Annotated in this window: 101 protein-coding genes and 1 tRNA gene (1 of these 102 cut by a window edge); 41 read left to right on the plus strand and 61 right to left on the minus strand. The window is 65.1% G+C overall.

Annotation, left to right across the window (positions count from 1 at the left end):
* Positions 1–3,443 carry the 3' portion of a beta-ketoacyl synthase gene (locus IPK75_15385; GenBank protein MBK8199732.1) on the plus strand. The gene continues 2,635 nt to the left of window position 1, outside the view, so only the last 3,443 of its 6,078 coding nucleotides appear in the window; the start codon falls outside the window, past its left edge; the stop codon is at positions 3,441–3,443.
* Here IPK75_15385 and IPK75_15390 read toward each other — a convergent pair.
* The gene (locus IPK75_15390) at positions 3,440–4,189 is read right to left on the minus strand and encodes a 4'-phosphopantetheinyl transferase superfamily protein (protein MBK8199733.1); all 750 of its coding nucleotides are present in this window, start codon (positions 4,187–4,189) and stop codon (positions 3,440–3,442) included. The genes IPK75_15385 and IPK75_15390 overlap by 4 nt on opposite strands.
* A gap of 321 nt (positions 4,190–4,510) precedes the next feature.
* Between IPK75_15390 and IPK75_15395 the strand changes: the two genes are divergently transcribed.
* From IPK75_15395 to IPK75_15405, 3 genes are all read left to right on the plus strand, one after another.
* Positions 4,511–5,689, plus strand: coding sequence for an OmpA family protein (locus IPK75_15395; protein MBK8199734.1), 1,179 nt, complete (start codon positions 4,511–4,513; stop codon positions 5,687–5,689).
* 52 nt (positions 5,690–5,741) lie between these two features.
* A complete protein-coding gene (locus IPK75_15400; protein ID MBK8199735.1) occupies positions 5,742–7,394 on the plus strand; it encodes a hypothetical protein in 1,653 nt (550 codons plus the stop codon).
* 77 nt (positions 7,395–7,471) lie between these two features.
* Positions 7,472–8,671 carry a CoA transferase gene (locus tag IPK75_15405; protein MBK8199736.1) on the plus strand — a complete coding sequence of 400 codons (1,200 nt, stop codon included), beginning with the start codon at positions 7,472–7,474 and terminating at the stop codon, positions 8,669–8,671.
* A 343-nt stretch (positions 8,672–9,014) separates the two neighbouring features.
* Here IPK75_15405 and IPK75_15410 read toward each other — a convergent pair whose 3' ends face one another.
* Positions 9,015–9,812: a crotonase/enoyl-CoA hydratase family protein gene (locus IPK75_15410; GenBank protein ID MBK8199737.1), complete on the minus strand. Its 798-nt coding sequence runs from the start codon at positions 9,810–9,812 to the stop codon at positions 9,015–9,017.
* A gap of 14 nt (positions 9,813–9,826) precedes the next feature.
* The gene (locus tag IPK75_15415) at positions 9,827–10,678 is read right to left on the minus strand and encodes a TIGR03084 family protein (protein MBK8199738.1); all 852 of its coding nucleotides are present in this window, start codon (positions 10,676–10,678) and stop codon (positions 9,827–9,829) included.
* A gap of 173 nt (positions 10,679–10,851) precedes the next feature.
* Between IPK75_15415 and gspN the strand changes: the two genes are divergently transcribed.
* On the plus strand, positions 10,852–11,619 hold the full coding sequence (gspN, locus tag IPK75_15420) for a type II secretion system protein N (protein MBK8199739.1): 768 nt from the start codon (positions 10,852–10,854) through the stop codon (positions 11,617–11,619).
* Here gspN and IPK75_15425 read toward each other — a convergent pair.
* Positions 11,616–11,972 (minus strand): helix-turn-helix transcriptional regulator, encoded by a 357-nt coding sequence (locus IPK75_15425; GenBank protein MBK8199740.1) that lies wholly within the window; start codon positions 11,970–11,972, stop codon positions 11,616–11,618. The two genes, gspN and IPK75_15425, sit on opposite strands and share 4 nt — an antisense overlap.
* Before the next feature lie 162 nt (positions 11,973–12,134).
* On the opposite strand from IPK75_15425, the gene IPK75_15430 reads away from it, so the two are divergent.
* Complete coding sequence (locus tag IPK75_15430; GenBank protein MBK8199741.1) at positions 12,135–13,775, plus strand: MFS transporter; 1,641 nt, start codon at positions 12,135–12,137, stop codon at positions 13,773–13,775.
* 15 nt (positions 13,776–13,790) lie between these two features.
* Here the strand turns inward: IPK75_15430 and IPK75_15435 are convergent.
* A tRNA-Thr gene (locus tag IPK75_15435) sits at positions 13,791–13,866 on the minus strand.
* Between the two features lie 129 nt (positions 13,867–13,995).
* On the opposite strand from IPK75_15435, the gene IPK75_15440 reads away from it, so the two are divergent.
* The 3 genes from IPK75_15440 to IPK75_15450 all read left to right on the plus strand — a co-directional run bounded on the left by IPK75_15440 (position 13,996) and on the right by IPK75_15450 (position 17,696).
* On the plus strand, positions 13,996–15,171 hold the full coding sequence (locus tag IPK75_15440) for a DUF418 domain-containing protein (GenBank protein MBK8199742.1): 1,176 nt from the start codon (positions 13,996–13,998) through the stop codon (positions 15,169–15,171).
* Between the two features lie 116 nt (positions 15,172–15,287).
* Positions 15,288–15,734, plus strand: a complete 447-nt coding sequence (locus IPK75_15445; GenBank protein MBK8199743.1) for a hypothetical protein — start codon at positions 15,288–15,290, stop codon at positions 15,732–15,734.
* A gap of 228 nt (positions 15,735–15,962) precedes the next feature.
* Positions 15,963–17,696 (plus strand): methionine--tRNA ligase, encoded by a 1,734-nt coding sequence (locus tag IPK75_15450; protein ID MBK8199744.1) that lies wholly within the window; start codon positions 15,963–15,965, stop codon positions 17,694–17,696.
* A gap of 3 nt (positions 17,697–17,699) precedes the next feature.
* Here the strand turns inward: IPK75_15450 and IPK75_15455 are convergent, their stop codons facing one another.
* From IPK75_15455 to IPK75_15515, 13 genes are all read right to left on the minus strand, one after another.
* Positions 17,700–18,359 (minus strand): DUF938 domain-containing protein, encoded by a 660-nt coding sequence (locus IPK75_15455; protein MBK8199745.1) that lies wholly within the window; start codon positions 18,357–18,359, stop codon positions 17,700–17,702.
* Positions 18,352–19,371: an aldo/keto reductase gene (locus IPK75_15460; protein MBK8199746.1), complete on the minus strand. Its 1,020-nt coding sequence runs from the start codon at positions 19,369–19,371 to the stop codon at positions 18,352–18,354. Before IPK75_15460 ends, IPK75_15455 begins: the two co-directional genes overlap by 8 nt.
* A 4-nt stretch (positions 19,372–19,375) precedes the next feature.
* A complete protein-coding gene (locus IPK75_15465) occupies positions 19,376–21,124 on the minus strand; it encodes an acyl--CoA ligase (GenBank protein ID MBK8199747.1) in 1,749 nt (582 codons plus the stop codon).
* A gap of 96 nt (positions 21,125–21,220) precedes the next feature.
* On the minus strand, positions 21,221–21,808 hold the full coding sequence (locus IPK75_15470; GenBank protein MBK8199748.1) for a hypothetical protein: 588 nt from the start codon (positions 21,806–21,808) through the stop codon (positions 21,221–21,223).
* 30 nt (positions 21,809–21,838) lie between these two features.
* Complete coding sequence (locus IPK75_15475) at positions 21,839–22,489, minus strand: hypothetical protein (protein ID MBK8199749.1); 651 nt, start codon at positions 22,487–22,489, stop codon at positions 21,839–21,841.
* A gap of 121 nt (positions 22,490–22,610) precedes the next feature.
* The gene (locus IPK75_15480; GenBank protein MBK8199750.1) at positions 22,611–24,533 is read right to left on the minus strand and encodes a 1-deoxy-D-xylulose-5-phosphate synthase; all 1,923 of its coding nucleotides are present in this window, start codon (positions 24,531–24,533) and stop codon (positions 22,611–22,613) included.
* 36 nt (positions 24,534–24,569) lie between these two features.
* Positions 24,570–25,466 (minus strand): polyprenyl synthetase family protein, encoded by an 897-nt coding sequence (locus IPK75_15485; protein MBK8199751.1) that lies wholly within the window; start codon positions 25,464–25,466, stop codon positions 24,570–24,572.
* A 15-nt stretch (positions 25,467–25,481) separates the two neighbouring features.
* The gene (locus IPK75_15490; GenBank protein ID MBK8199752.1) at positions 25,482–25,727 is read right to left on the minus strand and encodes an exodeoxyribonuclease VII small subunit; all 246 of its coding nucleotides are present in this window, start codon (positions 25,725–25,727) and stop codon (positions 25,482–25,484) included.
* Positions 25,728–25,814: 87 nt separating this feature from the next.
* The gene (locus tag IPK75_15495; GenBank protein MBK8199753.1) at positions 25,815–26,417 is read right to left on the minus strand and encodes a histidine phosphatase family protein; all 603 of its coding nucleotides are present in this window, start codon (positions 26,415–26,417) and stop codon (positions 25,815–25,817) included.
* A gap of 116 nt (positions 26,418–26,533) precedes the next feature.
* Positions 26,534–27,310, minus strand: coding sequence for a signal peptidase I (gene lepB / locus IPK75_15500; protein ID MBK8199754.1), 777 nt, complete (start codon positions 27,308–27,310; stop codon positions 26,534–26,536).
* Positions 27,311–27,463: 153 nt separating this feature from the next.
* Positions 27,464–28,549 (minus strand): MBL fold metallo-hydrolase, encoded by a 1,086-nt coding sequence (locus IPK75_15505; protein ID MBK8199755.1) that lies wholly within the window; start codon positions 28,547–28,549, stop codon positions 27,464–27,466.
* A gap of 53 nt (positions 28,550–28,602) precedes the next feature.
* Positions 28,603–29,565 carry an rRNA pseudouridine synthase gene (locus IPK75_15510; GenBank protein MBK8199756.1) on the minus strand — a complete coding sequence of 321 codons (963 nt, stop codon included), beginning with the start codon at positions 29,563–29,565 and terminating at the stop codon, positions 28,603–28,605.
* 4 nt (positions 29,566–29,569) lie between these two features.
* Positions 29,570–31,342: an acyl-CoA dehydrogenase gene (locus tag IPK75_15515; protein MBK8199757.1), complete on the minus strand. Its 1,773-nt coding sequence runs from the start codon at positions 31,340–31,342 to the stop codon at positions 29,570–29,572.
* A gap of 118 nt (positions 31,343–31,460) precedes the next feature.
* On the opposite strand from IPK75_15515, the gene IPK75_15520 reads away from it, so the two are divergent.
* Genes IPK75_15520 through IPK75_15530 form a run of 3 tightly spaced genes read left to right on the plus strand, consistent with a single transcriptional unit; the run spans position 31,461 to position 34,380 of the window.
* A complete protein-coding gene (locus IPK75_15520; protein MBK8199758.1) occupies positions 31,461–32,195 on the plus strand; it encodes a polyisoprenoid-binding protein in 735 nt (244 codons plus the stop codon).
* A complete protein-coding gene (locus tag IPK75_15525; protein ID MBK8199759.1) occupies positions 32,192–33,388 on the plus strand; it encodes a cytochrome b/b6 domain-containing protein in 1,197 nt (398 codons plus the stop codon). Before IPK75_15520 ends, IPK75_15525 begins: the two co-directional genes overlap by 4 nt.
* A gap of 44 nt (positions 33,389–33,432) precedes the next feature.
* Positions 33,433–34,380, plus strand: a complete 948-nt coding sequence (locus IPK75_15530) for a threonylcarbamoyl-AMP synthase (GenBank protein ID MBK8199760.1) — start codon at positions 33,433–33,435, stop codon at positions 34,378–34,380.
* A 5-nt stretch (positions 34,381–34,385) separates the two neighbouring features.
* On the opposite strand, the gene IPK75_15535 is transcribed toward IPK75_15530, so the two are convergent.
* From IPK75_15535 to IPK75_15555, 5 genes are all read right to left on the minus strand, one after another.
* Complete coding sequence (locus IPK75_15535) at positions 34,386–34,598, minus strand: DUF3126 family protein (protein MBK8199761.1); 213 nt, start codon at positions 34,596–34,598, stop codon at positions 34,386–34,388.
* Between the two features lie 85 nt (positions 34,599–34,683).
* Positions 34,684–35,496, minus strand: coding sequence for a serine O-acetyltransferase (cysE, locus tag IPK75_15540; GenBank protein ID MBK8199762.1), 813 nt, complete (start codon positions 35,494–35,496; stop codon positions 34,684–34,686).
* 83 nt (positions 35,497–35,579) lie between these two features.
* A complete protein-coding gene (locus IPK75_15545) occupies positions 35,580–38,705 on the minus strand; it encodes an efflux RND transporter permease subunit (protein MBK8199763.1) in 3,126 nt (1,041 codons plus the stop codon).
* A 14-nt stretch (positions 38,706–38,719) separates the two neighbouring features.
* A complete protein-coding gene (locus tag IPK75_15550; protein MBK8199764.1) occupies positions 38,720–39,904 on the minus strand; it encodes an efflux RND transporter periplasmic adaptor subunit in 1,185 nt (394 codons plus the stop codon).
* A 1-nt stretch (position 39,905) separates the two neighbouring features.
* Positions 39,906–40,601: a TetR/AcrR family transcriptional regulator gene (locus IPK75_15555; GenBank protein ID MBK8199765.1), complete on the minus strand. Its 696-nt coding sequence runs from the start codon at positions 40,599–40,601 to the stop codon at positions 39,906–39,908.
* Between the two features lie 142 nt (positions 40,602–40,743).
* Here IPK75_15555 and IPK75_15560 point away from each other — a divergent pair, with 142 nt between their 5' ends.
* A complete protein-coding gene (locus tag IPK75_15560) occupies positions 40,744–41,370 on the plus strand; it encodes a nitroreductase (protein MBK8199766.1) in 627 nt (208 codons plus the stop codon).
* Here the strand turns inward: IPK75_15560 and queF are convergent, their stop codons facing one another.
* Together queF and IPK75_15570 are read right to left on the minus strand one after the other, a co-directional pair.
* On the minus strand, positions 41,371–41,838 hold the full coding sequence (gene queF, locus IPK75_15565) for an NADPH-dependent 7-cyano-7-deazaguanine reductase QueF (GenBank protein ID MBK8199767.1): 468 nt from the start codon (positions 41,836–41,838) through the stop codon (positions 41,371–41,373).
* Positions 41,831–42,850, minus strand: coding sequence for a calcium/sodium antiporter (locus tag IPK75_15570; GenBank protein ID MBK8199768.1), 1,020 nt, complete (start codon positions 42,848–42,850; stop codon positions 41,831–41,833). Before IPK75_15570 ends, queF begins: the two co-directional genes overlap by 8 nt.
* A 173-nt stretch (positions 42,851–43,023) precedes the next feature.
* Between IPK75_15570 and IPK75_15575 the strand changes: the two genes are divergently transcribed.
* From IPK75_15575 to IPK75_15585, 3 genes are all read left to right on the plus strand, one after another.
* Entirely contained in the window at positions 43,024–44,841 is a 1,818-nt protein-coding gene (locus tag IPK75_15575; GenBank protein MBK8199769.1) for a BamA/TamA family outer membrane protein, read from the plus strand.
* Positions 44,842–44,870: 29 nt separating this feature from the next.
* Positions 44,871–48,947 carry a translocation/assembly module TamB domain-containing protein gene (locus IPK75_15580; protein MBK8199770.1) on the plus strand — a complete coding sequence of 1,359 codons (4,077 nt, stop codon included), beginning with the start codon at positions 44,871–44,873 and terminating at the stop codon, positions 48,945–48,947.
* Positions 48,948–49,092: 145 nt separating this feature from the next.
* Positions 49,093–49,473 carry a helix-turn-helix transcriptional regulator gene (locus IPK75_15585; GenBank protein ID MBK8199771.1) on the plus strand — a complete coding sequence of 127 codons (381 nt, stop codon included), beginning with the start codon at positions 49,093–49,095 and terminating at the stop codon, positions 49,471–49,473.
* A 4-nt stretch (positions 49,474–49,477) separates the two neighbouring features.
* Here the strand turns inward: IPK75_15585 and IPK75_15590 are convergent, their stop codons facing one another.
* The 3 genes from IPK75_15590 to IPK75_15600 are packed head-to-tail and all read right to left on the minus strand — an operon-like array spanning position 49,478 to position 52,320.
* Positions 49,478–50,854, minus strand: coding sequence for an L-serine ammonia-lyase (locus IPK75_15590; protein ID MBK8199772.1), 1,377 nt, complete (start codon positions 50,852–50,854; stop codon positions 49,478–49,480).
* A gap of 32 nt (positions 50,855–50,886) precedes the next feature.
* Positions 50,887–52,086, minus strand: coding sequence for an FAD-dependent monooxygenase (locus tag IPK75_15595; protein MBK8199773.1), 1,200 nt, complete (start codon positions 52,084–52,086; stop codon positions 50,887–50,889).
* A 30-nt stretch (positions 52,087–52,116) separates the two neighbouring features.
* A complete protein-coding gene (locus IPK75_15600) occupies positions 52,117–52,320 on the minus strand; it encodes a zinc-finger domain-containing protein (protein ID MBK8199774.1) in 204 nt (67 codons plus the stop codon).
* Between the two features lie 105 nt (positions 52,321–52,425).
* Between IPK75_15600 and IPK75_15605 the strand changes: the two genes are divergently transcribed.
* Complete coding sequence (locus IPK75_15605) at positions 52,426–53,397, plus strand: ABC transporter ATP-binding protein (GenBank protein MBK8199775.1); 972 nt, start codon at positions 52,426–52,428, stop codon at positions 53,395–53,397.
* On the opposite strand, the gene trxA is transcribed toward IPK75_15605, so the two are convergent.
* From trxA to tsaE, 6 genes are all read right to left on the minus strand, one after another.
* Entirely contained in the window at positions 53,381–53,701 is a 321-nt protein-coding gene (gene trxA / locus IPK75_15610) for a thioredoxin (protein MBK8199776.1), read from the minus strand. The genes IPK75_15605 and trxA overlap by 17 nt on opposite strands.
* 61 nt (positions 53,702–53,762) lie before the next feature.
* On the minus strand, positions 53,763–57,272 hold the full coding sequence (gene addA, locus IPK75_15615; GenBank protein MBK8199777.1) for a double-strand break repair helicase AddA: 3,510 nt from the start codon (positions 57,270–57,272) through the stop codon (positions 53,763–53,765).
* Complete coding sequence (gene addB, locus IPK75_15620) at positions 57,262–60,324, minus strand: double-strand break repair protein AddB (GenBank protein ID MBK8199778.1); 3,063 nt, start codon at positions 60,322–60,324, stop codon at positions 57,262–57,264. Before addB ends, addA begins: the two co-directional genes overlap by 11 nt.
* Positions 60,314–61,039 (minus strand): nucleotidyltransferase family protein, encoded by a 726-nt coding sequence (locus IPK75_15625; protein ID MBK8199779.1) that lies wholly within the window; start codon positions 61,037–61,039, stop codon positions 60,314–60,316. Before IPK75_15625 ends, addB begins: the two co-directional genes overlap by 11 nt.
* Positions 61,036–62,133, minus strand: coding sequence for a phosphotransferase (locus tag IPK75_15630; protein MBK8199780.1), 1,098 nt, complete (start codon positions 62,131–62,133; stop codon positions 61,036–61,038). The genes IPK75_15625 and IPK75_15630 overlap by 4 nt, the downstream gene beginning before the upstream one ends.
* Positions 62,117–62,569 (minus strand): tRNA (adenosine(37)-N6)-threonylcarbamoyltransferase complex ATPase subunit type 1 TsaE, encoded by a 453-nt coding sequence (tsaE, locus tag IPK75_15635; GenBank protein ID MBK8199781.1) that lies wholly within the window; start codon positions 62,567–62,569, stop codon positions 62,117–62,119. The genes IPK75_15630 and tsaE overlap by 17 nt, the downstream gene beginning before the upstream one ends.
* Positions 62,570–62,717: 148 nt before the next feature.
* Between tsaE and IPK75_15640 the strand changes: the two genes are divergently transcribed.
* The 3 genes from IPK75_15640 (at position 62,718) to IPK75_15650 (ending at position 65,219) form a co-directional block, all read left to right on the plus strand.
* Positions 62,718–63,962, plus strand: coding sequence for an FAD-dependent oxidoreductase (locus IPK75_15640; GenBank protein MBK8199782.1), 1,245 nt, complete (start codon positions 62,718–62,720; stop codon positions 63,960–63,962).
* Between the two features lie 18 nt (positions 63,963–63,980).
* Positions 63,981–64,301 (plus strand): 2Fe-2S iron-sulfur cluster binding domain-containing protein, encoded by a 321-nt coding sequence (locus IPK75_15645; GenBank protein ID MBK8199783.1) that lies wholly within the window; start codon positions 63,981–63,983, stop codon positions 64,299–64,301.
* Between the two features lie 129 nt (positions 64,302–64,430).
* Positions 64,431–65,219, plus strand: a complete 789-nt coding sequence (locus IPK75_15650; GenBank protein MBK8199784.1) for a thioesterase family protein — start codon at positions 64,431–64,433, stop codon at positions 65,217–65,219.
* Positions 65,220–65,571: 352 nt separating this feature from the next.
* Here the strand turns inward: IPK75_15650 and IPK75_15655 are convergent, their stop codons facing one another.
* The 6 genes from IPK75_15655 to IPK75_15680 all read right to left on the minus strand — a co-directional run bounded on the left by IPK75_15655 (position 65,572) and on the right by IPK75_15680 (position 72,857).
* Positions 65,572–65,979 carry a F0F1 ATP synthase subunit epsilon gene (locus IPK75_15655; protein ID MBK8199785.1) on the minus strand — a complete coding sequence of 136 codons (408 nt, stop codon included), beginning with the start codon at positions 65,977–65,979 and terminating at the stop codon, positions 65,572–65,574.
* 26 nt (positions 65,980–66,005) lie between these two features.
* Positions 66,006–67,433 (minus strand): F0F1 ATP synthase subunit beta, encoded by a 1,428-nt coding sequence (atpD, locus tag IPK75_15660; GenBank protein ID MBK8199786.1) that lies wholly within the window; start codon positions 67,431–67,433, stop codon positions 66,006–66,008.
* A gap of 43 nt (positions 67,434–67,476) precedes the next feature.
* Complete coding sequence (locus tag IPK75_15665) at positions 67,477–68,355, minus strand: F0F1 ATP synthase subunit gamma (GenBank protein ID MBK8199787.1); 879 nt, start codon at positions 68,353–68,355, stop codon at positions 67,477–67,479.
* A gap of 39 nt (positions 68,356–68,394) precedes the next feature.
* On the minus strand, positions 68,395–69,930 hold the full coding sequence (locus tag IPK75_15670; protein MBK8199788.1) for a F0F1 ATP synthase subunit alpha: 1,536 nt from the start codon (positions 69,928–69,930) through the stop codon (positions 68,395–68,397).
* Positions 69,931–69,938: 8 nt separating this feature from the next.
* On the minus strand, positions 69,939–70,484 hold the full coding sequence (gene atpH, locus IPK75_15675) for an ATP synthase F1 subunit delta (protein MBK8199789.1): 546 nt from the start codon (positions 70,482–70,484) through the stop codon (positions 69,939–69,941).
* 204 nt (positions 70,485–70,688) lie between these two features.
* The gene (locus tag IPK75_15680) at positions 70,689–72,857 is read right to left on the minus strand and encodes a primosomal protein N' (protein ID MBK8199790.1); all 2,169 of its coding nucleotides are present in this window, start codon (positions 72,855–72,857) and stop codon (positions 70,689–70,691) included.
* 77 nt (positions 72,858–72,934) lie between these two features.
* On the opposite strand from IPK75_15680, the gene IPK75_15685 reads away from it, so the two are divergent.
* Together IPK75_15685 and IPK75_15690 are read left to right on the plus strand one after the other, a co-directional pair.
* Positions 72,935–73,927 (plus strand): MoxR family ATPase, encoded by a 993-nt coding sequence (locus tag IPK75_15685; protein ID MBK8199791.1) that lies wholly within the window; start codon positions 72,935–72,937, stop codon positions 73,925–73,927.
* A gap of 17 nt (positions 73,928–73,944) precedes the next feature.
* Positions 73,945–75,288: a VWA domain-containing protein gene (locus IPK75_15690; protein ID MBK8199792.1), complete on the plus strand. Its 1,344-nt coding sequence runs from the start codon at positions 73,945–73,947 to the stop codon at positions 75,286–75,288.
* A 3-nt stretch (positions 75,289–75,291) separates the two neighbouring features.
* On the opposite strand, the gene IPK75_15695 is transcribed toward IPK75_15690, so the two are convergent.
* The 3 genes from IPK75_15695 to IPK75_15705 form a co-directional block, all read right to left on the minus strand.
* Complete coding sequence (locus tag IPK75_15695; GenBank protein ID MBK8199793.1) at positions 75,292–76,374, minus strand: site-specific DNA-methyltransferase; 1,083 nt, start codon at positions 76,372–76,374, stop codon at positions 75,292–75,294.
* Between the two features lie 116 nt (positions 76,375–76,490).
* A complete protein-coding gene (locus tag IPK75_15700; GenBank protein ID MBK8199794.1) occupies positions 76,491–77,624 on the minus strand; it encodes a PA0069 family radical SAM protein in 1,134 nt (377 codons plus the stop codon).
* A gap of 63 nt (positions 77,625–77,687) precedes the next feature.
* A complete protein-coding gene (locus tag IPK75_15705; GenBank protein MBK8199795.1) occupies positions 77,688–78,281 on the minus strand; it encodes a glycosyltransferase in 594 nt (197 codons plus the stop codon).
* 77 nt (positions 78,282–78,358) lie between these two features.
* Here IPK75_15705 and IPK75_15710 point away from each other — a divergent pair, with 77 nt between their 5' ends.
* Complete coding sequence (locus tag IPK75_15710; protein MBK8199796.1) at positions 78,359–78,892, plus strand: hypothetical protein; 534 nt, start codon at positions 78,359–78,361, stop codon at positions 78,890–78,892.
* Here IPK75_15710 and IPK75_15715 read toward each other — a convergent pair.
* The gene (locus IPK75_15715) at positions 78,889–79,572 is read right to left on the minus strand and encodes a TIGR04283 family arsenosugar biosynthesis glycosyltransferase (protein ID MBK8199797.1); all 684 of its coding nucleotides are present in this window, start codon (positions 79,570–79,572) and stop codon (positions 78,889–78,891) included. The genes IPK75_15710 and IPK75_15715 overlap by 4 nt on opposite strands.
* A gap of 83 nt (positions 79,573–79,655) precedes the next feature.
* Here IPK75_15715 and IPK75_15720 point away from each other — a divergent pair, with 83 nt between their 5' ends.
* The gene (locus IPK75_15720) at positions 79,656–80,129 is read left to right on the plus strand and encodes a hemerythrin domain-containing protein (GenBank protein ID MBK8199798.1); all 474 of its coding nucleotides are present in this window, start codon (positions 79,656–79,658) and stop codon (positions 80,127–80,129) included.
* A gap of 9 nt (positions 80,130–80,138) precedes the next feature.
* Here the strand turns inward: IPK75_15720 and IPK75_15725 are convergent, their stop codons facing one another.
* Positions 80,139–80,879 (minus strand): uracil-DNA glycosylase, encoded by a 741-nt coding sequence (locus IPK75_15725; protein ID MBK8199799.1) that lies wholly within the window; start codon positions 80,877–80,879, stop codon positions 80,139–80,141.
* Positions 80,880–81,023: 144 nt separating this feature from the next.
* On the opposite strand from IPK75_15725, the gene IPK75_15730 reads away from it, so the two are divergent.
* From IPK75_15730 to IPK75_15750, 5 genes are all read left to right on the plus strand, one after another.
* Positions 81,024–82,703 (plus strand): electron transfer flavoprotein-ubiquinone oxidoreductase, encoded by a 1,680-nt coding sequence (locus IPK75_15730; GenBank protein MBK8199800.1) that lies wholly within the window; start codon positions 81,024–81,026, stop codon positions 82,701–82,703.
* A 112-nt stretch (positions 82,704–82,815) separates the two neighbouring features.
* The gene (locus tag IPK75_15735; GenBank protein MBK8199801.1) at positions 82,816–84,717 is read left to right on the plus strand and encodes a hypothetical protein; all 1,902 of its coding nucleotides are present in this window, start codon (positions 82,816–82,818) and stop codon (positions 84,715–84,717) included.
* A gap of 129 nt (positions 84,718–84,846) precedes the next feature.
* A complete protein-coding gene (locus IPK75_15740; GenBank protein MBK8199802.1) occupies positions 84,847–87,438 on the plus strand; it encodes a penicillin-binding protein 1A in 2,592 nt (863 codons plus the stop codon).
* Positions 87,439–87,536: 98 nt separating this feature from the next.
* Positions 87,537–88,644 (plus strand): peptide chain release factor 2 gene (prfB, locus tag IPK75_15745; GenBank protein ID MBK8199803.1). Its coding sequence is split into 2 segments (ribosomal slippage): positions 87,537–87,605 and positions 87,607–88,644, totalling 1,107 coding nucleotides; the frame shifts between segments, so codons are not numbered across the junction.
* Entirely contained in the window at positions 88,641–89,261 is a 621-nt protein-coding gene (locus IPK75_15750; GenBank protein MBK8199804.1) for a DUF1294 domain-containing protein, read from the plus strand. The genes prfB and IPK75_15750 overlap by 4 nt, the downstream gene beginning before the upstream one ends.
* Here IPK75_15750 and mutY read toward each other — a convergent pair.
* Complete coding sequence (gene mutY, locus IPK75_15755) at positions 89,239–90,285, minus strand: A/G-specific adenine glycosylase (protein MBK8199805.1); 1,047 nt, start codon at positions 90,283–90,285, stop codon at positions 89,239–89,241. The two genes, IPK75_15750 and mutY, sit on opposite strands and share 23 nt — an antisense overlap.
* A 39-nt stretch (positions 90,286–90,324) precedes the next feature.
* On the opposite strand from mutY, the gene IPK75_15760 reads away from it, so the two are divergent.
* The 8 genes from IPK75_15760 (at position 90,325) to IPK75_15795 (ending at position 97,892) form a co-directional block, all read left to right on the plus strand.
* Positions 90,325–90,864 (plus strand): DUF721 domain-containing protein, encoded by a 540-nt coding sequence (locus IPK75_15760; GenBank protein MBK8199806.1) that lies wholly within the window; start codon positions 90,325–90,327, stop codon positions 90,862–90,864.
* A gap of 100 nt (positions 90,865–90,964) precedes the next feature.
* Complete coding sequence (locus IPK75_15765; protein ID MBK8199807.1) at positions 90,965–91,618, plus strand: DsbA family protein; 654 nt, start codon at positions 90,965–90,967, stop codon at positions 91,616–91,618.
* A 16-nt stretch (positions 91,619–91,634) separates the two neighbouring features.
* On the plus strand, positions 91,635–95,096 hold the full coding sequence (gene smc, locus IPK75_15770; protein MBK8199808.1) for a chromosome segregation protein SMC: 3,462 nt from the start codon (positions 91,635–91,637) through the stop codon (positions 95,094–95,096).
* Positions 95,097–95,241: 145 nt separating this feature from the next.
* A complete protein-coding gene (locus IPK75_15775) occupies positions 95,242–95,586 on the plus strand; it encodes an AtpZ/AtpI family protein (GenBank protein MBK8199809.1) in 345 nt (114 codons plus the stop codon).
* Complete coding sequence (locus IPK75_15780) at positions 95,586–96,362, plus strand: F0F1 ATP synthase subunit A (protein MBK8199810.1); 777 nt, start codon at positions 95,586–95,588, stop codon at positions 96,360–96,362. The genes IPK75_15775 and IPK75_15780 overlap by 1 nt, the downstream gene beginning before the upstream one ends.
* Positions 96,363–96,484: 122 nt before the next feature.
* A complete protein-coding gene (locus tag IPK75_15785) occupies positions 96,485–96,721 on the plus strand; it encodes a F0F1 ATP synthase subunit C (GenBank protein MBK8199811.1) in 237 nt (78 codons plus the stop codon).
* 38 nt (positions 96,722–96,759) lie between these two features.
* Positions 96,760–97,320: a hypothetical protein gene (locus IPK75_15790; GenBank protein ID MBK8199812.1), complete on the plus strand. Its 561-nt coding sequence runs from the start codon at positions 96,760–96,762 to the stop codon at positions 97,318–97,320.
* Positions 97,317–97,892 (plus strand): F0F1 ATP synthase subunit B, encoded by a 576-nt coding sequence (locus tag IPK75_15795; GenBank protein ID MBK8199813.1) that lies wholly within the window; start codon positions 97,317–97,319, stop codon positions 97,890–97,892. Before IPK75_15790 ends, IPK75_15795 begins: the two co-directional genes overlap by 4 nt.
* 78 nt (positions 97,893–97,970) lie before the next feature.
* Here the strand turns inward: IPK75_15795 and IPK75_15800 are convergent, their stop codons facing one another.
* Positions 97,971–98,921 (minus strand): toll/interleukin-1 receptor domain-containing protein, encoded by a 951-nt coding sequence (locus IPK75_15800; GenBank protein ID MBK8199814.1) that lies wholly within the window; start codon positions 98,919–98,921, stop codon positions 97,971–97,973.
* Positions 98,922–99,128: 207 nt separating this feature from the next.
* Between IPK75_15800 and ychF the strand changes: the two genes are divergently transcribed.
* A complete protein-coding gene (gene ychF, locus IPK75_15805) occupies positions 99,129–100,226 on the plus strand; it encodes a redox-regulated ATPase YchF (GenBank protein MBK8199815.1) in 1,098 nt (365 codons plus the stop codon).
* Positions 100,227–100,346: 120 nt separating this feature from the next.
* Here the strand turns inward: ychF and secF are convergent, their stop codons facing one another.
* The 11 genes from secF to tatA form a co-directional block, all read right to left on the minus strand.
* Complete coding sequence (gene secF / locus IPK75_15810) at positions 100,347–101,339, minus strand: protein translocase subunit SecF (GenBank protein ID MBK8199816.1); 993 nt, start codon at positions 101,337–101,339, stop codon at positions 100,347–100,349.
* Between the two features lie 18 nt (positions 101,340–101,357).
* Positions 101,358–102,965 (minus strand): protein translocase subunit SecD, encoded by a 1,608-nt coding sequence (gene secD, locus IPK75_15815; GenBank protein MBK8199817.1) that lies wholly within the window; start codon positions 102,963–102,965, stop codon positions 101,358–101,360.
* Between the two features lie 39 nt (positions 102,966–103,004).
* Entirely contained in the window at positions 103,005–103,376 is a 372-nt protein-coding gene (gene yajC, locus IPK75_15820; GenBank protein ID MBK8199818.1) for a preprotein translocase subunit YajC, read from the minus strand.
* Between the two features lie 89 nt (positions 103,377–103,465).
* Positions 103,466–104,119 (minus strand): methyltransferase domain-containing protein, encoded by a 654-nt coding sequence (locus IPK75_15825; protein MBK8199819.1) that lies wholly within the window; start codon positions 104,117–104,119, stop codon positions 103,466–103,468.
* Positions 104,107–104,868: a 5'/3'-nucleotidase SurE gene (gene surE / locus IPK75_15830; protein MBK8199820.1), complete on the minus strand. Its 762-nt coding sequence runs from the start codon at positions 104,866–104,868 to the stop codon at positions 104,107–104,109. Before surE ends, IPK75_15825 begins: the two co-directional genes overlap by 13 nt.
* A gap of 85 nt (positions 104,869–104,953) precedes the next feature.
* Positions 104,954–105,268 carry a DUF559 domain-containing protein gene (locus IPK75_15835; GenBank protein ID MBK8199821.1) on the minus strand — a complete coding sequence of 105 codons (315 nt, stop codon included), beginning with the start codon at positions 105,266–105,268 and terminating at the stop codon, positions 104,954–104,956.
* A gap of 181 nt (positions 105,269–105,449) precedes the next feature.
* The gene (gene serS, locus IPK75_15840; GenBank protein MBK8199822.1) at positions 105,450–106,751 is read right to left on the minus strand and encodes a serine--tRNA ligase; all 1,302 of its coding nucleotides are present in this window, start codon (positions 106,749–106,751) and stop codon (positions 105,450–105,452) included.
* A gap of 72 nt (positions 106,752–106,823) precedes the next feature.
* The gene (locus IPK75_15845) at positions 106,824–107,843 is read right to left on the minus strand and encodes an NYN domain-containing protein (protein MBK8199823.1); all 1,020 of its coding nucleotides are present in this window, start codon (positions 107,841–107,843) and stop codon (positions 106,824–106,826) included.
* Between the two features lie 101 nt (positions 107,844–107,944).
* On the minus strand, positions 107,945–108,772 hold the full coding sequence (gene tatC, locus IPK75_15850) for a twin-arginine translocase subunit TatC (protein ID MBK8199824.1): 828 nt from the start codon (positions 108,770–108,772) through the stop codon (positions 107,945–107,947).
* Positions 108,769–109,128, minus strand: a complete 360-nt coding sequence (tatB, locus tag IPK75_15855; protein ID MBK8199825.1) for a twin-arginine translocase subunit TatB — start codon at positions 109,126–109,128, stop codon at positions 108,769–108,771. Before tatB ends, tatC begins: the two co-directional genes overlap by 4 nt.
* 26 nt (positions 109,129–109,154) lie before the next feature.
* Entirely contained in the window at positions 109,155–109,361 is a 207-nt protein-coding gene (tatA, locus tag IPK75_15860; GenBank protein ID MBK8199826.1) for a twin-arginine translocase TatA/TatE family subunit, read from the minus strand.
* Positions 109,362–109,441: 80 nt separating this feature from the next.
* Here tatA and xth point away from each other — a divergent pair, with 80 nt between their 5' ends.
* Positions 109,442–110,218 carry an exodeoxyribonuclease III gene (xth, locus tag IPK75_15865; GenBank protein ID MBK8199827.1) on the plus strand — a complete coding sequence of 259 codons (777 nt, stop codon included), beginning with the start codon at positions 109,442–109,444 and terminating at the stop codon, positions 110,216–110,218.
* A gap of 17 nt (positions 110,219–110,235) precedes the next feature.
* Here the strand turns inward: xth and IPK75_15870 are convergent, their stop codons facing one another.
* The 3 genes from IPK75_15870 to IPK75_15880 are packed head-to-tail and all read right to left on the minus strand — an operon-like array spanning position 110,236 to position 112,168.
* Entirely contained in the window at positions 110,236–110,979 is a 744-nt protein-coding gene (locus IPK75_15870) for an RNA methyltransferase (protein ID MBK8199828.1), read from the minus strand.
* On the minus strand, positions 110,976–111,671 hold the full coding sequence (locus IPK75_15875) for a hypothetical protein (protein MBK8199829.1): 696 nt from the start codon (positions 111,669–111,671) through the stop codon (positions 110,976–110,978). The genes IPK75_15870 and IPK75_15875 overlap by 4 nt, the downstream gene beginning before the upstream one ends.
* Before the next feature lie 8 nt (positions 111,672–111,679).
* The gene (locus IPK75_15880) at positions 111,680–112,168 is read right to left on the minus strand and encodes a hypothetical protein (GenBank protein ID MBK8199830.1); all 489 of its coding nucleotides are present in this window, start codon (positions 112,166–112,168) and stop codon (positions 111,680–111,682) included.
* Positions 112,169–112,334: 166 nt separating this feature from the next.
* Between IPK75_15880 and IPK75_15885 the strand changes: the two genes are divergently transcribed.
* Together IPK75_15885 and IPK75_15890 are read left to right on the plus strand one after the other, a co-directional pair.
* On the plus strand, positions 112,335–113,552 hold the full coding sequence (locus IPK75_15885; GenBank protein ID MBK8199831.1) for an NADP-dependent isocitrate dehydrogenase: 1,218 nt from the start codon (positions 112,335–112,337) through the stop codon (positions 113,550–113,552).
* A gap of 112 nt (positions 113,553–113,664) precedes the next feature.
* The gene (locus IPK75_15890; protein ID MBK8199832.1) at positions 113,665–114,339 is read left to right on the plus strand and encodes a nicotinamide mononucleotide transporter; all 675 of its coding nucleotides are present in this window, start codon (positions 113,665–113,667) and stop codon (positions 114,337–114,339) included.
* Positions 114,340–114,467: the final 128 nt, after the last annotated feature.

Here is a 114,467-nt window from a genome sequence, read left to right on the forward strand (position 1 = left end):
AACTCTGCGCGGTATCGCTTGTAACCCAGGCGCACGCGATCCTGCTCCGCGATGTGCTGGAGCTTCAGCCAGAAGCCGCAATCGGCCTCTCGCTGGGCGAAAGCAATGCCCTCTTTGCGTTCGGCTTCTGGAAAGACATGGGCGGCTTGCTCGACGAGATCGAGGCAGCCGCGATGTATGAGCGCCACCTCGGCGGCGCTTTCGAGACGGCCGGCGAGGCCTGGGGCCCGAACGTGCCGTCGGATTGGACTAACTGGCGTGTCCGCGCGCCGGTCGACAAGGTGCGCGCCGCGCTCGCCAGCACTCCGAATGTCGAAATCACGATCATCTACACCGACGACGACCTGATGATCGGCGGCCCCGCCGACGCCTGCCGCGCGCTTTGCCAGCGGCTCGGCGCCGGCGCCGGCACGCTGATGCACCAGCATTTGGTTGTCCACGCCAACGCCATGAAGCCGTTCGAAGACAAGTGGCGAGCGCTGCACACCCGGCCCGTGTCCCGCGTCACCGGTGTGCGCCTCTATGCCAATGCCATCAACGCATCCTACGTGCCGACGAAGGCAAGGGTCGCCGAAATGCTGACGCGGCAGGCCGTCGCAACGGTGGATTTCCCCGCGACCATCCGGCAAGCGTGGGAAGACGGCGTACGAACGTTCGTGGAGCTCGGCCCCCGCGACACGCTCACGCAAAGCATTCGGCAAGTGCTGGCCGGAAAGCCGCATCTCGCTGTCGCGACCGACCGGGTCGAAGCTTCCGAGCTGGCGCAGGTCGCCGAGCTGGCAGCCACGCTTTACGCCCTCGGCTACCCCGTGCGCATCGAGCGCATCGCAAACAGGCTTGACCAAGCGCGCGCCAATCCCTGGCAGAATGCGCCCCCGCACAAGGTGTCCCGCCCCGCGCATCCACCGGCGCCGGTGTTGCCCCGCAAAGCGGTCGAAGCGGGCGGCTTGCCCCCTGCCCCGCGCTTGCCGCCTGCGGTCTATCCGCCGGTCGCGAAATGCGACCCGCCAGAACCCCACCAGCCCTTCCCACCCCCGCCCGGCGCGGCGGACGAAAAACTTCCTCCACCGTCCGCCGTATTGTCCGGCCTGACGCCGCTGCTTCCGCGGCGCCCGACAGGCAAGTCCTGGTCGCGACCGCAGGTCGAAGCCTCCGCTCGGGGCAAGATGTCGGCGTTCTTCGGCGAGCTTTTTGTGAAACAGGACGGCTATGAGCGGCAGGTCCGGCTACCCGCCCCGCCCCTGTTGCTGGTCGACCGGATCACGGGCATCGAAGCGCCCGCAGGTGTCGAAGGCGCCGGTGTCATCTGGACCGAAACAGACATCGCCGCAGACGGCTGGTACGCCCACGAAAGCCGCGTCCGGCCCGGTCCGCTGATCGAGTGCGGTCAAGCCGACCTGACGCTGATCGGCTGGATGGGCGCCGATTTCAAGAACCAGAGTGACCGCGTTTACCGCCTCCTAGGTTGCGAGATCACTTTCCATGCTGGCGGCCTGCCCCGAACCGGCGAGACGCTGCAATTCCAGATCGAGATTACCCAGCATGCGACGTTTGCCGGGACACGGATGTTCTTCTTCCAATATGACTGCACGGCGAACGGTCGGCCCGCCTTTTCGGTGAGGCAGGGCCAGGCCGGCTTCTTCACAGACGGCGAACTGGCGTCCGGCAAGGGCGTCGCCTGGGACGCGGCAACCTCCCCGCCCCCGACGAAGGATGCGGCCCCGGTCGACACCGGCCGCGCGAGCGCCCGGCGTGCCTTCAGCGCAGCCGAGGTCGCCGCATTTCGCCGCGGCGACGCTTTCGCTTGCTTCGGACCGGGCTTCGAACTCTGCGCCGCGCACTCCTTCCCGCCGCACCTGCCGGCTGGCAAGCTTGAATTCTTCGACTCCATTTCGGCCTTCGAACCTCAGGGCGGCCCCTGGCAGCGCGGCTACCTGCGCGCCGAGGCACACGTGCCGAAGGACGCCTGGTTCTATCAGGGCCACTTCCATAACGACCCTTGCATGCCCGGCACGCTGATGGCGGAAGCCGCCGTGCAGGCGCTTGAATTCTACGCCGCCGCCCTTGGCCTGACCCAGGAGCGTGACGGCTACGTGTTCGAACCGGTGCCGGGCGAAACCGCGAAGTTTGTCTGCCGTGGCCAGGTCATTCCGGACACGGACCATGACGTCACTTACGAGGTTTTCATTGACGAAGTGATCCGGGGTGAAACTCCGCAAATCTTTGCCGCATTGCTGGCGCGCTCGGATGGCCGAAAGGTGTTTTATTGTCCTAGGTTCGGCATTCAGTTGCGACGCAACTGGCCCGCGCCGCGCATCGCTTCGGCACCTCTCCGCGTCGGCCCCCTGGGCGAAAGCCGCGGCGATCAGGAAGCCCTGCTCGATTGCGCCAATGGCCCGCCATCTGCGGCTTTCGGCGAGATGTATGACCGGTTCGATACGGGCGGGCGTGTGCCCCGCCTGCCGCAGCCGCCCTACCATGTCATGTCGCGTGTGACTGAAGTGTCGACGCGCCCCGGCATCCAGCAGGCTGGCGCCGGGATCGCAGCGGAGTATGACGTACCGCCCGATGCCTGGTATTTTGCTGACAACCGGTCCGGCTACATGCCGTTTGCGGTGCTCAATGAAATCATTCTCCAGCCGTGCGGATGGCTTGCCAGTCATTGCGGCTTCGCGCTGGAAGGCGGCGACCGCTTCCGCAACCTTGAAGGCGACGGCAAGATCCATCGCATGATCGGGCCGGAGGATGGTACGATCTGTGTCCGGACGACCCTGACCAGCTTCTCGAAGGTCGGCCCGATGACCTTGGTGGCCTTCAACGTTTCAGCCCGCCTGAAGACGGGCGAGCCGGTCATGGACCTCGAAACGAAGTTCGGCTTCTTCCCCGCCGCCGCGCTCGTGCGCCAGGCCGGCCTGCCGGCGCTGGAGAAAGACCGCGCCTATCTCGCCCTGCCCGGTTCGGCTGCAGACATCTCGCCGGACGACACGCGCCTCGCCGCCGGGCAGATGCGCATGCTCGACCGGGCGGACTATTTCGATCCGGCAGGCGGTAGCGCCGGGCTTGGCTTGATCCGTGGACGGCAGGCCGTCGATCCCCATGCCTGGTACTTCAAGGCGCACTTCTTCAACGATCCCGTACAACCGGGCTCGCTCGGTCTGGATGCGCTCGAACAATTGCTGATGCGCGCGGTGATGCTGAAAGTGCCCGCCGCCCGGCTGGCAGGATTGGTGGCTGAGACGCCGGCCATTGGTGAACGCGTGAAGTGGTCGTACCGGGGTCAGGTCATGCCGGAAAAGCGCGAAGTGACGACCGTCATCGAACTGCTCAGTCTCGAAGTCGGTGCCGACCGCGTGCTGGCGACCGCGCGCGGCTCGCTCTGGTGCGATGGCCTGCGCATCTACGAAGCGAACCCCTTGTCGATCGCCTTCGGCAAACCGTCCTAGTCGCAGCGCCGCACGAGGCTGACGACGAAGTCGGCGTGGTTCGCCGTCCAGTAAGAATACGTCCGGTCAAACGCCCGCATGGTACCTGTCCCCGGTGCGAACAGTATCTCGGCCGGCGTCAGGACCCGGTGGGCATCCGCCGCAAAGCCTTGCTGCGTGGATTTCAAGGCAGCTTCCTTCAGCGTCCACATCCGGAAGAATGCCGGCAGCGGATCGCCGAGCGCCGAAAGCGCCGCTTCAATTTGTTCCCGCTCAGCGTCGGCGCAGGTCATGGACAGCATTGCCCGCCAGTCCAGCTTCCGCACTCGCTCGATATCGACGCCGATGGCTGCAGGCGCCGGTTCCAGTGCCACCACCGTGATGGAATCCTTGTTCGAGAGCGATACGCACCAGCCTGCGGGCGCATCGAGAACCGGCGCTCCATCTTCAAGTGCCGAGAACCTGATTTCCTCGCGCGGCCTGCCGGTCATTTCGCCCACAAGCTGGCGCCGTACGGTCAACGAACCTCGCAAGTTCTCGCGCCGCACGTCGGATTTCAGCCGCTCGACCCTTTGCGACTCGGCGGCGGTCAGCTCCGCCGCATCCCCGCCTGCCCAGCACGCAAGTCTGCAAGCCGGATAGCCGGTCCAGCCTGCGGAGGCGAAGGGGTCAATCGAGGAAGCTTGCACCGATTCAGTGTGGTCTGTTCCGTGCCATCGCTGCAAGTGCTGGTTCGGCATCAAATGCTTGCACATCACCCCGCTCATCAATACTCGCCTCACGGGAGAGTATTGCTTGGCATTACACGCGATCAACCTTCCGAGGGATCATTTGTTCTGCGCTGCTCTCGCGATCTGGAGGTCACGCGACGGTCTGGTCGCAACCCGCGATTCGACGCAGAAATCGCCCGGATTCGCGCTTGGGGAGAGCTTTGCCCGAGCCCAAAGGCCACACAGGCGGGCAATCTCGCATGTTCGGGTGTTGGCGGTCCGCGAAGTATTGCTGAGCCTGTTCTATTATGGCTTTACTTCACGGGGGATGGGGTCGCTTTGCGCGGCGGCGCGCCATCGCCCCGAAGGATTAGTCGCATGAGCCTCGACCCCGGCACGGCCACGCGAACGGTCACGCAGCGCGTGCGCCGTTATCGCCGCGCCACGGGCGATGGCCTGCCCTTCATCCCGTATGGCTTGCTGCCTCTGGCCGGTCTCGTGTTGCTTACCTTCATTGCATGGACCAGCTTCGCGCAGCACAGCATCGAGCGCGTGGTGCGCGAGACCGCTGAGCTCGCCATCACCGATACAGGTGCCGACTGGGCGCGCGTTCATGTCTCCGGACAATGGGTCACCGTGCTCGGAACCCCCGAGACACCGGAAGCCGGTGAGCGCCTCATCAATGCCATCCGCACGGCGCGCGCGCCTACCTGGCTGGGCCTCGCCCGGCCGGTGACGCGCGTGCGCGGCGACTTCGGCGGCACCAGTTTCGGACCGAATTTCGCGAGCAGCGCGGTGCCCGCCCTTTCAGGCGATAAACAGCAGCCCGAATTCCTGTTCCGGCTCTCCGGCGCGCGGATGACGCTCGACGGCCGCGTGCCGGACATCGCCACGCGGGACGCCATCGTCGCCGCTGCAAATGCCAGCCGGCCTGTGCGCATCCAGGAAGTGAAGAGCAATCTTGAGACGCTGGGCACGCCGGCGCCAGAAGGCTTTCGTGAAGCTGCGCTGCGGGGCGTCGAAGCCCTGAAATTCTGCGACACGGGCACGGCCAGCTTTACGGCGCTGCATTTTGACCTTCGCTGCGAGTTGCCTGAAAGCGAAGCCGAGCAGGTCCGCACGCTCGCGTCAGCGCCGCTGGCATATGGGTCCGTTGGCGAAATCCAGATCCTGCCGACAGAGGTTGTGGAGAGCTGCGAACAGGAACTGACCCGCCTGCTCGAAGCGTCGCGTATAGAGTTCGCGCCGGGCAGCGACACGATCGCCAGCTCCAAGGCGGCATTGCTTGACCTGACCGCGCGCGCCGCCGCGGACTGTCCCGGCACGCTGCGGGTTGAGGGGCACACGGACAATACAGGCAGCGCCGCAATCAACGAGAACCTGAGCCTGCGCCGGGCAGAAGCCGTTCGGGCCGCCCTGATCCAGCGCGGCGTAGCGCCGGCCCGCCTGATCGCTGCCGGCTATGGCCCTGCCCGCCCGATTGGAGACAACGCCACCGAAGAAGGCCGCGCCCTCAATCGCCGCATCGAAATCCGCATCGTGAGGCCCGACGAATGATCTGCGCCAAACGCCGCCCTGCCCTCACACCTTACACTGCCGGAGCCTGACCATGTGGTTTCTCCTCTTCAAGCTGTTCTTCTGGCTCGTGCTCGCGGCCCTGCTGGGCGCAGCCGTCGCCTGGTGGTGGATGCGGCGCCAGTTCGTGGATGTCACGGAGGCGCATTCCGAGCTGACGAAGCAGGTCGATGCGTTTCTTGCACAGGGAAAGGCCATAACGCGCGATGATGTCGAGCGCGCGGTCTCGTCGGCGCTCGCCGTATACCGCCCGCCCCAACCGGACTTCGTGCCGCTCAACCAGAAGCTTGCAGACTTGCAGCATTCCGTCTCCACACCCGGCAAGGAGGTGGTCGAACTGCACGCGCGCCTCGGCGGCGTCGAGCAATCGGTTTCCGCCATCTCGGCTGCGCTTGCCTCGATGCGTACAGTGCACCTCGAAGCCATCGACCAGCACTTGCGCGGTGTCTCTGCGCGGATCGACAACCTGCGCATGCCGGACATCGACGGCGTCAATTCGCGCATCGCAGCCCTTGCCACCCACGTCACCGAATCGAAGGCGCCGGATCACTACGCCGGCATAGAGCCGCGTCTGGCCCAGCTGGAAAAGCGTATCGCTGACATCCGCTTTCCGGAAACGGATCTCGGCCCGGTGCACAGCGGCCTCGCCGCGCTCCAGCTGGCGGTCGAGAACCTCGAGATCCCCGAGCCGAACTTGTCTCCGTTGCAGCTGGATCTGCTCGAAGTGCAGCAAGGCATTGCCGACCTCTCGGCCGCCACGAAGTCTCGCGAGCCTGATCTTGAGGTCGTTCTGCAACGTGTCTCGGCACTCGAGACGGCGGTTCGCGACGTGCAGATTCCGGAGCCGGACCTTGATCCGATTCTCGCACGGATTGCCGGACTCGAAAGTCGCCTGGCAGCGGTGCCAACGTCGGACTCGCTGTTCGGCACGCTCGCCGGCATTGAAAGCGATCTTGACGTGATCTCCCGCCGTCCGGTCGACCTCGAGCCGGTCTACAGCCAGCTCGGCGCACTCGATGCCTCGCTCGCTTCGATCCGCACAGAACTGCGCGGCCAGGGCCGTATGGAATCGCTCGACCGGCGCCTCGCCGCGCTTCAAGACGCCGTACTGAACCTTCCGCAGCCGGATTATACGCGGATCGACCTGGCCCTGCGTTCGATCGAGTCGACCTTCGATCTCGGCGCGCTGGAAGATCGCCTCACCGCGATCGAATACGGCCTGTCTGCTGTTCACCACATGCTGCGCGCGCGCAGTGACACGCCGCGCGCGGAGACCGAAGTGCGCGTGCGCACCGAAACACCGCAGCCTGTGTTCGAGCCCCGCCCTGTACCGCGCCCGATCCGCCCTGCCCCGCCGCCGCCAGAGCCGCGCCCGGTCCGCCGCCTCGAAGCGATACAGTCCGCGCGGCGCGAGGGCGACGAGGCGAACCTTCTCACCCACGCCGCCTTCGGCCGCGGCGACGACCTTGAAGAGATCGTTGGCGTTGGCCCCATGCTGGCCGAATTGCTGCACGAAGTCGGCGTCTACTATTTCTGGCAGATGGCGGAGTGGACCGACGAGGAAGTCGACTATGTCGACGGCAAGTTGCTGCACTTCAAAGGCCGCATCCTTCGCGACAACTGGGTGCGCCAGGCACGCGAGCTTGCAGCCTTGCCCACCTCCGCCCGCCGGCCCGAAGCCGACTGAAGCTGCCGCCGCGATAAGTCTTGGCAAGGCGGCCCTCGCAGGCCACACCCTTGCGGACAGTCAGGGAGGAAGCAGACATGCTCGAAGGCATCAAGGTCGTCGAATACGCGACGTACATGGCGGCGCCCGGCGCTGGCTGCATCCTGCGCGACTGGGGCGCGGACGTGACCAAGATCGAACCGCCGGGCGGTGATCCCATCCGGCTGTTCTTCCGCACCATCGGCACAGACATCCAGGACAACCCGGTCTTCGATTTCGACAATCGCGGCAAGCGCTCGGTCGTCATCAACACAGCAAAGCCGGAAGGCCAGGCACTGATCCGCGAGATGGTGAAGGACGCCGACGTGTTCCTCACCAACGTGCGTCCCGGCGGCCTCACACGCTCCGGCCTCGACTATGAATCCCTGAAAGCGCTGAACCCCAAGCTCGTCTACTGCTCGCTGACTGGCTACGGCCTTGAGGGTGAAGACGCGGACCGGCCCGGCTTTGATATCGCAAGCTTCTGGAGCCGCACCGGCGTCGCAAGCCTGACCATTCCGAAAGGCGGAGAACCTTTCCCGCTGCGTACAGCGTTCGGAGACCACACGACGTCCATTGCCGCCGCCGCAGGCATCTGCGCGGCGCTCGTCGAAGCCGGGCGGACCGGCAAAGGCCGGCTCGTGGAATCGTCGCTGTTCAGAACCGGCCTCTACACAATGGGCTCGGATCTCGCGATCCAGCTCTTCTTCGGCCGGGTTGCCTCGACCAAGGGGCGCGGCGAGCAGAACGTGCCGATTTCCAATTTCTTCCAGACGAAGGACGACAAGTGGTTCTGTATCGTCGCACGTCAGGGCGAAACGGACTGGGCGCCGCTCTGCCGCGTGATCGGCCGCGAAGACCTTGCCGCCGATCCTCGCTTCAACAATGCCAAAGGCCGGCGCGCCAACAATGCTGAAGTCGTGTCGATCCTGGATGCCGGGTTCGGTGCTTACAACATGGCGGACCTTGCAGCCCGCCTCGATGCGGAATCGATCGCCTGGGCACCTGTCCAGACCCTCGCAGATGTTGCGAAAGACCCGCAAGCCTTCGCGGCGGGCGCAATCGTGCAGACACCGAGCGCCAAGGGTGACGGCTCTACCTACGCCTCGCCCGCCTCGCCCGTGCGTTTTCCGGGCGCGGATGATGGCCCGAAAGGTCCCTCTCCCACGCCAGGCCAGCATACGGCGGAAGTGCTGGCATCGCTCGGGCGCAGCGAGGCGGACATCAAGGCGTTGTTCGAGGCCGGCATCGTCGCCTGAAGCCGCGAGCAGGTTGCACAAGCGCGGCCCTATCCACCGGTCAGCGCCCGGCGCCACCGCGATTTTCGTGACTTTATTCCGGCTGGCTCTGCGGCGGGGTTAGAGTGCTCGCTGAAGCCCGGGTTCAAAGGAGGTGATCCAGACCGCCCGGGCGGGTCCAGCAGGTGCTCCGCGAGAGTTGCCTGCTCAGCAAGCGGATGGGTCGGGTTCCCAGTGCACGGGGCGCCAGACATTCCATTCCACCGATACGCAAGTCCTCAGCCTGTGGGCCCGAAGCCCATCCGCAGGACCGAAACGCCAGCAAAACCGGAAGGGCCCGCCCTCTCCGGCTTTTCGCGCACGCTTATTTGCCTTTGAAAACCGGCGCCCGTTTCTCGAGGATCGCATTGACGCCTTCGGCGTGGTCTTCGGTTTCGTGCATGAGGGCCTGCGCCGCCGCCGACATTTCCATGATCGTATCATACGACGCGTTCGTGCCGTGGCGCATCAGCGTCTTGGCGAGACGCAGCGCCTGTGGCGGCTGCTGGGCAATCTTGGTTGCGAGCGCCAGGGCGGTATCCAACAGCTCGGCTGCCGGCACGACCTTGCTGACGAGGCCCCACTCTGCCGCCGTCTTGGCGTCGATCACGTCACCGGTGAACAGGAGTTCCGCCGCACGCGAAGAACCGATCAGCCGGGGCAAAAGCCAGGCGCCACCATCGCCGGGGATGAGGCCGAGCTTCAAAAAGGTGACACCCATCTTTGCCGTGTCGGCCGCAATGCGGATATCCGCCATGCAGGCCACGTCGCAGCCGAGGCCGATCGCCGGTCCGTTGATCGCGGAGATCAGCGGCACTTCCAGATTATACAGGGCCCGCACGATCATGTGGATGTTGCGGCGATACCCTTCGCGGATGTCAGCCGGGCTGCCGCCGAAAGCGCCGTTGCGCTCTTTCATGGCTTTCACGTCACCGCCTGCAGAAAACGCGCGGCCGGCGCCGGTCAGCACCGCGCAGCGAATTGAAGGATCGGCGGCCACTTCGGCGCAAACCGCAGTGACGGCGGGGCCATCGCCTTCCTGTCCGAGCGCATTCATCATGTCCGGACGATTCAGCGTCATCAGGGCAACGGGCCCGCGTTTCTCGAGCAGCAGGATGGACATGGCCTTGTCTCCGTTCAGGGGTCTGTTGTGTCTCGTAGCGCCCGGGGCTGGCTTGTCCAGCCGGAACAGGCCTGCGCAGCGGTGCGGGTATAACGTGTTCCCGGCGCGGGCGGCGGATTCGGAGCGCCGGCGAAACACTGCGCCTTGCTCATCCAGTCCTGTGCCACGGCCCCGGTCACGACGAGCCCGGTGTCGGCCACGTTGCGGGTTTGTGTAACAACCTGGCAGAACTCTTCCGCCAGCCCCTCGATGCGCTCGGCCTCACTCGCCTCGCCGTGCCGCCACACAGCGCCCGAGGGCGCCGTCAGCACAAGATGTGGCATCGGTCCGGGCGGCGTTTCGCGCCGCGTAGCATAGGTCCAGCCAAACGTGTTGACGCCGAGCGTGACGATATTGCCGATGCGGTCTTCATTACGCCGCACCACGCCGGCATGGTCGTATATCTCCTGTCCGTGCGCCCAGGTTTCCATCAGGCGCGCCGTGATCGACGACCGCGCGCTCATGTCCGGGCCCGCCCATTTCAGCCTGGCCTTCGGGTCAGCGGTCGCAAACAGGTCCGCGGCCTCTTCGGCAAATGCCGCCCATTGGTCCACCAGCTGTTCGGGCGACAGGTCGCCGAACTGTTCGGCTTCATAGGCACGCATCGTGATTCCGCGCGCCTGCATCGTCTTCAGGTGATCCACGAGCTTGTCCGGCGCACTCAGCTGGAAGTGAGCCATCCGGTTCCAGAAATGCAGGTGGCGGATGACGTCCACTGCGGTCCAGCCCTTGAACTGGGTGGGCTCCGTGAATGCACTGGCGGGCAGCGTGCTTACCAGCTTGTGCAGCGCCCGTGTTTCCTGCCGGAAATCTTCTGCCTGTTGCATCTGCGGCCTCCTGTTCGGGCCCAAACTCCCAGCCCGCCGCGACGTGTGCAAGCCCTCCCGCAGCGACAGGCAGCCGGCCACGTCCTGCTGTTTGGATTTGACCACACGCCCGCGTTTGATGTCTTGTTTCGGCATGTTGGCGCTTGGCCGCGCTGATATTGGAAGGTCTTGCCATGATCCGTTTCCTGCTCGGAATTGTCCTGCTGATCGGTGTGCTCGCCGTCGGTGTGTTCTTTGTGCCGATTGCGACGGCGCTCAAATATTCGGGCGCAGCCGGCAATGGCGTCGAGTGGACTGAAGCCAAGGGCTCGATCATGAGCGGGCGACTGGAGGGCCTGAAGATCAAGGGCACGGAATACGGCGATGTCGACCTGAAGCTCGATCTGCCGGCCGTGTTCAGCGGCGCCCCGCGCTACGCGGTGGACTGGGCCGGCAAGGCCGGAAAAGGCACCGGCAACGTATCTGTGGCATCCGGCACGGTGATCACGCTGGAAGACTACGCCATCGACCTCGACCTGCTCGCTTTCGAAACGGCGGCGCGCTGGATCCAGCAATCCGGCGGGCGCGTGAAGCTCGACGGGTCGGAGATCCGCTTCCAGGGCAACGAGTGCCTCGAAGCACAAGGCGTGGCAACCAGCGATGTTCTGGACCGCAACCGCGACATCCTCGGTGCCGGCTGGAGCGAGCTGCGCGGTGATCTTGCCTGCGACGACGGCAAGTTGCTGATCCCGCTGCAATCGGAAAACGCCGCCGGCACGCGCTTCATCGTGAAATTGCGCGTGGCGCCTGGAACGCCGGGCAAGTTCGAGGCCCGCGTGAACGGCTTCATTCCGCGCACACTCAACTTTGCGCTGCCGCTGGCCGGGTTCGCGCGGGACGGCGAGGAATTCGTTTTTGTGCCGAAGCGCAAGGCTGCGGTCGCGGCGGCGCCTTCGCCCTAGGACCGGTCGAGCAGCAGGTCCACCTGCACATCCAGCGCTTCGGCGAGGCGTTTGGCGGTCTTCAGGCCGAACGACATGCCGCGCTCGATTGCAGAGATGTGATTGGCCCGAATCCCGCTGCGCTCACCCAGCTCGCGCTGCGTCATCAAGCGGAACTGGCGAACCGCGCGCACGGCGTTCTCGCCTTCGCCGATACGCTTCAGCAGCACTGGCGGCAGCGGCGCAAGGGACGCGCCAGCGGGTGCCTTCCCGCCCGACAACAGGGTTTCAAGCTGCTTTTCCAGCGCTTCAACCTGCTTCTCGAGGTCCATCACCCGGATCTCGAGCGAGTAGATGAGTTTTGGATCGCCCACGAACCTGCCCCCGGCAACACCTCTCCAGCTTTAGAGGCGTTGTGAAACGGTTCAGTGTCGGAGACGTCACAGTTTTGTGTCTTGTTCCCGTATCTTCCGCCCGGGCGCCTTGCCCTCGGCAAGGATCAGCGCCACCAAGGGGCAACAGACCTGCCGGAGCGCATGGACACCACGACCGCCCCCCGCCCGTTCTCGATCCCGCTGTTCCGGCGGATCTGGACGGCAAACGTCGCATCCCAGTTCGGCGGCCAGATGCAGGCGGTTGGTGCGGCCTGGCTGATGGTGCAACTAGGCGCCAGCCAGACGCAGATCGCACTCGTTTCAGCGTCGGTCACGTTGCCCATCCTCTTGCTGGCCCTGGTCGCCGGTGCAGCGGCCGACAACTACTCTCGCCGGCGCGTCATGCTCATGGCGCAGTTCGCGATGTTTGCGCTGTCGGCGGTCCTCTGTGTGCTCGCCTGGACCGGTTCGCTGACGCCCTGGCTCCTGCTCAGCTTCACCTTCCTGATCGGCTGCGGCATGGCGATGAACGCGCCGTCCTGGCAGGCGACGGTAGGCGACATCGTCCCACGCGGCACGATTGCGCATGCGGTGGCGATGAACTCCATGGGCTTCAATATAGCGCGCTCTGCCGGCCCGGCGGTCGGGGGTGCAGTGGTCGCCGCGTTCGGCGCCGCGGCCGCCTTCACGCTGAACGCCATCAGCTATCTCGGGCTGATGGCGGTGTTGTTCCGCTGGCGGCCCGCCGAACCGGAGAAGCCGAAACTGCGCGAGAGCCTGAGCAGCGCCATGCTGGCCGGAATCCAGTACGTCGCGCTTTCGCCGCCGATCCGGCGCACGATGTTGCGGGGTGCGTTGTTTGGAATTGGCGGCGGCTCTGTGACGTCCCTGATGCCCCTTGTTGCGCGCGATCTCGTGCAAGGCGGCGCCGCAACGTTCGGCCTGCTACTCGGCGCGTTTGGCGCCGGCGCGGTGATCGGCGCCCTGTCCAGCGCCCGCCTGCGCGCACGGTTCACGAGCGACCTGCTGGTCCGGATGTCGATCAGCGTGATGATCCTCGGCGCGGTGACCGTCGCACTGAGCAAATGGCTGGCGCTGACCCTGCTGGGCCTCGTCTTCTGCGGCGGCGGGTGGCTGATCAGTGTGGCGACGATGACGGTCGTGGTGCAGATGTCGGCGCCGCGCTGGGTCGTCGGCCGTGCGATCTCGCTATACCAGATGGCGATATTCGGCGCGATGGCGCTCAGTAGCTGGACCAGCGGCGTGCTGTCGGAGAATTTCGGCGTCTCCAACGCGATGCTGACCATGATGGCCGTGCAGACGGCCGGCCTTGCGATCGGCTTCTTCTTCAGGCTGCCTGAAGTCGATCACCTGAACCTCGATCCGCTGGATCGCTGGCAGATTCCCTCCGTGAAAGTCGATGTTGAGCCGCGAAGCGGTCCGATCCGGGTGGCGATCCGCTACCGGATTTCGGAAAGCGACATTCCGGCCTTCATCGCCGCGATGAACGAGCGGCGGCGCGTGCGCCGGCGCGACGGTGCGAAGGCGTGGAGCCTTTCCAGGGACCTTGCGGACTTGGAGACCTGGATCGAGCAATACCAGTTCGCGCGCTGGGCTGACTACGTGCGCCACAACGAGCGGCGAACCCATGCGGACGATGACAATCACGCCGCGATCAAGTCCCTTCACAAGGGAAGCTGGCCGCCGGAAATCCACCGCCTTCTCGAACGGCAGGTGAGCAGCTATCCGGTGAACGCGGGACCGCCCGTCGACACGACCATTGATCCGACCCGGGACGCCTGAGGAAACCTGAAAGCGTGGTGCCGGCAACAGGACTCGAACCCGTGACCCCCTGATTACAAATCAGGTGCTCTACCAGCTGAGCTATGCCGGCACGCGCACGCCGATAGCGGAAACACCCATCCGGCGCAAGCTTGCTAGCCCCGCTGCAGCTCGGCGCGCGCTTGCCAATCGGCAGCCTGTCACGCATGTTTTTCGGCAAGCGGCCAATCGGGAATGCCCCATGACGCAGCTGACACAGCTACCGCCGCGCGCGGTGATGCCGGACCTGCTGAGGGCGTTTGCGCTGTTCGGCATAGCGGTGGTCAATGTGGTAGGCTTCGCCCAACCCTTCACAGCGGGGTTTCACGGCGGCGGTCTCGCCACGCCGGCCGACAAGATCGCGTACGGCGCGATGACCAGCCTGTTCCTGATGAAGTCCTATCCGTTGTTCTCCATGATGTTCGGGGCCGGTCTGGGCTATCAGATGGCGGCGTCCGTTCGCGCGGGTGCCCGGTTTGCGCCGCGCTATTTTCGCCGCATGACTGCACTGATGGTGCTGGGACTCCTGCATTTCGTGTTTTTCTGGATCGGCGACATCCTGTTCACGTATGGCCTCCTCGGCTGCCTGCTTTATGCGCTTCGCGGCGCATCTGTGCGCTTGCTCGTCAGGACCGGGATAGCGCTGATCGCGCTCAATACCGCGCTCCTGATAGGACTGGCCGGCATGATGTGGCTCGCCGAAAGATATGCCCCCGAAGACCTGGCCGGTTACGCCCGGATGGAAGCGTCGGCCATCGCCGCCTTCGCAGACGGCAGCTTTGTTGATGCGGTGCTCTATCGGCTTTCCCTCGCCCCGACGCTGGTACCGAGTGTCGTGGCTCAGCAAGGATTGTCTGTATTCGGATTTTCCTGCTTTGGCCTCGCGATGGTGAAGAGCGGGGTGATCGACCAGCCGGAGGCGGCTGTCTGGCGCCTCTCGCGGCGAGTGCTGTTGCCGGTCGGGTTGGCGGGCAGCGGAATCGGCTCCGCAATCCTGATACAGGCAGCGTCATCGGTCGACAGCGCCTTCATACTGGGGAGCGCCGTCATTCTCGGATTCGCGGGCTTTGCGGCGATGGGGTATGCGGGCCTCATCGCGCTGGTCTGTCGCGGCGGCGGTGGACCGGTGCGCAATTTCATCGCGCTGGCGGGCTCGGCGTCTCTGACCGCCTACCTTCTGCAGTCGGTATTGTTCTCGCTTTTGTTTGCAGACTACGGCGCTGATCTTTTCGGCAAGCTGGGCGCCGCAAGCGCGATCGCCCTCGCCGCAGGTGTTGCGGGGCTTTCACTCCTGATCACGGGCATCTGGCGACATTTCGCCCCGCGCGGGCCCATGGAGGTATTTTTGCGCCGAGTGACGTATTGGGGGCGGGCTTAAAGCCCCGTCACCAAAGGCGATTCAGCCGATTCTGCCTTCTCCCCGATCGCCGAAACCGGAACCGATCCACCGGGCATCCGTTTAGCTGACATTCTACGCGATTTCAGGAGACGGACATGAAAAACGCCTTTCGCAAACTCGCCGCTGCCAGCCTCGCCGGGGCCGCCTTCGTTGCGCCAGTTGCGTTTGCCGAACCGGCCGCGGACGCGTGCCGAGACATGAATATCGCCATCTACTTTCCTGCCTATGACACGGATTTGACCTCGCAATCAGAGTCCGTGGTCGAGGAAGCGGGCGAACAGCTCAAGAACTGCGTCGTCACGGGCGTTTCCGTGAACGTGTTGTCTGAAGAGGCAACCACCGACGAGGACGCCGCGCTGTTGTCCGAAGCGCGGGCGGAAAACGTGATGCAGGCGATTCTCGCCAACGGTATCGACGCCTCGACCTACAAGGCGGACTTCAGCCGCATGGAAGCCGCCGCTCCGGCCGCCAAGCCGATGGTTAAGCCGATGGCGCGACGTGTGAACGTCGCTTTCAAGGTCCAGTCGCCCGTCGGCGTCTGACGCTTCACAAGCTTCCAGGAGCCGGCGCCTTTCACCGGGCGTGTGGCGCCTCCTGCCCCGGGCGGTGCCCCCCCGCCGTCCGGGGCTCTTCAGGTCTCGGACCTGCCGGCCCGATGGCCCATGAGCCCTGACTGTTTCTTTTCCCCCGCAGCACGCTAAAAGGGCCTCGGCTTGCAGGCGGAGAGCTTGCGGTCAGTCAAAAGCCCTGACGGAAAAGAAGTTTTGCCCATGACGCGTACCCGGCGCATCCTCATCACCTCGGCCCTGCCCTACATCAATGGGGTGAAGCATCTCGGCAACCTCGCCGGCTCGATGCTTCCGGCGGACGTGTATGCCCGCGTCATGCGCCTTCTGGGGCATCAGGTGACGTATATCTGCGCTACCGACGAGCATGGCACGCCGGCTGAGCTCGCCGCCCAGGCCGCCGGCCAGTCGGTGCAGCAATACTGCGACGAACAATATGAGATCCAGCGCAAGGCGGGCGAAGGCTTTGCCTTGTCGTATGACTGGTTTGGACGCACATCCCGTCCGGCCAACCATGCACTCACCCAGCACTTCGCGCAGGCGCTGGAGCGCAATGGCCTCATCGAAGTGCAGACGTCCAGACAAGTCTATGCGGTGGATGATGGCCGGTTCCTGCCCGACCGCTATGTGGAAGGCACCTGCCCACATTGCGGCTTCGAAAAGGCGCGCGGCGACCAGTGCGACAATTGCGGCCGCCTGCTCGATCCCGTCGACCTGATCAATCCGTACTCGGCGGTGACCGGCAGCCGAAACATCGAAGTACGTGATACCGACCACCTTTATCTGAAACAGACCGGCATGCAGGATACGATCCGCGCCTGGGTGAACGAGAAAGGCAAAGCCTGGCCATCGCTGGCAGTGTCGATCGCCAACAAGTGGCTGGATGAGGGCCTCATTGCCCGTTCGATCACGCGCGATCTCAGCTGGGGCGTGAAGGTAACGTCCGCTGACGGATCACCGCGCCCGGGCTTCGAAAACAAGGTGTTCTATGTCTGGTTCGATGCGCCGATCGGCTATATCTCGGCGACGCAGGAATGGGCCGAAGCAACTGGCGGCAACTGGGAACAACTTTGGAAGCGTGATCAGGGCGCCGACGAGACCGAATACGTCCAGTTCATGGGCAAGGACAATGTCGCCTTCCACACCGTGAGCTTCCCGGTCACGCTGCTCGGTTCGGGCGAGCCGTGGAAAACGGTCGACAAGCTGAAGGCGTTCAACTGGGTCACCTGGTATGGAGGCAAGTTCTCGACCAGCAACAAGCGCGGCGTGTTCATGGACCAGGCGCTGGACCTTCTGCCTGCGGACTATTGGCGGTGGTATCTGATCGCCAATGCGCCGGAGGGTTCTGATGCTGCGTTTACCTGGGAAGGCTTCCAGGCGGCGGTCAACTCCGACCTGGCGAACGTGCTCGGCAATTTCGTCAACCGCATCACCAAGTATTGCGCATCGAAATTCGACGGCAAGGTGCCCGGCACCGGCGCACCCGGCGAAGCAGAAGCCTGGATGGCTGCGGAACTCGCAGAGCGCCTGCCCCGCCTTGTCGAATTCTATGAAGCGATGGAATTCCGCAAGGCAGCTGCGGAAACGCGCGCGCTCTGGGCTGCCGGCAATGAATACCTCACCAAGGCCGAGCCCTGGGTGAAGTACAAGCAGGATGTGGACGCGGCCGCGGTCGGCGTACGCGCCGGCCTTAACCTTGCGGCTCTGTTCGGCATCATCGCCCAGCCGATCATCCCTGACACCGCGAAGAAGATCCTCGACGCGCTCGGTATTCCCGAAGCGAACCGCAAGATGCCGGGCGGCACGGCGGGACAGGACTATGCAGGGCTTCTCGATGCGATCCCGCACGGCGCGCCGATCATGCCGCCGGACGTGCTGTTCCAGAAGATCGAGGACGCAACTGTTGCCGAATGGACCGAGCGCTTCGGCGGCGGCTGAGCGTCAGGCGCGTTTGCGAAAACTGACGGTCAGATTGTTGGCCGGCATCTCGATGACGCTATGCAGCGCGAGACCCGCAGCGGCTGTCAGAGGGACAATATCCCGGTCAAGGTCGCGCACGCCCCAATCCGGATTGCGTGACTTGAGGCTCTCGTCGAACGCGGCATTGGATGGCGCGATGACGCCGTCTCGGGCGAAGGGTCCGTAGAGGATCAATTGCCCACCAGGCCCCAGCAGCCGCCCTGCCCCGCGGATGAGTCCTGTCGCGGCGCTCCAGGGCGCAATGTGCACCATGTTGGCGGAGAATATGGCGTCCCAGCCGTCCCCGGTTTCAGCCGAATTCCAATCGTCCGAGGACGCATCAATGGTCAGCGGTCCGTGCAAACGGTCCGTTGAATCGAGCGCCTTCCACGCAGCCTGGCTGACGAGGCTTTCGGGATCGATGTCGGAATAGCTCCAGTCGACGCCCTGAAGTGAGGTCGTCAGAAACGCGCCATGCTCGCCCGTTCCAGAGGCGATTTCGAGGATGCGGGCGGGTCTGGATATCAGCTGTGAGATGGCATCGCGGATCGGTTCGCGGTTTCGCGCGGCGGAGGGCGAGTAGCGGCGGCCATCGCCGTCCTCTCCGCGCGCCTCCAGCGCGACGGGCGGCTTGTCAGCCATGGAGCGCCTTCTCGAAGTCGTACATCTCGGTTGTCACGCTGGCCTGACCGACCGGGCTATAGCGCGGGCCGGCGGCGTGCTCTGGTGCGAAGTGCGCATCGAGGCGCGCGACTTGCGCGCCGGAGAGGACTACAGTCGCCGCTGCGTGATTGTCCTCGAGGTGAGCGCGCTTGGTCGTACCGGGGATCGGGATCACGTGGTCACCCTTTGCCAGTGTCCAGGCGAGCGCAAGTTGCGCGACCGTGCAGCCGGCTTCGCGGGCAACGGCGCGGGCTTCGTCCAGCAGCGCGAGGTTCTTCGGATAGAATTCCGGCGAGAAGCGCGGGAACATCGAGCGGCGCATGTCGCTGGCATGGAAGGCTGCGGGATCAGCGGGTGGATCGGCCAGGAAGCCGCGCCCGACGGGTGAGAATGCGACGAGCGCAGCGCCCAGTTCTTCGCAAGCTTTCAGGACCGCTATCTCCGGATTGCGGACCCAGAGTGAATATTCCGACTGCAACGCCGCGACCGGGTGCACGCTGTGCGCACGGCGCAGCTGGTCCTCGCCCATCTCGGAGAGGCCGATGAAGCGGATCTTCCCGGCCGCCACCAGGTCTGCCAGCGCACCGGCAGAGTCTTCTACCGGCACCTTCGGATCCGGGCGATGAAGGTAATAGAGATCGATGACATCCGTACGCAGACGTTTCAGGCTGGCTTCGCAGGCCGCCTTGATCGCCTCCGGACGCCCGTCGAGCACGCGTTGCCCGTCGCGGAAGCCGAGCACGCATTTGCTGGCAAGGAAATACTCCTTGCGGCGATGGCCGAGCGCTTCGCCAATCAGTTCCTCGCTGCGGCCGAGGCCGTAGATCGTCGCCGTGTCGAGAAAATCGCATCCGAGATCCAGCGCGCGCACCAGCAGCGCCTTCGCCTCCGCCTCGTCCAGCGGCGGCCCGTAGGCGTGCGTGATGTTCATGCATCCAAGGCCGACCGGATGCACGTCCCGGTCGCCAATGCGGCGCTTTGCAATCGTCATGAGGTCAGGCTTTCGTCTTGAAGCGTTCGCGCAGTTCGGCTTTCAGGATTTTCCCGTTGGCATTGCGCGGCAGCGGTTCTGTCAGGAACTGGATTTCCTTCGGCACCTTGAAGGCAGCCAGCTGGCCGGCGACATGCGCGCGCAGTTCCGCTTCGCTCGCCGTCTTGCCCGGCTTCAGCTGGACCACCGCGCCGACCTCTTCTCCCAGCACCTTGTGCGGAATGCCGACCACGGCCGCGTCCATGACGGCGGGGTGGTCGTACAGCGCATTCTCGACTTCGATGCAGTAGATGTTCTCGCCGCCGCGGATCAGCATGTCCTTGGCGCGGTCGACGAGATAGAGGAAGCCCTCTTCGTCGATGCGCGCAAGGTCGCCGGTGACGACCCAGCCATCGCGGAAAGTTTCGGCGGTGGCATCCGGGCGGTTCCAGTAGAGCCGGCAGTTCATTGGTCCCTTGCACCAGAGCTCGCCCACTTCGCCGGGCGGTAAAGTTTTGCCCTCGGGATCGCAGATCTTCAACTCGACCGCGCCGGGAGGCGCGCCGGCGCTGGAAGGGCGATGGACGTAATCTTCGCCGATATTCAGCGTTGCGGTCGCGCAGGTCTCGGTCATTCCCCAGCCATTGCCGGGGGCGACATCCGGGAAGCGCTTCTTGATGGTCGACACGAGCTCGGGGGCCGAAGGCGCGCCGCCATACGAGATCACCTGTATGCTTGAGAGATCGAACTTGTCGCGGTCGGGGTGCTCGAGCAATTGCCACGCGATGGCCGGCACTCCGCCTACGGACGTGACCTTTTCGGCTTCGATGATCGGCAAGGCCTGCCCGGCGTCCCATTTGTACATCGACACGATCTTGTCACCGCGGATGGCCGACGGCACGAGGATCGCAAAGGCGCCGGTGGCATGGAAGAACGGGACCGCGAGCAGCGTGGCGCGCATCGCGTCCGGATCCGGCGCGGGGATGGCTTCGCCCTTGCGCAGGAACATGCGCGCCTGGCAAGTCATCGAGTTGAACATGTTGGAAAGGACAGCCCGGTGGGTCGCCAGCGCGCCCTTCGGCTTTCCGGTGGTGCCCGATGTGTACATGATGGTCGCGTCGTCTTCGGGCCCCAGTGCCACCCCCAACGCACCGGCGTCCGGCAGTTTTGCCCAGTCGTTCGGATGTCCGACGACCGGATCGAGCGATGACACGCGCGGATCGGCAATCTCTTCGGCCGAGTCGCGCGCGATCAGGATGTGCTTCAGGTCCGGCAGGCGGTCGAGCTGCCCGCGGATGCGCTCGTAGATCTGCGCGTCCATGATGGCGGCTTTTACGCCTGCGAACGAGAGGCCGTATTCCAGTTCTTCGGCGGTCCACCAGGAGTTCATCGGCGTCGCAATCGCCCCGAGGTTCAGGGCGGCGTAGAAGCCCAGCGGCCACTCCGGATAGTTGCGCATGATGACGGCGACGCGGTCGCCTTTGGTCACGCCGCAGGCCGTCTTCAGGTGGTGCGCCAGCTTGCGGGCGGCGAGCTGCATTGCCCGGAAGGTGACCCGCTCGTTTTCGTATACGATGTAAGTGCGATCGCCGAACTGTTCGGCGGCAGCGTCGAGGATCGCGTTGATCGTCGGCGGCGCGTTCTTGTACACCTTCATCGGCACGCCGCGGATCACGGCATCTTCGAGTTCGACCGGCGACCCCTCGCCCGCCAGGGCTGCGTTGGCTGCGGCAATCGTCATTGCAGGCCAGTTTGAACTTGCGCCTTCGGCCATGTGCCGTCTCCTCCGGATGGTTTCTCTGCACCCCACAAATCATGTCCCGCCCGCCGTTTGAAGGGCCAGCGGCTGAAAATGACATGCCGGCAGCTTTCAGGCGCTGCGTGCCTTGAGCACGGCTTCAAGCCCCATGTGCGGGTCAAACCGCCGGGGCCGCGCGTTGACGGCCCATGACAGAAGCAAAGGCAGGCTGAAGGCAATCAATCCCAGCTTAAGCACGGCCGACAGCGAAACGTTTCCGGGCGCGATGGGCAGGAAGGCTACGACCAGCGCCAAGAGGGCCAGCGAACCGAGCGCGAAGGCGAGCAGCAGGAGATAAAGTGCAGGTTGTTCACCGGCCTGGAACTTCGCTTCCGGATTTGCCGCCGCCACACCGCGCACCACTTCCCGGATGAGCGGGAAGAAGGTGTCGGACCGGTCTTCGAAGTCTGCGAAGCCCTTGAAATGCAGGTTGGTCAATGTGAGCTGCGAACGGGCGCCGGTGAGTTCCATCAGGAATCGGCCGGTCTGGAACCGGCCCGGCGCGAAGGCGAGCCGCACCGAGCGGATGTTCGCGTACGGCACACGGAAGACGACGGCGCCCCCCTCTGACACCCGCTCGAGAGCGCCAGGTGTTGTCCGCCACACGGCCTCGGATTTTTCGATCACCGACGCCCTGTGGCGGTATTCCACTGTGGTCATGTCCCGTCCCCTATCGGGGACCAGGCTAGATCACTTTCCGAAATCGCAAAAGCGCAGGTTGCGGACGGTGCCATCGCGGTCGGTCACCGAATAGGCGCGTCCGGTCAGGTTGGAGTCGTCGCAGAGATAGCCGATCTGGTACATCGCCAGCAGCTCTTCGTTGCCCGGCAGGATGTCGTTGGCGACCATCAGGTCGATAGCGCTCTGGTGACGGCCGAGACGCATCATGGCGAGGAACTGTTCGGACCGCGCCGAATCGACGGAATCGATGATGGCGATGTCGCGCGCAACGGCGGCTTCGGTTCCCGGCAGTTTGGCAGATGCAAGGGAGGCTGCGGTCGTCGACGGGAAGTCGGCGATCACTTCGCCGAAATATTCGACAGCGCCTTCGCTGTCATAGCCGGTGGGCGAGGCGCTGAGGTCACCCAGCTTGTAGAGCACGTCCGAACGCTCGATCGGCGTCAGGCCGGTATCGCCGACGAGTTGCATCAGGCGCTGGATGGCGGTCGGCGTATTGCCGGCATTGACCAGCTCGTCGGCAGTCTGCATCGCGAGTTCGAACTGCGACGGCACAACGGTCTGCGAAGCACCAGGCTTGGGGGCGGTCGAGGTGTCCGGCGACGAGGCACAGGCGCCCAGTACAAGCGCAGAGGCGACGGCGAACAGGATAGGACGAAGCATCGGTTTTCTCCGTGGGGAATCAGGAACGAGCGCCAGAATGAGCCTGCGCCGCGCCTTGCTTAGCTTGCCAAGCCAAGCGGCGACAGGGCCGAACTGAGGTGAAACTGTGGCGCCGGGGGCGTTAAGCGCGGGCGGCGCGTTCGATAGCTGAAAGGTCGCCCCGGCCAAGGGCTTCGATGGCACGCGCGGCGATGTGGCGGGCATTGAGGCCGGCCGTCTCATACATCGCAAAGGGCGTGTCCTGGTCCTGGAAAATGTCGGGCAGTGTCATCACCCTGACCTTCAGGCCATTATCAATCGCGCCGGCATTGGCGAGGTGTTCCAGCACGAAGCTGCCGAAACCGCCCCGTGCGCCTTCCTCGATCGTGATGAGCACTTCGTGGTTTTTCGCGAGGCTCTCCACGAGTTCGCCGTCCAGCGGGCGGGCGAAACGGGCATCGGCCACCGTAGCGCTGAGCCCCTGGGCCGACAGCATGTCGGCGGCCTTCAGGCATGCCTGAAGGCGGGTGCCGTAGGACAAGATCGCGATGGTCGTGCCTTCGCGCACCACCCTGCCCTTGCCGATTTCCAATGCTTTCAGGTCGGCGGGGATTTTCACGCCGATGCCTTCGCCGCGCGGATAGCGGATCGAACTCGGGCCATCGTCGATTTCCGGCGCCGTTTTGACCATAAGTGCCAGTTCCGCCTCGTCGCCGGGGGCCATGCAGACAAAGCCGGGCAGCGCGCCGAGATATCCGATATCGAAGCTGCCGGCATGGGTTGCACCATCGGCGCCAACAAGTCCGGCGCGGTCCATTGCAAAACGCACGGGCAGCTTCTGGATCGCAACATCATGCACGACCTGATCATAGCCGCGCTGCAGGAACGTCGAATAGATTGCGCAGAAGGGCTTCATGCCATCGGCGGCGAGACCGGCGGCGAAAGTGACGGCGTGCTGCTCCGCAATACCCACATCGAAGTGTCGCTCGGGAAACCGAGCGCCGAAAATGTCCGTGGACGTACCGGATGGCATGGCGGCGGTGATGGCGCAGATCTTGTCATCCGTTTCGCCGAGCTTGGCGAGCGTCTGGCCGAAGACCTTCTGGTAGGACGGCGGGCCGGCGGCGCCCTTGGCCTGTTCACCAGTGATCACCGAGAACTTGGACACACCGTGATACTTGTCGGCCGAGTTCTCGGCCGGCGCGTAGCCTTTGCCCTTCTGGGTAACGACATGCAGCAGGATGGGACCGTCCTGCATCGCCTTGATGTTCTCGAGGATCGGAATGAGCGTATCGAGGTCGTGCCCGTCGACCGGGCCAACATAGTAGAACCCCATTTCCTCGAACATCGTGCCGCCCATGGCGAAACCGCGCAGGTATTCTTCGGCACGGCGGGCGGGCGACTCCAGACCCATGGGGGTCACCACCTTCTTGGCGAAGCGGCGTAGGCCCCGGTATGGGCGCGACGAGACGAGGCGCGAGAAGTAGTGGCTCATCGCGCCGACTGGCGGGGCGATGGACATGTCGTTGTCATTCAGGATGACGATCAGGCGCGACTTGTCGGCGCCGGCATTGTTCATGGCTTCGTACGCCATGCCGGCCGACATCGAGCCATCGCCGATCACGCAGACGACATGGTTGTCGCCGCCTTGCAGGTCGCGCGCCTTGGCAAAGCCGAGTCCGGCCGAAATGGAGGTCGAGGCGTGGGCGGCGCCGAAGGGGTCGTAAATGCTCTCGGACCGCTTGGTGAAGCCGGACAGGCCGCCCGGTTGGCGCAGGGTGCGCATGCGGTCGCGGCGACCGGTCAGGATCTTGTGCGGGTAACATTGATGGCCGACATCCCAGACGAGTTTGTCGTCCGGCGTGTTGAAAACCGAGTGGATTGCAACCGTGAGTTCAACCACGCCGAGGCCGGACCCCAGATGGCCCCCGGTTACCGACACGACATCGATGACCTCTTCGCGGACTTCAGCGGCGATCTGCTTGATTTCCGCCCGTGATCGGCCCTTCAGGTCGGACGGGGAATTGATGGAATCAAGCAGCCGGTTAGGTCTGGTTTCAGTCATCACGCGTGATCTTCTCGGGTTGTGGGCCAGACCGTTTTAACGCGGTCTGTTCAACACATAATCGACCGAATGCAGCAGGATCACGGCCTTGTCACGGAAAATCGCCAAATGTTCCTTGGCTTGAGCCGCAAGGAGGCGCACCCGCTGGCGGGCGCCGTCAACGCCGAGAAGGGACACAAAGTTGGCTTTTCCGGCCGGTTGGTCGGTGCGGAGCGGCTTTCCGGCGACGTCTTCATCGCCTTCGGCGTCAAGGATGTCGTCGGCGATCTGGTAGGCGAGGCCGAGGTCATTCGAGAACCCGGCCAGCGCGTTGCGCTCGGCCTCGCGCGCATGACCGATGATCGCGGCGGCTTCGGTGGCATAGGAAATCAGTGCGCCCGTCTTCAACCGCTGCATGCGGGTAATCGTGTTCAGATCGCGCGGGCTGTCATGTTCCAGCATGTCGATCATCTGGCCGCCGACCATGCCCCTCGCGCCCGATGCATCTGCGAGGCGTTCGATCAGCTGGATCCGGATCGCCGGATCGTCATGAGTCTCGCTGGACGCCAGGATCTTGAACGCGAGGGTGAGCAATGCATCACCGGCGAGAACGGCGGTGGCTTCGTCGAACGCCTTGTGAACGGTGGGCTGTCCGCGCCGGAAGTCGTCATCGTCCATGCACGGCAGGTCATCGTGAACGAGCGAATAGCAGTGCACGCATTCGAGGGCGGCAGCTGTGCGCAGGAGCGTTTTTTCCGAAGCGCCGAACATGGCGCCGGTCTCCAGCACGAAGAACGGCCGCATGCGCTTGCCGTTGGCAAGCGCGGCATGTCGCATCGCGCGCATGAGGTTGGCTTCAGGGCCGCTGGCAGGCGGGATCAGCTGGTCGAGCGCAACCGTCACCCGGTCTGCAACTTCCTTCAGCCTCTGCTCAAAACCCGCAACTTCCCCCATATCCCGCGCAGGCTCTCAATCAAAATTCGCGGGTTCGGTGGCCGGGCCGCTGGCACCCTGCACAATCTGTTCGACCTTCAGCTCGGCCGACTTGAGGCGCGACTCGCAATGCGCCTTCAGCGCAGCGCCGCGCTCATAGATCGAAATCGACTTTTCGAGGTCAACGTCACCGGCCTCGAGCTGGCGCACGATGCCTTCAAGTTCGGCCAGCGCTTCTTCGAAACTCATCTTCTCGACGGGGCGGGTCTTGGTGTCAGCCATCTGCAAAGGTCGTCCTCGGGTCGGGGTGGCTCTGGTTCTAGAGCCCGTATCGCGGGGCGACAACCGAAATACGGTCCCCGCACACGTTTATCGCCCGCGGTACTGGTAGACGCGGTAGCTCCAGTAGCGGTCGCCGCCGTCTTCGACACAGACCCAGCCGAGGCGGCGCAGCTCCGGGCGAAGCATGCGATTGAACCAGCCATGGGCCGCCAGGTAGACCTTGCCCCGCTCGGACGCTTCATGCAGCCGGAGCGCAGCGATCTTGGCGCGCAGCTGCGCCTCGGATGACGATTCGCCGTCGAGGGAATGACCCGCCAACCAGGCGCCGCGCGCCAGCACGTTCCACGTTTTCGGAAGGGCGCGGACGCCGGCCACCTTGGGCGGCGGCAGAGGCGCTTCGTTGAACACCGGATCGTGCGAGGCCGGCTTGTGCGGCAGTGCCTTGCCGGCCGTTTGCTGCGCGCGCAGGCGGCCCGAAGCGAAGACCACGTCGGCGTCCGCCACGATGTCCATGAGAGCCTTCGGAGCCTGCTGGCCGTCAGCAAGCGGGCCCGCCTCGTAGCGGCTCCACCAGTCGATGTATTCACGCCAGCCCAGACGCGGCCCTGCCCGCCGGTCCAGCGCCGGACGGCCATGCCGCGAAATGATGATGGGACCTCGCGGCGACCCAGCCGATGTCGTTTCTGGCATCGTCCTTCCTCGTCGTGGGTGTTTCGTCAGGGGCCCCTTGCCCGCCCCTTCCGACTAATGGGGTTGTCGCGCCGGAGCAAGCGCCGAGCGTGGACCGACAGGGCCGGATTGCAGCCTCAGAGCGGGCGCCAGACCCGTTTCCGGCACGGCACATTGTCCTGCAGCTTGCAGCGGTGGAACGTCAGCAGCACCGTGTCAGCGCGCCCGATCAGGTGATCGACCGGCACGAACCCGATGGACGCATCGTCGGGATTGCCGCGCACAGGGCAATCGGCGCGGTCAATGACGCCGTTGATCGGCGGGCAATGGCCCGACGGCTCGCGGCTGTCATAGGAATTGTTGCGGTTGTCGCCGATCATGAACAGGTGGTCTTCAGGCACCACGAACAACAGCGAATCCGAGACCGGACGGCCCCTCAGCCCGCGATGGGTGATCCAGCTGCGGTCGCCGATGGTCTCCTGCCATTCCTGGACCGTCTCAATCACAGCTTCCTTGTCGGGCACATAGCGCACGTCCCGGATGTACTCGGACTCGACCGGTTCGCCGTTCACGATGAGGGTTTCGCCGAGAATCTGCACCGTATCGCCAGGCAATCCGATCACGCGCTTGATCATCACCCGGTCGGAATGAGTGTGCTCGAACACGACGACTTCCCCGCGTTCCGGCAGGCTGGGGAAAAAACGGCCGTGGCCGAGCGGCAGGTAGCGGCCGAGGCTCAGCGGCAGCGAGTAGCGCCCGTAGCCGAATGCGAACTTCGCCACAGCCACGCGGTCGCCGACTTCGAGGGTCGGCACCATGCTTTCGGACGGAATCACCCGTTGCTCGTACAGGAGGCCGGTGAACAGGAGGAATGCCGGGGCGACGATCGCCAGTGTGGCACCCCATTCCTTCAGCTCGCGCTTGACCTTGTCCCAGGTGGACGCCGGCGGCGTGGGCTGCGACGGGACGTCGATTTCGCTCGGCATTCGGACCTCAAAGCTCGGTTGCGGGCGCAGTCTTAGACGAAAAGCCTCCGCGCTGCGAAGGCGAAAACGCCGAACGGACTGTTATTCGCCCGGTTGGGCCACATGCGCGAGCCCGTAGCGGGTCACCCCGTCGGCCGAGAGGTCGAGGGCCAGTTCCCCGCGATGCTTGAGGTAATTCAGGTGCGCCAGCGCCTCGCCTGTGGCCATGCTGAGCTCGTCGCCGTCAATGGCGCGGCCAAACACCGCAACGAAGGTATCCAGCACAGTGGCAGGCCCCTTCTCGAGCCGGTTGCGCAGGCGCGTCAGCGCCACTTCGTGACCGTCGATCAGGTGCTGGAGGCGCTTGTGGGCGCCGGTGAACGGCTCGTTATGGGCCGGCAGCACGAGGCAATCTTCCGGCACGGCGGCCATCAGCTTGCGGCAGCTGTCCAGCCATTCCTCGAGCGGATCGGCCTCCGGTTCGGTCGGGTGGACCGACACGTTGGACGAAATGCGCGGCAGAAGCTGGTCGCCGGAGATCAGGATGTTGCGCTCGGGGCAGTAGAGACAGACGTGTTCCGGCGAGTGGCCGGCGCCTGTGATGACGCGCCAGGTCGCGCCCGCCATCTCAAACTCGTCGCCATCCGAGAGCCGGAAATACCCGTCCGGCATCAGGCTGACGCCCCGGCCGAAGCCGCCGAAACGGGCCTTGTAATTGTCCAGCGCCTTTTCGCTCCACCCGGCGCGGCGGTAGAATTCCAGCGCCTGCTTTGGCGCCTGCCGGCCGGTATCGGCCACCAGCATGCGGCAAGTGATGTATTCCAGCCGGCTCATCCACAGCTCGGCGCCGTACTTGTGGCAGAGCCAGCCGGCGCTGCCGACATGATCGGGGTGCATGTGGGTGATGATGACCCGCTTGAGCGGCTTTTCAGGCGTCACGCGCGCATCCAGCAGCTGGCGCCAGGCGCTCTTGGTTTCCGGAAGCGGCAGGCCGGTGTCGACGATGGTCCAGCTGTCGCCGTCGTCAATGAGCCAGAGATTAATGAACTTCAGCGCGAACGGCAGCGGCATCCGCACCCATTCGATGCCGGGCGCGATGGTCAGCGTGGTCGCGATATCGGGGGTCACATCGCCCAGCGGGTAAGCCAGTTTGGGGCGCTGACGCGGGGCTGATTCAAATCCGTCCATACGGAACGATATACCTCATGTAGGACAGGTCGAGCCGTCACGCAGGGTCAAGATTACTTGATGGGCGACCGGGGCCGGGGCGGCAGTTTGGTGCGGCGGAACCCTTCCCCGGTCAGGCCGTAAGAGCGCGTCTTGTACGGAACTTTGGGCGCCAGCTCGGAAGCCACTTCCTTCGATTTCGCGCCCTTGCGGGCCTTGGGGCCAGGGGCCGGCGCCTTTTTGGCGGCCTTGGCGCTTTCGGTCTTGCCGACGCTGGCAGCGACCAGGGCGGCGCGTTCCTTGTGGCTCAGGGGGCGCCACTTGCCCTGTGGCAGGCCGCCCAGTTCGATCGGGCCAACGCGGATCCGCTGCAGGTCAACGACGCGCAGGTGGACCAGCGAACACATCCGCCGGATCTGGCGGTTGCGCCCCTCGTTCAGGATGAAGCGCAGCGTGTCCTCGCCCTCGGCATTGACCTTTGCGGGTCGCAGCTTGCGGCCATCGAGTTCGAGTCCATGGCGCAACAGCGCAAGCTTTTCAGGCGTGATCTCGCCGAGGACTTTGACGACATATTCCTTGTCGACATCACTCAGGGGGCCGATCACGGCCTTTGCGAGCACACCATCTTCGGACAAGATGAGCAAGCCGCGCGAGTCCTTGTCGAGCCGCCCGAGCGGCGCCATCTTGTTGTTGCGGCCCGGAATAGCGGGCGCCTGACCGACCAGCGTTTTCTCCGTGATCAGACGAATGGCCGGCGTCTCGCCCGGCTCCGGCGTTCCGGACACATAACCCACCGGCTTGTTCAGAACGATCGACAACTGGTTGTCGAGCTTGTTGGCCGCCTTGGCGTTCAGCTTGATCGTCTGGCCCGGCAGGATGCGCTCGCCGAGTTCGGTGACGACCTTGCCGTCCAGTTCGACCAGACGCTGCTCGATCAACGCATCGGCTTCGCGGCGCGAGCATACGCCTTCGAGCGCCAGCCATTTGTTGATCCGTACCGGCTCGGCGCCGTCGTATGTCTTCGTCCAGGCGGCCATGTGACTATCCGATCCCGAACAATGCGCGGCTGTTGGCAAGAAACCGGTCGCCGCCTTCGATGATGCCGGGCACGCGGCCCGGCGCTGCGGCAAGGGATGTTTCCGCGAAGAAACCTGCAAGCGCCGTCTGGCGTGCGCGGAAGTCAGCATCCATGCTGCGCGAGGCCAGCGCAGCGCGCGCCAGGAAGTGCCCGCCGATCACGTCACCCGCAAGCGCAAGGTAAGCAGTCGCACCGGCAAGCGCCTTGTCCTGCTCTTCGTCTTTCATTCGCGCCAGCATCCAGTCGGTCGCCTCGGCGAGCGCTTTCGAAGCAGCCCAGAGCCGTTCGGCCAGCTGCACGAATTGCGGATCGTTCGTCGAACGCGCGAGGCGGACGGTCTCGTCGATCTCCGTCAGCATGGCACGCATCGACGTGCCACCATTGCCGGCGAGCTTGCGCCCGACAAGATCGATGGCCTGGATTCCATTGGTGCCTTCATAGATCGGCGCGATGCGCGCATCGCGGTAGAGCTGCGCGGCGAGTGTCTCGCTCATGTAGCCCATACCGCCGTGCACCTGCACGCCAAGGCTCGCGACATCCACACCCATGTCGGTGCTCCAGGCCTTCGCAATCGGCGTCAGCAGGTCTTCGCGGGCCTTTGAGGCGGCGCGGATCGCGGGCACGTTGGAGGCGTGGGCAAGATCGGCCGCCACACCGCAGGCATAGCAGATCGCACGGGCCGCTGCGACGCGGGCGCGCATGGTGATCAGTGTACGGCGCACATCGGCATGGTGGAGGATTGGCGCAGCGCCGGCCACACCATCCGCTTTTCCCTGTTTTCGTTCCTGCGCATAATTGAAGGCCGCCTGATAGGCCGCTTCGCCCAAGCCGACGCCTTCGAGCCCAACGTTCAGGCGCGCCGAGTTCATCATCGTGAACATGCACGCGAGACCCTTGTTGGCCTCGCCGATCAGCCAACCGGTCGCGCCGGCGTATTCCATCACGCAGGTCGGGCTGGCATGGATCCCGATCTTTTTCTCGAGGCCGATGCAGCGCACAGCGTTGCGCGCGCCCGGCGAGCCGTCTTCGTTGACGATGAACTTCGGCACGATGAACAGCGAGATGCCGCGCGAACCCGCCGGAGCCCCCGGCAGGCGCGCAAGCACGAGATGGATGATGTTGTCGGTGAGGTCGTGGTCACCCCAGGTGATGTAGATTTTCTGACCGGTGATCGCGAAGCTGCCATCGGGATTCGGCACCGCCTTGGTCGACAGCGCGCCGACATCGCTGCCGGCCTGCGGCTCGGTGAGGTTCATCGTGCCGGTCCAGTCGCCAGAAACCAAGCGCGGCAGGTAGGTCTGCTTCTGCGCGTCCGTGCCATGCGCGAGCAACGCCTCGATGGCGCCCTGGCTCAGCATGGGGCACAGGCCGAACGCCATGTTCGCGGCGTGGAACATTTCCATCACGCCGAGCGCCAGCGCGCGCGGCAGTCCCTGGCCGCCCCAGGCTTCCGGGGCCGCGAGCCCCATCCAGCCGCCGGAGCGGAAGGCATCATAGGCGGCCCTGAAGCCGTCCGGCGCGATCACGCCGTCCGCCTCAAGCCGCGCGCCCTGCGAATCGCCAACCGGGTTCAGCGGCGCCAGAACATCCCGCGCAAGCTTGGCCGCCTCTTCGAGGATTGGCCCGACGATATCCTCATCATAGGCCTCCAGTCCCGGCAGCCCCGCGACCTGACCCAGGCCCGCTACAGCCTTGAGAGAAAACTCGATTTCGTCCGTCGGGGCGTCATAAGCCATCGGTAGTCCACGTCTTGGATAGGTGTTATGCGAGGCCAGTGATAATGAATTGGTTCAAAGATCGAAAGTCTGCACTACTTTCGCGGCCGACCCGTTGGGCATTTTGGAGACGAACACAATGAGACTTTTCCTGATTTCCGCCAGCGCACTCGCGCTTGCCGCGTGCGCCCCCACGACCGAGGCGCCGGCAACCGATGCCGCGCCGGCGACCGAAACGACCGAGCCTGCCGCCGCGCCGGTTGAAGAACTGCCGCTCGGCGCTGCCGGCACGTACACGGCGGACCCCTGGCATACGTCGGTAACCTGGCGCGTGAAGCACCTTGGCCTGTCGAACTACACGGCACGGTTCAAGACGGTGAACGCCACGCTGCAATTCAATCCGGGCGACCTCGCCGCGAACTCCGTGGAAGTCATGATCGACCCGCTTTCGGTCGAAACCGACTTCGCCGGCGACTACAAAGGCACCCACCCGGACAGCCCGTATGCCAGCTTCAACGAGTCCCTCGGCAAGAGCCCGGACTGGTTCAATGCCGGCGCGTTCCCGCAGATCACCTTCAAGTCGACCGGCGTGACGCAGACCGGCGCGGCAACCGGCAAGGTTACGGGCGACCTCACCTTCCGCGGCGTGACCAAGCCGGTGACGCTGGATGTCACTTATAACGGCATGGTCCAGCTGCCCTGGACGCCGGGACAGGACCGCATTGGCTTCTCTGCAACGACGACGCTGAAGCGTTCGGAGTTCGGCATGGACAGCAACCTCGAATTCATCGGCGACGATATCGACCTGCTGATCGAGACCGAGTTCCTGCAGGACAAGCCTGCAGAAGCCACCACCGAAGCTGCACCTGAATAATGTCTGACGCCGCTTCGTCACGGTACACCAGCGTTGCCATCGCCCTTCACTGGGCGATGGCGGCCTTGCTCGCCTTCATGATCTGGCTTGGCTGGAACATGGATGACAACGAAGCCCGCTACCAATTGCACAAGTCGATCGGCATTACGGTGCTGTTCCTTGCGCTGGCGCGGCTGGCCTGGCGCTATGCCAACCCGCCGCCGCCTCTTCCAGACAACATGGCGAAGATCGAGAAGACCGCATCGCATGCGGTCCATGTGGCCTTCTATGTCCTGATGATCGGCATTCCGATCATGGGCTGGTTGCTCGTCTCTGTCTCACCTTTTCAGGTTTCGACCGTGCTCTACGGCATGGTCAGCTGGCCGCACCTGCCCTTCCCCGACAGCTGGAAGAGCAAGGACCTGTTCGAAGTTGTCGAGACCATACACGGCAAGGGAGCCTGGCTCGTGATCGGATTGCTTGGCCTGCACGTCGCCGGCGCGGTGAAACACGAAATCGGCGCTGAAGACGGCGTATTGAAGCGGATGCTGCCGGGTCTGTTCGGCAAGGCGGCAGCGCCGGCCCTGCCCGCGCGCGGCGCCGTGTTCGCGTTTGGCGGAAGCCTCCTGCTGTTCGCAGCGATTGCGGCGATCCCGCTGCTTCCGCTTGGCTCAGGCAATGCTGCACCGGCCGGCGCACCCGCTGCAGCCACCAGCGATGTCAACTGGACCGTCGATTACGATTCCTCGGAGATCGCGTTCGAAGGCCTCTATGAAGGCAAACCCTTCGACGGCGAATTCGAATCCTGGACGGCCGAAGTCGCCTTCTACCCCGATGACCTCGCCCGATCTCACGTCAGCGTCATCATCGACGCCCGCTCGGCCAAAACGGGCAAGAAGCTATATGATGACAGCCTGAAGGGCGCCGAATGGTTCGACATGGCGGCTTTCCCGCAGGCGACGGTCGAACTGACAGATTTCAAGACCGCGCCCGGCGGCTACGAAGCGACCGCCACGCTGTCCGTGAAAGACGGCTCGGTGAGCATACCGCTTGCCTTCTCGCTCGAGATCGAAGGCGACCGCGCGAAACTTGAAGGCACCGCCGAGCTCTCACGCAAGGCGCTGAACCTTGGCCAGAAGTCGGACGCGTCGAACAGCTGGATAGCCGACAAGGTCGTGGTCACGGTATCCGGCCGGGCAGACCGCAAGGCGTAGTTGCCCCGTTTGTCGCCGAGCAGAGCAGTGATAAGGCGGGTCGGATGACCGCCCAGATCGTGCCCATCCTGCCAGAAACGATTGCCCTCGCCGCCGAAGTGCTGAGTGAGGGCGGCCTCGTGGCCATCCCCACGGAGACAGTCTACGGGCTCGCCGCCGACGCGGCCAACCCTGAAGCGGTCGCACGCATCTACGAAGCCAAGGGACGGCCGCGTTTCAATCCGCTGATCGCGCATGTCGCGTCGCTGAAGATGGCGGAAGCCGAAGCTGAGTTTTCTGATCTTGCGCGCCTGTGCGCCGAAAAGTTCTGGCCCGGCCCGCTTACGATGGTGCTGCCCGCGCGCCCGGGCGGCCAGGTATCTGACCTCGCGCGCGCCGGCCTCAACACGGTCGCGGTCCGCTGGCCGGCGCACCTCGCCGCGCGCTCACTTATTGCCGCATTCGGGCGGCCGCTCGTTGCACCGTCTGCAAACCGGTCAGGTCATGTGAGCCCGACCCGTGCCGAACACGTAATCGCCGATCTTGGCGACCGGATCGACCTGATCCTCGATGGCGGTCCGTGCGATGTCGGCATGGAGTCCACCATCCTCGGCTTCGAGGGCGAGGCGCCCGTTCTCCTCCGGCCAGGCGGTGTGCCGACAGCTGCCCTGGCCGACGCACTCGGCCGGCCGGTCCGGGCGCATAACGCAGACGCCGCCATCAATGCCCCGGGGCAGCTGAAATCCCACTACGCGCCAAACGCCCGCCTCCGGCTCAATGCCGACGCGCCGGATGCGGGTGAAGGCTATCTCGGGTTCGGGCCGGGCTCGGTGGCCGGCCTGAACCTTTCGCCGTCCGGCGATCTCGTCGAGGCCGCGTCCAAGCTGTTCGCCATGCTGCGCGCCCTTGATGCGCGGTTCGAGCGCATCGCGGTGTCGCCCATTCCCGGCACCGGGCTAGGCGAAGCCATCAACGATCGTTTGCAACGCGCGGCCTACCGCGAGGCAGACTGAAACGCTCAGCCGCCCGTGATGTCTTCCTTCAGGACAGTCATCATGAACTGGTAGGAGGTCTCGCCCTCGTCTTCGTCCTTGTAGACGACCGCGAGGAATTCGGCGCCGAGGTAGACTTCAAGCGAGTCATTCGCCTTGTCGCGGGCGAGCAGGCGCAGGCCGGGATTCAGCTTTTCCTTGAGATAGGCCTCAAGGCGCAACGTTTCTTCTTTGTTTATCATGGGAAATCCTGAACCAAATCAACACCGGGCAAGACTAGTCGCTTTGGGCCGCGCCGCAAAGTGCTGCACTGCAAGGTGACGGTCAGCTGGAGGCCTGGTCCGGAATGCCTTGGTCCATGGACTGCGCCGGCTGGCAGCAGCTCGGCCCACCCACCACCTTCGCGGGCACGCCGGCCACGGTGCAATGCGCGGGCACATCCTTCAACACCACACTGCCGGCAGCGACCTTTGCTTCATCGCCAACCGTGATGTTGCCGAGGATCTTGGCGCCAACGGACAGGAGCACGCCGCGCCCGATCTTCGGATGGCGGTCGCCGACTTCCTTGCCCGTTCCGCCGAGCGTGACACCGTGCAGCAGCGAACAGCCATCGCCGACAACCGCAGTTTCACCGATCGTAATGCCGGATGCGTGGTCGAGCATCACACCGCGCCCGATGCGGGCGGCGGGGTGGATGTCCACGTCGAACAGTTCAGACGCCCGGCTCTGGAAATGGAATGCCAGGGTTTCCCGTCCCTGCCGCCAGAGTTCGTGGGCGACCCGGTGCGTCTGCAAAGCGAGATAGCCTTTGAAGAAAAGGAAAGGCTGCAACATGCCGCGGCAGGCGGGGTCGCGCTCAAGCACCGCCTGCAAGTCGTCCTCTGCCATGGAGACGAGCGACGGCGCTGCATCGTAGATATCTGACACGACATGGCGCACCTGCTGCGTCGCCATTGCCGGGCTCGCGAGCTTTTCGGCCAGATGGTACGACAAGGCCTGTCCGAGACGGCCATGATTGAGGATCGCCGCATTGAGATAGCTGGAGAGCGAAGGCTCTTCTGCCGCCGCCGCCGTCGCTTCGAATCTCAGGCGTTTCCAGGCGGGCGCGGGCGCTCCGATGTCAGGATTGTCGATCATGAGGGGCTCCTGCGCCGTTGGTCAAAGCTACATGGCGCGTCCGCGGCGCGATTTCAACGAGTCCGGTCCGGGCGGCAGTTCGCCTATTCTGCATGCTGCATGTTTGCTGGTCTCGACCGGCCGCCGCGCCAGAACGGGCGCATCGTCGACAGGCGGAATACGGCCGGCGTGAAATACAGGGCCAGCAGCGCCGAACCGCCCACTCCGCCGGCGATACCGGCCGCCAGCGGCATCCAGAACGCGTCGCCCGACAGCAGGATCGGCACGAAGCCGCCCATCGTCGTCAGCGTGGTCGCGATGATGTGGCGCGTGGCGTCCATGACGACTTCGCGCTGCGCGATCACATCATCCGCCATCGCGGCCGGACTTCCCCGCAACAGGGACAACACGACGATGGTGCCGTTGATGGCGATGCCGAACAGGCCGAGGCTGCCGATGATTGCGTTGAAGCCGAACGGCAGGTTGAACAGCCAGACGCCGAAGAAGGCGAAGAACACCGACAGGATGCCCGTCGTCATGATCAACATCATCATGCGGAAGGAATTGAACACCAGCATCACGGCGCCTGCCATCACCAGCATCAGCGGCACACCGACCGCTGCGAGGTTGCCTACCGCATCGCCGGAATTCTCAGCCTCGCCGCCGATCAGCATGTCGTAGCCAGCCGGCAGCGCAAATCCGGAAGCGGCCAGCTTCTCCTGAAACTTTTCAAGGCTCGGCGCGGGCAACGTGTACGGATCAAGGAAGGCGAGAATCTGGTTCGTCCGCAGGCCGTCCCGGCGCGAGATGATGGCCGTCTTCGGCACAAGCTCCATCTCGCCGAGCGCCGATAGCGGCGTGCCTGTGTCACCCGGACGCGACCCGATGGTCTTTCCTTGAAGTTCGCTCAGGCTGGTGCGCCGGCTGTCGGACGAAATGATCCGCACCGGGAGTTCTTCAGTGCCTTCCAGCACAGAACCGGCGCGAACGCCTTCCAGTTCGGAATTGATGTTGGCCGCGAGTTCGACCAGACGACTGCCCGCAAGGCCGGTTGCCGACTCATCAGCTTTCAACCGCAGCGTCGGCGCGCCAAGCTCGAGCGAGGATTGGGCATAGGTGATACCCGGCGTCTCAGTCAGAACGGTGCGCACTTCGTTGCCGAGCCGGTTCAGGACCTCGAGGTCGGGTCCGCGCAGCACCAGTTCGATCGGCGCGTCAGCAGGCGGACCCTGCTCGAAAGGCAAGGCGAGGAACCGCGCCGACGGGAATTCGCGCCGCAATTGGCCCTGTACGTCGTCCACGATCTGCCGTGTGCGCTGGTTGCCATCCAGCTGCACCCAGCCATTCGCGAAACCTTCCACGCCGCGCGTGTTGTTGAAGGAGTTGTAATACACACGCGGCGACGGCTCTCCGAGAACCCATGTGACCGACTTCACGCCTTCATTCTGCTTGATCAGCTCGGTTGCCCGCTGCGTGATGGCCATCGTGTCGGCCAGGCTCGATTCGGCGGTCAGGCTCAGAGTCAGCTGGAACTGGTCACGCTCCGTCTGTGGAAAGAATTGCTGCGGCAAGCGCGTCATCAGCATCAGGCCGATGATGGCCGGCACAATGCAGATCACGATGCCGATCAGTGGAAACCGGATCACCGCCTCCAGGCTGGCGCGGTAGCCATCGGAAACGAAATCGACCGACACGCCATCGCGCCACCAGCGGCGCGGGCGGCGTTTCTCGCCCCGCTCCCAGCCGCGCTGCCGGTCGAACCAGCCGGCCATGGCCGGCACGAGAGTCACCGACAGAACAAACGACGCGACAATGGAGTAGATCACCGAAATGCCGATCATGCCGACAAACTCGCCTGCTGAGCCTGGCAGCATCGCGATCGGGGCGAAGGCGAGCGCTGTGGTCAGCGTCGAAGCGGCCAGCGGCGCAAATAGGTGTTTCAGGCTGCGGTCGATTGCTTCGAGACGCGACAGACCCTTCGCCCGCCACTGGTCGATGTCGTCGACGACCACGATGGCGTTGTCGATCAGCAAGCCAAGCGAGATAACCAGCCCTGTGACCGACATCTGATGGAGAGGCTGCCCAAAGATGTTGAACAGGATGAGCACCAGCGCGACCGTCAGCGGCATGGCCGTGCCGCAGACAAGCGCGGATCGCCAACCCATCGTGAAGAACAGCACGACGAACACGATCAGCGCGGAATAGCCGAGGTTTTGGGCAAGGCCGCTGAGGCGCGCGGTCGTATAGTGGCTCTGGTCGAAGACGATCTCGACCTTGATGCCCGGCGGCACGCCTTCCGCAAAGGTTTCGACGGCTCCGCGGGCCCCCTCCGCCCAGCGGTCAACGCGCTGGTTCGGCGATATATAGGCAGCTACCAGAACGGCGCGCTGGCTGTTCTCGAACGCCATCCGCGTTGGCGGATCCTCGTAGCCCTTCACGACGGTTGCCACGTCGCCGACGCGAAGAACGGACCCGTTCGGGGCTTGCAGCACAGGCACCGCGCGCACGCGAGATATGCTGTCCAGTTCGCCGCCCACTTCAACGCCGATGGTGCCGCCGTCGGTCCGCAACCGCCCTGCAGGCGATTTGGCATCGGCCGCCGCGATGGCATTGGCCGTCGCAGCCATACTCACGCCTGCGGCCGACAGGCGATCACCGTCCACGATGACGCGCACTTCCTCCGTGGGCATACCGAAAGTCTCGGTCAGCTCCGTCCCGTCGAGGCGGCGAAAGGCATCCTGCAGGTCAAGGCCGAGGCGGCGCATCACCGAAAGCGGCGCCTCGCCTTCACCGGTCCATGTCAGCGACACGATCATGGTGCTGGCGCCGACATAGAAGCGAGTGATCTCGCCGGGCGATGCGGCGGGCGGAAAGCTCTGTTGCGCCTTGGCGACTTGCTCGCGCACCAGCGTCCAGGCGTTGTCGACTTCGGTGACTGTGAGGTTTTCCCGGATATTGATGCTCGCCTGCACCACGCCCGCGCGGGCCGACGTTTCGACTTGTTCAATCTCCGGCAATTCCAGCAGCGCCGCTTCCAGAGGTTCGGCAACCAGCGCTTCCATCCGCTCGGCATCGGCGCCCGGAAGCGTGACGACCACAAGGCCGAACCGTTCGACGAGCGTCGGGTCTTCCTGACGCCCGAGTGAAAGAAGGGCACCGAGGCCGCCGAACAGGATCACGAGGATCGCAAGAACCGTCAGGCGGGGAAGCCGGAAGAACAGCGTGCGCATTTGCGAGCGTTTCCCTAGCCGTCGTTCTCGGTGGAGGCGCGCTGCGACTCCCGCGGCGTCACCGGCGCGCCGGGCGTGATACGGTGCAGGCCATCAATGATGATCCGGTCGCCGGGCTGCATCGGCCCGCGCACGAAGGCGCGGTCGCCGGCGGTGTGGATCATTTCCACAAGCCGCGCTTCGGCCCGCGCGCCCTTGCCATCCGGCGCGGCGACGTAGACCGTCCACAGACCGCGCGTCGCGCTGGTAAGCGCCTTGAGCGGCACCCAGAAGCCGCCTTCGTCAATCTTGCGCGGCATCGAAAGGCGCACGAGGCTGCCCGCCGGCACGCCGGCCGCCTGGTCGATGTCGAACACGGCGGTCACCGTGCGCTGCGAGGCGCTGACGACGCCCGTGATGCTGCGCAGCGTGGCTTGCACGGGCCCGGTCTCGGCCGTCAACATGTAAGGCTTGCCCGGTTCAAGCCCCGAAACGACACTCGCGGGAACCCCGATCTGCGCCTCGAGATGGCCCGCTTCAACGAGTTCGATCAGAGGCTGGCCGGGGCCCGCGATTGCGCCTTCGTCGGCAAACCGCGCCGTGACGACCCCGTCAAACGGCGCCGTGATGCGTGCGAGGTCAATCTGTACACGGAGCGTATCGGCCTGTGCCTTGGCGGCATCGATGCGCGCCGAAGCGGTAGTAGCCTGGGCCTCCGCCTCGTCGACGCGCTGGGTTGAGACGTGCCCTTGAGCCTGCAGGGTGCGCTGACGTCCGACCGTATCGAGCGCCAGCTGGTAGCCCGCGCGCGCCTCCGCCACAACAGCTTCGGACGACGCCAGCTGGGCCCCGAGCGCCCGTGTATCGAGCTTAGCCAGCGTGTCGCCGGCTTTCACCTGGTCGCCCACGCGCACGGCAATTGACTGGATCCGCCCGCCGCCCGGAAACCCAAGCTGGCTTGTGCGCTGCGCCTTCGCCAGGCCGGAAAAGGTTTCTTCGATCTCGAACGTGTCGATCCGCTCGATCTGCGCGACCTCGACCGTCAGCGGCTCCGGTTCTGCAGCAGCAACCTTGGGGCCTTCCGCGCTGCGCAAGCCGAACGCCGCGAAAACAAATCCGCCCAGCACCGCCGCGAGGATCACGACGAAGATCAGTCCCTTCATGAGCGTGGGCTTGAATTCGCGCTGTTGCAGGGCGGCGTGATAGTCAGGATCGGTCATCTTAATACCCGGAACTGTCAGACGTTGGCCTGCCGGGCTGTAGGCTGCGCACCATCAGTCCGACATGAAAGGCGGTGAAATCCTTGACCGACACGCCCGGCGAGGCGTCCGGCATCATGGTGGGGAAACCCGGCAAGTGAATCAGCAACTGGGCGAGCCCGTGCATCGAGGCCCAAAGGGACTTTGCAGCCAGCAGCGGGTTCATCGACGGATCGAATATGCCGGCCGCCTGTCCCTCCTGCACGAGGGCCGCGACCGTTCCGAACGCCTGCCCCTTCTTGGTCTGCTGGAACGTGTCCCAGTCGTCCGCAGGCTGATCAGCCGCTTCCGGTGAGCCCAGCGACGAAAAGGCCGCGAGGTAATGATGCGGGCGCTCGACGGCTACTTCGATATAGGTCGTAAAACACTTCCGGATGCGCTGGTCGAACGTCAGCGTCTGCAGGGCCGCCCGGTCGACGCTTTGCATCAGGCGCCCGAAGAAGGCCTCCTTCAGCTCGTCGACGAGTTCTTCCTTCGAGCCGAAGTATTTGTAGATGGCGGAGGGCGAATAATCGATCTCTTCGGCAAGCCGGCGTATCGACAGGCCGGCTTCCCCCTCCACCGAGAACACTCGCTCGGCAGCCTCAAGGATCGCGCCGCGCACCTTCTGGCGGCGGCGCTCGGCCGGGGAGGTCTCGAGGTCCAGCGGTGGCGACAAGCTGGCGGCTCCGATCAGCGTTTAGAAAGTGAACACTGTTCACATGAGGCAGAAATAGGGCAGACGTCCGAAGGCGGCAAGGCGCGCCGTAAAATAAATCATGCCTTCTCCTCCGCCGTCCGTCGCATTAAGCCGGACAGACATGACCAAACGATTTCCACCTCCGCCGCCGCGCGACCTTCCCCTGCCCGGCGCCCGCCCCAGCCCTGATGCGAGAACCCTGCTTGCACTCAGGAAATCCGCCAACAAGCTCTTGCTCGGCGCTCCGGGCCCTACCCCGGCCGAACTCGACGAACTTCTGCAGGTCGCCGCACGCGTTCCTGACCACCGAAAGCTCGGCCCCTGGCGCTTCATCGTTTTTGAGGGCGACGCCCGCGCCCAACTCGGCGCGCAACTCGCCAAGATACTCAGCGACCGCGGCGCGCCCGCTCCCCAGGTTGACGAGGCCGCAAACTCGATGTTGCGCGCTCCGGTCGTCGTGACGGTCATCTCAAGCCCGGTCGATGACGGGCGCACCCCCGTCTGGGAACAGGAACTCTCCGCCGGGGCGCTCTGCTTCAACCTGCTGCTCGCCGCGAACGCCAGCGGCTGGGCGGGCGTATGGCTGTCGGAATGGCCGGCCTACGACGCGGATGCGGGCGTCGTCCTCGGCCTGAAACACGGTGAGCGCGTTGCGGGCTTTGTCCACATCGGCACGGCGCGCGCGGCAACGCCGGAACGCGTGCGCGCCGACGTCAGCGAACGGATCACCCGCTGGACGCTCGACTGATCAGCCCCGCCCGCGATAAGGCGCAACGCCTGTATCAGGCACATGCAGGCCATCCGGCACGGCGCCGGACTGCCAGAACACATCAATCGGGATCCCGCCGCGCGGGTACCAGTAGCCGGAAATCCTCAGCCAGCGCGCATTCGTGAACTCGTAGATACGTTTTCCGATGGAGACCGTGCAGTCCTCATGGAACGCCCCGTGATTTCGGAAACTGGTCAGGTAAAGCTTGAGGCTCTTGGATTCCACCAGCCAGTCGCCCGGCGCGTAGTCGATCACAAGGTGCGCAAAATCCGGCTGGCCGGTGACCGGGCAGAGGGACGTGAACTCAGGCGCCACGAAGCGCGTCAGGAACAGGGTGCCCGCATGCGGATTAGGCACGCGCTCAAGCACGGCGGCGTCGGGCGAGGCCGGAATGGCGCTGGCCTGTCCGAGTTGGCCGAGGCCCTGGTAGATCGTTTCGTCAGCCATTGGGCACCAGGTTGAAGGTTGGAAGAAGACCGAACGTGAGGCCCATGTAAACAGCGTATCCGGTCAGCAGCACCGCGCCTTCCCAGCGCGCGATTTGCCGCCCGGTCAACGCGAATAGGATGAGCAAGCCCACCGAAAGCACCAGCGCGCCGATGTCGATCGAGGACACCATGCTGACCGGCTGGTCGCCCGCGAGGGCCTCGGCAGACGTGTCGCCCCGGATGCCGAACGGGCGCACCAGGGCTGTGATGCCGAGAATGCCAAGCACGTTGAATATGTTGGACCCGATGATGTTACCGAGCGCGACATCGGCGCGCTTGCGGTAGGCAGCGACAACCGAAGTTGCAAGCTCCGGCAGGCTCGTGCCGATGGCGACAATCGTCAGGCCAATGACGGTTTCGCTGATACCGAACGAGCGCGCGAGCGACACCGCGCCCGTCACCAGCAGGTTGGCCCCCGCCACGACCCCGGCAAGGCCGGCCACCGCGATCAGGATGCCGGTAACCAGTCCGAAACCTGCCTCGACTATCTCGCCCTCTGCCTTGTGCATCTCGGCAGTAGGCCCCTGCCGGCGCTGGTCGGCAATCAGCGAGAACGTGAGATAGGCGACCAGCAACGTGACCAGCAGAAAGCCGGCGACCCGGCTGAATTCGCCGAACCAGATTAAGCCGCAGAAAAGCGCTGTCACGGCAATCATCACGGCGCCGTCGCGAGCGATCACATTCGGGTGAACGATGATGGGAGAAATCACCGCCGCGACTGCAAGCACGAGGAGAATATTTGCAATGTTCGAACCGATCACGTTGCCGATGGCTATGCCGACGGCGCCCTGCTCAACTGCCTGCAGGCTCGTCACCAGTTCCGGGACGGATGTGCCGAAACCTACCAGCGTCAGGCCGATGACCAGCTCGGAAATGTTCAGTTTCCGGGCAACGCTCACCGATCCGCGCACCAGCGCCTCGCCGCCGATGAACAAGAGAATGAGCCCGCCAAGGACGAAAAGGTACATCATTGCGTCGAATCCTGCCGCGTTTCCGGCGTTATAGGGTCACGAAAGCGTGCGAGGCAATCACGCTGCGGTGCGGCCATGCAATTCGCTTTCACCTGTCAAGTGAACGTTATGGTTTCACCAATATGAATGGGCCAGTACTTGCAATCCTGCTCCGGCAGAAAGCTGAGAACACGATGAAAGAGGCGAAGCCGGCCAGCGCATGGACGATCGCCCGGCCTTTGGCCGGGGCCTGCCTGCTGGCGGCAACATCAGCTTGCGCCCTCGTGCCGGGACTGGGCGGCAACGGGCTCCAGGCCGCTGAAGGCGTGCCCCGCGCCAAGGTCGAAGGCATGCCGCCGGCGCTCGCCGCCCGCGCCAACGACCTCGTCCGCGTCGATGAACCACCTGCGCGCAGCGTGCTGGAAGCGCGCAACCGCATGAACAATTCGGCAAGCCTCCTTCAGGACCTGATGTCGTCCGAAGGCTATCTGGCAGCCGAGATCGAGCCCGCCCAGATCAATGCGACCACAGACGAGACGGTGCTGTTTGCAGAGCCCGGCCCCTTGTTCACGGTCCTCTCCCGGGATTTCCAGGGCCGCGACCAGATGGCGCCGGAAGTGGCCAGACGGCTGGAAACGGAGCTGGCAGCCCTGCCTGCTGGCGCACCCGCACGCACAGCCACGATCGAGCGGATGGACGACGAGCTAGTCCTGCAACTTCGCCGCCACGGCTACGCCTTCGCCCGCAGCGAAGGCATCGACGTGCTCGCCTCGCGTGAGAACGCGGATGTCGAGCTGACCTTCCTGCTCGTGCCAGGTCCGCGCGTATCGCTTGGCGCCCTCGAACTGCCGGATGTCGAGCCCCGCAGCGCGAAGATGGTGCGTACCCTGAAGACCTGGTCTGACGGGGACCTCTACACGCCGGCGATCATCGACCGGCTCCGCACCCGCCTGCGCGCTACCGGCCTTTATGACGGTATTGGTGTGACGGTCGCGGACCTGCCGGGGCCTGATGGCCTGCACACAGTCACCGTTACGCTGGTGGAAGGCGAGCCGCGCACGATCGGCATCGGCGCGACCGCATCGACCACTGAGGGCATCGGTGTCGATGGCTACTGGGAACGGCGCAACCTCACGGGACGAGCCGACCGCATCCGCATCAGCGGCGAAGTCGCTACCCTCGCGCAAGGCCTGAAAGCCACCTACGAACGCCCGAACATCGGGAAGTATGGTCGCACGCTCTCACTCGAGACAGGCGTGCGCGCCGAACAGACCGACGCTTATGACCTTGAAGGCGTCAGCGTCGGCGCCACGCTGGCTCAGCCTTTCACGCGCCAGCTGACGATTTCGGTCGGCGCCGTGCTCGATGCGACGCGCACCATAGACCAACGGGCCAAGATCGTCGGCGGCATCGAACGCGACCAACTGACTCTCTCCTTCCCGGTCTCGGCCAGCTACACCGATGTCGGCGACCCACTGGACCCGCAATCCGGCCTGCGCCTGTTCGCCGGCGCCGACACCGGCATCTCGGTCGGCGACAATACGCCCGGCTATACCCGCCTGCATCTCTCTGGCGCCACCTATCGCGCCATCTCGGAAAACCTCGTCGCCGCCTTCCGCGCCGAATACGGCGCATTTGCCGGTTCCAGCGATGTGCCGCCCGACAAGCTCTTTTTCGCAGGCGGTGGCGGCACCGTGCGCGGCTACGAGTACCAGAGCCTGTCGCCGCGCGATTCCCTCGGCGCCCTGACAGGAGGACGCAGCCTGTTTGCCGCATCGGCCGAATTGCGCTGGCGCGCCAGCGAGCGCTTCGGCTACGCCCTGTTCACCGATCTCGGCGCCGCGGGTGATGATGCCGGCAGCGTGTTCTCCGACGCGGCCGCATCTGTCGGTGTAGGTGTCCGATATTATCCGGGGTTTGGCCCGATCCGGTTCGACATCGCGACCCCGCTCGACCGCCGCGACGGCGATTCGCCCGTCCAGGTCTACATTTCCATCGGCCAGGCCTTCTGATGCCGGACCGATTCAATCCCCTGCCCATAATGCGCCGGCGCCCCATCGTCTGGGCGACGGCGCTGTTCGTGTGCGGCCTCATAGCCGTGCTGTTCGCCGTCCGGCTCTGGCTTTCGACGGAGTCCGGCCGCGACTTCATCGTCTCGCAGATTGATGGACGCGAAGTCGCGGGCTATGGCCGCCTCAGTGTACGCAAGCTGGAAGGTGATCCGCTCTCGGAGTTTTCGATTGGCGAGATCGAGATCCGCGATGCATCGGGCGTATGGCTGACCGCCGAAGCGCTCAGCGTGACCTGGTCGCCCGCTGCCCTCCTGTCGCGCACGGTCGACCTGCAATCGGTCGCCCTGAAAGACGTGAGCATTCTGCGCCGTCCGGTCCGCGCGCCGCGCCCGGATAGCGACAGCAAGCCATGGGAAGTGCGGCTGTCTGATGCACAGATCAAGCGCCTCTACCTCGCGCAGGGCGTTGCAGGCCCTGAATCCGCTTCCGCCATTTCCGCACGCTTTCTCAATGAGCGCAGCGGATCCATCGACGCTCACCTCCGCATCGAGCCGCTGGACGGCGCCGGCGACCGCATTGAGGCCACCATCCTTCGCGACCGCTCGGCCGCCTTCGACCTTAAAGTAGACGGCTACGCACCCGCCGGCGGTGTGTTCGCGCACCTTCTGCAGCTTCAGGACGGCGCCTCGGCGATCGTGTCGGCCACCGCCGCCGGCAACCTCGACGACGGACGCGGCGAAGCGCGCCTGACGGTCGACGGCAGCGACAAGGTCTGGCTTTCGGGCAAGATCGAGGACGGCGCCGTGGACGCCAATGTGCGCCTCGACGCGCAGGCCCTGCCGATCCGTGCTGACATAGCCTCTTTCCTCGGTCCCAAGGTTGAAGCCGACGTGACGGCCACCTTCGCCCGCAAGTTCGTGACCTTCAATGTTGCCGCGCGAATTGCCGCTGGCACAATCAACCTGTCCGGCAAGTCCGAGCCCAATCGGATTGAGCTCCAGGAGCCAGCGCGCCTCCAGGCCCGTCTCGCGACGCTCGCCCCCTTCTGGGAAGCCCCGCGCGCCATCGCACTCGATGGTACGCTGGAAGCGCGCGACACCGGCTACCAGTACGTTGGCGACGCCAGCATCGAGCTTCGGCCGGAAGCCGGCTTGCCGTTCGAAGTCGTATCCGGTCCGGTCACGATCAGTCTTGAAAGCGGGCGCGTCCCGTTCACCGGCGACGTCGAAATCCGCAAGGCCTTTGCCAACAACCGCTCGGCCGCCGGCATCGTCGGCGATACGATCAAGGTATCCGGCAGCGGCAACTACGACCTCAGCGAAAAGAGCCTGCTGCTCGATGCGGTCGAGCTGACACACAAGTCCGGCACCGCGCAGTTGCTCGGTGAAGTCGACTTCGCCGACAACCGCCTCAACATTTCCGGCAAGCTGACCCAGTCGATCGCAGCCTTGCCCGGCGGCTTTTCTGGCTCGGCGTCGGGCTTCGTGCAGGCCAAGGGCGCGATCCGGGATTTCGAGCTGGGGCTCAATCTGAACCTCGCCGGCGTGACCGCCAGCGTGTCCGACCTCAACACGCTCGTCGAAGGCCGCGGCGCTGTCCGCGGCATGTTGAAATTCACACCCGACCAGGGCGACATCCAGCGCCTCGACGTCCGGTTTCCCGGCCTGGAGGGACAAGTCCGTGGCCGGATATATGGTCCTCGCAGCCCGGACATCACGTTTGACGCCCAGCAGATCAAGTCGCTCCTGATTGCCGGTAACGAGGTCGATCTCAGTCATGTCACGGGCAATGTGCAGCGCAGCGGCGCCGGCTACCTGCTCGCCGCCAACTCGGAAGGCGGAAGCGCAAGCGTAAGCGGTCGCCACGTGAGCAACCTCGCCGCAAAAGCCGACTTGTTGATCAACGAAGGCGATGTCTCGGGACCGGTAACCCTGACCGGCGTGTCGGATGGCCAGGCATCTGCTGTCTCCTTCGTGCTCGACAGGTCCGCGAAAGCCACGCGCTTCAATGCCATAGACGGCCGCCTCGGCACGATTGACTTCACGGGCTCGGCCACCCTGTTCGACAATGGCGTCCTGCAAGCCGACCTCGATGCCGACGCACAAGCCTTCACCTTCGCCGGCATCAAGTTCGGCACCCTGTCTCTGAAGGGCAACGCCGGACGCAGCGCGAACGACGCGCTGGCGCTCGGTGCCGCATTCGAAGCCCGCGACGTTGACGTCTCTTCACGCCTCGCAATTGACGCCATCACCGGCACGGTCACGACGACGAACGCCGGCTACCGGTTCGAAGGGCGCCTCGTCGACAAACAACCCGGCGCCAACAGTGACCTGGCCTTCTCTGGCATGGCCTCGCTTTCACGCGGATATCCGGCGGGAAGTCTGAGCCTGTCCGGCAACCTTCTCGGAAATCCCGTCTCGACACGGAAGGATATCGAATGGTCGCTCGGCGCCGCGCCATCGGTTGACATCGACCTCGCCTTGCTTGGCGGGTCGCTTCAGGCCGTGCTGAAACCGGGAACCGACACGAGCAGCAGCAGCGTCGAGTTGAAGAGCCTGTCCATAGCTCCCCTGCTCGCCGCGTTCGGCTATCCAGCCGTCGATGCTGTCGTGTCCGGCAAGATCAATGGACGGCTCTACGGTCCCAATCCGGAAGGCACAGTCGATCTTTCGGCAACAAGTGCCGTGTCGGGGCTGAACACCGCGCTTGATCTCGATCTCGACGGACGCCTCGACAAGAAATCGCTGACACTCACCGCGCAGGCGACCTACGGGCCCGACCTCAAGGCCAACGCCGCCGCGCGTTTGCCCGTCCAGCCTTCACAGAACGGCTTCGTTAACCTCGACCGAGACCGGAACCTTGAAGCCCTGCTCGACGTCAATGGCGATCTCAATGCGCTGCGCCTGATCGCACTGGCCTATGGCCACGATATCGGCGGCACGATCCAGAGCCGTACCAAGGTCACCGGCACACTCGACGCGCCGGCAATCGAAGCCAAGGCAGATATCCACAACGGGCTCTACGAATACGGCGCGACCGGCCTCAGCCTCAAGGATCTCGAACTCAACGCCAACCTGGCGAACCGGGTGATTGCGCTTACGGGATCAGGCGCGGGTGCCGAAGGAGGCCGTGTCACCCTGAATGGGCGCCTCGCCGAAGATGAAGCCGGCGTGACCGTGAACCTCGATCGGTTGCTGGTCTACGACCGCATGGGTGACATCGCCCGCCTGTCGGGCGAAGCCAAGTTGACGGAAGGCGCCAAGGACCGCGTGCTGAGCGGCGACCTCAAGATCGACGAGGCACGCTTCAACGTCGAGAACTTCTCGAACAACTCCATTCGTACACTGAATGTCCGATGGACCACCGATGATCCGGACGCGCAGCGCGCCGCCGTGCTTCGAAAGCCCATCCGGCTGGACCTCGGCGTCACAGCCCAGCGCGGCGTATTTGTCACCGGGCGCGGCCTCAACAGCGACTGGGCGCTTGATATCGACGTCACCGGCCGGCCCGACAGCCTGCTGCTGAAAGGGCGTGCAACGTTGGTACGCGGAACACTTGAACTCGCCCAGCGGCCTTTCGAATTCGAAAGTGGCCGCATTACATTCGACGGACCGATTGATTCCGCCCAGATGGCCATTTCCGCCAATCGCGAGGTCGACGGATTCTCCGTGCGGGCTGATGTCAGCGGCGCGCCGGCCAATCCGGAGATCGAACTGTCGAGCACACCGTCGCTTCCCCAGGACGAGATCCTCTCGCGCATGTTGTTCGGTCGCTCTTCCGTCGATCTGTCCGCGCTCGAAGCAGCTGAACTGGCGCAATCGATCGCGCGCCTTGCGGGCCAGGATACTGGTCTCAACCCCGTGGGCGCGATCCAGTCCGGTCTCGGCGTCGACAGGCTCCGGCTCGGCGTCGACACGGCCGGCAATCCGGAACTCGGTGTCGGCCAGTATCTTGCCCCTGATGTCTACCTCGAGGTGACAACCAAGGGCGCAGCGGGTAACAGTGTCGAGGTCGAATGGCAGCCTCGCCCGCAGGTTTCAGTTGCATCCGAGACTAGTTCGACGGGAGATTCGCGCATTTCGGTGCGCTGGAAAAAGGATTACTAACGACATTCGGCGTGCCAACAGGCGGCACGAGTGACGTGCTCTCCGACGCAACACTGTCAACGGCATTACATATTTTTATGCACCGCGCTTGTTGCCTTCCACTTATTGTGGAGGAAAACGATAAAAGAAGCCAAAAGGTAGAAATATGTTCGAAGAAGCCCGGATTGCAGGTTCCCGTTCCCCCACCCGTATTGACCAAATGGTCGGGGAAAAGATTCGCGAATTGCGCACGGCCCAGAATTTCACCCTATCGGAGCTTGGCCAGGAGCTGGGCATCAGCCACCAGCAACTCCAGAAATACGAGACCGGCACCAACCGCCTGAGCGCCGGCATGCTTGCCAGCGTCGCGCGCGTCCTGCGCGTCCCGATCTCCGAATTGTTCCAGGATTCCGAAGCCGGCGCTGCCGACAAACGCGATCCGGTCTCCGAAGCTCGGGCGCGCTGTCACACGCTGATCGACCGCACCAATTCGGTCGCAAAACTCGAATCGATGGCCAAGGTGCTCCGCGCCCTGTCGACCGACTGAGCCGTCAGCACTCGACGACGTTGACCGCCAGCCCGCCTTGGCTCGTCTCCTTGTATTTTGACGACATATCGATGCCGGTCTGGCGCATCGTCTCGATCACCTGATCGAGGGACACTTTCGTCTGTTCAAGCGAATGCAGCGCCAGACGCGCCGCGTTCGCTGCCTTCACCGAGCCGATCGCGTTGCGCTCGATGCAGGGGATCTGGACAAGCCCGCCAACCGGATCGCAGGTCAGGCCGAGATTGTGCTCCATCGCGATCTCGGCCGCATTGGCCACTTGTTGCGGCGTGCCGCCCCAGACGGCCGCGAGCCCCGCCGCCGCCATCGAGCAGGCGACTCCCACTTCCCCCTGGCAGCCCATCTCGGCGCCGGAAATCGAGGCCCGCTGCTTGTAGAGCAGCCCTACCCCGCCAGCCGTCAGCAGGAACTTGCGCACCCGCGCGGCGCGGTCCTCTGCTTCCCAACAATAATGCCGAATCACGGCCGGGATGATTCCCGCCGCGCCATTTGTAGGCGCCGTCACAACCTGGCCGCCCGCAGCGTTCTCCTCGTTGACGGCCATTGCATAGACGTTCAGCCAGTCGAACAGCTGCTCACGCTCGTTCGAGGGCGGCGCATTCTTGAGTTTCTGCCAGATTTCCGGCGCCCGCCGTCGCACCTTCAGGCTCCCGGGCAGCGTGCCGGTGCGCGACAGGCCTCGGTCAATGCAGGCCATCATAACCCCGGCGATCCGGTCCAGCGCGGCGTTCGTCGCCTCAGCCGCGCGCTTGGCGCCCTCGTTCGCCATCACCACAGCGTCGATCGGCAGCCCTTCCTGCTTGCAGACGGCCAGAAGCTCAGCGGCCGAAATGAACGGAAACTGCACGGCCTGTCCGCTCGGCACGATATCGTCCACCACAGGCCGTTCGAGCTGGCGTTGCGACGCGATGAACCCGCCCCCGGTCGAATACCAGGTATTGTCCGCCAACTCGGCCCCGTCGCCGGCAAAAGCCCGCAGCCGCATGCCGTTGGGGTGCAGCTTGGGCAGCACTTCATAGGCGAAGCGGATGTCGCGCGCCGGATCGAACGCAATGCGCCGTCCGTCCGGCAAGGGCAAAGTCCTGGACTGTTCCAGCGCCGCGACCCGGTTGTCTGCGTCTTCCGGATCGAGCGTTTCCGGATCAAGGCCGAGCAGGCCCAGCATCACGGCTTTCGGCGTTGCGTGCCCTGCGCCCGTCAATGCGAGGGAACCTTGTAGCTCCACCTCTATCCGCTCGGTCCGGGCGAGCACGCCTGACTGCTCAAGCTCGGCCAGGAACCGGCCAGCAATCCGGATCGGGCCTACCGTGTGCGAACTCGACGGTCCAATGCCAATGCGAAACAGGTCGAGTACGGACAGCATCTGGCGTTCCTTTTTTTGTTTTGTCTTGTTCGTCAGGCTGCCGCGCCGGGCAAGTCCGTCACGTCGTGAGAGTATATCCAGTCATATTGCCCATGCGCGATGGAGGGAAGGAACTGTCCCGCCAGCCAGATCGGTCCATAGGTCGCCAGCTGCGAAATCGGGTCTCCCCGATGGAAGAGGTTGGCGTTGCGCCGGGCACCTTCCTGCACCCGGCTGGTGCGCGGCTTGCGGATGTTTTCGTAGAGGGCGAGCGACTGACCGAGGTCATCACCGCGGCTGCAAAGCCGCGCCAGCACATAAGCGTCCTCAATCGCCATCACCGCCCCCTGCGCGAGGAAGGGCAGCATCGGATGGCAGGCATCGCCCAGCAGCACAACGCGGCCGTCCGACCACCGCTCAAGCGGCATCCGGTCATAAAGCGCCCAGCGGTTCAGGGTCTCGGCCTTCTCAAGTATGCCGCGGATCACCGGCGACCATTTCCTGAAATCCTTCAGCGCCTGCTCGCGCGCGCCCGTCGCAGTCCAGGATTCCAGATGGCGTTCCTTGCATTCGACCACCGCCACTAGATTGGCGAGGCTGCCGCGCCGCAGCCGGTAGGTCACCGCATGCCGCCGCGATCCCACCCAAACACACGCCGACTCGGGCGGCGCGTCCTTGCCGAGTTCTGACACCGGCACCACCGCCCGCCACGCCGCATGGCCGGTGTAGCGCGGTGCATCCGGGCCTGCGACCTGCGTGCGTATGGCGGAGTGGATGCCGTCTGCTCCCACCAGCAAGTCGCCCGTCACCATCTCGCCCGACGCCAGGTGCGCCGTCACGCTCGCCTCGTCCTGAGAATAGGAAACCACTTCGGAGCCGAGCCGGACGGCATCCGCCTGCCGGTCCGCCAGCGCGCTGCCGAGCGCGTCGACCAGATCGGCCCGGTGAATGTGCAGGTACTCGCCGCCCCAGCGCGCATGCGACGCTGCTCGCAGCGGGATTGTCAGGATACGGCCGCCGCCCTTGCCGAACCGCAACTCCTGCGCACGTGGCCGGAAAGCGTCCTTCTCGACCCGCGCGGTGACTCCCAGCGCTTCAAACACGCGCATGCCGTTCGGGCTGACCTGCAGGCCTGCGCCGACTTCCTCAAGCCGCGACGCCTGCTCCAGCACGGTGACCGTGTGGCCGAATTTCTGGAACGCGAGCGCTGCTGTCAGCCCGCCAATTCCTCCGCCTGCTATCAGGACATGCATGGTGCCTGGCCTGTTCTGCGAGCGGGGCGGTTACTTGTGGCGCGAAGGATCTTCGGCGCCGCCGATGAGCACGAACCGGCGATCGCAATACTTGCACTCGACGAAATCCTCATCGCCCATTTCATACCAGACCTTGGGGTGCCCCAATGCGCCGCCGCCGCCGTTGCAAGACACCTTGCGGCTCGTGACCATCGAGATTTCGGGCGGCGTGAAGACATCGCGCTTCGGGGGCATTCAGGTTCTCCGGGTCGGTCGGTTGCGCCGAGGCAACTTGCCCCCTAACTAAAGGCCGGGCTGCTGCCTTGCAAGGCGTAGCGGCTGCCTTGACGAAAGAGCAACATGCCGACCCCCCAATACGCCATCCAGGTCCGCGATCTGCGGAAAACCTATGCCGCCACCGGCAAGATGCCCGAAAAAGTAGCCCTCAACGGCATTTCGCTCGAAATTCCCACCGGTACGATCTTCGGCCTGCTGGGCCCGAACGGGGCCGGCAAGTCGACCTTCATCAACATCCTCGCGGGCCTGGTGAAGAAAACCTCCGGCACAGCCGAAATCTGGGGCCTGGACATCGACGCTCACCCCCGGCAGAGCCGCGCGGCCATCGGCGTGGTGAACCAGGAAGTCGTTGCAGACCCCTTCTTCACGCCGTTCGAGATGCTCGAGCTCATGGCCGGCTTCTACGGCGTACCCAAAGCCGAACGCCGGACGGACGAAATCCTCACGGCGCTGGGCCTCATCGACAAGAGAGACGCCTATGTCCGCCAGCTTTCCGGCGGCATGAAGCGCCGCCTGATGGTCGCCAAGGCACTCGTCCACAATCCGCCCGTCCTGATTCTCGACGAGCCGACGGCCGGCGTCGATGTCGAGCTGCGCCGCCTGATGTGGAACTATGTGCGCGAACTGCACGACCGGGGCACCACGATCATCCTGACCACGCACTATCTTGAAGAGGCCGAGGAGCTTTGCGACACCATCGCGATCGTCGACCACGGCATGATCAAAGCCTGCGAACCGACACAAAAACTCCTGTCGCGCCTCGACTACAAGACCCTGATCATCACGCCGCGCGAGCCCATCACGGTCATCCCGCCCGAACTGGCCGTGTACGATTCCAAGCTGCGCGATGACGGCACGCTGGCGATCACCTTCAAGACTGCCGAAACCGGAATCGGGCGCCTGTTGGAAAAAGCCCGCGGCGCCGGTATCAGCGTCGCGGACCTTTCGACCAAGTCGCCTGACCTGGAAGATGTCTTCCTTTCACTGACCGGCGACAACGCACCGGCCGAGCCGAGCCTCACACCGACTGGCTGATCCAGTTGGCGAGCGCCTGACGGTTCATGGCGCCGTTGTGGGTGGCGGCCACCTTGCCCTGCTTGAACAACAACATGGTGGGCAGGCCGCGCACGCCGTACTTGGCGCCGACCAGCGGGAAATCGTCTACGTTGAGTTTGACGATCTTCACCTTGCCGTCGAGTTCAGCGGCAACCGCTTCGATATGCGGGGCCATCTGCTTGCAGGGCCCGCACCATTCAGCCCAGAAATCGACCACGACCGGAACGTCGGAATCGCCCAGCAGCACGTCAAATTCGTCGTCGGTTACGTCCATATTAGCCATGATCACGGCTCCTTCTTTGGCCCGTAGTGTGAGCCTGATACATAGGGACTCTATTGGCCTGTCAAACCACCCTCAAGGCATTGTTTAGGTGCTCTGACAGCATCCCAGGCGGAATCCTCATCATGCGCGGTCCGTCCGTCCAGCACAGCACAGCCACGATTTCCCGGTCCGGATAGGCGGATTCCAGCACCGCCGCATAAGCCGCCATCTGGGTGATATAGCCGGTGGCCACGTCCCGAACATCGTCCGGCGCTGGCTGGTCGGTCTTGAAGTCGATCACCAGCACCCGAGCCGGCGTGACCACAAGGCGGTCGACGCGACCATTGATGATCATGCCGTCCGGCAGCTTCGGCGACGTACCGATGATCGGCGCCTCCGCCCGCCCGCCCGGCTGGAACAGTTCCGACAGGTCGGCGTCCTCGAGAATCGCCATGGCCGCGCCCAGCATTTCGGCCCGCCTGGCCTTCGTAAGCTCGGGCTCGCGCGCCAGGAATGCCTCCCCGGCCGCCCGCCGGGCGCTCTCGGGCAACTCCGGCAGGTATTGCAGCAGGCTGTGGATCAAACGCCCGCGCTTGAGCCGCGCCTCGCGCTTCGGATCGAACGGCGCCACCACGCGGGTCCGAGGGCCCAGCAGGCTCGTCGGCGCGGTAAGGATGCGCGCGGCCACGTCCGGCTCTGGCGGATCCAACGCCCAGCCCGGCAGCGGCGCAGCCTCTGCAGCGCCCGCGGCCATCGCAGGCGCCGCGCCTGGCTGCTCACCGAAACGCGCCACGCCATCATCGCCGACAACCGCAGGCAACTGCTCCATCGCATTGCGGCACAGCGCATACCACGACTCCTCATGGAACCCCGTCGCCGTCTCGCCGTCGCGGCCCGACCAGTACCCCGCAATCAGCAACCGGTCCTGCGCACGCGTCAGCGCCACATATAGCAACCGGCGATGCTCCTCGCGCGACTTGGCATGCGCACTGGCCCGCGCCCGCTCCGCCGGCTCGATGTCATCGTCCTTGCGCGGAGACCAGATCAAGGCCTCGTCCGCCTTCAGGATCGCGTCATTGCTGAGCTTCGGCTTCGTTGTCGTATCCGGCAGGATCACGATCGGCGCCTGCAAGCCCTTCGCTCCGTGTACGGTCATCACGCGCACTTCGCCGCCGGCTTCCGCGAGATCGCGCTTGATCTCCACGGGCGTGGATTCGAGAGAAGCGACGAACAGCTGCAGAGATGACGGCCCGGCGGCATCATGCGCCAGTGCCCGCGCCAGCAGCGCTTCCACCGGATCGCGCGCCGGCGTACCCAGCCGCGCATTCAGCTTCGCCCACCCCGTCAGCCCGTCCGGTCCAGGCCGATCGAGCACAGCGGAGAGGAACTCGAACGGCGCCTGCCCCGCGCGGGAAATCAGGCCCTCGAGGAAAACGCGCACCGCCGCGATGTCCGGATCGCCGCTCGCCTGCACCCGCGACCAGAGGCTTTCACCTTGCCTGCGCCCCGCAGCCAACGGGAACAGGAAGCGGTCGTCATCCACGAGCCCTCCGAATGGCCCGCGCAGGATTTCCGCCAGCACAAGGTCGCGCGAAGGCAACAGCGCAAACCGCATCAGGTTGAGGCAGTCCTGCACGCCGATATAATCCGCCAGCCGCAGCCGGTCGGCGCCAGCCACCGGCACACCGGCGCTCTTCAGCGCACTGATGATCGCCTCGAACAACCCGCCCCGGCGTTCGCGCACGAGGATCAGGATGTCACCCGGCACAACAGCGCGCTTCTGCCCTTGCCCGGACCAGACCGCACTGCCATCCGAAATCATCTGCCGAACAGACGCCGCAATCGCCCTCGCCAGCTTCACTTTGGGCGATGTCAGGCGCAGCGCATCGACCGGTCGCTCCCAGGCATCGACGTCCGGCGCCTCATCTTTCGGCGTCACCGGCCAAAGCTCGACAGAGCCCGGCTCATTCCAGCGCCTGGCCGTGTGAACCACCACGTCCGACGTCACCGGCCGGTCAGGCGCGAAGGGCACGTCGATCATCGGCGCCGTATTCCAGACCGTATCCACGAATGTCAGGATCTCGGGGCTCGAGCGGAACGACATGCGCATGTCGGCCTGCGCAACCTGCGCATCGCGCGCCACCAGCGCCTGTGTCTCGGCCAGGAATTGCGCCGGATCAGCGCCCTGAAAGGAATAGATCGATTGTTTCTCGTCGCCGACCATGAAGATCGTGCGCGGCTCCTGCACGCGCTCCCGGCCCGCACCGGCTGTGAACTCCTGCGTCAGCGCACGGATCAGTTCCCACTGTGCAGGGCTCGTATCCTGCGCCTCATCAAGCAACACATGGCTGAGCCCCCCATCCAGCTTGTAGAGCACCCAGCTCGACAGGCCCTCCGACGCGATCAGGTTTCGGGTCCGTTCGATCAGGTCGTCAAAGTCCAGCGCGCCGCGCCGCACCTTTTCGGCGTCATAGTCAGCCAGCGCCGGGCGTCCGACTTTCAACAGCGCGTCCGTGCGGGCAAACGCCTCGGCGCGCTTCAGCTCATCCTTCAGCGCCATTATCCGCGCCGTCTCGCTCCCCCAGGCCTCTTTCGTCGCGAACAAGGCCGCCACAAGCGGCGACTGTTCGGCGACATCCTTCGTATAAGGATTAGCCTTTCTCACCTCGCCTGCACCTGTGAAAAAGATGCCGGCATAGGCCGCAAAGGCCGCAGCGGGATCGCGGCTGGCCAGCACGCTTTCAAGCACATCCGCCGTCTTCTCGTCGGTTTTCTTGCCGCCTCGCAGCGCCGAAACTGCTTCGCGAATATCCTTGACCGGAAGCGCATCCCCCATCGCCGCCGCCAGCAACTCAGCCGGTGACGCATCGGGCGGCCGGATCACACGGCGTACCAGCGCTTCGATCGCCTCGTCATTTCCGCCGCACGCCGCCTCCAAAGCCCTGACCGACGTCGCTGCTGCCTTCAGCATGTCCAGCGCGCTGGCCGCGCCGTCTCGCCCGGCCTGCCGGGCAATCAGCGCCAGGGCTTCGGGATGTGTCCGGGCCGCGGCAAGGATCGCGCGCCGCTTGGCGGCTTGCCAGATCTCGCGGGCATCTTCCTCGTCCAGTTCCACGAAGCCCGGCACCACACCGGATTCCAGCGGGAAGCGGCGCAATATCCGTGCACAGAAGGCGTGGATCGTCTCGATGCGAAGGCCGCCTGGCGTCTCGAGTGCGCGCGCAAACAGCGCCCGGGCTGCCTTCAGCTGCGCCTGCGTATAGCTGTCAGGTCGCTCGCCCTCCAGCCGCGACAGCGCGCCCCTCAGCGGTTCGTCTTCCATCACCGCCCACTTGCCAAGCGTCTCGAACAACCGCGTCAGCATCTCGCTCGCGGCGGCGCGCGTATAGGTGATGCACAGGATGGAGTCCGGCTCGGCGCCTGGCCGGCCATCCGGGCGGCGCAGCAACAACCGCGCGACCCGGTCGATCAGCACCTTGGTCTTGCCGCTCCCGGCATTCGCCGTGGCGAAGGCTGACCGGCCGGGATCCGCGGCCTGCGCCTGCGCCCGCGTTGCCTCGACGAGCGCGGCGGCTTGCCTGTCATCCCTCATCGCCGCCCTCCCCGTCGGACGTATCGCTCGTCCATTCGGCCCGGCGTGCGAGCAGATTGTAACCGTAGTCGTATTTCACGAACTGCACGCGCGGCGCCGACGAGAACACCGCGCCCTCGGCACGGTAAGCCGCGATCAGCCGTTGCATCCCCTCTTCGGCCGACGCCGACAGCACCTCCGGCGTAAGCTCATCATCCTTGCCCGGACCAATCCGACGCGATGCCGGCTTTCCGCGAAACTCCACATACTCAAGATGCGCCACCGGCGCGGGGCGCACCTTCTTGAAGCCGCCCTTGCGCGCGATCAGCGCCTGCAGCGGCATCTGCTGGTCGAACCCTGTGCCGATCGCCTTGTCGGACGGCGCGCTACCGGTCTTGAAGTCCACGATGATGATCTCGCCCGACGCACCGATCTCGATCCGGTCCGCCTGCGCCGACAATACGAACGGCTCGCCGGCGATTTCATAAGGCAGCTCGCCGCTGACTTCGAGCGCCATGCCGCCGGACACATCCCGGCCCGCCCGCCATTCCAGGAACCAGGCGGACACATCCTCCCAGATCGCCTGCCGGCCGAGCCACGCTGCCTCATCGTCGCCGGCCTTGCTCAGTTCCTGCCGCAGCAGCGCCGATAGTCTCGCCGCAGATTTCTCCTCGCCGTCAGCCTCCAGCAACTCGATCGCGCGGTGCACAGCCGTGCCCTTGAGGTTCGGCTGCATCGGACCGTTCATCGGGTCCAGCACCTTCAGTCCAAGGATGTCTTCAGCCCAGATCGAATAGGGATCGCGCTGCAGCCGGTCGATGCGTGTGACCGACATCCGCTTCGGCCAGTTCGGAGGACGCTGCGTCGGCCTCGGTTCGGCGCTGAAGCCGGCCGCCTGGGTTCCTATCCCCTCATGCTGCAGCTGGCTCACCCAGCCCGGCAAGTCGCGCGCCTCGCCTTTCAGCACCTCGCCTGCCGCCTCGAACAGCGAGCCTTGCACCAATGTCCGCAAGCGCCACACCCAGCGCGATGCCACCGCAGGTGCATCGTCGCGCCGCTTTGCATACAGCATCACGACGCGAGGCGCGCAGGCGAGCTGCGCGAAATCGTGGGCCGAAAGGCCCAGCCGCTCGTCCGGGTCCGGCATATCCAGTGCGCCCCGGAACCGGCGCGGCAGGAAACCGTCCGGCAGCGTCTTCTCCGGCCAGACGTCCTCGTTCAGGCCCGCCAGCACGATCAGGTCTGTCGATTGCAGGCGCGCCTCCAGCGGCCCCCAGATGGAGAGGCGCGGATGCTCCGGCTCGCCGAGGCTCACAGTCAGAGAGGCACATTCGGCTTCGACAAGCTCTGCCAGCTCGCGCGGCGATGTTTCACCCAGATACGTGCCCATCTCGCGGACCCGCTCAAGCAGCCGCGAGGCGCCAGCGCCGTCTTCGCCCGCCCAGGGCAGCGGCGTTTCACTGATCGCCCCGGCGAGCGCAGCAATCCTCTGCGCCCCTTCGGCCACGTCCACGGCCGCGAGCTGGGAAAAGTCCGCCCCGGCAGATGACAGCAACACCTGCAGTTCACGGATGAACTGCACCGCCTCGGCTGCCTCTTCCTTCGTGAACGCCGGATAGCGTTCCTCGTCGATCCGTGTCTCGATGGTCCGCGCAAGCTCATCCAGCGAGCCCCATCGCCTCGCCCCGCGCAGAAAATGCTGGTCGATCAGGTCGCCGCGCGCACGATCCTTCGAGAAGGGATGTTTCAACACCGCCGACAGCGTCACCGGATCGCCCGGATCAACCGCCCAGCGCGCGCACATCGAGATCAGGCTGCCCGCCGGCGTCCGGCCCAGGGGTTGGCCCGCAGAGGGCGGCACGGATATTCCCCAGCGTTCCAGCAGCGCGCCCACCCGGCGGGCGAGGCCCGCATCCGGCGTCACCAGCGCGCCCGTCTGACCCTGCACCTGGAGCACGCCGCGAAGCAGCAGGGCGGCCGCCTCCGCTTCTGCCGCTTCATTCGGCAGTTCCACCACCGACAGGCCTTCAAGAGCCGAGCGGGCAAACTCCGACGGCCGCGTGTTTCCGGCCCGCGCAAGCGTTTCAAGCGTCTCACGCCAGTCCGCCGTATCGTCGGCCGGCGCCAGCGCTTCATGGATCAACCGGCGGCGCGACGGCGCCTGCGCGCTGTCAACGACCGGCCATTCCTGCACGGCATCGAGCGTCAGGCCGAGCGCCTTCAGTGTACGGACCAGCGCATACTGCGGATGGCTCGCCGACACTGACACAGCTTCCAGTGCCTCCGCCGACAGTTCGGTGTCCAGCCCCGGAAACACGACCAGCCCGCGCGGCACGGCCAGCGCGGCACGCATCAGGGCGCGCCCGGAAGGCGTGGCGCCGGTCGAGCCGGCAATGATCACCGGCGCCTGGGGCGGCGCCTTGGCCCAGGCCCGCGTCAGCGCCTCGGCCGCCCGCCGGCGCTGCTCGAACGGATCGCCCGCATTGTTCTCCGCCAGCCAGGCCGGCCACATCTCGGCGATGATCGACAGGAAACGCACGGAATTGTCCCAGTGCGCGGCAAGGTCCGCCTTGTCGACAAGCGACCCGAGCGCGTCCCACGGGTCCGGTGCCTCGCCGAGGCTTGCCTGTTCGAGCAGGCGCGACAGTTCACGTGCGGCAGACAGGGCCGAAGCCGGCGGCAAAACCTGGCCATATTCTCCGGAATAGAATCTGGAGACCAATTGCGCCAGCACGCCGAGGCGCTGCGCCTGCGACAGCGGGGGCGGCAACGCAGCAAGCGCCGCTTCGGCCACGGGGGGCGGCTCATCGGACTCCACGTCACCCAGCGTGCGGATGTCCGGCGGCAGCAAGGTGCCCTTGCCGCCCATCGCGTCAAACAGGGCGAGCGTCAGGGCACGCGCCGAGCGGCGGTTGGGAAGGTAGATGATCGCATCCGCCAACGCGTCGGGCTTGCTGACCAGATCAAAAGCTTCGACCAGTTCCCGGGCGAGCGATCCAAGAAAGTCCGTGCCGGGAGGGATCGTCCAGACCTTGGGGGCGCCCGCCGCGAATGGCCGGACATCAGCCGCCATTGCAGGCAATCCACATCTCGGCATCGGCCAGCGCGCCCGGGTCGCCCACATGTAGCCAGAAGCGGTCGAGTTTCTGCCCCGCAAGCCGGCCCTTCGGGATCAGAGCGTCCCAGATCTTGAGCGCCGAGAACCGTTCGGCCGCCAGCCCGTCATATAGCTGGGGCTTCATGATCCGCACCCCGGCATAGGCCCAGGGCGCCGCCGGCGCATCGCCGCGGCGCCGCAGCCGGTCGCCGGGCTCAAGGAAGAAATCGCCCGCGCCGTCGAAGCCGAGCGACCGGCCCGTGTCGGCCACCAGCAGGCGCTCATCCTCCGTATCCGGATTGAATGCCTCGGCCAGCTCCAGGAAAGGCGCCGCCGATTCCGGTGCCCAGAAAGCATCCGTGTTCATCACGAAGATGGGATTGTCTCCCAGCAGGGGCCGCGCCTTCGCCAACGCGCCGCCTGTCTCCAGCACTTCGCCCCGCTCGTCCGAGACGATAACTTCCATGCCGGACCGCGCGCCAAGATGCGCCTCCACCTGGTCGGCCAGGTAATGCACGTTGACGATGATCCGCTTCACGCCGGCTTCCGCAAGCGGGTCAAGCAAGCGGTCGATCAATGCCTTGCCGCGCACCTTCAACAAGGGCTTCGGCGTCGCATCCGTCAGCGGACGCATGCGCGTGCCGAGGCCGGCAGCCAGCACCATCGCCGTATGGGGAACCGCAGCGCTCATGCCTTTGCCTCGAACACGAAGGGGGTCGTCTCGCGCACGAACGCCGCCATGCCCGCCAGCGCCGGGTGTGACAGGTTGCGGGCCAGCAATTGCAGCTGGCGCGGCTGGAAGTCGCCATAGCGGGGTTTGCCGTCGCGGTGCTGGAGCCGCGAGAATACGCCCGCGATGCGGAGTGCGTTCAGCCCGCCGATCACCGCAAGGCGCTCGTCAAATGGCGCGCGCGCCTGACCGGTGAGATCGAGGAAGGTCGTGATCGCCGCCTCCGCCGCGTCGGCTGAAACCGTCCGCCGCGCATCCTGCGTCAGCATGGCGAGGTCCCACGCATCCCACCCGATCACCGCGTCCTGGAAATCCAGCAGGCCGACATCGCCTTGCGGCAGCCAGAGCAGGTTCTCGGCATGGTAATCGCGCAGGGTGAAGGCGCGCGGAAATGAAAGAGCCTGCTGGATCAGCGCGTCGCGTTCGGCTTCCCAGCGCGCCCGCTGCGCGCCCGCGAGCCCGCCAGCGCCCACTTCCGCCGGCAGCCAGTCCGCATACAGATCGGCGTTCGCAGCCAGCGCCACCGCATCGAATTCAAGGATCGGCCATTGGGCGCCGTCCAGAGACAATACGTGAGGAATGGGCGCCTTGTGGAGCGTCGCCAGCCTTTCGGCGGCTGCCTTGTAAAGCGGTGTTTCGGCCTCGCCCTTTTCGATCAGTCGGGCAAACTCGCGCCCGTCGCCGAAGTCCTCGATAAGTGCGAAGCCTTCGCCGGCATCGAAGTGGAAAACCCGCGGCGCCTTCAGGCCGAGGCTGCGCAGATGCGCCGCGATCAGCACAAAAGCTTCCACGCGTGAAGCCGCCAGGCGCGTCATCGCGTTCCAGCCCATCCGGGTGCGCGTGGCTGGGTCGGCGTCCGGCGGGCACGGATCGCTTTCCACGCGCGGCGCGTCCATCAGCAGGGCGGTGGCGCCGTCTTCCCGGAACAGGCGGATGTAGCGGCGGGTGGACGCATCCTGACCTAGCGATTGCCGGCGCGCGCTGGCCCAGCCGTCGCCGGCAGCTTCGAGAAAGGCGTCGATCGCTGGGACCCGGAGATCAGGCAAGGAGTTCATCAAGCCGTTCCTGCCAGCCTTCGCCGCGCGGTTCCAGTCTTGCGCGGCGCCCTTCCCCAGAGAATTCGAGATGGACGTCCAGCCGTGTGCGCGGGAGGTGCCCACCGGCCCGCTCGGGCCATTCCACCAGCGCCGCGCCGCCAGCCGTCTCGTCCCAGCCGAGTTCCATCAGGTCGTCAAGCGTCTCCAGCCGGTAGAGGTCGAAATGCCAGACCATTAGGCCCGGCGCTTCATACATCTGCACCAGCGTATAGGTGGGGCTTGGCACCTCCTCTTCGGCGCCCAGCAAGGCCCGGATCAGACCGCGCACCAGTGTCGTCTTGCCCGCGCCCAGATCGCCATGCAGCGCCACCACATCCCCCGCGCGCAGCTCCGCTGCGAGGCGCGCCCCCAGCGCCTGCGTGTCGGTGTCGGAATCGAGGTCAAGTGTGCGCATCTGGCGCGCACCGTAGTCGTCTCGCCGGTTGACGCAACGCCCGGAAACCTGTGACGGTGTGCCCCGTTCGCGCATGGTTGCAGCGCCGGGCGCAACCGAATAAACACAAAAGTGACGCAGCCGTCACGAATGAACCTGGGGAACCGGAATGTCGCTGGGAGAGGCGCAGAACATTGTCATCGTCGGCGCCGGCCAGGCGGCCGCGCAGGCCGTGCAATCGCTCCGCCAGGGCGGCTATGCCGGCAACCTGACGCTCGTCGGCGACGAGGCCGCCCTGCCCTACCAGCGCCCCCCGCTGTCGAAAGCCTACATGAAGGGCGAATTCGACGAAGAGCGCCTCTATTTCAAGCCGGCGGCCTGGTATGAAGACCAGAAGGTGGAGCTGCTGCTCGGCGCCCATGCTACCGGCATCGACCGCGCCGCCCGCGAAGTTCACCTCGGGCACGGCGCCCACCTGCCCTATGATTACCTGATCCTCTCCACAGGGTCGCGCCCCCGTCCGCTGACGGTTTCGGGGGCAGACCTTGAGGGCCTCCATGACCTGCGCACACTGGTCGATGTCGAGCGTATCCGTCCGAAGATGATTGCTGGTCGCAAGCTGGTGATCATCGGTGCCGGCTATATCGGCCTCGAGGCCGCCGCTGTCGCCCGCCAGATGGACCTCGACGTCACCGTCGTCGAAATGGCGCCCCGCGTGCTGGCGCGGGTCACCAGCCCGGTCATCAGCGAGTTCTACACCGCAGAACACCGCCGCCAGGGCGTCACGATCCTTACCGGCGCCCAGACCGCTTCCATCGAGGGCAAGGACGGCAAGGTCTCCGCGGTCCTGCTCGCAGATGGCACCCGCCTGCCGGCCGACATGGTGCTGTCCGGCATCGGCATCCTGCCGAACGAGGAACTCGCGAAGGAAGCCGGCATCGCCTGCTCGAACGGCATCCTCGTCGACCGCGACGCACGCACCTCCGATCCGCGCGTTTTCGCAGCCGGTGACTGCGCCAGCCGCCCGCTCGTGCATTTCGGCCGCTCCGGCCGTCTGGAGAGCGTCCACAACGCCATCGAGCAAGGCAAGCTCGCAGCCGCCGCCATCCTTGGCCAGCCGCGCCCGGTGGAAGACTGCCCGTGGTTCTGGTCCGACCAGTATGATCTCAAGCTGCAGATCGCCGGCCTCAGCCAGGGCTATGACACGCTGGTCGTGCGCGGTGACCCGGCGACCCGCAAGTTCGCGGTATTCTACCTGAAGAACGGGACGCTGATTGCCGTCGATTCGGTCAACAGCCCGCCGGAATTCCTTGCGTCCAAGAAGCTGATCATGGCAGGGGCCAAGCTAGACCCTGCAAGACTTGGCGACACATCAACCCCAATGAAGGAAATAGCGGCCCAAGCAGCCGCCTGAAGGAGACGGAAACACCCCATGGCAAAGATCACTTTCATCGCCCATGACGGCACGGAACGCACGCTCGAGGCGAAGAACGGCATGTCCGTCATGGAAGTCGCGGTGAACAACTCGGTTCCGGGAATCGATGCCGATTGCGGCGGCGCCTGCGCCTGCGCCACATGCCATGTGTATGTGGACGAAGCCTTCCTCGCGAAGGCCGGCGAGCAGCAGGAGATGGAGAAGTCGATGCTCGACTTTGCCGAGAACGTCCGCCCCAACTCGCGCCTCTCGTGCCAGATCAAGGTGTCGGACGCGCTCGACGGCCTGCGTGTCACCACGCCCGAGAGCCAGCACTAACCTGCAACGCGCTGACTTGCGCATCGCACGCCCCGGCCAGCCGCCGGGGCGTTTGCATGTTCCCCTGCGTGACGACTTGGTTCTTTTTCGGAACGGTATAGGACGGGACAACCTCCCGGGAGTTTCGCCATGAATTTCACTGACCTCCTCGCCTCGTCGGTTGCCGGCGAAGCCCATGCCCGCACCACGCAGGTGCCCGACACCTGGATGCAGGGCCGAACCGCCTATGGCGGTCTCACCGCCGCCCTGTGCCTGGAGGCAGCCCTTCCCCTTTCCGGTGGCCTGCCGGTGAGAACCGTGCAGGTTGCCTTCGTCGGGCCGGTCAACGGCGCCGTGCTGTGCAAGCCGGAAGTGCTGCGCCAGGGCAAGAACACCGTGTTCGCTTCCGTGCGCATGACGGGCGACGACGGTGTGCTCGCCGAAACGATCATCACCTTCGGCGCGCCGCGCGAGTCGGCGCTCGACTTCACGCACCTGCCTGCCCCGTCCGTACCGGCACCGGAAACCTGCGGCGGCTATTTCGGCCCCGGCGGAAAAGGACCGGTCTTCGCCCAGAATTTCGACCTCCTGTTCGCAGGCGGCAATCCGCCAATGAGCGGCGCAAGCGAGGCAGACGTATCGATCTGGATGCGCCACAAGGATCCTCTGGCGACCGGCAGCGCCGTGTCCCTGCTCGCGCTCGGCGACGCGCCGCCGCCGGCCGCGATGTCGATGTTCACCCAGCCGGGCCGCATCAGTTCGATGACCTGGATGGCGGAATTCCTGACCGAAGACATCGTCACCGAGGACCGCTGGTTCCTCGCCCGCCACACGGCGCAGACCGCCCGCAACGGCTATTCCAGCCAGCAGATGCTGATGTGGAACAAGGCGGGCGATCCGGTGATGGTCGGCCGCCAGACGATCGCCGTGTTCGCCTGAAAGCGGCTTGTGCAACAAATTCCCGTCATGACGCACCGCGCGACCTGTTGCAGCGGCGGCAATCTCGCGAATTCCACAGGAGACTTATCCTACTGCGCGGCGCCGGTGGTATTTTTGCGTGGCCGGCAATCACGCTGGCGGGTCCAGGCAGCGCCGTGAGAGAAAGGACTTCAGCAGGCGCCGCTGACAGATAAGCCGGATGGGATGTGAGGCCGCCGTGACGACGGGGACCGGAACACCAGACTACCAGACCCAATACATGTCCCCGAACGGGAGCCGCGCTCCCATCCGCAGGACCTCCGAACATGGGAAAACCGGAAGGGCGCGCCCTGTCCGGCTATTGGCGCAGGCTCTAGTTGGCGAGCGCGGCGCGGATGCCTTCGAGATAGGCGATCTGTTCCTGCAGCGCGAACTGCTTGGTGTCGTCCTTGTCGAGCGCCAGCAGCTTCAGGCGCGCGGCTTCGATCTCGGCGTCGACTTCCTCGGCCTTGATGTCGGTCAGATTGCGCGCCTCTTCGGCAAGGATCGTCAGGCCGGCCGGCGTCACGTCTGCAAAACCGCCGCGCACATAGATGCGCATCTTCACGGTGTCGCCTTCCAGCACGCGGACAATGCCGTTCTTCAGCGTCGTCATGAACGGCGCGTGGTGGGCCAGCACGCCGAACTCACCTTCCGTACCCGGAGCGATGACGTGGTCGACCTCTCCCGAGAACAGTTCCCGGGAGGGCGACACGAGAGAGAAGTGCAGCTTGTCAGCCATCAGTCAGGTTCCTGCAGCAGCTGCGCTTACGAAGCGTCAGCCATCATCTTGGCAGCTTTGGCTTTCGCCTCGTCGATGTTGCCGACCATGTAGAAGGCCGGCTCCGGCAGGTGGTCGAACTCGCCGCTGATCAGGCCCTTGAAGCCCTTGATCGTGTCTTCGAGTTTCACCTGCACGCCCGGCGAACCGGTGAAAACCTGCGCCACGTCGAACGGCTGCGACAGGAAGCGCTCGACTTTCCGGGCGCGGGCCACGGTCAGTTTGTCTTCTTCCGACAGCTCGTCCATGCCGAGGATGGCGATGATGTCCTGCAGTTCCTTGTACTTCTGCAGGATCGACTGGACGCCGCGGGCCACTTCGTAGTGGTCTTCGCCGACGACCATCGGGTCGAGGATGCGCGACGTGGAGTCGAGCGGGTCCACAGCCGGGTAGATGCCTTTTTCGGCGATCGAGCGGTTGAGAACCGTCGTGGCGTCAAGGTGAGCGAACGAGGTAGCCGGAGCGGGGTCGGTCAGGTCGTCTGCCGGCACGTACACGGCTTGCACCGAGGTGATCGAGCCTTTGTTGGTCGAGGTGATGCGCTCCTGCAGCGCGCCCATGTCGGTGGCGAGCGTCGGCTGGTAGCCCACGGCCGAAGGAATACGGCCGAGCAGCGCGGACACTTCCGAACCAGCCTGCGTGAAGCGGAAGATGTTGTCGACGAAGAACAGCACGTCCTTGCCTTCGGCGTCGCGGAAGTATTCGGCTTGTGCCAGACCGGTCAGAGCGACGCGGGCGCGGGCGCCCGGCGGCTCGTTCATCTGTCCGTACACGAGCGACATGCGGCTCTCGCCTTCGAGGTTGATAACCTTCGACTCGATCATCTCGTGGTAGAGGTCGTTGCCTTCGCGGGTCCGCTCGCCGACGCCGGCGAACACCGAGTAGCCGCCGAACAGTTTCGCGATGTTGTTCACGAGTTCCATGATCAGAACGGTCTTGCCGACGCCGGCGCCGCCGAACAAGCCGATCTTGCCACCTTTGGCGTAGGGGCACAGCAGGTCGATGACCTTGATACCGGTGACGAGCACTTCGGACTCGGTCGCCTGGTCGACGAACTCCGGCGCCGGAGCGTGGATCGGGCGGACCATGTCGGCTTTCACCGGGCCGCGCTCGTCGATCGGCTCGCCGATGACGTTCATGATGCGGCCGAGGGTGGCCGGGCCAACCGGAACCATGATCGGCTTGCCGGTGTCGGCAACCGCGAGACCGCGGACGAGGCCCTCGGTGGAGTCCATCGCGATCGTGCGGACCGTGTTCTCACCAAGGTGCTGGGCGACTTCGAGCACGAGGCGCGACCCGTTGTTCTCGGTTTCGAGCGCGTTCAGGATCGACGGAAGTTCGCCGTCAAACTCGACGTCCACAACGGCGCCGATGACCTGGGAAACGCGGCCTTTTGCGTTTGCGGGAATGCTCATCTTGATCGTCTCCTCGGGAGATGAAGTGTGTCTGGTTACTGGTCTAGAGGGCTTCGGCACCGGAGATGATCTCGATCAGCTCCTTGGTAATCTGCGCCTGGCGGGCCCGGTTGTATTTCAGGTTCAGGGCCTTGATCAGGTCCTTGGCATTGCGTGTCGCGTTGTCCATCGCCGTCATCCGGCTGGCCTGCTCACCGGCCGAGCTTTCCAGCAGGGCGGACAGGATCTGCGTGTTGATGTAGCGCGGCAGGAGCGCCTCAAGCAGCGCTTCCTCGTTCGGTTCATAGGTGTAGATCGCGCCGCCAAGATCGATCACCGGCGCACCTTCCGGTGCCTTGGCGGGGATCAGCTGCTGGGCCGTCGGCACCTGGGTGAGGACGTTCTTGAACTGTGAATAGATCAGCGTGGCGACATCGAAATCGCCGGCTTCGTAGCCCTTGGTCAAAAGGCTGCCGACCGAAAGCGCCGACTCCGAGAAGTCGTTGCCCTTCACGTCGGACAGGTTCACGTGACCGGTGAACAGGTTCGAATAGTCGCGCACGAGCTGTTCGCGGCCCTTCTTGCCGATGGTCAGGACCTTCACGGTCTTGCCTTCGGCGAGCAGCGCCTGGATCTTCTGGCGGGCCAGTTTCACGACATAGGCGTTGAAGCCGCCGGCGAGACCTCGCTCGGCGGTCATCACGACCACCAGGTGCACATCGCTCTTGCCGGTGCCGGCAAGCAGTTTCGGGCCGCCGCCGCCTGCCGAGCTGGCGAGGTTTGCCAGCACGGCCGCCATACGCTCCGCATACGGACGGGCAGCCGTCGCGGCTTCCTGCGCACGCTTCAGCTTCGCCGCTGCAACGAGTTGCATGGCTTTCGTGATCTTCTGCGTGGATTTCACGCTGGAGATCCGGTTTTTCAGATCCTTAAGGCTGGGCATGAGGGGCCTTCTTGGTCCTTAAAGCGACGGCAACGGGGCTCAGGCGAATTTCGAAGTGAACGCTTCGAGCGCAGCCTTGATTTCGGCTTCGATCTCTTCGGTCAGCTCTTTCTTGTCGCGCAGCTTCGCGAGCAGGTCCTTCTTCGACCCGCGCATGTGGGCCAGCAGTTCCTTCTCGTAGCGGGTCACGTCCTTCAGGGGCACCTTGTCGAGGTAGCCGCGCGTACCGGCGTAGATCACGACGACCTGCTCTTCCATCAGCAGCGGCGAGTATTGCGGCTGTTTCAGGAGTTCCGTCAGGCGTGCGCCGCGGTTCAGCAGGCGCTGCGTGGCGGCGTCGAGGTCCGAACCGAACTTCGCGAAGGCGGCCATCTCGCGGTACTGGGCGAGTTCGCCCTTCATCGAGCCGGCAACCTTTTTCATCGCTTTCGTCTGGGCTGCAGAGCCCACGCGCGACACCGAGAGACCGACGTTCACGGCCGGGCGGATACCCGAGTTGAAGAGGTCGGTTTCAAGGAAGATCTGGCCGTCGGTGATCGAGATCACGTTGGTCGGAATGTAGGCCGACACGTCGTTGGCCTGCGTCTCGATGATCGGCAGCGCGGTCAGCGAACCCGAACCCATGTCCGCGTTCAGTTTCGCAGCGCGCTCCAGGAGGCGCGAGTGAAGGTAGAACACGTCGCCCGGATAGGCTTCGCGGCCCGGCGGACGGCGCAGCAGCAGCGACATCTGGCGATACGCAACAGCCTGCTTGGAAAGGTCATCATAAATGATGAGGGCGTGCATGCCGTTGTCGCGGAACCATTCGCCCATCGTGCAGCCGGTGAACGGCGCAAGGTATTGCATCGGGGCCGGTTCGGACGCGGTCGACGAGACGATGATCGTGTAGTCGAGCGCGCCGCGCTCTTCGAGGACTTTCACGACCTGCGCAACGGTCGAGCGCTTCTGGCCGATGGCGACGTAGACACAGAACAGCTTGTCCTTGTCGGACTTGGCAGCGTCGTTGGTCGCTTTCTGGTTCAGGATGGTGTCGATGCAGATGGCGGTCTTGCCGGTCTGGCGGTCGCCGATCACGAGCTCGCGCTGGCCGCGGCCAACCGGGATCATGCCGTCGATGGCCTTGATACCGGTCATCATCGGCTCATGCACGCCCTTGCGCGGGATGATGCCCGGGGCTTTCACGTCGACGCGCTGGCGGCTGGCGACTTCGCCGAGCGGGCCCTTGCCGTCGATCGGCTCGCCGAGCGCGTTGACGACGCGGCCCAGCAGGGCCTTGCCAACCGGCGCAGCCACGATCTCGCCGGCGCGTTTCACGGTCGCGCCTTCCTTGATGCCGCGGTCGTCGCCGAAGATCACGACGCCGACGTTGTCGCTCTCGAGGTTGAGGGCCATGCCCTTCAGGCCGCCGTCGAACTCGACGAGTTCACCGGCCTGGACGCTGTCGAGGCCGTAAACGCGGGCGATACCGTCGCCGACCGAGAGCACTTGTCCGACGTCGGACACTTCGGCTTCGACGCCGAAATTGTCGATCTGGGACTTCAGGATGCCCGAAATTTCTGCGGGTGAAATATCCATCGAGCTACTTATGCTCCCTTCATGGCGGTGTTCATGCGATTGAGTTTGGCGGCAACGCTGGCATCCACGAGCTTGGAGCCGATGCGCAGCTGGATGCCGCCGATGAGCGAGGGTTCAACCTCGCTGGAGAGTTCCACTTCGCCGCCGACCAGCTTGGCCAGAAGCGATTCGATGCGGGCGCGCTCGGCGCCGGTCATTTCCTTCGCGGTGCGCACGACGGCGCGCTTCACGCCGCGCTGCTTCGCGTACAGCTGGTCGAACGCCGCTTCTGCGCCGAGGATGTCCTTCGCGCGGCCGTTGGTGGCGATAACACCCAGGAATTTGCTGAACAGCGGCGAATAGGCCGCCTTTGCCGCCACTGCCTTGAGGGCTGCCACTTTCGTGTCGCGGCTGAAGGCGGGCGAATCCAGCAGGGTCTTCAGGTCTTTCGAGGCGCGCACGCTTTCGGCGAACGCGCGGAAGTCCTTGTGGACGGCCGCCAGGACGCCTTTGTCCTGCGCCAGTTCGAACAGCGCGTTGGCATACCGCTGCGCTGCTTCACTCGTCTGCGTCACGCTCGATGCCGGCAAGGTCGATATCCGTCACGGTTAAAAGGGCGGAAATGCCCCGAAAATGTCAATTGCAGGCCGCCACAACCCGTGCGCGCCCGCTCAACTGTGCGGCGCTTAACACCAGAAAACTGCGCTGACAACATGGGCGCCCCGCCTGACGCTGCGGCGAAATGGCAAAGTTTCCTTCTGCCCCGGAATCCCCAGCAATTACAGGAAGGAATAGGGATCGATATCGACCGACAAACGCACCTGTGACGGCAGTTTGAGGCGGCTGGTCCAGGCGGCCATGTAGGCCGACAGATCGACCGTGCGGGGGCTCTTCACGAGGAATCGCCGCCGATGGCGTCCGCGCAGCACCGTGATCGGCGCTGGCGCCGGGCCAAACAGTTCAATTCCTTCGGCATTTGGCGCCAGCGCCGCGAAATCCAGCGCCGTCCGGTCGACCAGCTCAGCCGACGGCGCCGACAGGATCACCGCCGCCAGCCGTCCGAACGGCGGCAGGTCCAGTTCGGCCCGCACGGCGCGCTCGACCGCGAGGTAGCCGTCGCGGTCATTGGCGGCCAGGGCTTCCATCGCCGGATTGTCCGGGGCGTATGTCTGCACGATCGCCTTGCCCGGACGCTCAGCCCGGCCAGCCCGGCCCGCCACCTGGCTTAGCAACTGGTAGGTGCGCTCGCCTGCCCGCAGGTCGCCGCCTTTCAGGCCGCTATCGGCATCAACCACCCCGACAAGCGTGAGATTTGGAAAATTGTGCCCTTTGGCCACGATCTGGGTGCCGATCAGCACGTCGATCTCGCCGGCCGCCATCCGGTCGATGATGCCGCGGGTGGCTTCGCCCCCTTGGGCCGTATCGGACGAGAAAATCTCGATCCGGGCATTCGGCAGCAGCACCCGCACCTCTTCAGCTACCCGTTCGACGCCGGGCCCTACCCCCATCAGCGAATCGGCCGCGCCGCATTTCGGGCAGGTTGCCGGTTTGGGCATCGAGAAGCCGGTCAGGTGGCAGACGAGCCGCCCGGAATAGCGGTGCTCGGTCAGCCAGTTCTCGGTGCCGGGTGATTTCAGCCGCTCACCGCACGCCTTGCAGATCACCAGAGGAGCATAACCTCGCCGGTTGAGGAAAAGCAGGGACTGTTCCCTCGCCGCCAGCGTTTCGGCGAGGCTGAGTTCGAGCAGGGGCGACAACCACTTGCCCTTTGCGGGCGGGGCTTTCTTCAGGTCGATCAGTTCGATGTCCGGCAGGCGCGCCGCCCCCGGCCGGGCCGCGAGGCGCAGGCGGATGTAGCGGCCGGCTTCGGCGTTCACGACCGTTTCCAGCGCCGGCGTTGCCGAGGCGAGGATGACCATCCCCTCCTCCAGCTTGGCGCGCATCACGGCGAGGTCGCGGGCATGATAGGTGACGCCGTCTTCCTGCTTGTAACTGCTGTCATGCTCCTCATCGACGATGACGAGCTTCAGCTTGCGGAACGGCAGGAACAGCGCCGAGCGGGCGCCGATGACGATGCGCGCGCGCCCGTGCATCGTCTCACGCATCGTGCGGCGGCGCTCTTTCGGGTTCAGGCCGGAATGCCAGGGCGCCGGGGCTGTGCCGAAGCGCGCCTCGAAGCGCGAGAGGATCGCCTGCGTCAGCGCGATCTCGGGCAAGAGAACGAGGATCTGTGCTTCGGGATCGCTGCGGAGTGTTTCGGCGATGGCCTCGAAATAAACTTCCGTCTTGCCGGAGCCCGTGACCCCGTCCAGCAGGTAGGCCGAGAAGCCGCCCTTGCGGACGCCCTCGCGTAACTCTTCGGCTGCAGCGGCTTGCTCTGCGGTCAGTTGTGCACCGGGCAGGTCCGGATCGGGATGCGGGAATGGCGGGTCGACGTCTTCTTCCACCGCTTCCAGCGCGCCCATCTCGACCAGCCCCTTGACGACGCTGGACGAGACGCCCGCCGCCGCTGCCAGCTCGGCGCCCGTCGCAAGGCCGAGCACGCCGGCCTGTTCCAGCACCCGGGCACGTGCCTCGGTGATCCGCCCCTCGGCGCGGCCGGTCGGGCGGTAGCGCACCTCGGTCGGCGAGGGCAGCATCGCATCGCGCGCCCGCATCGCCATCGACAGGATCGTGCCCGGATGGCTGACCGTGTAGCGCGTCGTCCAGGCGAGGAACTCGCGCATCGGGCCAGTCATCGGCGGCACGTCGTAGACGGCGCTGACCTCCTTCAGCTTGCGGTTCGAGCCGGGCCGGTCGTCCAGCACCTCGACCACCATGCCGAGCCGGTCATAGGGGCCGACCGGGGCGGCGACATAGCTGCCGGGCGCCAGCACCATGCCTTCGGGCACCGTATAGTCGAACGGTTCCGGCAACGGCATCGTGAAGAGAATCCGGGCGATGGGCATGTCGCAGTCCTCCTAGCCGCGCCCTTTCCCCGCGTCACGCCTTGCCTACACGCCGGGCGGCCCCTACCCCTGATTTCATGGCGAAAGACAAGAAAACTGGCTACGAGCCGCTGACCTCCATCGAGGCGATCACCGCAGGGCTCGGCACGGCGGGCTATATCTCCACGGCGCAGATCTCGACGGCGGTCTTCCTCGCCCACGGCCTGCGCAAGCCGATCCTGATCGAAGGCCCGGCGGGCGTCGGCAAGACCGATCTCGCCGCGTCGCTGGCGAAGTGGATGAACCTCAACCTGATCCGCCTGCAGTGCTATGAAGGCCTCGATGAGGGCAAGGCGCTGTACGAGTGGAAATACGGCAAGCAGCTGCTCTACACGCAGATCCTGAAAGAGAAGCTCAACGAGCTGCTCGGCAGCGCCGAAACGCTGGCGGATTCGCTCGGCAAGCTGTCTGGATTCGAAGACCTGTTCTTCTCGCCGCAATTCCTCGAGGCCCGGCCGCTGCTCCACGCGATGCAGCAGGACAAGGGCTCGGTGCTGCTGATAGACGAGATCGACAAGTCGGACGAGGCGTTCGAGGCCTTCCTGCTGGAAGTGCTGTCGGACTATCAGGTGACCGTGCCGGAGATCGGCACGATCCGGGCGAACGTGCCGCCGCTGGTGATCCTCACGTCCAACAATGTGCGTGAACTTGGCGACGCCTTGAAGCGCCGCTGCCTTCACCTGCATATCGGCTTCCCCGACCATGAGCGCGAACAGCGCATCGTGCGTGCGCGGGTGGACGGCATTTCCGATACGCTGCTCAATCAGCTGGTGCGTTTCGTCCAGTCAGTGCGCGAGACCGACATCAAGAAGCGCCCCTCCATTGCCGAGAGCGTCGACTGGGCCCGCACATTGCTGCTGCTGCACGCCAACACGCTGGACGAGGCCTTCGTGCGCGATACGCTGAACGTGCTGCTGAAGCATGAGAGCGACATTGCGGTGATCACGCCGGCCATCCCCAAGATGGTGCGCGAGGCGACCGGGCCGGACGCCCGGGGCCGGCTTGCCTCCGGTTATCCGGACATGGACTGAAGGCGCCCCGCTCGCCGATGGAAAAGCAGATCTCCAACTTCATCCGTGCCCTGAGGTCTGCCGATGTGCGGGTCTCGACCGGTGAAGCGCTGGACGCGGCCCGGACCGTGGCTATGATCGGCTATGGCGACCGCGGCCTCATGAAGGATTCGCTCGCTTGCGTGCTGGCAAAGTCGGAAGCCGAGAAGTCGATCCACGACCGATTGTTTGATCTCTACTTCTCGGCCGCCCCCGCCGGTGCCCCGCCCGAAGCGGCGCAGGATGACACCAGCAACGCGAACGAAGACCCGGCCGATGCCGCCGAGCGTCTCTCGGCGCTGACCCAGCCCGGCAACGAACAGGCACTCGCCACCGCCGTGGAGCGCGCGGCAGAAGCGGCCGGCCTCAACGACATCCGCTTCTCGACGCAGGTGGCGTATTTCGCCCAGTCGATGGTGCGCGCGATGGGCGGCGAGGCGTTGCAGGCTCGTCTTCTGGAAGCGCTCCAAGGGCGCACACCGGATGCCGACGCCGAAGCGCAGCGCCTGATCGACGTGCGCCGCACACTGACGATGGCAGCGCGGGAACGCGCCGAGCGCGCCTTCAATATTTTCGGCGCCGCCGAAACCGAACGATTCCGCGATGATGTCGCCGCCACCAAGCGCCTGTCGGCCATCGAGGCGAGCGACATGGCGCGCATGAAGCAGCTGATCGCGAAGGTGGCGAAGCGGCTCGCCGTGAAGCATTCGCGGCGCCGGAAGGTGACCCAGCGCGGCCTGCTGGATGTGCGCAGGACGATGCGGGCGAACGCGGGTGTCGACGGGATTCCGTTCAATGTGATCTGGCGGCAGAAGAAGAAGGACCGGCCAAAGATCCTCGTCATCTGCGACGTATCGGGATCGGTGGCGGCCTATGTGCGCTTCCTGCTGCTGCTGCTCTATTCGATGAAGGAAGCCATTCCGGATCTGCACGCCTTCGCGTTTTCCTACCGGCTGCAATGCGTTGACGACATCCTCGAGACGATGGAATTCGACGCGGCGATCAAGAAGATCCTTCGCGAAGTGGGCCTGGGCTCGACGAGCTATGGCCAGGCTTTCTCGGACTTCAAGCTGGACCACGAGAGCAAGATAGACCGGCGCAGCACCATCATCATCCTCGGCGATGGCCGCTCGAACTATGGCGATCCGCGCCTCGACCTGTTCCGGGGCTTCGCGGGCCGCGCCAAGCGGATCATCTGGCTGAACCCGGAAGGCCGGGCGCTCTGGGGCACCGGCGACAGCGTCATCCCGCGCTACGAACCCTTCTGTGCACAGATGAGTCACGTCGCGACGCTGAAGGACCTGGAGAAGGCGGTCGACGAAGTGCTGACCGCCTACGGATGAACCCTAGTTGAGGCCCATCTCGTCGCGGTAGCGGCGGCGCAGCAGGTCGATCGGGGCGAGATCGCGCTTGTCGGTCTCGTAGTGCCAATACGTCCAGCCGTTGCAGGCGGGCGCCTGCTGGACGTGCGCACCGAGACGGTGGATCGAGCCAGAGATTGCGCCCGTGGTGAGCGAACCGTCGACCCGGATGCGGGCCTGGTGGCGGCGCTGCGGGCTGAACAGGCGGTCGCCGGGTTTCAGCCAGCCGGTCTCGATCAGCGCGCCGAACGGCACGCGCGCCAGAGACTTCTTGCTGCGCTCGGTCTCGAGGTCCTCGACATCCATCGGCTGGATGGATTTGAGGCGGCTGCGCGACAGGCGCACATAGGTTTCGTCGCGCTCCAGCCCGATATAGTTGCGGCCAAGGCGCTTGGCGGCGGCGGCGGTCGTGCCGGTGCCGGAGAACGGGTCGAGCACCAGGTCGCCCGGATTGGTGGTGGCCAGCAGCACGCGGTGAAGCAGCGATTCCGGTTTCTGGGTCGGGTGTGCCTTGCGGCCGGCCTCGTCCTTCAGACGCTCACCGCCGGTGCACAGCGGGATCACCCAGTCGGAGCGCATCTGCTTGTCTTCGTTGAAGGTCTTCAGCGCGTCATAGTTGAAGGTCACGCGCGCGTCGCGGTTCTTGCCGGCCCAGATCAGCGTCTCGTGAGCGTTCTGGAAGCGCGTGCCCTTGAAGTTCGGCATCGGGTTGGTCTTCAGCCAGATCACGTCGTTCTGGATCCAGAATCCCTGGTCCTGCAGCGCCGTGCCGACGCGGAAGATGTTGTGATAGGAGCCGATCACCCAGATGGCGCCGTCATCCTTCAGCACGCGCTGGCACTGTTCCAGCCATTGATGCGTGAACAGATCATAATCGTCAAAGCTGGCGAACTTGTCCCATTCGTCATCAACGCCGTCGACGACCGACTGGTCCGGGCGGGTCAGCCCGCCGCCGAGCTGCAGGTTGTAGGGCGGGTCCGCGAACACGAGATCAACCGACTTGTCGGGAATGCGCGACAGCAGCTCGATACAGTCGCCTTGCGCAATCGTGTTCTTCTGGATGGTCATTCCGGGAGCCCCGCTGAAATCTACATGAGCGGGAATCTCTGGGTTGCGCCGGTTACTACGGCGTTACGGAAAAGCGAACGAAAGGTTACCCGCCGCCGCGCAGACTGATGCAGCGTTTACAGTCCGAGCAGGAACTGGCCATCCGGCGTCTCGCGCGGGCGGAAGAGGTCGGTGCGCAATTGCGGGCGCTGGCCGCTGAGGCCAAACCGGGCGGCGGCCTTCTGGAAGCGCTGCGCAATCAGGTCTGCCATCGGCCCGCGCCCCCGCCCCCGCTCGAACCAGCGCGGATCGTAATCCTTGCCGCCGCGCATCTCGCGGATCAGGTTGATCACCCGCGCGGCCCGGTCCGGCACATGCTGCACCAGCCATTCATGGAACAGGTCCTTTATTTCGAATGGCAGGCGCAGCACTACATAGCCGGCGCCGGTGGCCCCGTGCAGCGCCGAGGCTTCGAGCAGGGCCTCGATCTCGTGATCGGTCAGCCCCGGGATGATCGGCGCGGTCATCACTGATACCGGGATGCCGGCGTCGGAAAGGGCTTTCACCGTCTCCAGCCGGCGCTGCGGCGTCGCGGCGCGCGGCTCCATCTTGCGCGCCAGCGTGCGGTCGAGCGTGGTGATCGACACGCCGACCCGCGCGATGCCCTTTGCCGCCATCGGGGCCAGCAGGTCGATATCGCGCTGGATCAGGGCCGATTTCGTCAGCAGGCTGACGGGATGGTCGTGCGCCGACAGGATTTCGAGCAGGCGCCGGGTCAGGCGCTGCGCGCGCTCGACCGGCTGGTAGGCATCCGTGTTGATACCGAGCGCAATCGGCTTCGGAATATAGGCGGGCCGCGACAATTCCTTGACCAGCAGGTCCGGCGCATTCGCCTTGCGGAACAGGCGGCTCTCGAAATCGAGCCCTGCGGAGAGCCCCGCCCAGGCATGGGTGGGCCGCGCGAAGCAATAGATGCAGCCATGCTCGCAGCCCCGGTAGGGATTGATCGAGCGGTCGAAATGGATGTCCGGTGAATTGTTGAAGGTGATGATGGTCTTCGCCGTGTCGTCCATCAGGATGGTCTCGAGCGGCGCCGCGTCATCCTCGATCGTGCCCCAACCATCGTCGAAGGGGTCATGCGTCTGACGTTCGAACCGGCCAGTCTGGTTCGAGATGGCGCCGCGCCCACGATGCTCGAACCGCTCGGCGGCTTCGCCCGTATCGATCAGCGTGACGCGGCCTGTGGCCTTGAGTTTCTGTCCTGTCCTCATGCGCGGATGAAAGCCACAGCATAAGGAACAAATCAAGAACATTGAATTGCAATTTTGGGGAATTCAGCCCTTGCGGCGGGTCCAGTCCCGCCAGTCGGCAGCCTCGTCAATGTCGATCAGCTCTTCCAGCAGCCCGACGCGGGCTCGGTCCGGCAGGCGCCGGCGGACGTCTGCGAGTGCATGAGGGCCCGACCAGCGCACCCCGTCGAACGGAGGTGCCTGCCCCGTCCGCTTGTGCAGGCCGAACAGCCAGAATCCGCCATCGCGCGCGGGGCCGAACACCGCATCATGGCGCCGGAGCATGGCGGCGGCCCGGCGCAGGTGGCCCGCTGTCAGGTCCGGCGCGTCGGCGCCGATGAACATGACCGGCCCCGGCGGCGCCTCGCGCAGGCCGCGGCTCAGCCGCTCGGTCAGACCGCCCGGCCCTTGCGGTGCCAGACCGAAGCCGCCGAAGCCGGCAGGCGTGCGCACTGCCCTGTCAGGCGCGACATATATTGTCACCGCGCAGCCGCTGGCCCGGGCTGCCTGCAGGGTGCGCGCGAGCGTGAAGGTGGCAATCCGGCGCGCTGGCGCCGGGCCGAGGCCTTTCGCGAGCCGCGTCTTGGCGAGGCCCATGCGCGGGGGTTTCGCATAGACGAGCAGGGTCACGGGGCGCATGTTCAGGGAGCCTTGGTTTCGCCGGAAATCCGGACGAAACTGTCTGACGCCGACCGCAAACGCAAGGAAATCAGCCCGTGATGACGCCCCTCTTCCGTGCCCTTCCTCTGCTCGCCGCGCTGCTGTTGCCCGCCTGCTACCTCTCCAGCACGCCGCATATCGAAACCGGCGTGCTGCTGAGTGACGGGAATGCGGTGTTCTGTTCACCCGACGACGGCGACTGCCAGACCGGCCGGATCGACGGCGACGGCTATCTCGTGAAGTCGGACGACGGCGACGAGGAAGACATGCGGCTGCGCTTCGAGCCGCTGGTGATGGCCGGCGGCGTGCAGGTCTATGTGGCGGAAGCGGAACTGCGTGAGCAGGACGAAGCGGCGTGGGCCTATCTTGTCGCCCGGCGCAACGGCGATTCTGAAGACGGCCTGCCGCGCTTCGACGTCATGATGCCGGGCTGCAATGATTTCGACGAGGCGACCCGCGCCAGGTATGCCATCGCGCGCACCGATTCCTATACGTGCGGGTTCTCGGACTATGCCGCCTTCCGGCAATTCCTGATCGACAATTATGCGGCCCGCTTCGCGGACGATGCCTGGTGGGCGGACGAAACCTAGCGGTAGGATTTCGCCAGCGTGTCCGGCGAGGCGCCCGTCAGGAAGCGGATGAGCAGCCAGGCATTCTTCCATGCACGCTTGCGCCAGCCGTCGCGTTCGTACTTTGCCGCCGAAGTGCGCGCTTCCGCATCGAGGATGACGAGGCGTTGCTTGCCGAGGGCGCGCACGATCATCACGTCTTCCATCAGCGGCACATCGGCATAGCCGCCGATCGCATCATAGAGCGCGCGCGAGATGAGCAGGCCCTGGTCGCCGTAGGGCAAACCCATCCACCGCGCACGGCGGTTCGCGCGGGATTCCAGCCAGCGCGCTTCGGGCGCGTCCGAGCGGTACTTGAGGCGGAAGGCGGCGGCCTTGTCCGGGCGCGTGTCGATATGGTCGCCGACGCGTTCCGTCCAGTCTCGCGACAGCGCGGTGTCGGCGTGCAGGAAAAGCAGCCATTCGCCCCGGGCCGCTTGGGCGCCGGCACGAAGCTGGCGGCCACGGCCGGGCTCGCTGTCGACGACGCGCGCGCCGGTTGCGCCGGCGATGGCGCGGGTGGCATCGGTGGAGCCGCCATCGGCAATGATCACTTCGCGGATCAATCCTGCCTCAAGCCCCGGGAGCAGGCTCTCGAGACACAGCGGCAAGTCGCCGGCGGCGTTCAGTGTGGGAATGACAACAGTCAGGGGCGCGGGCATCCGCGCCATCTAGCAGGCCGGCGGGCAAAGCGGAACTTCTAGCGGCGCAGCGGCGTTCTGAGGGCAAGACAATGGAGGATTGCATGTCGATCTATGATGCCCTGCGCCAGGACCATGACCGCCACCGGGACATTCTGGCCCGCCTCGCCGAGACCGAAGGCGCGTCGGACACGCGCCGCAAGCTGTGGCGCGAATTCTACTACGAAGTCGGCGCGCATGCCGCCGCCGAAGAAGAGTCGTTCTACAGCCCGCTGATGCAGAAGGAAGACGGCCAGCCGATGGGGCGTCACTCCGTGGCCGAGCACAAGGAACTCGACGACATCATCCAGGAACTCGAAGAAATGGACTTCAGCTCATCCGGCTGGCTGACACGCTTCAAGACGCTTCGCCACCGCTACGAGCACCATATCGAGGAAGAAGAGGAAGAAGTGTTCGAGGTTGCCAGGAAGGTGCTTGGCGCCGACAAGGACGGCGCGATCGAGAAGACTTTCCACAAGCGCAAACAGCGTGAACGCAAGCTGGTCGACGAGAAGGCCGAAGCGACGCCCGACGAATAGCGTCGGACGTCAGTCGCGCTGTTCGGAGAGCAGCTTTTCTATGAGCATCAGGTCCCGCCACGCGCGGGACTTGTCTTGTGGGCGCCGAAGCAAATAGGCCGGGTGCAGGATCGGCACGATGACGGTCTTGAAGCCGTCCGGGGTCGAATACGCATATTCGTTGCCGCGCAGTTTCATGATGCCGTCCCTGCTGGCGAGCAGCGAGACGGCTGGAACGCCGCCCGCGGCGATGATCAGTTTCGGCTTTACCAGCTCGATCATCCGGTCGACGAACGGCCGGCATACGGCAAGCTCGTCGCCGTCCGGGTTGCGGTTGCCTGGCGGGCGCCAGTAGTTGACGTTGGTGATGAACGTATTGTCCGTTCGCGACCGGCCTATGGCGGCCAGCATCTTGTCTAGCAGCTGGCCGGCCTTGCCCACGAAGGGAAGCCCTCGCCGGTCTTCCTCGCCGCCCGGCCCCTCCCCGATCACCATCAGGCTGGCGCCCGGCACACCGTCGTAAACGACCGCCTGTTCGCAGGACGCTTTCAGCGGGCTGCCATCGAAAGCCCGGATCGCCCCGGCCAGGGCGTCGAGCGTGGCGGCAGCGCGCGCCTGCCTGCGCGCCTCGTTTGCCCAATCAGCCACCGTTCGCGCGCCGCGCCGGACAGGGGCGGGCGCCGCAGGTTCGGCCACCGGCGCCGCCGCCGCGCGGGACGGGGCAGACCTCAACAAAGCGTCCACCAGCGCCGTGTCGACGCTGACGCCCATGTCGGCCCACCATTCGGTGAGCGCGGAAATCGGCTCTCTTGACGCAGGGGTCGGCATTGCGGACGGTCTGGACCTTGAGGAAACAGGCGTTAAGTGCTTACCCGGATAGACAATATGCGCAATGCGCAAGCAAGGAGCTGACCCATGGCCGAGGCCCCCGAACGCGAGTCGATGGAATTCGACCTGGTCATCGTCGGGGGTGGCCCGGCGGGCCTGTCCGCCGCCATCCGGTTCAAGCAGATCGCGGCGGCTGCAGGTGAAGACCTGTCGGTGGTGGTGATCGAGAAGGGCGGCGAGATCGGCGCCCATATCCTCTCCGGCCTGGTGCTCGACCCCAAGGCGCTCGACGAACTCCTGCCCGACTGGCGCACGCGCGCCGACCGCCCGCTGTCCACCGAAGTGAAGATCGACAGCTACAAGCTGCTCGGCGAGAACGGCTCGGCAGAAGTCGGCTGGGCGCCCTTCCCGCCCCTGATGAGCAACCATGGCTGCTTCATCGGATCGCTGGCGAACGTCTGCCGCTGGCTCGGCGCGGAAGCCGAGAAGCTGGGCGTTGAAGTGTTCCCGGGATTCGCCGCTTCGGAAGTCGTCTACGATGAGAACGGCGTGGTGAAAGGGATCGTCGCCGGTGTCATGGGCATCGACAGGGAAGGCAATCCGGGTCCGGACTACCAGCCCGGCATGGAGCTGCTCGGCAAGTATGTGCTGTTCGCCGAAGGCGCGCGCGGCTCGCTGACGAAAGAGCTGACGGCGAAGTTCGGCCTGCGCGACGATTGCGATCCGCAGAAGTTCGGGATTGGCTTGAAGGAAGTCTGGTCGGTGCCGGAGGAGATTTTCCAGGAAGGCCTCGTGCAGCACACCTTCGGCTGGCCGGTCATGGGCAAGAACGGCGATGGCGGCGGATTCCTCTACCACTTCCGCGACAATGGCGAGGCCTTCGTCTCGGTCGGCTACGTGGTCCACCTGAACTACAAGAACCCCTACCTGTCGCCCTACATGGAATTCCAGCGCTACAAGCACCACCCGGACGTGCTGCGTTACCTGAAAGGCGGCAAGCGCGTGGCTTACGGCGCGCGCGCCATCACCTCGGGCGGTATCCAGTCCATCCCGCAGCTCGCCTTCCCGGGCGGCGCCCTGATCGGCTGTTCGGCCGGGTTCGTGAACCTGCCGCGCATCAAGGGCACGCACAATGCGATGAAGACGGGCATGCTCGCCGCCGAGGCCGCCTTTGAGGCGATCCATGCCGGCCGCCAGAGCGATGTGCTGGAGAGCTATTCGGAAGCCGTGCGCGGCTCCTGGGTCTGGAAGGACCTCTCGCCGGTTCGCAACATGAAGCCGCTGATGTCGAAGTTCGGCACCCTGGTCGGCGCCATGATCGGCGTGCCGGACATGTGGATGCGCTGCCTCGTCGGCTTCGGCTTCCTGCCGACGCTGCACCACACCAAGACCGACGCCGAATCGCTGAAGCCGGCGAAGTATTTCAAGCCGATCGACTATCCGAAGCCCGATGGCGTGATCAGCTTCGACAAGCTTACCAACGTTTCATTCACCAACACGAACCACGGCGAAGACCAGCCGGTTCACCTTATCGTAGCGGACATGGCGCTGCAGAAATCGTCCGAACACGACGTTTATGCCGGCCCGTCGGCCCGTTACTGCCCGGCCGGCGTGTATGAATGGGTGGGCGAAGGCGCGGACCTGAAGTTCCAGATCAACGCCCAGAACTGCATCCACTGCAAGACGTGCGACATCAAGGATCCGAACCAGAACATCAACTGGACGGTGCCGGAAGGCGGCGGCGGGCCGGCCTATCCGAACATGTGATCATCACGCAGGCGTGCACAGTTGCGCGCCTGCGATGAACACATCCACGCCTTGCCCTCGCCCCAAGGGCCTGCTTGAGTTGCCGTGTCCGCAAGGTGGAGCACCCGCGCCCATGCCCCTGAAACCGTCCCTGTTCGCCCTGGCTTTCGTTCTGGGAGTCACCGGCTGTGCCAACGTGCCGGTCTTCAACGCCGCACCCGCCGAGTTCGTGGAAAAGGATGGCAGCACGCCCCTGTCACCCGCCGCGCTGGCCACGGCGGTGCGCGAGAAGAACGGACTGCGGGCGCAGTACGCCTCGACGACGGACGCGCTGAAGGCCGGCGACACGGCCGGTTACCTGACACTGCTCGCCGCAATGCCCGCGGAAGAGCGCGAGCAGGACCGCTTTGCCAACGCCTACCTGGCGCTTGACCGGGCGGCCGATGGCGACATGGCCGGCGCGCGGGCCTATCTGGGCCTGACCGGAAATGCGGCCGACGATTTCGAAAAGCCCGGCTTCTATCTCTGGATCGACGCCTGGTTCATGGCGCTGGAAGGCGACCTTGAAGGCGCGATCAACCGGCACCGCGAAGTGGCTGGCGGCATGCCAGGCATCACGGCTGACCTGTCACTCGCCGCCATGCTGGAAGCGGCGGGCCGCAACGAGGAAGCGCTGGCGGTCTACGAGTCGCTGACGCCGACGAATATCGAAGCGCCGGAACACGAGTTCGATCCTCAGGGCATCGTATTCGCCCATATCAGCACCGTGATTGTGCGCCACGCGCTGCTGCTGCAACGCATGGGGCGGATCGAGGAATCGAAGCTGGTCTACCAGAAGCTGGCCGATGCCGAGCCGGAGCAGTCCACCAGCTACGCCGCCGCCATCGACAGCCTCGAGACCGGCAAGAACCTGCACAACAAGCCGCTGACCGTGCAGACCGGCTTTGCGCTGGCACTATCTGACGTGTCCTATTCGATGCAGCAACAGCGGTTCATCCAGACCGTGATGATGGGCGGCAGCATCGACGGCTTTGACGAGAAGCGCGCCGCTTTCGACCTGTCGATCCTGCTGGTCGATCCGGCGAACGAGAATGTCCGCGGCGGGATCATCGACGCCCTGTACGAAGAGGCCCTGTATGCGGGGGCGGCGCATGTCGCCCTGTCGGCGCCGGAAACGTCGCCCTCGCTGGAGATTTCGGCGGCGCAGGCGCTGCTGATGAGCGGCAACGAGCCGGCCGCCCGCAAGGCGATCGACTCGGCCCTGAAGATCAGCGACGACACCGACCGGCTGTCGACGCTCTACGGCGCCCTGCAGCTGCGTGCCCTGCTGGACGACAAGCAGGCGGCTTACGACCTCGTGCCGGAGCTGCTGAGCCTGGCCGAGAATGCCGCCGAACAGGCAGCGGCGCATGGTGCGGCCAGCTCGGTCTACCTCCACTTCGGCGACATGGCGAAAGCGGCGGACCATGCCCGCGACGCCCGCCAGCTGGACGATACGCACGAGCGGCGGATGGCGCTGGCCGATGCGCTGGGCCAGGCGGGCCATGTGAATGACGCGCTGGTCATTCTGCGCTCCGAGCGCCTCGCCCGCCCGAATGACCCTTACACACTGAATTCGCTCGGGTATTTCCTGATCACGCGAACCGACAAGTATGAAGAAGGCTACAAGGTGCTGGCCCGCGCGCTGCTGCTGGCCGATTCCGATCCCTATATCGCCGACTCCTTCGGCTGGTCGCTGTTCAAGCTGGGTGACCTCGACCGGGCACAGGGCCTGATCGAGAGCGCCCGCGAGGAGCTGGCGCCCCAGAGCCACTGGGAAATCGAGAACCACCTCGGCGACATCTACTGGTACCAGGACCGCAAGGAAGACGCCCGGGCGGCTTGGCAGAAGGCGCTCGAAAACTACCCGCCGAACGGCGAGCGGGATGAAATCCTTGTCAAACTCAAGGACGGGCTGACGGCGCCGAAGCCGGAGAAGCGCCCCCTGCCGGAGATTTCGCTCGAAGACCTGGAAGTCGAACGCAGGGACATCTGACACCGGACTCTTTCATGCGCCCCAGCCGCGCCATAGTATCGCCGGAAACCCATGCGACCCGGTCCGCTCGGCCCGCTCGTGCGGGTGCTCATGGCTTCCGGCGGTCGAATCACCCCACAGGTTTCGTTGATGACTGACTCTCCTCCTCCGTCTTTCCGCATGACGCTCGACAAGTATTCGACGCACATCAAGTGGGCCCGCCGCGCCGCTATCGCCCTGTTCGTACTGGGCGTGATCGCCCTGATCGTGGTGTGGGGCTACTTCGCCGCGCTCGGCCGCGACGTGCCGTCGATTGCCAAGCTGAAACAGTACGAGCCGCCGATTACCTCGCGGGTGCACGCCGGCGACGGCACGCTGATCGCCGAGTTCGCGGACCAGCACCGGGTGTTCGTGCCTTACGAGTCGATCCCGGAGCATGTGGTGCAGGCGTTCGTCTCAGCCGAAGACAAGAACTTCTTCACCCATGACGGCCTCGACTATGTCGGCATCACGCGCGGCGCCGTCACCACGGCGAAGAACAAGCTGACCGGCGACGGCGGCATGCAGGGCGGCTCGACCATCACCCAGCAGGTGGCCAAGAACATGCTGCTGACGCGCGACCAGAAACTGGAGCGCAAGGCCAAGGAAGCGATCGTCGCCCAGCGCATGGAAAAAGAGTTCACTAAGGGCCAGATCCTCGAACTCTACCTCAATGAAATCTATCTCGGCGGCCAATCCTACGGCGTTGCCTCGGCGGCGCTGAATTATTTCAACAAGTCGCTGTCGGAGCTCGATCTTTCCGAATCCGCGATCCTCGCCTCGCTGGCCCAGCTGCCGTCGGCGGTGAACCCGTACACCAACCCCGAACGCCTGATGAAGCGCCGCAACTACGTGCTCGGCCGGATGGTCGAGGATGGCTACATCACCAAGGAAGAAGCCGAAGAAGCCAAGGCACAGCCGCTGACGACTACCCGGCGTCTGCGCGGCCCGGAATACGCCGCTACGACCTATTTCGTCCAGGAACTGCGCCAGGACCTGATCAAGACCTATGGCGAAGACACGCTCGAACAGGGTGGCCTGTCGATCCGCTCGACCATCGACACGCGCCTGCAGCTAGCGGCGCAGGCCGCGCTCCAGAACGGCCTGATCGCCTATGACCGCCGCCATGGCTGGCGCGGCCCGCTGGCCACGCTGCCGGTCGACGAGGCGGCCGCCGACGCGCTCAAGGAGATCAAGCTGCCGGGCGGCTATGGCACCTGGGAGCCGGCACTGGTCACCAAGGTCGGGACGAACGCTGCCGAGCTGCTGCTTAAGGATGGCGCCACCATCAAGCTGACCGGCGATGACGTGAAATGGGCGCAGACCTACAAGCCGGAAAAGGGCAAGCCCGGACTGCAAGTGGGCCATGTCATCCTTGCAGAATTCAAGCGGGAATCGCGCACCGACGGTGAAGCAGCGACCCCGGTGGAAGACCCCGAACTCGATCCGGACGGCAAGCCGATCGCGACCCCGCCGGCCGAGCCGGTGGAAGTGCCGGTCGGCAACGCGACGCTGCGCCAGGTTCCGGAAGTCGACGGCGCGCTCGTCGCGCTGGACCCGCACACAGGCCGCATCCTCGCGATGCAGGGCGGCTATTCCTTCTTCAAATCCAGCTTCAACCGAGTGACGCAGGCCAAGCGCCAGCCGGGTTCCAGCTTCAAGGCGTTCGTTTACGCGGCCGCCCTCGAAAAGGGCTACACGCCGGCCAGCCGTATGCTGGATGCGCCGTTCGTGTCGTATGACGTGTCGACCCAGAAATACTGGGCGCCGAAGAACTACACCGCCGGCCAGTCCTACGGCATGGTCACCCTGCGTGTGGCGCTCGAGAAGTCGCTGAACCAGGTGACGGCGCGCGTCGCGCAGGACATCGGCATGGAAGCGGTGTCCGACCTCGCCGAACGGGTGGGCGTCTACAAGAAGCTGCCGCCCTATGCCGCCATGTCGCTGGGCGCCGGCGACACCGAACTGATCAACCTGGTGCGCGGCTACGCGGCTTTCGTGAACGGCGGCAAGCTGGTCACGCCGACGATGCTGGACCGGGTGCAGGACCGCTACGGCCGCACACTTTACCGCAACGACCAGCGCGCCTGCGAAGGCTGCCAGTCCGCCAGCTGGAACGGCGAGGAACCGCCGGTGCTGCCGGATCCGCGCGCCCAGGTGCTCGACCCGATTGTCGCCTACCAGATCACCCACATGCTCGAAGGCGTCGTGGAACGCGGCACCGGCCGCCGGGCGCTGCGCGTCGGCAAGCCGCTGGCCGGCAAGACGGGCACCACGGACGACTACCGCGACGCGATCTTCGTCGGCTTCTCGCCGGACCTCGTGGTCGGCGTGCGCATCGGCTTCGACGACAACCGGTCGCTTGGCGAAGGTGAAGCCGGTGGCTCGGTTGCTGCGCCGATCTTCACGGAGTTCATGGAAAAGGCACTGGAGAAGGAACCGGCGACGCCGTTCCGCATTCCGCCCGGCGTCCGGCTCGTGAAGATCGATGCCCGGTCGGGTGCGCCCGCCCCCGGCGGCGGCCCCGGCACCATCGACGAGGCGTTCCGGCCCGGCACCGAACCCGGCACCAACGTGTTCGTAGGCCAGGAAGACTGCCTGTCGATCTCCGGCTCCTGCGGCACGGGCGAAAGCTCAGGCCCAGGCCTCGACGGCACCGACCCCGCCGACACGGCTGACGAGAACCTCGACGGCATTTTCTGACGCCGGACGACCTACAGCCAGCGCTTTGACCGTGCCCGGCGGCGCGTCTATAGCCCGTCCACAAAATCCCTTGCCCCAGTCCTTGAGGAGGCACCTTCATGTCCGCAGAAATCCGCTCGCTGATTGACCAGATCCGCAAGTCCTCCGCTTTGCTACGGAGGCGTCTTTGACTGGGATACAGCCACAAAACGCCTCGATGAACTGACCGCGCTGTCGGAGCGCCCGGATTTCTGGAACGACCCGCAGGAAGCCCAGAAGCTGATGCGCGAACGCCAGAAACTGGCGGACGGCATCGCGATGGTCGAAGCGCTCGACAAGGACATCGCCGACGCGCCGGAACTGATGGAACTCGCTGAGGGCGACGCCGGCATGCTCGCCGACCTGCAGGCCACCCTCGCCCGTTCGGCCGAGCGCGCGCAGAAGGCTGAACTTGCCGCCCTTCTCTCGGGCGAAGCCGATGGCAATGACTGCTATGTGCAGATCAACGCCGGCGAAGGCGGCACCGAGAGCCAGGACTGGGCCTCGATCCTGCGCCGCATGTATGTGCGTTGGGCCGACCAGCACGGCTACCAGGTCGAGGAACTCGACGAGCGCGAAGGCGAGGAAGCGGGCATCAAGTCTGCGACTATCCAGATCAAGGGCGAGAACGCCTATGGCTGGCTGAAGTCGGAAACCGGCGTGCACCGGCTGGTGCGAATTTCGCCCTACGATTCATCGGCGCGGCGGCACACCTCGTTCTCGTCGGTCAGCGTGACACCGGTGATCGACGACAAGATCGACATCGAGATCAACCCGTCGGATGTGCGCACCGATACCTATCGCGCCTCCGGCGCCGGCGGCCAGCACGTCAACCGGACAGACTCGGCCGTGCGCCTCACGCACATCCCGACGAATACCGTCGTGCAATGCCAGAACGGACGCTCGCAGCACCAGAACCGTGACGAGGCCTGGCGCATGTTGCGCTCGAAGCTCTACGAACTGGAGTTGCAGAAACGCAAGTCGGTCGCCGATGCTCAGTATGCGGACAAGAGCGCGATCGGCTTCGGCCACCAGATCCGCTCCTACGTCCTGCAGCCCTACCAGATGGTCAAGGACCTTCGCACCGATGTCGAGACGTCCGACACCGGCGGCGTGCTTGACGGCGACATCGACCGTTTCCTGTCTGCCTCGCTGGCGGCTTCGGTCGCACAGGAAGACCCGGCATGACCGGCCCTGCCCCCTCTTCAGCACCGCTGACGCGGGGGCGCCTGGTGAGCTGGAGTGATGAGCGCGGTTTCGGGTTCCTTGCCCCGGACGGCGGCGGCGCCGACGTGTTCGTGCACGTCAGCGCCTTCCTGAAGGAAGACCGGCATATCGAGGTCGGCCACGAATACGAATTCGAGGTCCAGGTCGGCAAGGATGGCCGGCCCAAGGCGAAGCGCGTGCGCACCATTGTTGCCGCGCGCCCGCGCCCCAGCATCTGGTCGCAGGTCATCCAGCGCGGGCCGCGCCTGCTGGTGATTCCGGCGTTCCTGTTCATCGTCGTCGCGGTGAATTCGGTGAAGCCGGTATCGCCGCTCTGGATCGTCATCTACGGCGTGGCCAGCGTCGCGTGTTTCGCCGGCTATGCGTTCGACAAGCGCGCCGCCAACCTGAAGCAGTGGCGGGTGTCCGAAACCATCCTCCTGATGATCGGCCTTGTCGGCGGCTGGCCGGGCGGCATCGCGGCGCAGGAAATCTATCGTCACAAGACGCAGAAGGTCGCCTTCCGCACGCTGTTCTGGATGAGCGTTGCGATCAACATGGCGGCCTTTGTCCAGCTCAACGCGTTTTCCGGACGCTGAATCCGGCAAGCGCGGCCGCCTTGCTGAACACTGATGGCAGGCCGGCGAGATCGCCTTCCAGCGCCCAAAAGCCTTCCGGCAAGTCCTCCGAATGAGCATCGGCGGCCATCACCTCCAGAGTGAGGCTGAAATGCGTGAACACGTGGCGCACCTCGCCGATTCTTGTCCAGCTCGCGACCACAGGCGCCTCGGCGGGGGCGGCCGTCTCGCGCCAGTCTGATGACGGCAGCGCCAGCATGCCGCCGAGCAAGCCCTCAGGCGGCCGCCGCACGAGCCAGACCTTGCGCTTCCGGCGCAGCACATAGGCGGTGCCATACCGCACAGGGCGCTTCGCCTTTTCCGGCTTTACGGGATAGCGCTCAGGGCGGCCTTCGGCCCGCGCGGCGCAAAGCCCGGCGAGCGGACAAGCGGCGCAGTTCGGCGCCTTTGGCGTGCAGATCGTTGCGCCGAGGTCCATCAGCGCTTCGGCAAAATCGCCCGGCCGGTCGGCGGGCACCAGCCTACGGGCCAGGGCGCCGATGCGCTTCTTTTCGGCTGCCCAGTCGCCCGTCATTGCCAGCAGGCGCGCGAACACCCTCTCCGCATTGCCGTCCACCGCCGGTGTACGCTCGCCGAAGGCCAGCGCCGCGATCGCACCCGCCGTGTACGGACCGACGCCGGGCAGCGTGCGCAGGCCAGCTTCGGTTTCCGGAAAGCCGCCCAGACGGCTGACCTCGCGCGCACACTTCAACAGGTTGCGGGCCCGCGCATAGTAGCCGAGCCCGGCCCAGGCCTGCATCACCTCGTCATCCGGCGCAGCGGCCAGCGCCTCCACCGTCGGCCATCGGCGGGTGAACTTGTCATAATACGGCGCGGCATGCGGCACGGTCGTCTGCTGCAGCATGATCTCGGCGAGCCAGACCTTGTAGGGATCGCGGGGAACGCCGCGCGGCGTGCGCCACGGCAGGCTGCGGGCCGACCGGTCGAACCAGGCGAGCAGCTTCGGCGCCAGACCGGCGAGTCCAGCCTCACTTTTGCGTGCCATGCCTTTTCCTCGCCGCAGAAGCCGTGCAGATTTGCGATCATGGTCTCAAGATCAACCCTCGATCCGCTGGAAGAGGCCCGCGCGCTGGTCAAGCTGCGCTATTCGCGGGCCCGTGCGCTGAAGCCGCCGATGAAGCCGCTCGGCATGTCGGCGGACCGGGTCGGGCGCAAGGCCGGCACCGCGAAACTGCCGCCGCTGAAGCTGCTGCAGGCCCGCTGGCTGGAGATCGCGGGCGAGCAGCTTTACCGCTACTCGCACCCGGAAAAGATCAGCGCCACCAAGGACGGCCGGACCCTCACCCTGCGGGTCGTGCCGCAGGCCGCCCCCATCATCCAGCACCAGTCCGAAACCCTGCGCCAGCGCGTTTCCATTGCGGCGGGCGGCGATATTACCGCCATCCGCATCGTGCAGGGGCCAATCCAGCGCGGCGCCGAAACCGTCACCTACCGCCGCAAAACCCGCCCCCTGACGCCGGACGAGGCCCGGACGGTCGAAACCCATGCCCAGGCGGTCGAGAATCCGCGCCTGCGCGCGGCAATTGTTGCCTTGGGCAAGGCTGTGCTATCGGCGGACCCGTAAACAGCCGGGCCAGATTCCTTAACCATTTGGCAACCGGTGCGACTCATTCCTTAACGCGAGGCTCATGACCATGGCATCTTTTTCCCGGCGTTTGGCCCTGTTGGCTCTTCCCGTACTGGCAGTCGTTGCCTGCGGTGCAGCCAATGGCGACGGCACCAGCACCGCTTCCGGCAACGGCGGCAAACCTGCGGCCAATGTCTCGGGCGAGCTCGGACACGTCGTCGGTGACGCAAACGCGCCGATCACGCTGATCGAATACGCCTCGCCGACCTGCCCGGCCTGCAAGTATTTCCATGACGAGATCCTTCCCGAGCTGAAGGAGAAATACGTCGCGACCGGCAAGGTGAAGTTCATCTACCGCGAATACCCGATTCACGGCCAAGCCGATGTGGCGGCCTATGTGGTGGCGCTGTGTGCGGGCGAGGACAAGTATTTCGACGTCATCGACGACCTTTTCGACAACCAGGACGGCATCGTCCAGGCCGCAAACGTCGGCGCGCTCGGCGGCATGCTGAAGGAAGTCGGCAAACGCCACGGCATCGAGACCGACGAAGCGTTCGATGCCTGCATGAAAAACCCCAAATACCGCGACCAGCTCGCCGACGTGTACGCGGCGGCCGAAGCCCACGGCGTCAACAGCACGCCGACATTCGTGCTGGATGGCAAGGTGCGCATCTTCGAAAGCGATTTCCGCACGGTGGACGGCTTCTCGAAGCAGATCGACGCTGCGCTCGCCGCGAAGGGCGCGCAATAGTCCATGAGGCGCCGGCATGCAGATCACTGAACTCCGCATCGCCGGCTTCAAGTCGTTCGTCGACCCGCAGACTGTTCCCATCGAGCCGGGCCTCACCGGCATCGTAGGCCCGAACGGCTGTGGCAAGTCGAACCTTCTGGAAGCGCTCCGCTGGGCGATGGGCGCCAACTCCGCCAAGGCCATGCGCGGCGGCGAGATGGACGATCTCATCTTCAACGGCGCCGACGGCCGCCCGGCCCGCGAGACCGCTGAAGTCATCCTTGTGCTCGACAACAAGCAGCGCACCGCGCCGCCGGAATTCAACGGCGCAGACCTGCTGGAGATCGAGCGCAAGCTGAAACGCGGCGCAGGGTCCAGCTACCGGATCAACGGCCGCACGGTGCGCGGCAAGGACATCCAGCTGCTGTTCGCGGATGCCTCCACCGGCGCCAACTCCCCCGCCCTCGTCCGGCAAGGACAGATTTCCGAGCTGATCGGCTCGAAGCCCCAGAACCGCCGCCGCATCCTCGAGGAAGCCGCCGGCATCGCGGGCCTCAACAGCCGCCGGCACGAAGCCGAACTGAAGCTCGACGGCGCCGAAGCGAACCTGCAGCGCCTCGCGGAAGTGTCGGCCGAGGTCGAGCGCCAGCTGACCGCCCTCAAGCGCCAGGCCGGCAAGGCACGCCGCTACCGCAAGATTTCCGCCGAGATCCAGGCGCTCGACGCCCTCGTCGCCCACCTGCGCTGGGTCGAGGCCCGCCAGGCGACCGAGCTTGCCCGCACGCAGCTCGACACGCTGAAACGCCAGGTCGAGGAGCTGACGCGCGAGGACGCGATGCGCGAGCGCGAGCGGATCGAAGCAGGCGAAGGCCTCGCGCCGCTGCGCGATGCGGAGATGCAGGCCGCTGCCCGCCTCGGCTCGGCGCGCATCACGCTCGCCAAGCTGGAAACCGAACGCCGCATCGCATCGGAAACGCACGGCCGCCTTGAATCGGAAGCGCTGCGCCTCGAATCGGACTTCGCACGCGAAAGCACCGCGCGGGAAGAAGCGGCGGCCGCGCTGGAACAGGCCCGCGAGGAACTCGCCGCGCTGCCGCAGGAAGACGCCGCCCTTGGCGCGCGCCTCGAGGCCGAAGCGCAGGCCGCGCTCGACGCCGCCCGCGCCCATCTCGCCAGCACCGAGCGCGCCGCCGATGACGCCCAGCAGCGCCTCTCCGAACTGCGCGCGCGTCGCCGCGCAGCCGAAGAGACTGCCGCTGCCCAGTCGCGCCGCAAGGAACAGCTGACGGCGGATATTGCCCGCCTCAAAGAGGAGATGACAGGCCTTGAAGACGCCGGCATCAACCTGCTCCGTCTGCGCCAGGCGAAGAACGCCGAAGCCGAAGCCGAGATTGCGCTGGGCGACGCCGAACGGGCTGTCGAACTGGCCGAAGCCGACCTCGCCCGCCACCGCGTAGCCGAAGGTGAAGCGCAGCCACCGTTTGATGCGGCGAACCATGCCGTGCGCGCCCTCGAAGCCGAGATCGCCGGCCTTTCACGCCTCATGCGCCGCGCCGATCCCGCATCGGCGCCGCCCGTGCTTGACCGTTTGAAAACGCGCGAGGGCTTCGAGAAGGCAGTCGCAGCTGCGCTCGGCGACGATATCGAAGCGCCGACCGACCGCACTGCGGCCCTCTTCTGGAGCGGCGCCCACATCACCCAGCAGGCACTACCCGACGGCGCCGAGCCGCTGACGGCTTACGTTGACGCCCCCGGCGAACTGGCCGCGCGCCTCTCGCAATGCGGCCTCGTCACACCGGCGGACGGCGCGCGCCTGTTCACGCATCTCAGCCCAGGCCAGCGCCTCGTGTCGCGCGAGGGGCATCTGTGGCGCTGGGACGGCTTCATCCGCACGCCGGACGCCCCGGTCAGCGCCGCAGCGCGCCTCGAACAGAAAGCGCGGCTTGAGGCAGCGCAGGCCGATCTCGCAGCCCGCCAGTCGGAGCGCGAAGAACTCGCCGCGCATCTCGAAGCTGCTCGCACTGCTCGCCTCGCAGCGGAAGAAAACCTGCGCCACCTGCGCCAGTTCATCGCCCCGGCGCAGCGCACGCTGACCGACGCACGCGCCGCCGCCATCGAGGCGACGCAGGCAAACGAGCGCACAGTGATGAAGCGCGAAGCCGGCACCGAAGCGCTCGCCCGGGCCGAGACGGACTTGTCTGCCATCGCGGAATTGCTCGCGCTGGCGACCCCCGGCGGCGGCAGCGAGGAAGATGCAGCGCTCGAGGCGGCGCTCGCTGCGGCGCGCGAGACACTGACAGCGGCCCGCGCCGCCGAGACCGAAACCCGCGGCCAGCTGGCCGACCTGCTGCGCGGACGCGAACAGGCAGCGGCCCGCCGCGCGGCGCTGACCCGCGACGTCGAAGCCTGGACCGCGCGCCTCGCCTCGGCTGACGAACGCCTCGCGCAGGTGACGGAGCGCCAGGCAGATGTCGCCGCCTCGGTGCATGCCTCGCGCGAGCGGCCTGAGGCCCTGCGCGCCGAGATCGACGGCCTTGGCAGCGAGACCGAGCAGCTGGAAGCCGAGCGCAAGGCGGCCGGCGACGCACTCGCCGTCAAGGAAGCCGCGATCCGTGAAGCCGATGCGGCCGCCCGCCGCGCTGCGACTGCGGCCGCCGAAGCGCGCGAGCAGCTGGCCGGCTGGGCGGTGAAGCTGGAAACGGCCGAAGCCCGCCTCGCCGACTGTATCGAACACGCCCGCAATGCGTTCCAGCGCACGCCTGAGGGCCTGCTGGCGATTGCCGAAGCCGGCCTTGACGAAGACGCCATGGGTGCCTTCACGCCGCGCGAGGCCGAAGCACGGCTCGACGGCCTGCGCCGAGAACGCGACCAGCTTGGCGGCGTGAACATGAATGCCGAAGAAGAGGCCGAGGAACTCGAATCGCGCCTCGGCACCCAGATCGCTGAGCGCGACGACCTCGTCGCTGCAATTGCCAAACTGCGCGAGGGCGTCGAGGCGCTGAACGTTGAAGGTCGCCAGCGCCTCGTCGAGGCGTTCGATGCGGTCAACGAGCACTTCAAGGCGCTGTTCATCGCCCTGTTCGGTGGCGGCAAGGCGGAGCTGCGCCTCGTCGATGCAGAAGACCCGCTGAATGCCGGCCTGGAAATCTTCGCCCAGCCGCCCGGCAAGAAGCTCGGCACGCTGAACCTGATGTCCGGCGGCGAACAGGCACTCACCGCGTCGGCCCTGATCTTCGCCGTGTTCCTGTCACGCCCGGCGCCGATCTGCGTGCTGGATGAGGTCGACGCGCCGCTCGACGACGCCAACGTCGACCGGTTCTGCAACATGCTGAACGAAATGCGTCAGCGCACCGACACCCGATTCGTCGTGATCACGCACAACCCGGTCACCATGAGCCGGATGGACCGCCTGTTCGGGGTAACCATGCGTGAAAAAGGCGTGTCGAAACTGGTTTCGGTGGACCTTGCTGCCGCCGAACGGCTCGTTGCGGCGGAGTAGCGCAGCAGTGCGCCAAGTTAATTGAATAAAAACAAGGCGCTCTTTGCGCGGATAGGCCGTTGACTTGGCAGGGGGCCGCTCATAGTTTGCGCGAAATTCAAGGGGTGGTGCACGTCGTCCCTCGACCGCTGGCAGGAGCCTGAAAATGTCCGGACCTGATCCCTCGGATCTTGGCGACCGGATCGCTCAGGCCCAGGCCAAACGGGACGAGAAGGCGCGCCGGGCCGAACGCCAGCGAAAGAACAGCATCAACAAGCCCGCGAGCCAGGCCCTGCGCTACAGCTCCGAACTTGTTGCCGCTGTTCTTGTGGGTGTCGGACTGGGCCTGCTGATCGACCATTTCGCGAAGTCCTCCCCGTGGGGCCTGCTCGTGATGATGGGGTTCGGCATGGCAGCGGGCATCCGCAACCTCATGCGGGCAGCGAAACAGCTGTCCGAAGACGCACAGAAATCGGCCGCAACGCCCGAATCGACAGACGAGACGACCTGATGAACCTTCCCCTTTCCGGTTTCCTGCCGACCATTTCGACGGACCCGATTCACCAGTTCAAGATCTTCCCGCTGCTTGAGTGGACGGCCGGCGGGTACAACCTGTCGTTCACCAACTCGAGCTTCTGGATGCTGGTCTCGACCGGCCTGGTGCTGGCCTTCCTAGGCCTCGCGGCCTCGCGCGGCGGCCTGATCCCGAACCGCCTGCAGTCGCTGGGCGAGCTGTCCTACGGCTTCATCGCCGACATGGTGCGCTCGACCGCCGGTGAGGAAGGCCTGAAGTTCTTCCCGTTCGTGTTCACGCTGTTCTTCTTCATCCTCGGCGCCAACGTCGTCGGCATGTTCCCCTACGCCTTCACCACCACCAGCCATATCGCCGTCACCGGCGCCCTGGCGGTCGTCGTGATCCTGATCGTCATCGGCTACGGCATCTACAAGAACGGCCTCGGCTTCTTCGGCCTGTTCGCCCCGCACGGCGTCCCGCCCTACATCATGCCGATCCTGATCCCGATCGAGATCATCTCCTTCCTCGCCCGCCCGATCACCCTCGGCATGCGTCTGTTCGCCAACATGCTGGCCGGCCACATCATGCTGAAACTGCTGGCCATCTTCGTGGTCATGCTGGCCGGTGCTGGCTTCGCCTGGGCCGCCTGGGCGCCTTACGTGCTGCTGATCCCGATCACCGCGCTCGAGTTCCTCGTCGCCTTCCTGCAGGCGTACGTTTTTGCCCTTCTGACCTGCGTTTACCTCAAGGATGCGATCCACCCGTCGCACTGACCGGAGAAACCAACCCGCCGGTGCGTCCAAACGCACCAAGTCCTGCCCCTTGACGGTTCTTCCGGAACACGCTTGAGGGGCCTCACATCAACAGAATTCATAGATTCCAACAGGAGACTCCCATGGAAGGCAATATCACCGAAGGTCTGCGGTACGTCGGCGCTGGCCTCGCCACGCTCGGCATGATCGGCGCCGCAATCGGCGTCGGCAACATCTTCGGCTCGTTCCTCGACGCCGCGATGCGCAACCCGTCCGCCGCCCCGCAACAGTCGGGCAACCTCTTCCTCGGCATGGCCCTCGCAGAAGCCCTCGGCCTCTTCGCGTTCGTCATCTCGATGCTGATCCTGTTCGCCGCCTAATCGCGACTGCAGTTTCAGGTTAAGGAGCTGGGCACGCCATGAGCTTGCTGGCATTTCTCGCAGAAACCGCAGAACACGGCGGTGAACATGTGGAAGGCGTCAAGGCGCCCTTCCCCGCGTTCGACCCGACCTGGTTTGCGTCACAGCTGTTCTGGCTGGCCGTGTTCTTCATCGGCCTCTACTTCGCCCTGTCGCGCTTCATCCTGCCGAAGCTCAGCGACACGCTGGAGAAGCGCGCCAACCGGATCGCGTCGGATCTCGATGAAGCCGCCCGGCTGAACAACCAGTCCGTGGAAGCGCAGAAAGCGCTTGAGCTTCGCCTGGCCCAGGCCCGGTCGAAAGCCCGCGAAACGGCAGACAAGGCCCGCGAGAAGACCGAGGCGGAACTCGCCACGGAAACCTCGCGCGTCGATGCCGATCTCGCCCGCAAGCTGGAAACCGCTGAAGCGCGCATCTCCAAGCTGCGCGCCGATGCGATGAAGAATGTCGAGCAGATCGCTGTCGACGCCGCCGAGGCGATGACAGCCAAGCTCGGCGTCAAGGCGTCGAAGGCCGACCTCAAGAAGGCCGTGACGTCAGCCCTGGAGGCCCGCGGATGACCCTGCGCCGGTTCACCCTCTCCCTCGCTGCACTCGCTTTCGCACCGGCCGCCCTGGCCGCCTCCGAAAGCCACGGCGGCGATACGCTGCTGACCCCGTTCACCGACACCGTCACGAACCTCGTGATGATCGGTATCGTGATCTTCCTGCTGATCATCTGGCGCGTCGGCGCGTTCAAGGCGGTCCTCGGCGGTCTCGACACCCGCGCGGACGGCATCAAGAAGGAACTCGAGGAAGCCGCCAGCCTGCGCGAACAGGCTGCCGAGGCTCTTGCGCTGGCCGAACGCCGCCAGCAGGACGCCGACAAGGAAGCCGAGGCGATCATCGAACAGGCCAAGCGCGACGCGAAAGCCATGCTCGAGGAAGCCAAGAAGGACCTCGCCGACAAGATCGCCCGCCGGGAAGCGCAGGCTGTTGCCCGCATCGCCCGCGCTGAAGCCGAAGCGGCCAGCGAAGTGCGCCGCGCGGCAGCCGATGCGGCCACCGAAGCGGCCCGCCGCGTGATGTCGGAACAGTCGAGCGTCGACCAGTTCGAAGCCGCTGCCCGCGAGATCGAGAAAGCGCTCGGCTAGTCTCCCGCGCTAGATACCAGACAACAAAAAAGCCGCCGGTTTCCGGCGGCTTTTTTCATTCGCGCAGCGCGCGCCGGATCACTCCGGCTGCGGCGTGGTATCGTCGATGATCTGGGGCTGCGTGTCGTCGATGATCGGGCCGGGTTCCAGGACCTTCAGCATCGAGCGCGGCACGGTGCCGGCCGGACAGGCGGCCGGGATCATGCTGGCATTGGCAATCGCCGGCATGCCGCCCATGCCCGGCGTGGCGGGTACCGAACGGAAGACCCAAGCCAGGATCAGCATCGCGAAGATCGCCACGCAGACCGCAATCATGGTGCCCCAGCCGAGGGCTTCGTCGGCAAGGTTGGCGGACGCGATGGCGCCGTTGGAGGCCAGCGGCGCGGCGCCATTGGTGCGGCCGTTGCCGATCGTGCTGGCGGCCGGCGGCGGGCCGGACGTGCCACGCAGCGAGGCTGCCGCCAGCGCCGCAGCGCCGATGGCTTCGCGCGCCGGTGCCGGCTTCAGGCCGAGGTCTTTCTCGCGCTTCTTGCGGGCGTCCAGCGCCAGCGGATCGTTCGGGTGGGCAGCCAGCCAGTCGAGGCGTTCTTCCTCGTCCTGTGCGCCGTAACCCATCCAGGCACGCAGGTCGCTGCGCCCCTGCCGGCGGCCGAGCTCGTCGATCAGGTCAGCGAACGCGGGCGGCGACTTGCGCGAGGTCATGCCCTCGAGCCCGAAGCGTTTGGCCTGGCGGTAGGGTTCGTAGGGAATCGTCTTGTCGAGGCCGGCATGCACGATCACGTCGCCGGGCTGCGAATTGCCGACAGCGGCCGCTGCACGCACCCAGTCGCTTTTCACGGCGTTGGCGGACCAGAGGACCAGCAGCGTCTGCGAGTTCATCGCATCGCGCGCGTCCTTGGCATCGAACGTCTCGTCTTCCTGCTTCTGGTCGAGCCAGACCTTGAATTTCAGGGAACGCAGGCGCCGTGCCACCAGTTTGGCGGTGTCCCGGTCCTCGAGAGCGGACACAAGGAAGACGTCGTAACTCATGGGCGGATGTACCCTTCTGATACGGTTAACCACGGCAGAATACCGCCGGGGTCTGGCCAAGCCAGCCATTTAAGCTGCCAAGCGATTATCGTGCCTGTTTTGAGGGCCGGAATGGGGCGCCAAACGTGGAAATACAGCAGCAACCGAATTCCCTGAATTCGATTGATGCTGTAAGCGCCGGGTCAGTTGAAGCGGAGGTCTGGCGCCATGGGATTTAAATGCGGAATCGTGGGTCTGCCGAATGTCGGCAAGTCGACCCTGTTCAACGCCCTCACCCAGACCGCTGCCGCCCAAGCCGCCAACTATCCGTTCTGCACCATCGAGCCGAACGTCGGCGAGGTCGCCGTGCCGGAGCCGCGCCTCGACGCGCTGGCAAAGGTAGCCGGATCGAAGGAAATCATCCCGGCGCGCATGAACTTCGTGGACATCGCCGGCCTCGTAGAAGGCGCCAGCCAGGGCGAAGGCCTCGGCAACAAGTTCCTCGCCAACATCCGCGAGACCGACGCGATCATCTACGTGCTGCGCTGCTTCGACAATGACGACATCACGCACGTGCGCGGCAAGGTCGATCCGGTGGCGGACTTCGAAGTGGTCGAGACCGAGCTGATGCTTGCAGATCTCGACAGCCTGGAGAAACGCAAGGCCGGCGTCATCAAGAAGGCGAACTCCGGCGACAAGGAAGCCAAGGCGCAGGTGGCGCTGATCGACCTCGCACTGGCCGAACTCACCGAGGGCCGCCCGGCCCGCAAGGCGAAAGTGCCGGCGGACGACGTGAAGGCCTGGCAGATGCTGCAGCTGCTGACCTCCAAGCCGATCCTGTTTGTCGCCAACGTCGACGAGGCGAGCGCAGCCACCGGCAACGCCTATTCGAAACGGGTGGAAGAGCGCGCGAAGACAGAAGGCGCAGGCTGCGTTGTGTTCTCGGCGCAGATCGAATCCGAACTCGCCCTGCTCGACGGCCCGGACCGCGCCGAATACCTCGAATCCCTTGGCCTTACCGAGCCCGGCCTGACGCGCCTCATCCGCGCCGGCTACGAACTCCTCGGCCTGCAGACCTACTTCACGGCCGGCCCGAAAGAGGCCCGTGCGTGGACCATCCGCAAAGGCTGGAGCGCGCCGAAGGCCGCCGGCGTCATCCACGGTGACTTCGAAAAGGGTTTCATCCGTGCCGAGACGATCGCGTTCGATGACTATGTGAAGTTCAACGGGGAAGTCGGCGCCAAGGACAACGGCAAGATGCGTTCCGAAGGCAAGGAATACATCGTGCAGGACGGCGACGTGATGCTGTTCCGGTTCAACGTCTAGGCCAAAGCAGCAACAATGTGTCATCCCGGCGAAAGCCGGGACCCAGACAATCCGGGTTTGCGTGTGAATGGATCCCGGCTTTCGCCGGGATGACACGCTTCAATCGTTTGAATGCCGCCGCTACGGCGCGCCCTGGAAGCCGGGCGTGTCGTCTACCGTCTTCTGCGTCAGGTCCATGCCGAGCGAGAGCACGATGGCCGAGGCAATGAAGATCGACGAGTAGGTACCGATCACGATGCCCCAGATCAGCGCGAAGCTCATGCCGCGCAACACCGGGCCGCCAAGGAAGAAGATTGCGAGCAGCGCGATCAGCGTCGTGCCGGAGGTCAGCAGCGTACGCGACAGCGTGGAATTGAGCGCGAGGTCGATGACCTGCTTGTCCGGCATCTTCTTGTACTTGCGCTTCTCTTCGCGGACGCGGTCAAACACGACGACGGTATCGTTCATCGAATAACCGATGATCGTCAGCAGGGCGGCAATGGTGGTCAGGTTGAACTCGAGCTGCAGGAAGGCGAACACGCCCAGCGTGATAATCACGTCATGCGCCAGCGCAGCCACGGCGCCGATCGAGAACTGCCACTCGTACCGGTACCAGATATAGGCCAGCATCAGGATGAGGGCGACGACCAGCGCCGTGATCCCGTCGCGGAAAAGCTCCTGCGAGACCTTGGGGCCGACCGTGTCGTTCTTCAGAAGATCCGTGGCCGGATTGATGCCCAGCTTCTCAGTCAGGCTGCGCACAACCAGATCATTGGTGAAACTGGAGGCGCGGTCCGCCTTCTCGGTGTCCGACAGGGCCTGGAACTCCTCGCCCAGCAGGTTTGCAGGTGCTTCGCCGAACCGAACGACGATAATGTGGCGCGCATCCGTGCCAACGGCAGCGTTGACGTCGGCGCTGAACGGAATCGCAGCCCGCACGGTGCTTTCATTGACCGTCTCGGTGGCGTTGAGTTCCATCGACGTACCGCCGGCGAAATCAACGCCGAAATTCAGGCCCTTGGTGCCGAGGAAAAACACGGACGCCGTCAGCATGAAGGTCGAGAACACGAGACCCGCCATGCGCAGGCTCATGAACTTCAGGTGCGTGTCCTTGGGCCAGTATTTCATCAACATGGTTGTCTCTCCCCGGCCCTAGACCGAAAGCTTCTTGACCTTGAAGGTCTTGATCCAGGCCACCGTCAGCCAGCGCGTCACGACAAAGGCCGTGAACACGGATGTGACGATACCGATGCCGAGCGTCGCCGCGAAACCCTTCACCGGCCCGGACCCGAGCAGGTAGAGGATCGTGGCCGCGATCAGCGTGGTGATGTTGGCGTCGAGAATGGTCGACAGCGCGCGTTCATAGCCCGCCTGCACGGCGGTCATCAGACTGCGGCCGGATTGCTGCTCCTCGCGTATCCGTTCGAACACCAGCACGTTGGCGTCCACCGCCATACCGATGGTGAGGATGATGCCCGCGATGCCCGGCAGGGTCAGCGTGGCGCCGAGGCCCGAGAGACCGCCGAAGATCAGCACGACGTTCGCCGCCAGCGACAGCACGGCGAAGATGCCGAGCAGGTTGTAGGCGACGATCATGAACCCGGCGACGAGCAGGATGCCGATGACGGACGCCTGGATACCGGCATTGATCGAGTCGCGGCCCAGCGTGGCGCTGACCGTGCGCTGGTCGAGGAATTGCAGCTTCGCCGGCATCTCGCCCGCCGAAATGATCGCGGCGAGGTCCTGCGCTTCTTCCATCGTGAAGTCGCCGGTGATGCGCACGTTGCCGCCGGCAATCGGTTCGTTGATGTTCGGCGCCGACATCACGTTGTCGTCGAGCACGATGGCAAACCGCTTGTTGGTGTTGGCGCGCGTCGTCTCGAAGAACTTGCGCGCGCCGTTGGAGTTGAGGCGGAAGTTGATCTGCGGTCGGTTGGCTTCGTCATTGCCCTGGCTGGCATTGGCGATGTCGGAGCCGACGATTTCCGGGATCGAGCGGACGAGCAACTCGCCGACACCCGGACCCGACAGCAGCCGGTAGCCCGGTTTGACCACGCCGGCCTGCGCCGCCGCAATCGAGGACGGGCTGTCATCGACGATGTTGAACGTCATCCGGCCATCGCGGCTGAGCAGCGATTTCAGGCGTTCCGGATCCGGCTCGCCCGGCGCTTCCAGCACGAGACGGCTGTTACCCGACGGGGTGATCGATATTTCGGCGACGCCGTCCGGGTCGATGCGGCGGCGCACGATGGTCTCGGTCTTCGAGAGCGCGTCGGCCATCATCAGGTTCTCGGAATTCTCCGGCACCGTGATCTGGATACTGTCGGGGCCCGAACGGGCGACTTCAAACGTCTTGCCGCCCGCAAGGCCGCCTTCGAGCGGACCGTTGACGCGGTTGATGCGCGCGATCGCGTTTTCGACCGGGAAATTACCGGCCGCATCGGGTCGCGTCAGCTTGATCGTCATCGAGCGGCCGTTCACCTCGGCAAGGTGCGCCACCGGCAGCTCCGTGTCGGTGCGGGCAAGCGCGCTGCGCACATCGCGCGCAAACACTTCAAGCCGCCCGCCGATCACGTCTTCCGGCCGGATCTCCATTTCGAGGTACACCCCGCCGCGCAGGTCGAGGCCGAGATTGACGCCCTTCTTCGGCAGGAAATCCGGCGCGCCCGACATGTTGACCACGTTGGGCAGGGCCATCAGCACACCCCACAAGAGGGTCACCAAAATCAGCGCGACTTTCCAGGGCGGAAACTGAAGCATGGAATTTTCCTTGGAGACCGGCGGGCCGTATCCTGAAACCTAGTCGTTGGCGGGAACCGGCTCGGCCTTGTTGCGCACCTCGATCACCATCGCCTTGATGATGCGCACGCGCACGTTTTCCGCGAGGTCCACCGACAGCTCGGTATCGTTGACCTTGTTGACCTTGCCGATCAGTCCGCCGGAGGTGACGATCGTGTCGCCGCGCTTGATGGCATTGACCATTTCAGTGTGTTTCTTGGCGCGCTGCTGCTGCGGGCGGATCAGCAGGAAATAGAAAATCAGGATCAGCGGCAGGAAGAACAGGAGCTGCGTCATCAGGTTCGGGCCGGCCGGCGCGGCGGCAGCCTGGGCCAGTGCGGGCGCCGCGAGCAGCACGGGCACGAGACCCGCCATCACCAGTTTGTCCCGCATGCCCATTTCTCCTCGAATCCTGCAAATCGCGTAATGCTGCCAGCCGTATATAGGGGGGCCAAGGCCTTGGCAAACACCCCCTGCAGGCATCAGAGCACCTCCGCGCGCCCCTCGATGAGGGCCGGAACCTGTTGGAAAAACGGGGTTCGCAGCGTCTCGCCCGAAGGGGCGAGCGACAGGATCGCGCGGACATTTCCCTGCACCAGCGCCGCGGCGAGCCGGCCGCCCCAGACCAGCTGGTCGAGCAGCATTTCCGGCACTTCCGGCACGCTGCACGCGAGCACGATCCGGTCGAACGGCCCGGCCTCCGGCCAGCCGGCCTGGCCATCGCCCTGTTTCAGCGTCACATTGCCGATGCCGAGCCGTTCCAGGCGGGCGCGGCCTTCTTCCACGAGCCGTGAAAAGCGGTCGATGGCGTAGACCTGAGCCGACAGGCTGGCGGCCAGCGCGGCCATGTACCCGGACCCGAACCCGACCAGCAGCACCTTGGCCGACCGGTCATCCGGCAGGACGAGCGCTTGAAGCAGGTGTCCCGTGGCTGCGGGTCGCAGGATCACCTGCCCGCACGGGATCGGCAGGAAGGCATCCTCGAAGGCCAGCGGCGCAAGGCCGGCGTCGTCCACGAAGGCGGCCCGGTCGAGCGTTTCCATCGCCGTCAGGACGCGCGCGTCGGTCACGCCTTCCTGCCTCAGGTGCAGCAGCAGGCGCGCAGCGCGGAAAGGATCGGCGATCAGGTCGGCCATGACGTGCGGAGCGTTCGCAGGAACGCCTCGTGCGTCAAGTCCACATGCAGCGGCGAAACCGAAACATAGCCGTCATAGATGGCGCGCAGGTCGGTTCCCTCTTCCGGGCGCGACAGCTTTCCCCGGTAGCCGATCCAGTAATAGTCGTTGCCGCGCAGGTCTTCGCGCCGGTCGGTATGGATGATCGTCTCGTCGCGGAATCCCTGACGGGTGACCTGGATGCCGCGCACGTCTTCCGGTTCCACGTCCGGGAAGTTGACGTTCATCACCACGTCCGCCGGCCATTTCATGTCCAGCAACGGGCGCAGCGTTTTCGCGCCCCACGCCTTGGCGGTCTCCCACGGCAGCGACCCCCGGTCGCGGAAGTTCTGCGCCTGGCTCAGCGCGATGGAGGGAATGCCCATCTGCATGCCGAACATGGCCGCCGCGACCGTGCCGGAAAAGCTCGTGTCCTCGGCAATGTTCTGACCGCGGTTGACGCCCGACAGCACGAGGTCTGGCGCGTCCGGCATCAGGTCCTTGGTGGCCAGCAGCACAGCGTCCGACGGCGTGCCCGCAATCGCCCAAGCTTTGGCACCGACCTTCCGTACACGCACAGGCTGGGTCAGCGAAATCGCCCGCCCCTTGCCGGACTGCTCCTCCTCCGGCGCGGCAATCCAGATGTCATCCGACAACTGCCGCGCAATCTCCTCCAGCACCGAGAGCCCGGGCGCATTGATGCCATCATCATTGGTGAGGAGGATTTTCATGACATTCCGACTTTCGGCAGAGCCGTTCTCCTCCCCCGCTTGCGGGGGAGGTGGCCCGAAGGGTCGGAGGGGGAAAACGCTTCGATCATTTTGCTCGCTTCAGGTTTTGCAGTTCATCCAGCAAGAGGCTCAAGACCCCATCAAGTGATTCATAGATATCCGTATTCAGAACCCGCACCACCCGCCATCCCTGTGCTTCAAGGAATCGTGTCCGGCGCACATCGTGGACGATCTCATGGTCTTCCGCATGGGTTGCACCATCAACTTCCACGATCAGCTTCAACCCCACGCAGGCAAAATCCGCGATAAAAGGTCCGACTGGAACCTGACGCCGGAACTTGAAGCCGTCCAACTGTTCGCGGCGCACGTGCTGCCAGAGAATGATTTCCGACTTCGGCATCGCCTTGCGAAGCGAACGCGCACGCTTCAGCGTTTTCTTCTCGTTGTCCCGCAAGCCCCCCTCCGTCAGTCCGCTGCGCGGCCTGCCACCTCCCCCGCTTCGCAGGGGAGGATAACGGCTTCGCCGGATGCAGCGCAATCCTCCCCCGCTTGGGGGGGGCCCGAAAGGGCCGTAGGGAGATCTATCTTATGACTTCGAGACCGCCCATATACGGCACCAGCGCCTTCGGCACGGTGATCGAGCCATCCGCGGTCTGATAATTCTCCAGCACCGCCACCAGCGTGCGGCCGACGGCGAGGCCGGAGCCGTTCAGTGTGTGCACGAACTCGGTCTTCGCTTTCGGCTCGGGCCGGAAGCGCGCGTCCATGCGGCGGGCCTGGAAGTCGCCGCAATACGAGCAGGATGAGATTTCGCGGTAGGTGTTCTGCGAGGGCAGCCAGACTTCGAGGTCATACGTCTTGCGCGCCCCTGCCCCCATGTCGCCGGTGCAGAGCAGCATACGGCGGAACGGAAGCTCGAGCCGCTTCAGCACTTCCTCGGCGCAGGCGGTCATGCGCTCGAGTTCCGCAAGGCCTTCGGTCTCGCCCGCAACGATGGAGACAAGCTCGACCTTGTAGAACTGGTGCTGCCGGATCATGCCCTTCGTATCGCGACCGGCGCTCCCCGCTTCCGACCGGAAGCACGGCGTGTGCGCGGTGAACCGCAGCGGCAATTGAGCCGCCTCGAGGATCTGTTCACGGACGAGATTGGTGAGGGGGACTTCGGAGGTGGGGATGAGGTAGTGATCTTCGCCCGCCTTGAAGAGGTCTTCCGCGAACTTGGGCAGCTGCCCCGTCCCGACCAGTGCTTGGTCTCGAACCAGCAGCGGCACGCTCGTCTCTTGATACCCATGTTCCGTGGTCTGAATATCCAGCATGAAGTTCGCGAGCGCGCGTTCCATGCGCGCCAGCTGGCCGCGCAGCGCAACGAAGCGCGCGCCGCTCATCCGGGCGGCGGCTTCGAAATCCATTTGCGAGAAGCCGGCGGGCGTCTTCAGCGCTTCGCCAAGGTCGGCATGGTCTTTCGGATTGTTGATCCGCTTCGGCTCGCCCCATTTCGACTTCTCGACGTTGCCATGCTCGTCACTGCCTTCCGGCACTTCGTCCAGCGGCAGGTTGGGCAAGGACATCAGGATGTCGTCGAGCGCCTTGCGGGCCTTGTCTTCTTCTTCGCCCGCCGCTTCGATGGCCGTCTTCGCCTCGGCCACCAGCGCCATCAGGCGCGCCGCTTCGGCCTCGTCCTTCTTCGCCTTGGCCTGGCCGATCAGCTTCGAATGGTCGTTGCGCGCCTTCTCGGCATCCTGCTTGGCAGTCGTCGCCGCACGCCATGCCTTGTCGAGTTCGAGCACTCGCGAGACGGTTTCATCGCCAAGGCCGGGCTTGCGCCGGTTCCAGGCCTTGATGAAGGCGTCGGGCGTTTCGCGGATCGCGCGGATATCGAACATGGGCAGGCTGGTCCTGATGCGGATTTCGGTTCGGCACAGGCTCTAATCCGCGCCGCCCCCTCCTGTCCACACTCAGGCCGGTGAGGACAGGCCCGCTGGCAGGGGTTCGTCCTCGTCGGCCTCGGCCCGGGGCGGTCGCATGTCGACCGGCGTGGTCTCGCTGCGCACGACGCGCGGCGTGCCCGCTGGCTCGCGGTAGATCACCTCGACGCGGCCCTTGCCAAGCGTGTTGACCTGGATTGCCGGGTTCAGCTGCTCGAGCCGGCGCATCATGGTGGCGAAGTTCTTGAAGCCGAACCAGGGGCGAACGCCCGCCTCGTAGGTCGGCGTGAATTCCGGCAGCACCGTGAGGGCGCGCACGATCTTGGTTTTCGACAGCACCTGGTCAGGCATCCGCTCGCCGAGCGCGCGCACGATATCGGCTGCCCGGTGCAGTTCGGTTGAAGCGCCGCCCTGCCCGCCCTCGCTGGACGACAGCGCCGCTCGCACGCGGCCCAAGAGCGGTGACTGGCGCTCGCGCTGCAGGGTCAGCGGCGCAACTTCCGGCGCCGGCGAGCGCAGCTGGTACCATTTGCGCGGCGTGCGCTGATACTGGAAGGCGGCCTTCATCGCAGCAACGTGGATCACCGCATCGGCGTGCTGGCTGTAGAGTTCGTAAGTCGGGTCAGTTTCCTTGCCGGCTGTGACGACGCGCAGGCCGGGGTTCTGGACGCGGTTGACCACGGGCACGAAGTCCGAATCGGTGGTCAGGACGATCATCTCGTCGAGGTTTTTCGTCTGCAGGGCGAGTTCGATCGCGTCCATCGTGATGACGATGTCGGCAGAGCTTTTGCCCGCGCTGATCTTGCGCTTGGCGAGCGCGCGGCAGTTGAAGGCCTCGAACCCGGCCGCTTCGAATTCGGCCCGGTAGCGGTCGAACTGCAGGTTCCAGTAGACGCGCTTGTGCAGGAACGTGCGGCGCTTGCCGCCTGGCGACAGTGCGCCATCTTCCAGCCACAACACCCAGTTAGAAAGGCTGTTCACCACGTCGTCGCTGGTCGCGCCGAAGATGTTGTCGAAATCGACCAGCAATACGCTTCTGACGCGCGCCACTCGGGAGGCTCCTCGCTTCTCGGGAGTCGGTTGATTGCCCAGACCCTACCTTCGACAACCTGCAAGAATAATGCAACCGGGGTCAGCAGGAAGCCGAGCCCTCAAGGCGCCGGGGACGGGGCGGATTGTTCGGCCGTTGCGCGCTTTTCGATGAGTTTCACGCAGAAGATCGAGATTTCGTAGAGAAGGTAGACCGGGCCGGCCAGCAGGATCTGGGACATCGGGTCCGGCGGGGTGAACACGGCGGCGAAGGCGAGGATGGCGACGATGGCGTACTTTCGCCCGCTGGCCAGCATGCTGGACGAGACGACGCCGATCCGGGCCAGCAGGGTCAGCACCAAGGGCAGTTGGAACGACAGGCCGAAGGCCAGCATCAGCGCCATGACGAGCGAGAGATAGTCGCCGACGCGGGGCATCATGCGGATGGTCGTGCCGGCGGCTTCGATGTGTTCCATCGAGACGGTAAAACGCGCCAGCATCGGCAACATCATGAAGTAAACGAAGGTGGCTCCCAGCGCGAACAGGATCGGCGCGAGCACGAGATAGGGCCAGAAGGCGCCCCGCTCGGACTTGTAGAGGCCCGGCGCCACGAATGCGTAGACCTGCCAGGCGATGACCGGAAATGCCAGGAACAGGCCGGCAAACACGGCGAGTTTCAGCTGCGCGAAGAAGTATTCCATCGGCGCGGTGAAGATGAATTCGAGCTGCGAGCCCCGGATCTCCTCGGCCACCTGGGCGAAGGGACGCACCAGGAGATCGTAGATGTCCTCGGCGAAGAAGAAGCTGGCGATGGTGGCGACCGTCAGGGCGAGCAGGCTCTTGATCAGGCGCGCGCGCAGTTCGTTGAGATGATCCAGCAAAGGGGCGCGGCTGGTTTCCACCTCGTCGGTGAGATCGGGCTGCTCGTCTTTCGGAGGGGTAAAGGTCACGGCTTACCCTCCCCCGTTTCGGCATCTGCGGGCGGCGTGAGCGGTGGCGTCTCGGGCTCGGGCGACTGGCGCATGACGGCGGAGTTGATGTCCGCCTCCACGGCTGCGAGGTCTTCGGCCGCCTTGGTCATGGCGTTCGAGCGTTTCAGCGCCTCGATTTCCTGCTTCAGCTCGTCGAGCTCGCTCTGGCGGGCGATGTCGTCGAAGGCGGCCTGGAATTCGGCAGCCATGCGCCGGCCCTTGCCGACCATCTGGCCGAGGCGGCGCATCAGCATGGGCAGGTCCTTCGGGCCGATGAAAATCAGCGCCGCAAGGCCTAGCACGAGGATTTCGGAAAACCCGATACCGGGCAGCATGGCGATGCGCCCTCCGGGTCAGCGAACTACGAAGAGGACTTCGATTCGTCCTTCTTCGGGGTGATGTTGACGAGTTCGTCCTTCTCGTTGCGTTCCTCGTCCTTGAGGCCCTTGCGGAAGGCGCCGATCCCCTTGGCCATGTCGCCCATGATCGAGGAAATGCGCCCGCGGCCCCCGAAAAGGAGGATGGCCACGACTGCGACCAACAAAATCTGCATCCAACCGGGCGCCATGCGCAAACTCCTGATGATTTCGCGAAGTATAGGGCCCCGCCCCCGCTGGAACAATGGGGCGAAGCTGTTATGCAGGGCCGATGCGGATTGCGACCTGGAATGTCAACTCGATCAAGGCCCGGCTGCCGACCGTGCTGGACGTGCTGGACGGCATCGCGGCGGATGTCGTGTGCCTGCAGGAGTTGAAGTGTGAAACCGGCGCCTTTCCCTACCTGGAACTGGAGGAGCGAGGCTGGAACTGTGCCGTTCATGGACAAAAGACCTATAACGGCGTCGCCCTCCTCTCGAAGCTGCCTCTCGAGGATGTGACCAAGGGCATGCCCACGATCGCCGACGATGCGGCGCGCTACATTGCCGCGACAGTACTCGGCGAGCGGCCGGTTCGCGTGGTGGGCATCTATGTGCCGAACGGGAATCCCGCGCCGGGCGAAAAGTACGACTACAAGATGGAATGGTCCGAAGCGCTGGAACTCCATGCGGCTGATCTGCTGCGCGCGGAACAGCCCTTCGTGATCTGCGGGGACTATAATGCGATCCCGGCGCCGGAAGACTGCTGGGACGATACGGTATGGAATACCGACGCGCTTGGCCTGCCTGAAACGCGCGCGCACTTCCGGCGGCTGAAATTTCTCGGCCTTACGGATGCCTTCTCGGCCTGCGACGGGCGCGCCCACCAATACACGTTCTGGGACTACCAGGCGGGGGCATTCCAGAAGGATCACGGCATCCGCATCGACCATGTGCTGGCCTGCCCCCGCATGACGGACCGGCTGCAATCCGCCGAAATCTACAAGAAGGCGCGCGGGCTGGAGAAACCGTCAGACCACGTGCCGGTGATTGCGACGTTTGCAGATTAGGCGCGTTGCCGCCCTGCTCAGTCGTCGCGCTTCACGCGGGCCTTGCCGCGGCCGAGGGTGAGCGCCTTGATGGCGCCCCGGAAGGTGCGCACCTCCTGCTCCGTCCACTGAGCACGGACGAGCGCGTTGCGCAGGTTGTTGATCATCACCGGCGTCTTTTCCGGCGGATAGAAATAGCCTGCGCGCTCGAGCTCGGCCTCGAAGTGTTCGAACATGCCGATCAGGTCTTCACGCGAGGCGGCGTCGCCAACGCCTTCGTTCTTGCCTTCGAAACGCCCACCGAAGCCGGCGCGGGCGCCCCATTGGTGGCAGAAGACACCGACAGCCTGCGCGAGATTGAGCGAGGCGAAGGCAGGGTTGACCGGATAGGTGAGGATGGCGTCGCAGAGGGCGACGGCTTCGTTGGGCAGGCCGGACTTCTCGCCGCCGAAGAGGATGCCCACCTGCCCCGGCCGGGCGAGGGTCGCATCAACGGCGCCGGACGCATCGACGACCGGCTTTTCGATACCGCGCGGGCGCGCCGTGGTGGCGAAGGCATAGGTGAGCCCGGACATCGCGGCTTCCAGCGTGTCGAAGACCTGCACCGTGACGCCCTGCTCGAACGCGCCTGCGGACATGGCGTTGGCGCTGCTGCTGGGCCAGCCATCGCGGGGCGTGACGAGGCGCAGGTCGGTGAGGCCGAAGTTCAGCATGACGCGGGCAGCGGCGCCGATGTTCTCGCCAAGCTGGGCTGTGTGGAGGAGGATGGTGGGCTTGATCATGGCGTGGACGCAGCGCCCCGGTGCGCTTCCCAGAGGTCGCCGGCAAGGCCCGCGAGCGCATTGAAATTGACGCCGCTGAGGCCGGTCGTGAGGGCATAGGGCGGCATGTTGAACCGGCGGTTCAGGGCGGAGACCTTGCCGGGCGGGTCCGGCACATGCGGGAAGGTTTCGAACATCAGCCAGCGGTTTGCGCCGACCGAGCCGAGGCCGATGTCCGAGATGTCGCGCCAGGCGAGGCGCCATCTGAGGCCGGCGCAGGATTCGATGCCGTCTGCGTCAAGGATATAGAGCGGGCCGGCGGTGAACATCTGCCGGCCGGCGAAGACCAGCACGGCAAGGCCGAACGGGACGCCGAGCGCACCGATGAGCGCCTTGGCGGAGACGCCGCCCGTGGACATCATATGGAGCGGCATGACGATGCCCGCAACGAGGAAAGCAAGGCCGCCAAAAGCGAAGACGCCGGCGCGCAGGCGCGAGGTGTTGACGATGAAGCGGCCATCCGGCTGGGCCTTGGGGAGGCTGGCCGGCAAAAGGCCGATCAGGCCGACAAGGCCGACCGCGCCGAAGAAGAGGATGACCGCTCCGGCGAGCAGCGTGTCTTCACCCGTCTGGTCCTTCAGCAGGATGAAGCCGCCCATGACGACAAAGCCGAAGCCGATGAGCGTGACGGCGAGGTCTTTGAGGAAATTCATTTCAAAGTCTACTCGGTGCGAGGATTGGTACGTCCACGCGGGCTGCGTACTGCATCGACCAGCGGGAACAAGGTTTCATTGCTGACAACAGATTCCCATCGGCCATGGACCTTGCCATCCGTGGCGATCAGCATGACGCTACGCACAGCGCCGTCGCACCCTGCCGCCTGCTCAAGCTTTGCATCACCGTCATGCCAGATGTGCAGCTTCACTTCACCAGCAGCTACTGAGGCCGTGTCAAAAACCAGTTCTATGCCCGCTGAAAGACCGATCAGGCTGATACCGCGCCCGGCATAACCCGGCCAGTCGGCTTCCCTGAACTGTTCATCGAGGATGCCCTCCCCGAGCGCGGCTTCGCTTGAGCCGCAGACGACGAGAAGATGTCGTGCACCGAAAGCCTCATCCAGCACACTTCCGCTATTGCCCAGTATCTGTGCCTGAGCGCCGGAGCAGAGGGAGGCCACTACAGCCACCAGAGCAGACAAAAATCGGATCACCTGAGATTGAACCTGTCAGTTTGCGGGGATCGGGGCCGACTTGTGAACGTCGCCGCCCGGAGTAGTCAAGCCGGGTGGGCCGGATGCGCCGGTTTGCCCGTTTTGACGCCTGCCCGGCGTCTGCTATAGGCCGGGCCAAACCGTTACAGCGCAAGGATTCCCCGAAATGTCGAAGATCAAGGTCAAAAACCCGGTTGTGGAGATGGACGGGGACGAAATGACCCGGATCATCTGGCAGGTCATCAAGGACAAGCTGATCCACCCCTACCTCGACATCGACCTGAAATATTACGATCTCTCGATCCAGAACCGCGACGCCACCGACGACCAGGTGACCATCGACTCGGCCGAGGCGACGAAGAAATACGGCGTCGCCGTGAAGTGCGCGACGATCACGCCGGATGAGGCGCGCGTCGAGGAATTCGGCCTGAAGAAGATGTGGAAGTCGCCCAACGGCACGATCCGCAACATCCTGGGCGGCGTGGTGTTCCGTGAGCCGATCGTGATCTCCAACATCCCGCGCCTGGTGCCGGGCTGGACGAAGCCGGTCGTAATCGGCCGTCATGCGTTCGGCGACCAGTACAAGGCGACGGATTTCGTGGTGCCGGGCGCCGGCAAGCTGACGATGAAATTCGAAGGCAAGGACGGCAAGGTGATCGAGAAGGAAGTGTTCGACTTCCCGTCGGCCGGCATCGCGATGGGCATGTACAACATGGATGAGTCGATCCGCGACTTCGCCCGCGCAAGCTTCAACTACGGCCTGCAGCGCAAATGGCCGGTCTACCTGTCGACCAAGAACACGATCCTGAAAGCCTATGACGGCCGCTTCAAGGACATCTTCCAGGAAGTCTTCGACACCGAGTTCAAGGACAAGTTTGCCGAGTTCAAAGGCACCTACGAACACCGTCTGATCGACGACATGGTGGCCGCATGCATGAAATGGTCTGGCGGCTATATCTGGGCGTGCAAGAACTATGACGGCGACGTGCAATCCGACACCGTGGCGCAGGGCTATGGCTCGCTGGGCCTGATGACCTCGGTGCTGCTGTCGCCGGATGGCAAGACGGTGGAAGCCGAAGCCGCGCACGGCACCGTGACGCGTCACTACCGCAACTGGCAGAAGGGCGAGGCAACCTCGACCAACTCCATCGCCTCGATCTATGCCTGGACGCAAGGCCTCGACCACCGCGGCCGGATGGATGGCACGCCGGAAGTGCGCAAGTTTGCCCAGACGCTGGAAGACACGATCGTGAAGACGGTCGAGGCCGGCTTCATGACCAAGGACCTCGCGCTGCTGGTCGGGCCGGACCAGGGTTATCTGACCACGGAAGGCTTCATCGAGAAGGTGGCGCAGCGCTTCGAAGAGGCAATGGGCAAGAACTAAGCCCCTCCCGATTGCATCCGCTCTCCCCGGCGAAAGCCGGGGTCCAGCTTTCCGATTGGCTGAACTAGACAGGACTGGATCCCGGCCTGCGCCGGGATGAGCGCTGGGGAGGATGGCGCTGGATACTGAGACACACCGTCCGGCTGCACGCACGTGGAGCGATCTGGCCCTGCCCGCCGCGCTCGTGCTGGCGACGGCCGTCATCGGCTATGCAGCCTGGGCCACCGGCAATGCCAGCATACTGGAAGCGGCCGCCTTTGTTTCCGGCGCCATCTGCGTCTGGCTGGTGGTCCGCCAGAACATCTGGAACTTTCCGCTCGGCCTGATCAATGTCGCGATCTCTGGCTATATCTTCTACGAATACCGTCTGTATGCGGATTCCGGTCTGCAGGTCGTTTACTTCGCGCTGAACCTGATCGGCTGGTATCTCTGGCTGTATGGCGGTGAGCAGCGCACGGCGCTGAATGTGGCGCGCACCTCGCGGCGGGAACTTCTGCTGACAGGGGCGTTCATCGCCGGCTCGACGGCGTTCCTATACTGGCTGCTGCACAAGGCCGGAGGCGCGGTAAAGTTCTGGGACGCGCTGACGACTTCGATCAGCCTGGCGGCCCAATGGTTGCAAAGCCGCAAGAAGCTCGAATGCTGGCACCTCTGGATCCTTGCTGACGTGCTCTATGTGCCGCTCTACATCACCCGGGAGCTTTACCTGATCGCCCTGCTTTACGCCGTCTTTCTCGCGCTGGCCGTGATGGGCCTCACCTCCTGGCGCAAGGCGGTGGCGGCATGAGCACGCGGGCGCTGAGGGTCGTGCTTATCGGCGCGGAATCGACCGGCAAGACGACGCTGTGCGAGCAGCTGGCGGCCTATTACGAGACCGAATGGGTCGGCGAATACGGCCGCGAGCACTGGGAACGC

Source organism: Acidobacteriota bacterium, from assembly GCA_016712445.1.
Lineage (GTDB): Bacteria > Pseudomonadota > Alphaproteobacteria > Caulobacterales > Hyphomonadaceae > Hyphomonas.

Bases quoted from the DNA above. Each gene is read 5' to 3' on its own strand.
- IPK75_15390 (MBK8199733.1), bottom strand. From the start codon at position 4,189: ATGAGCGGGGTGATGTGCAAGCATTTGATGCCGAACCAGCACTTGCAG.
- IPK75_15395 (MBK8199734.1), top strand. From the start codon at position 4,511: ATGAGCCTCGACCCCGGCACGGCCACGCGAACGGTCACGCAGCGCGTG.
- IPK75_15400 (MBK8199735.1), top strand. From the start codon at position 5,742: ATGTGGTTTCTCCTCTTCAAGCTGTTCTTCTGGCTCGTGCTCGCGGCC.
- IPK75_15405 (MBK8199736.1), top strand. From the start codon at position 7,472: ATGCTCGAAGGCATCAAGGTCGTCGAATACGCGACGTACATGGCGGCG.
- IPK75_15410 (MBK8199737.1), bottom strand. From the start codon at position 9,812: ATGTCCATCCTGCTGCTCGAGAAACGCGGGCCCGTTGCCCTGATGACG.
- IPK75_15415 (MBK8199738.1), bottom strand. From the start codon at position 10,678: ATGCAACAGGCAGAAGATTTCCGGCAGGAAACACGGGCGCTGCACAAG.
- gspN (MBK8199739.1), top strand. From the start codon at position 10,852: ATGATCCGTTTCCTGCTCGGAATTGTCCTGCTGATCGGTGTGCTCGCC.
- IPK75_15430 (MBK8199741.1), top strand. From the start codon at position 12,135: ATGGACACCACGACCGCCCCCCGCCCGTTCTCGATCCCGCTGTTCCGG.
- IPK75_15440 (MBK8199742.1), top strand. From the start codon at position 13,996: ATGACGCAGCTGACACAGCTACCGCCGCGCGCGGTGATGCCGGACCTG.
- IPK75_15445 (MBK8199743.1), top strand. From the start codon at position 15,288: ATGAAAAACGCCTTTCGCAAACTCGCCGCTGCCAGCCTCGCCGGGGCC.
- IPK75_15450 (MBK8199744.1), top strand. From the start codon at position 15,963: ATGACGCGTACCCGGCGCATCCTCATCACCTCGGCCCTGCCCTACATC.
- IPK75_15455 (MBK8199745.1), bottom strand. From the start codon at position 18,359: ATGGCTGACAAGCCGCCCGTCGCGCTGGAGGCGCGCGGAGAGGACGGC.
- IPK75_15460 (MBK8199746.1), bottom strand. From the start codon at position 19,371: ATGACGATTGCAAAGCGCCGCATTGGCGACCGGGACGTGCATCCGGTC.
- IPK75_15465 (MBK8199747.1), bottom strand. From the start codon at position 21,124: ATGGCCGAAGGCGCAAGTTCAAACTGGCCTGCAATGACGATTGCCGCA.
- IPK75_15470 (MBK8199748.1), bottom strand. From the start codon at position 21,808: ATGACCACAGTGGAATACCGCCACAGGGCGTCGGTGATCGAAAAATCC.
- IPK75_15475 (MBK8199749.1), bottom strand. From the start codon at position 22,489: ATGCTTCGTCCTATCCTGTTCGCCGTCGCCTCTGCGCTTGTACTGGGC.
- IPK75_15480 (MBK8199750.1), bottom strand. From the start codon at position 24,533: ATGACTGAAACCAGACCTAACCGGCTGCTTGATTCCATCAATTCCCCG.
- IPK75_15485 (MBK8199751.1), bottom strand. From the start codon at position 25,466: ATGGGGGAAGTTGCGGGTTTTGAGCAGAGGCTGAAGGAAGTTGCAGAC.
- IPK75_15490 (MBK8199752.1), bottom strand. From the start codon at position 25,727: ATGGCTGACACCAAGACCCGCCCCGTCGAGAAGATGAGTTTCGAAGAA.
- IPK75_15495 (MBK8199753.1), bottom strand. From the start codon at position 26,417: ATGCCAGAAACGACATCGGCTGGGTCGCCGCGAGGTCCCATCATCATT.
- IPK75_15505 (MBK8199755.1), bottom strand. From the start codon at position 28,549: ATGGACGGATTTGAATCAGCCCCGCGTCAGCGCCCCAAACTGGCTTAC.
- IPK75_15510 (MBK8199756.1), bottom strand. From the start codon at position 29,565: ATGGCCGCCTGGACGAAGACATACGACGGCGCCGAGCCGGTACGGATC.
- IPK75_15515 (MBK8199757.1), bottom strand. From the start codon at position 31,342: ATGGCTTATGACGCCCCGACGGACGAAATCGAGTTTTCTCTCAAGGCT.
- IPK75_15520 (MBK8199758.1), top strand. From the start codon at position 31,461: ATGAGACTTTTCCTGATTTCCGCCAGCGCACTCGCGCTTGCCGCGTGC.
- IPK75_15530 (MBK8199760.1), top strand. From the start codon at position 33,433: ATGACCGCCCAGATCGTGCCCATCCTGCCAGAAACGATTGCCCTCGCC.
- cysE (MBK8199762.1), bottom strand. From the start codon at position 35,496: ATGATCGACAATCCTGACATCGGAGCGCCCGCGCCCGCCTGGAAACGC.
- IPK75_15545 (MBK8199763.1), bottom strand. From the start codon at position 38,705: ATGCGCACGCTGTTCTTCCGGCTTCCCCGCCTGACGGTTCTTGCGATC.
- IPK75_15550 (MBK8199764.1), bottom strand. From the start codon at position 39,904: ATGACCGATCCTGACTATCACGCCGCCCTGCAACAGCGCGAATTCAAG.
- IPK75_15560 (MBK8199766.1), top strand. From the start codon at position 40,744: ATGACCAAACGATTTCCACCTCCGCCGCCGCGCGACCTTCCCCTGCCC.
- queF (MBK8199767.1), bottom strand. From the start codon at position 41,838: ATGGCTGACGAAACGATCTACCAGGGCCTCGGCCAACTCGGACAGGCC.
- IPK75_15570 (MBK8199768.1), bottom strand. From the start codon at position 42,850: ATGATGTACCTTTTCGTCCTTGGCGGGCTCATTCTCTTGTTCATCGGC.
- IPK75_15575 (MBK8199769.1), top strand. From the start codon at position 43,024: ATGAAAGAGGCGAAGCCGGCCAGCGCATGGACGATCGCCCGGCCTTTG.
- IPK75_15580 (MBK8199770.1), top strand. From the start codon at position 44,871: ATGCGCCGGCGCCCCATCGTCTGGGCGACGGCGCTGTTCGTGTGCGGC.
- IPK75_15585 (MBK8199771.1), top strand. From the start codon at position 49,093: ATGTTCGAAGAAGCCCGGATTGCAGGTTCCCGTTCCCCCACCCGTATT.
- IPK75_15590 (MBK8199772.1), bottom strand. From the start codon at position 50,854: ATGCTGTCCGTACTCGACCTGTTTCGCATTGGCATTGGACCGTCGAGT.
- IPK75_15595 (MBK8199773.1), bottom strand. From the start codon at position 52,086: ATGCATGTCCTGATAGCAGGCGGAGGAATTGGCGGGCTGACAGCAGCG.
- IPK75_15600 (MBK8199774.1), bottom strand. From the start codon at position 52,320: ATGCCCCCGAAGCGCGATGTCTTCACGCCGCCCGAAATCTCGATGGTC.
- IPK75_15605 (MBK8199775.1), top strand. From the start codon at position 52,426: ATGCCGACCCCCCAATACGCCATCCAGGTCCGCGATCTGCGGAAAACC.
- trxA (MBK8199776.1), bottom strand. From the start codon at position 53,701: ATGGCTAATATGGACGTAACCGACGACGAATTTGACGTGCTGCTGGGC.
- addA (MBK8199777.1), bottom strand. From the start codon at position 57,272: ATGAGGGATGACAGGCAAGCCGCCGCGCTCGTCGAGGCAACGCGGGCG.
- addB (MBK8199778.1), bottom strand. From the start codon at position 60,324: ATGGCGGCTGATGTCCGGCCATTCGCGGCGGGCGCCCCCAAGGTCTGG.
- IPK75_15625 (MBK8199779.1), bottom strand. From the start codon at position 61,039: ATGAGCGCTGCGGTTCCCCATACGGCGATGGTGCTGGCTGCCGGCCTC.
- IPK75_15630 (MBK8199780.1), bottom strand. From the start codon at position 62,133: ATGAACTCCTTGCCTGATCTCCGGGTCCCAGCGATCGACGCCTTTCTC.
- tsaE (MBK8199781.1), bottom strand. From the start codon at position 62,569: ATGCGCACACTTGACCTCGATTCCGACACCGACACGCAGGCGCTGGGG.
- IPK75_15640 (MBK8199782.1), top strand. From the start codon at position 62,718: ATGTCGCTGGGAGAGGCGCAGAACATTGTCATCGTCGGCGCCGGCCAG.
- IPK75_15645 (MBK8199783.1), top strand. From the start codon at position 63,981: ATGGCAAAGATCACTTTCATCGCCCATGACGGCACGGAACGCACGCTC.
- IPK75_15650 (MBK8199784.1), top strand. From the start codon at position 64,431: ATGAATTTCACTGACCTCCTCGCCTCGTCGGTTGCCGGCGAAGCCCAT.
- IPK75_15655 (MBK8199785.1), bottom strand. From the start codon at position 65,979: ATGGCTGACAAGCTGCACTTCTCTCTCGTGTCGCCCTCCCGGGAACTG.
- atpD (MBK8199786.1), bottom strand. From the start codon at position 67,433: ATGAGCATTCCCGCAAACGCAAAAGGCCGCGTTTCCCAGGTCATCGGC.
- IPK75_15665 (MBK8199787.1), bottom strand. From the start codon at position 68,355: ATGCCCAGCCTTAAGGATCTGAAAAACCGGATCTCCAGCGTGAAATCC.
- IPK75_15670 (MBK8199788.1), bottom strand. From the start codon at position 69,930: ATGGATATTTCACCCGCAGAAATTTCGGGCATCCTGAAGTCCCAGATC.
- IPK75_15680 (MBK8199790.1), bottom strand. From the start codon at position 72,857: ATGCCCATCGCCCGGATTCTCTTCACGATGCCGTTGCCGGAACCGTTC.
- IPK75_15685 (MBK8199791.1), top strand. From the start codon at position 72,935: ATGGCGAAAGACAAGAAAACTGGCTACGAGCCGCTGACCTCCATCGAG.
- IPK75_15690 (MBK8199792.1), top strand. From the start codon at position 73,945: ATGGAAAAGCAGATCTCCAACTTCATCCGTGCCCTGAGGTCTGCCGAT.
- IPK75_15695 (MBK8199793.1), bottom strand. From the start codon at position 76,374: ATGACCATCCAGAAGAACACGATTGCGCAAGGCGACTGTATCGAGCTG.
- IPK75_15700 (MBK8199794.1), bottom strand. From the start codon at position 77,624: ATGAGGACAGGACAGAAACTCAAGGCCACAGGCCGCGTCACGCTGATC.
- IPK75_15705 (MBK8199795.1), bottom strand. From the start codon at position 78,281: ATGCGCCCCGTGACCCTGCTCGTCTATGCGAAACCCCCGCGCATGGGC.
- IPK75_15715 (MBK8199797.1), bottom strand. From the start codon at position 79,572: ATGCCCGCGCCCCTGACTGTTGTCATTCCCACACTGAACGCCGCCGGC.
- IPK75_15720 (MBK8199798.1), top strand. From the start codon at position 79,656: ATGTCGATCTATGATGCCCTGCGCCAGGACCATGACCGCCACCGGGAC.
- IPK75_15725 (MBK8199799.1), bottom strand. From the start codon at position 80,879: ATGGGCGTCAGCGTCGACACGGCGCTGGTGGACGCTTTGTTGAGGTCT.
- IPK75_15730 (MBK8199800.1), top strand. From the start codon at position 81,024: ATGGCCGAGGCCCCCGAACGCGAGTCGATGGAATTCGACCTGGTCATC.
- IPK75_15735 (MBK8199801.1), top strand. From the start codon at position 82,816: ATGCCCCTGAAACCGTCCCTGTTCGCCCTGGCTTTCGTTCTGGGAGTC.
- IPK75_15740 (MBK8199802.1), top strand. From the start codon at position 84,847: ATGACTGACTCTCCTCCTCCGTCTTTCCGCATGACGCTCGACAAGTAT.
- IPK75_15750 (MBK8199804.1), top strand. From the start codon at position 88,641: ATGACCGGCCCTGCCCCCTCTTCAGCACCGCTGACGCGGGGGCGCCTG.
- mutY (MBK8199805.1), bottom strand. From the start codon at position 90,285: ATGGCACGCAAAAGTGAGGCTGGACTCGCCGGTCTGGCGCCGAAGCTG.
- IPK75_15760 (MBK8199806.1), top strand. From the start codon at position 90,325: ATGGTCTCAAGATCAACCCTCGATCCGCTGGAAGAGGCCCGCGCGCTG.
- smc (MBK8199808.1), top strand. From the start codon at position 91,635: ATGCAGATCACTGAACTCCGCATCGCCGGCTTCAAGTCGTTCGTCGAC.
- IPK75_15775 (MBK8199809.1), top strand. From the start codon at position 95,242: ATGTCCGGACCTGATCCCTCGGATCTTGGCGACCGGATCGCTCAGGCC.
- IPK75_15780 (MBK8199810.1), top strand. From the start codon at position 95,586: ATGAACCTTCCCCTTTCCGGTTTCCTGCCGACCATTTCGACGGACCCG.
- IPK75_15785 (MBK8199811.1), top strand. From the start codon at position 96,485: ATGGAAGGCAATATCACCGAAGGTCTGCGGTACGTCGGCGCTGGCCTC.
- IPK75_15790 (MBK8199812.1), top strand. From the start codon at position 96,760: ATGAGCTTGCTGGCATTTCTCGCAGAAACCGCAGAACACGGCGGTGAA.
- IPK75_15795 (MBK8199813.1), top strand. From the start codon at position 97,317: ATGACCCTGCGCCGGTTCACCCTCTCCCTCGCTGCACTCGCTTTCGCA.
- IPK75_15800 (MBK8199814.1), bottom strand. From the start codon at position 98,921: ATGAGTTACGACGTCTTCCTTGTGTCCGCTCTCGAGGACCGGGACACC.
- ychF (MBK8199815.1), top strand. From the start codon at position 99,129: ATGGGATTTAAATGCGGAATCGTGGGTCTGCCGAATGTCGGCAAGTCG.
- secF (MBK8199816.1), bottom strand. From the start codon at position 101,339: ATGTTGATGAAATACTGGCCCAAGGACACGCACCTGAAGTTCATGAGC.
- secD (MBK8199817.1), bottom strand. From the start codon at position 102,965: ATGCTTCAGTTTCCGCCCTGGAAAGTCGCGCTGATTTTGGTGACCCTC.
- yajC (MBK8199818.1), bottom strand. From the start codon at position 103,376: ATGCGGGACAAACTGGTGATGGCGGGTCTCGTGCCCGTGCTGCTCGCG.
- IPK75_15825 (MBK8199819.1), bottom strand. From the start codon at position 104,119: ATGGCCGACCTGATCGCCGATCCTTTCCGCGCTGCGCGCCTGCTGCTG.
- surE (MBK8199820.1), bottom strand. From the start codon at position 104,868: ATGAAAATCCTCCTCACCAATGATGATGGCATCAATGCGCCCGGGCTC.
- IPK75_15835 (MBK8199821.1), bottom strand. From the start codon at position 105,268: ATGCCGAAGTCGGAAATCATTCTCTGGCAGCACGTGCGCCGCGAACAG.
- serS (MBK8199822.1), bottom strand. From the start codon at position 106,751: ATGTTCGATATCCGCGCGATCCGCGAAACGCCCGACGCCTTCATCAAG.
- tatB (MBK8199825.1), bottom strand. From the start codon at position 109,128: ATGCTGCCCGGTATCGGGTTTTCCGAAATCCTCGTGCTAGGCCTTGCG.
- tatA (MBK8199826.1), bottom strand. From the start codon at position 109,361: ATGGCGCCCGGTTGGATGCAGATTTTGTTGGTCGCAGTCGTGGCCATC.
- xth (MBK8199827.1), top strand. From the start codon at position 109,442: ATGCGGATTGCGACCTGGAATGTCAACTCGATCAAGGCCCGGCTGCCG.
- IPK75_15870 (MBK8199828.1), bottom strand. From the start codon at position 110,979: ATGATCAAGCCCACCATCCTCCTCCACACAGCCCAGCTTGGCGAGAAC.
- IPK75_15875 (MBK8199829.1), bottom strand. From the start codon at position 111,671: ATGAATTTCCTCAAAGACCTCGCCGTCACGCTCATCGGCTTCGGCTTT.
- IPK75_15885 (MBK8199831.1), top strand. From the start codon at position 112,335: ATGTCGAAGATCAAGGTCAAAAACCCGGTTGTGGAGATGGACGGGGAC.
- IPK75_15890 (MBK8199832.1), top strand. From the start codon at position 113,665: ATGGCGCTGGATACTGAGACACACCGTCCGGCTGCACGCACGTGGAGC.